Genomic DNA, 83,207 nt, shown 5'->3' with positions numbered 1-83,207 from the left:
GGCCGATCCGCCGACAGCAGCAAATACGTATAAAACCGCAACTCCGGCGTAAACGGCCGTATATCAATCCCCGTATGCAAATACTCACTCGCCACCAACGGACTAACCACGCTAACCCCCAACCCCAACCCAACCAGCGAACAAACCGTGGCCGCGTGGGTAGCATCCAGGTTAAGCACCCGCGGGTCCTCCTCAGCAAAAAGCCGATCAAGCCGCGTACGCGAACCATCAGTATGCGAAAGCGAAATGAACTCCTCCCCCTTGAGATCACCCGGCGTCACCACCTCCAACCCACCCAGCCGATGCCCCTTGGGAAAAATGCACACCCCAGGCACATCGCAAATAATCTCCGAATGCACCCCCGCCATGTCCTCAGCCACATAAGACACCAAACACACATCGCAAAACCGCGTAGCAGCCCAGTGCGCCACGTTCGGTGAATCATTGGTATGTATGGAGATATGCACATTCGGATTCTGCTGCCGAAAGCGCTGAATGATGGCCGGCAGCAAGCCATGGGTCAGCGAGGGCACGGCACCGATACGCAACCGCCCCGTCCCCCCACGCTTCAGATGCTGGGCCGAGGTTTCCAGGCTTTGCAGCCCGATGAACGCTCGCTCCACGTCGGCGAAAAACTGTGCGCCTTCATCGGTCGGTACCAGTCGCCCGCCCACGCGCTCGAACAATTTAAAACCACTCACCCGCTCCAGCTGCGCGATCAGGCGGCTGACGTTCGGCTGCGAGGTGTGCAACGCCTGGGCGGCCGCGGTCATGGAGCCGCTTAGCATCACCGCGCGAAAGGTCTCGATCTGCTTGAAGTTCATGGCCATATCATTTCTGCATGACTGATTGACGGATTGTCATTTGATTGCATGACCCAGAGATTTTATAACTGGACCTACATCGACGTCTGCACCGAACGCAACGCGATGCCAACCGAGCACATACCGGCAAAAACACAACAAAACCGGTGCTCCAGATACTTTTCAGCTCTGCCCTTGTACTCATCGCATCACCGCACGCCAGTGCGGGGGTGCAGCCAGGTAATCAGGAGGCATCATGTCGTTCTCGTATAAAAAACTAAGCGCTGCGCTGGCGTTGTCGTGCATGTCGTTGGCTGCGGTATCCACCGCCCAGGCGACCGACCTGCCTGCCGTTCCCGCAGCTATCAAAGAGGCAGGCCAACTGCGGGTTGGCGTGCGTTGCGACCAGCCGCCCTATGGCTATCAAGACGAAAAGGGCGACTACGCCGGCGTCGAAGTGGAAATGGCGAAACAAGTGTCGTTGTGGGCCTTGGGCTCCAAGGACAAGGTCAGCTTCACCTGCGTGACCGCCGAAAACCGGGTGCCGCAACTGCTGGGCCGCAAGGTGGACTTCCTGATCGCTACCCTTGGCGTCACGCCGGAACGGCAACGGGTGATCGACTTCACCACGCCCTACCGTTGGGGCGCGAGCGATGTGGTGGTCAAGAAAAACAGCCCGGTGCAGAAAATCGCCGACCTCAAGGGCAAGACGCTCGCCACGCTCAAAGGCTCGGTGCAGGCCAAGTGGTTCGAGGACCACATGCCCGAGGTGAAGACGCTGCGCATGAACAGCGCCGCCGACGCCTTGCAGGCCTTCCGCCAGGGCCGTGCCGAGGCCTACACCCACGACGCCGCCACGCTGGTGGTGGTGGCCGACAATGACCCGGACGCCCGCCTGATCGGTGAGCCGTTCCAGATCTCCGATGCGGCCATTGGCGTGCGCAAGAACGACGAACAATGGCGCGACTACCTGAGCGCGGCGGTACTGCGCATGCGCGAAGAGCATCTGTTCCGTGGCTGGGTCGAGCAGTTCGTCCCCGGCAACATCCAAAGCTATTACATCAGCGTGTTCGAGCAGGCCAAACCTGCCGAAACCCTCTGATCGGCCACCGTCATGAGTTTCGATATCCATTACTTGCTGGCGCAGTGGCCTGCCTTGCTCGACGGCGTATTGATGACGCTGCGGATCACGGCGCTGGCCATTCTCTTCTCGCTGCTGATCGGTGTGCTGGGCGGCGCGGTGCGGGTCATGAAGGTGCCGGTGTTGTCACAGGCGGTGGCGCTGTATGTGGAGCTGATCCGCAATACGCCGATCCTGGTGCAGCTGTTCTTCATCTTCTACGGCTTGCCTGCGGTGGGGCTGGGGTTGTCGCTGTTCTGGTCGGGGGTGGTGTGCCTGTCGCTGTGGGCGGGGGCTTATCAGATCGAGAACATCCGCGGTGGCCTGGCCACCGTGGAACGCGGCATGCGTGAGGCGAGCCTGGCGCTCAGCCTCAAGCCTGCGCAGTACTTCGCGCTGGTTGCCCTGCCGATCGCCTTTCGCACCAGCCTGCCGGCCATGCTCAACACCGCGATCTCGCTGCTGAAGAACTCGTCGTACTTGCAGGCCATTGGCCTTGCGGAGTTGACCTTCGTGGCGGTGGACCGGATCGCCACGGATTTTCGCGCCATCGAGATGTTCACCGCCATCTGCGTCATGTACCTGGTGCTGGTGGGCGTGCTCGCGCTGTTGACCGCACGCCTTTCGGCCCACTTGCAACGACCTTTCAGGCAGTGAGGCGACCATGAACTTCATTCTCGAAAACTGGAGCTTCGTTTCCAAAGGCTTGTTGATGACCCTGCGCCTGGCGCTGGTGGTGCTGCTGTTCACCACGCTGATCTCGGCCGTGCTCGGCGTGCTGGCCACGGTCAGGAACCGCGCGCTGTGGTGGGCGATCCATGCCTACGTGGAGCTGTTCCGCTCCATTCCGTTGATCGTCAACGTGTTCTTCATCTTCTTCGGGGCGCCGATGTTCGGCGTCGATCTAAGCCCCTTCGCCGCCGTTACCGTGGGCCTGACCTTGTGGGGCAGCGCCAACGGTATCGAGATCGTGCGCGGCGGGCTGGAGTCGGTCTCCCGGCACCAGTGGAAAAGCGCCTGGGCCCTGGGCCTGCGCCCTTGGCAGATCTACCTGCACATCATCGTGCCGCAGTCGATGAAAGCCATTCTGCCGGCCTATACCGGGCTGCTGACGATCCTGGTGCAAGCCACATCGCTGGGCGCCCTGGTAGGCGTGGGCGAATTCCTCAAGGTCGGCCAGATCATCATCGAACGCGAAACCGTGATGACTGGCGTCAGCCCGGCATTCACGGTCTACGGCGTGGTGTTGCTGGTGTACTTCGTCATCTGCTCGGCACTCACCTGGCTTAGCCGCTATCTCGAACGTCGTCTGGGTCGCCCGGCGGTACGTACTTCTATTGGAGAGGTTCCAACATGCAAGAATCCAAAGTCAGCCGGCGCCTGAAAGAAAGCACCGCACCGGAAGTCAACGAGTACATCTATCGCCCACGCCTGGAAGGCTTCGCCAGTGGTTTCGCCAACCTGGGCGACGTCAACAAGGCGCACATCCTGATGCTTGCCGAACAGGGCCTGATTCGCGGCGAACATGCCAGTGCGCTGGCCAAGGGTGTGCTGGACATGGAGCAGGCCGGGCCGGATGCGGTCGAGTTGGACCCCTCCCGCGAAGACGCCTATTTCAACTACGAGGCGCACCTGATCGAGCAGATCGGCGCCGACATCGGCGGGCGCCTGCACACCGGTCGCAGCCGCAACGACATTCTCGCAACGCTGGACCGCCTGCGCTGCCGCGACCTGTTGCTGGAACTGATCGACGAATTGATGAACGTGCGTGCAACGGCCCTACGTTGCGCCGAGATGTACGCTGAAGTGGTGATGCCCGGCTACACCCACCTGCAACCGGCGCAGCCGATCACCTACGGTTACTACCTGAGCGCGGTGGAGCAAGCGCTGGAGCGCGACAGCAAGCGCCTGATCCAGACCCTGGAGTCGATGAACCAGTGCCCGCTCGGGGCTGCCGCCTTCGCCGGTACGCCGTTCGCCATCGACCGCTCGCGCACCGCCGAGCTGCTTGGCTTCGACGGGTACCTGGACAACGCGCTGGATGCCATCGGCTCGCGGGACTTCCTGCTCGAAAGCCTGTCGCACCTGAGCAACCTGGCGGTGTTCTGGAGCCGCGTCGCGCAGGACTACTTCGTGTGGAGCACCCATGAGTTCAACCTCATCGACTTCCCTGACAGCGTCGCCGCAACGTCCAGCATCATGCCGCAGAAGAAAAACCCGACCGTACTGGAGTACCTCAAGGGCCGTAGCGGGCACATCGTCGGCTTGATGATGGGTGCCAGCGTGACCATCAAAGGCACAAACTTCTCGCATACCGGCGATGGCAACCGCGAAGGCACCCGGGGTTTCTGGGAAGCCGCGGAAGAAAGCCTGCGCTGCCTGAAACTGTTCGACCTGGTGCTGCGTACCGCAACGCCGAACATCGACCTGGCGGTACGTCGTGCCGGTGAGGACTTCTCCACGGCCACGGGCCTGGCCGACCTGATGGTGCGCGAAGTCGACCTGTCGTTCCGCGAAGCCCATCACGTGGTCGGCGCGGTGGTGCGCATGGCGATGGACAAAGGCCTGCCGGCACACCAGATCACCCCGCAGATGATCGATGCCTGCGCCATCGAGCAACTGGGCCACGCGTTGAACCTGCCCGCTCAGAAAGTGCGCGACTGCCTGGACCCGGTCAGCAACGTGCAGGGGCGTACCTCCGCAGGTGGCCCGTCGCTGGGGTCGCTGAAACCCAGCCTGGCACGCGCCAGCGAGCGGCTGGCGGCCGAGCGTGTCGCCAACCAGCAGCGCCGCGAGCGACTGAGCGCGGCCCACCTCAACCTGCAAGCCCTGACCCGGGCACAGGCGGGCTTATGAGCACGATCCTGACAGTTCGCAACCTGCACAAGCGCTTCGGCCAGCACGAGGTGGTCAAGGGCGTGGACATGGACGTTCGCCAGGGTGAAGTGGTGGTGATCATCGGCCCCAGTGGCTCGGGCAAATCCACCTTCATTCGCTGCCTGAACAGTTTGGAGGAGCCGTCGCTGGGCACCGTGGTGATCGGCAACGGCGACTCGGCCAACGCCGGTGACCGCAAGGCCCTGGCGAAGCTGCGTGAAGACGTGGGCATGGTGTTCCAGGACTACACGCTGTTCCCGCACATGACGGTGTTGGCGAACATGATGCTCGCGCCGGTCAAGCTCAAGCGCTCGACCCGGCAGCAAGCACAGGCCCACGCCTTGGCGCTGCTCGACCGGGTTGGCCTGCGGCACAAGGCCGAGCACTACCCGGCAGAGTTGTCCGGCGGCCAGCAACAGCGTGTGGCGATCGTTCGCGCGTTGGCGATGAAGCCCAAGTTGATGCTGTTCGACGAGCCCACCTCCGCGCTGGACCCGGAAACCGTCGGCGATGTGCTGAACGTGATGAAGGGCTTGGCGGCCGAAGGCATGACCATGATCGTGGTGACCCACGAAATGGGTTTTGCCCGTGAAGTGGCCGACCGCGTGGTGTTCTTCGACGGCGGCAAGATCATCGAAATGGGCCCGCCGTCCGAGGTGTTCAGCGCACCGAAAGAGCCACGCACCCGGCAGTTCCTGGACAGCGTGCTGCACTGACCCGACCGCCCTCTTCCCACACCTGGCGTGCCCGCCTCCACCGGGACGGCGCGCCTGTGCTCCGGCAAGGAGTTTCAAATGCGTGAAGCGCTCCGCAAGCCCCTGGACTCACTGGGTACGCAGACCATGATCCAGATGGAAAACGTCAACAAGTGGTACGGCAGTTTCCAGGTACTGAAGAACATCAACCTCACCGTGCACCCGGGCGAACGCATCGTGCTGTGCGGCCCGTCGGGCTCGGGCAAGTCGACGACCATTCGTTGCCTGAACCGGCTCGAGGAACACCAGCAAGGCCGGATCGTGGTCGACGGCACCGAACTGACCCGCGACATCAGGCAGATCGAGACCATCCGCCGCGAAGTCGGCATGGTGTTCCAGCATTTCAACCTGTTCCCGCACCTGACCATTTTGCAGAACTGCACGCTTGCCCCGGTCTGGGCACGCAAGATGCCGCGTCGCCAAGCGGAAGAAGTGGCGATGCATTACCTGGAAAGAGTGCGCATTCCGGAGCAGGCCCACAAATTCCCCGGCCAACTGTCCGGCGGCCAGCAGCAACGCGTCGCGATCGCCCGGGCGTTGTGCATGAAGCCCAAGATCATGCTGTTCGATGAACCGACCTCGGCACTGGACCCGGAAATGGTCAAGGAAGTGCTCGACACCATGGTCAGCCTTGCTGAAGACGGCATGACCATGCTGTGCGTGACCCATGAAATGGCTTTTGCCCGTACGGTGGCGCACCGGGTGGTGTTCATGGACCAGGGGGAGATCGTCGAGCAGGCTACGCCGCAGGCGTTCTTCGAGAATCCGCAGAATGAGCGGAGTCGGTTGTTCTTGAGCCAGGTGCTGCATTGAGCCGGGGCTATGCCGGGCACTTTAGGCATTGGGGCTGCTTTGCAGCCCCATGTGCCTTGACGGACGCCCCGGTCAAAAAGCGCCTTACCAGTTGTAACTCAACTTGGCAGTAATCTCGCGCCCCGGGTTGTAGAAGTCCGCCGTCCCCGAGCCCACCACATGCTGCTCATCGAACAGGTTGCTGACATTCACCGCCAGTTCGGTGCCCTTGGCAATCTCGTAGTTGAACGCTGCGTCGAACAACGTGGTGCCGTCGCTTTCCTTGGTGTTGGCAGCATCCATGTAATAGGCACCCACGTACCGCGCGCCCAAGCCAACGCTAGCCTTCGTACCGGGGATGGCGTAGTAGCTCCACAGCGAAGCGGAATGCTTCGGCGCCGTGGTGAACTCATTCCCCTTGAGCGAACTGCCGTCACGCAACGTACCGCGAATCACCTCGGACTCCATGTACGAATAGCCACCGATCAGGCTGATGTTCTGGGTCAGCTGCGCCTTGGCCTCGAGGTCCAGGCCGCGCACCCGCGACTCACCCACGGTCTGCTGCTCGATAACCCCGCTCGGCAGCACCACGGCGATGGTGACGTTTTCCTGGGTCAGGTCATAGACCGCTGCCGAGAACAGTGCGTCCATCCCCATCGGCGAATACTTCACGCCCACTTCGTACTGGCGCCCGGTCTGCGGGGTAACGCCAACCTGGGGAGGCGAAACCGATTCCACCATGCTCACGTAGGTGGACACTTCATCGTTGACGATATAGGTCAGCGCACCGCGATAGGAGGTCTCGGAGAAGTTGTCCTTGTCATCGAATTGCGCCGGGGTGCTGAACAGGTTGTAACCCTTGCTGGTCAGGTCCATGGAGTCATGGCGCATGCCGGCGGTAACGATGAAGCGCTCGTAGAACGACAGGTTCTGCTGAAGGAATACCGCCTTGGTTTTCGCGTCGTTCTTTCGCTCTTGATACGGCACGAGTGCGCCTGAAACGCCCGTGAACACCGGGTTGGCCACGTCGATCGGCGACGCCAGGTCGTATACCGAACTTTCCTCGGTGGACGAGTCGAGATACTCCACACCCACCAGGGTGCTGCTGTCGATGTTCTCGAAGCGGGCATCGTATTGCAGCATCAGGTTGCCGTTGAACTGGTCCGCCTCGCTGTCCGCGCCCAGCAAGTAACGAGGGATCGAAGTGCCGACGCGCGAAGGGCTGTCGCTCAGGTAGACGTAGCCATAGTCATCGCTCAACTTGCTGTAGCGCAGGTTGCTGCGCAGCACGAAGCCGTTGTCGAAATCGTGGGTCACGTTACCGCTGAGGCTGGTGCGCTCGACATCGTGGAAGTTGTAGCTGGGCTCGCCAAAGAACTTATCGCGGTCGTACTCCTTGTCGAACGGATAACCGCCGCTGTTGGGCGAGCTTTCGGTCTTCAGGTGGTCGAGCAACACGGTGGCCGAGGTGTAGTCGGTCGGCGCCCAGGTCAGGCCACCCATTATCAACTTGCTGTCGTTCTGCGAGTGGTCGTACTCGCGGTCGGCGTTCTGCCCTTTGGCAGTGAAGCGGCCGGCCAGGGTTTTCTCTTCGTTCAGCGCGTCCCCTACATCGATGCCTGCCTCGGCATGGTCGAAGGAGCCGTAGGTGACATAGCCCTGGCCGAACTTCTCGAAGCGGGGCTGTTTGCTCACGAAGTTCACCGAGCCGCCAGGGTCTGCCGGGCCAAACAAGGTGGAGTTGGCGCCACGCAGGATCTCGATGCGCTCATAGGCGAAAGGGTCTTCGCGCACACCGCGCATCGAGCTCAGGGTCAGGCCGTCACGGTAGGTAGTGGCCTGGAAGCCGCGAATCTGGAAGTAGTCGTTGCGGTCGTCCGTGCCATAGAAATCGCTGACCACGCCCGGGGTGTACAGCAGCGCCTCTTCCGTGGTGCTGACGCTGCGTTGCTCCATTTCCTTGCGGGTCACCACCGACACCGAGGCCGGGGTGTTGAGAATGCTGGTGGCCACCTTGCCGCCGACCCACAGTTCCTTGGCGACCACCGAGTTGGTGTCGTCGTCGGCATTCACCTTGACCTTGGAGTTGATGATAAGCGGCGCAAGGCGGTACTCCTCGACGTCGGAGGTGCTGATTTCCAGCGGGCCGGCCTGAGGTACCAGCAGGTAGGCATTCTGGCCTTGCTGCTCAGCCTGCAAACCGCTCCCCTGCAACAGCGACGCGAGTGCCGTCGACGTGTCGAACGAGCCATTCACCCCCTGGGTGCTGCGGTTCGCCACGCTCTGCGCATCGAAGGACAGGCTGATGCCAGCTTCGCGTGCAAAACGGTCAAGTGCCGGCGCCAACGGGCCCGCAGCGATGTTCCATTGCTGGACCTGGTTGCGCGGGTCGGCACTCGCAGGTTGCGCCAGCGAAGGCAATGCATGGCTGCTGACGATCAAACCCAGGATCGCACCCTGCAAGGCACGGCTTAATGGATGGCGCTGTGAAACCGGGGACGAACTCATTGACTCGCTCCAAGGAAGTGTATCGGCAGATTGGCCTGTAATTGCGGCCTTCCCTTAGAGCCGAACGAGAATGAGAAACCACCTCATTTTTTTTGGCAGTACGTGCAGCCGCGCTCAGCGGGCAGCGGACAAGGTCAATCGAGCCCCAGCAGTTCGCGGCGCAGTTCGGGGCTGCGAGTGCGGGCATCCAGCCAGATGCCGAAGAAGGCGCGGGCGAAATCGGCGTCGGCTACCGAGTGATGAGGCTCGCCGTCGACATAGAAGCTGGCCCCCTTGCCCGGCAGGTAGACACCGGTGATGCGCTGGCCTAGCCGCACATCGACGAAAGCCTTGCGCATCTCGCGATCCCAGCCCGCCAGGCGCCCCTCATCGAGCGAGGCGCCGCCCAGCCGACGCATTTCGTCGAGGCTGGCTTGCACCAGGGTGTCTCGCGACAGATCGCGTCGGTAGGTCAGTTCCAGGGCAAAGGGTTGGTCCCAGCCCACGGTCGCCGCCGGGCTCAATAGGCGAGCCTGATAGACCGAAAAGCCGAACCAGGTGAAATCGCCCTGGCCGACCAACCTGGCGCCGGGCAGCTCGCTACGCCAGTCCGCCCAGCTCTGCGGGCCGGCCAGCAATAGGAAGGAAATGGCTATGCCGCGCGCAGCGGATCTGAAGCTAGTTACCAGACTCATGGGGCCTCCCGGTCTGCTCACCTGCGCGATACTTATACAATATTTTCAAATTGCATAGGTTTTTAAGCGGCATCGGCGTCGAGGCGGCAACACAGCACACGCCGGCATCAAGAACCCCGGCTTCACAGGACCAAGCGAGTGATGCGGATCAATTCGTTAGACCCGTGGTGTAGCATGCTGACCCGAACGGGTAGCAGCGCTGGACACCTCCGATCGACCAGAGTCTGTCCCGGATATCGCCCAGCGCCCAGGGATGTGAACGCCCCGAACGACAGGACACCCGCCTCCCCATGAATCACCTTCTAGCCATCCGCGTTTTCGCCCGCGTCGTCGAAGCGGGGTCCTTCGTAAAAGCCGCCGACTCCCTGAAAATGCCCAAGGCCACGGTCAGCAAGCTGATCCGCGACCTGGAGGCATTCCTGCACGTGCGCCTGCTGCAGCGCACGACACGAAGCGTGACCGTCACCGCGGAGGGTGCTCGCTATTACGAGCAAACCGCAAAAATCATCCGCGACCTGGATGAAATCAACAATGACATCCAAGGCACGCAAGGCACCCCTCGCGGAAAGATCCACGTCAATGTCGGCGGCTCGGTCGCCACCGCGCTGGTGATTCCCACCTTGCCCGAGTTCTTCGCCCGCTACCCCGACATCAAGGTCGAACTGGGCGTCAGCGACCAAGTCATCGACCTGATCAGCGACAACGTCGATTGCGTGATTCGCGGCGGCACCGTCACCGACACCTCACTGGCCACGCGCCTGCTCGGCAAGGCTTCGTGCACTACCTGCGCAAGCCCCGCCTACCTGGAGCGCTTCGGCGTGCCGCTGCATCCGCAGGAGCTGGAAGGCCCCCACCACATCGTCAGCTACCACGCGGCGACCACCAACCGCTTGATACCCGCTCTGTTCCAGCGTGGCGACGAGCGAGTCGAGGTGATCGGCAACGGTGTGCTCAGCGTCAACGAAAGCAATGCACATATCGTTGCCGGGCTGGCGGGGCTAGGGGTGATCCATACCTTCACCTACGCGGTCAAAGCCCACCTGGCGTCGGGAGCGCTGGTGCCGGTGCTGCGAGACTGGCGCCCGGCGCCCTACCCTTTCCATGTCGCCTACCCACCTAACCGCTACCTGAGCAGCCGGGTACGGGTGTTCATCGACTGGCTGGTGGAGCACTTCTCGACGCTGGAGTGACCCGCTTCAGATCTGCGCGGCGCCGCCGTCGACGAACAGTTCCACGCCATTGATGAAGCTGCTGTCGTCCGAGGCCAGGAAGGCGACCGCCTTGGCGACCTCCGAAGGCTCGCCCAGGCGTCCCATCGGGACCAAGCTGGCCAGGTGCGCATGCATCCCCTCGAGCTGGTCTGCCGGTACCAGGGCGTCGGCGCCCGGCGTGGCGATCGGGCCGGGGCTGACGGCGTTCACGCGGATGTTGCGTGGCTTGAGGTCCAGCAGCCAGGAGCGGGCGAAGTTGCGCACGGCCGCCTTGCTGGCGCTGTACACGCTCAGGTTGCCGGTGCCTTTGATGGAGACGGTAGAAGCGTTGAGGATGATCGAGCCGCCGTCGTTCAACAGCGCCAGCGCCTTTTGCACCGTGAATAGCAGGCCTTTCACGTTGATGTCGAAGATAGGGTCGAACTGCGCTTCGGTGATTTCGCCCAGCGGCGCCAGGTTGGCGACACCGGCGTTGGCGAACAGGATATCCAGACGCCCGGCTTTGGCTGCGATGACCGAGAACACAGTGTCCAGCTCGGCCAGGTTGGCCACGTCACCCTGAATGCCCACCGCCTTGTCGCCAATCAGCGCTACCGCTGCATCCAGTTCGGCCTGTCGGCGACCGGTGACGAACACCGTAGCGCCCTGCGCGGCGAACTCCTGGGCGGTAGCCAAGCCAATGCCGGTGGAACCACCGGTAACCAACGCCACCTTGCCTGCCAATTTATTGCTCATCTGCCAATGTCCAATCGATGTCTAGAGGTTTGTTCAGTTCGCTGATGCTTACCGATGACTGACTCTAAGCTTGGCGATTGGATCAAAAAACCAGACAAATACAATTTGTCTATCCATGAACATGGATAATAAAACGTCGCCCAAGAGATGGCGCCAAAGTGCCACTACTCCCTCAAACTTTCCCCCCGCGCGCCGATAACGCCCCTATTGGCTGCTACGACAACAATTCGAAAGGAATTCATAAAGGGCTCCGTCATGACGTTGAACCTCCGCAACAAGGTACTCCTGCTCGCCATCGTGCCCAGCCTGCTGCTGTCGGCGCTTATCTGCGGTATCACCTGGTTCATGCTGCAAAAGCTGGCCACCCAGGAAGTCGAGCAGACCCGCGCCCTGCTCATGGAAGAGCGCAAGATGTCGCTCAAGCATTACCAGGAGATCGGCGAGGCGGCCATCAAGCCGATCTACGACGCCTCCGCCCCCGGCGACATGGCGGCCCGCGACCGTGCGGTGCAGATTCTCAAGGGCCTGCTGTACGACAAGGCCAGCTACTTCTACGGCTACAACACCAAGAACATCCGCGTGTTCTGGGCCGACAAGGACCTGGACATCGGCAAGGACTTCTCCGAGGCCAAGGACGCCAACGGCGTCTACGTGATCCGTGGCCTGGTGGAAGCCGGCCGCTCCGGCAAGCACTTCTTCCGCTACGACTGGCCGGTGCCCGGCAGCGACCAGCCGGTGCCCAAGCTCGGCTACACCTCGTACCTGGAAAAGTGGGACCTGGTGTTCGGCACCCAGGTGAACCTGGACGATATCGAGGCCCAGGTGCAGACCATCTCGGTCGCCACCCAGGCGCGCATCGGCTCGACTACCGCGCTGATCATGGCCGTGGTTGCCGCCATGCTGGCGATCGTCGCGCTGCTCAGCGTCTACCTGGGCAACGGCCTGGTCAAACCGGTGCTGGCGATTCGGCAGAACCTCGACGACATCGCCAACGGCGATGGCGACCTGACCCGCCGCCTGCCGGTGACCAGCAGCGACGAGCTGGGCGCGCTGTCCGGCTCGTTCAACCGCTTCGTCGAGAAGATCCATGCCCTGGTTTCCCAGGTGGTGGACATGACCGCGCAGCTCAACGAGCTGGTGCTGCACATGTCGTCCCAGGCCCAGCGCTCGGAAGCCGCCATGGGCCGCCAGCGCCAGGAAACCGACCAGGTGGCCACCGCCATCCTGGAGATGTCCGCTGCCGCGCACCAGGTCTCGGAAAGCGCCCAGGGCGCTTCCCAGGCCGCGCGCCAGACCAGCGAGGTGGGCAGCGACGCCCGGGCGGTGGTCAACCGCAGTATCGAAAGCATTCATAACCTGATCGGCGAGATCGGCCAGAGCAGCGATTCGCTGGACACCCTGCAGCAGGACGTCCAGGCCATCGTCAGCGTGGTCGATGTGATCCGCTCGGTGGCCGAGCAGACCAACCTGCTGGCGCTGAACGCCGCGATCGAGGCGGCACGTGCCGGCGACGCCGGGCGCGGCTTCGCCGTGGTCGCCGACGAGGTACGCGCCCTGGCCAGCCGTACCCAGCAGAGTACCCAGGAAATCCACGACATGATCAACGCCCTGCAGCGCGGCACCCAGGGCGCGGTAGCGGCCATGGGGCGCTCGAGCGAGACCGGCAAGGTCACTGGCGAGCTGGCCACCCAGGCCGGTGCTTCGCTGGATGCGATCAGCCAGTTGATCGACACCATCAACGACATGAACGCGCAGATCGCCAGCGCCTCGGAAGAACAGACCTCGGTGGCCGAGGAAGTCAGCCGCAGCATGACGCAGATCGCCGAGGCGGTGGATGAAGTGGCGATCGATGCCCAGGGCGGCGCCGATACCGCACGTAGCCTGACGGCACTGGGTGACAGGCTGCACGGCCTGGCCAAGCAGTTCCGCATCTGAAGTTCAGCTGAGCATGGCCAGGGCCTCGCCCTGGTTCGCGGGTAAACCCGCTCCCACCGTTTCTCCAGTGCCCTCAACAGCGCAAGAGAACCCTGTAGGAGCCGGCTTGCCCGCGAACATCGGCAACGCCGCTGCCGCACACCGCTCCCTGCGCCTGTGAAATATCGCGTTCACTGTGAATCGTTGTGAAGCCCAAGCGTACTGGCCAATAGCCCATGATACCGTCGACTCCCACTTCATTCGCTCAGGGAGTCGCGTCATGTCCAACATCCCAGCCGTCGGTGGCAGGCCGAACACGCCCTCGTCCTCGACCTCCAATTTCAACAGCTCGCTGGACAGCGCCAAGTCGAGCAAGGTGATCGCCGACTATATGCGCCAGAACGGCAAGTCGGCGATCAACAAGCAGGAGCTCGACAAGCTGGCGGACAACGCCTCGGGCAACGTGCCCAAGGATGTGTCCGATGCCGCCAAGTACATGCAGCGCCATCCGGATGTGTTCACCGCCATCGAAACCCACGACGTGGCCGGGGCCGACAACCTCTCCGGCGTGTGGAATTTCGACTGGGCCGCCAACGACGGGCTCAAGGGCACATCGACCGACGCCATCGCCAAGATGCAGGACACCTTCGACCTGGCCATCGAGAAGTCGGCGAAGATCACCGAGATCACCACCGGCAAGAAAGCCGAGATCGATGCCACCAAGCAACGCCCGGCCAACTGAGGCTCAGGGGCGCCGTGGGCGCCCCTGCTCCTTCCCTTACGGCATCCCCAGCCACTGCGGCAGTGCCAGCGAGATGAACGGCACGTAGGTCACCAGCAGCAGGAACAGCAACAGAATCGAAAGCCACGGCAGTGCCGCGCGTATCGTCTGCCCCAGGGTCAAGCCGGTCACCGCGCTGGTGACGAACAGGTTCAGGCCCACCGGCGGGTGCACCAGGCCGATCTCCATGTTGACCACCATCACGATACCCAGGTGAATCGGGTCGATCCCCAGCTCCATGGCGATCGGGAAGAAGATCGGCGCCAGGATCAGGATGATCGCCGAAGGCTCCATGAAGCTGCCGGCAATCAGCAGCACCACGTTCACCATCAACAGGAAGCCCAGCGGCGTCAGGCCCTCGCTCAGCACCCACTGGGTGATCTGCTGGGGAATCTGCTCGGTGGTCAGCACGTGGGCGAACAGCATGGCGTTGGCGATGATGAACATCAGCATGATGGTCAGTCGGCCAGACTCCAGCAGCACCTTGTGGCAGTCGCGCAGGCGCATGTCCTTGTACACGAACAGCGCGATAAAGGCTGAGTACACCGCCGCCACCGCCGCTGCCTCGGTGGGGGTGAACAGGCCGCTGTAGATACCGCCGAGAATGATCACCAGCAACAGCAACCCCCAGAACGCCCGGCGCGCGGCCCGCAGCCATTCGCCGAAGCTCGCCCGTGGCTGGGCGGGCAGTTTCTTGACCCGCGCCACGATGTAGATGGTCACCATCAATGCCAGGCCCAGCAGGATGCCCGGTATCACACCGGCCATGAACAGCTTGCCCACCGAGGTTTCCGTGGCGGCCGAGTACACCACCATGACGATCGAGGGCGGAATCAGGATGCCCAGGGTGCCGGCGTTGCAGATGATGCCGGCGCCGAACTCACGCGGGTAACCCGAGCGCACCATGCCAGCGACGGCGATCGAGCCCACGGCGGCCACGGTGGCGGGCGATGAGCCCGAGAGTGCGGCGAACAGCATGCAGGCCAGCACCGCGGCAATGGCCAGCCCCCCGCGAATGTGCCCCACGCAGGCGTTGGCGAAGTCGATCAGGCGCTGCGCCACGCCGCCGGTGGTCATGAACGCGCCCGACAGCAGGAAGAACGGAATCGCCAGGAAGGTGTAGCTGTCGGAGGTCTCGAACAGCTTGATCGCCAGCGAGCTGAGCGAGTCCTGGCTGAACAGCAGGATCGAGACCGCCCCCGACAGGCCCAGGGAAATGGCGATAGGCACGCCCAGGAACATGAAGACGAACAACAACACGAACAAGCAGATGACGGTCATCAGTGGTGCTCCTCGCCAGGGTTGGCCAGCTTGCTCGCCTCTGCCGCTTCATCGGCCAGGCCCAGGCCGGTCTGGCGATGGGTGAAGATGCGGTAGCAGATTTCCAGGTAGCGCACGATGATCAGGGCAAAGCCGAAGGGCACGATCATCGCGATATGGCCGATCCTGATGCCGTAGCGGTCCAGGTCCTCGGCGCCGATGCCCGCTGCCAGCACGGCGTTCACCCATTTGATGCTGGCGGCCAGGAACAGCCCGGCGTAGGCCAGGCAGCAGGCGCAGGCGATCAGCGCCAGCACCCGTTGCACCGGCTTGCGCGTGCGCCGCACCAGCACGTCCACCCCCAGGTGGCCGGCGGTGCGCACGCCATAGGCGATACCAAAGAAGATCAACCAGCCGAACAGCGCCTTGGTCAGGGCGATGCTCCAGGTCATTTCCTGGGCATAGCCCATCAGCAGGTCGCCACCGGCCAGCAACGCATCGCTGGCCAAGGCCCAGCGGTCGCTGAGGCTGTAGAACGCGCCGTAGAGGTTGTTCAGCGCGACGTAGATAAAGGTGATCAAGGTCATGGCCGCCAGGAGGAAGGCGATCATGCCCTCCTCGAAATGCTCCCAGACACGCCTTAGGGTTGGCATGGGCATTCTCCGGACAATAAGACGCCGGGCCACCTGGGTTGCAGGTGGCCGTGGCGTGGGGGGCTAATCAGGATGCGTTGTTGGAGGCTTCGGCGGCCTTGATCAGGTCGGCGCCGATCTGCTCGGAGAACTTGCTCCACACCGGACGCATGGCTTCACGCCATTGCTCGCGCTGTTCGGGGGTGAGCGGGTCGATCTCGCTGGTCTTGGCGTCGATGATCCGTTGGCGGGAAGTCTGGTTGAGCGCCTCGGCCTGCTTGTTCACCTCGAGCGTGACCTTGTCCATGATCGCTTGCAGCTCGCCGCGCACATCTTCGGGCAAGCCGTTCCAGAACTTGGCGTTGGTGATGACCATATAGTCGATCAGGCCGTGGTTGGTCTCGGTGAAGAACGGCTGCACCTCGTTGACCTTCTGGCTCTCGTAGTTCGACCAGGTGTTCTCGGTGCCGTTGACGGTGCCGACCTGCAAGCCCTGGTAGACCTCGGCGAAGCTCATCTTGCGGGGGTTGGCGCGGATGGCCTTGAACTGCTCCTCGAGCACGCTGGAGGCCTGCACGCGGAACTTCAGGCCACGGGCGTCCTTGGGCAGGATCACCTTCTTGTTGGCCGACAGCTGCTTGAGGCCGTTGTGCCAGTAGGCCAGGCCAAGGATGCCCTTGTCTTCCATCGAGGCCAGCAGTGCCTTGCCCTGGGGACCTTGCTGGAAGCGGTCGACGGCGGCCAGGTCATCGAACAGGAACGGCAGGTCGAAGATCTGCACCTGCTTGTTGTAGTGCTCGAACTTGGCCAGCGACGGCGCCAGCATCTGCACGTCGCCCAGCAGCAGCGCCTCCATCTCCTTGCCGTCGCCGAACAGCGACGAGTTGGGGTAGACCTCGACCTTCACCTTGCCACTGAGCTTCGGGTCTTCGGCCACCAGTTTCTGGAACATCAGCGCGCCCTGGCCCTTGGGCGTGCTGTCGGCCACCACGTGGGCGAACTTGATGATGACAGGGTCGGCGGCCTGGGCGAGCCCGGCCATGGACACAGCGGCGGCGCACAACAGCGCCTGGGTCAGCTTCAACATCGGTGTCACCTTTTATTGTTGTTGGAAGGTTAGGACGCGTTGCCACGGTCACGATGGATCAGTTGCCGGTGTTTCGAGAATCAGCTTTTGTGTAAGCCTGCGTTTGGTCAGGCCGAACGCCAGGGGCAGTGCGTCGGGCTCGCGGGCAAGCGCGGCCCTACAAGCCCAGCGCCAACAACCGCTGCGCCCGCAACAGCACCGGGGCATCAACCATCTGCCCCTCCAGCTGGAATGCCCCCGCGCCATTGGCCGCCACACTCGCCGCCAGCACCCGCCGCGCCCAGGCCAGTTCCTCGGCGCTCGGCGCCAGCACGGCATGAATCAGTGGCACCTGGCTGGGGTGGATGCACAGCGCGCCGCCGTAGCCCATGTCATAGGCATGGCGCATCGCCCGCTGCTGGCCCTCGGGGTCGCCGATGGCAGGGAACACGCCGTCCAGCGGCGGCGCCAGGTCAGCCCCACGGGAATGCAGTTGCACGGCCATGCGCGCCTGGTCGAGAAAGCCCTGGGCGGCGGCGCTTGCGGTGTTCAGGTTCAGATCCAGCGCCAAATCAAGGCTGCCGAACGACAAGCGCTCGACCCCCTCGGCGCGAGCAATGCCCTCCAGCGCCAACAACCCCTTGGCCGTCTCGATGATTGGCAACACCGGTTTGCCGGTGCGATGCGCCACGGCCACCTGAACCGGGTTTTCCACCTTGGGCAGCAACAGCGCAGTCACCCCCGCGTGCTGGGCACAGAACGCCAGGTCATCGGCATGCCCGTGATGCTCCGGCGCATTCACCCGCACCCACACCCTGGCCTGCGGCTGCTCGCCGAGAAACTTCGCCAGGTTATCGCGGGCCTGGCGCTTGAGCGGTTCCTCCACCGCATCCTCGAAATCGACGATGACGGCATCGGCGCCTGCGGCCAGGGCCTTGGCAAAACGTTCTGGACGGCTGCCCGGCACGAACAGCGCCGAGCGCACGATCCCGGCGCTCATACGACACCCGCATGGGTCAGCCGCGCCCGTTCTTCGGCCGCAAAACCCAGTTCCTCGAGAATCGCCTGGCTGTGCTCGCCCAGGCCCGGCACCGGGTCCATACGCGGGCTGAAGGCTGCGTTGCGCCCGGGCGGCAGCAGCGCCGGCAGCGGCCCGGCCGGGCTACCCACTTCGCACCAGCGGCCACGGGCGCGCAGCTGCGGGTGCTGCCACACGCCGTGCATGTCGTTGACTCGGGCATTGGCGATTTGCGCGGTTTCCAGGCGTGCCACCACCTCGTCCAGGGTCAGCGTGGCGAAGCCGTCGATGATGATCTGGCGCAACGCCTCGCGGTTCGCCGAACGCTTGGGGTTGGCGCAGAAGCGCTCGTCACTGGCCAGCGCCGGGTCGAGCAACACCTTCTCGCAAAACACTGCCCACTCCCGCTCATTCTGCAACCCGAGCATCAGCGTGCCGCCATCTCCGGTGGGGAACGGCCCGTACGGGTAGATGGTGGAATGCGAGGCGCCGGCCCGTGGCGGTTGGGGTGCGTCGTTGTAGGCGTAGTACATCGGGTAGCCCATCCATTCCACCAGGCTCTCCAGCATCGACACATCGACCCGGCTGCCGACGCCGGTCTTGTCGCGCAGCATCAGCGCCGAAAGCACGCCGGTGTAGGCGTACATGCCCGCTGCGATATCAGCGATCGAGCAACCGGCCTTGGCCATCTCGTCCTCTCCCGGGCCACCGGTCACAGAGAGAAAGCCGCCTTCGCTCTGGATCAGCAGGTCGTAGGCCTTCTTCTTCTCGTAAGGCCCACCTTCGCCGTAGCCGGAGATGTCGCACACCACCAGGCGCGGAAAACGTTCATGCAGCGCCTCGAACGACAGCCCCATGCGCCCGGCAGCACCCGGCGCAAGGTTCTGCACCAGCACGTCGGCCTTGGCCAGCAGCGCCTGCAGAATGTCCAGAGCTTCAGGTTGCTTGAGGTCCAGGGCCAGGCTCTGCTTGGAGCGGTTGGTCCAGACGAAATGCGACGACAGGCCATCGACGCGCTGGTCATAGCCGCGGGCGAAATCGCCGGCGCCTGGGCGCTCGATCTTGATCACGCGGGCGCCAAGGTCTGCCAGCTGGCGAGTGCAGAACGGCGCGGCGATAGCATGCTCCAGGCTGACGACAGTGATGCCGTCCAGCGGGCGGGGCGCAGATGAAGTCATGGCGAGCTCCTGTTCGGTAGTCAATGCAGGTCGGCCAGCGACGGCGCGTCACGCAGTTGCCAGACACGCGCGATCAACGCACGGCCCTCGGCTTCGCTGCGCTGCCCGGCGTAGGCCAGCAGGCGTTGGAACTTGGCCTCCAGCTCCGGCCGCGAGAGGGTATTGCCGGGGTCGCCCTTGGGCTGGTCGATGGCCGCGCTGAACTGCCGGCCATCGACGCAGCGCACCTGCACGCGGCCCAGCCAGCGCGACGGGTAGGCCGCGTCGACTTCTGGATCCAGCTGCATGCGTACCTTTTCGCGGAACGCCGCCACTCGCCTGTCGGTCAGCGCCAGGTCTCGGAACTCAAGAAGTTGCGCACTGCCGTGAACCGCGATCAGGCCGAGCACCGTACCCATGGAGAACTTGGCCTGGTGCACGGTGCTGGGCGTGGTCACCCGGCCCAGCACATCGATGGCGCCCTGGTGCACCCGCGTCACCACCTCGGCGATCTGTTCATGATCCAGCCCTTCGCGCTGCATCAAGTGCAACAGCGCATCGGCTGCCGGGTGGGTATGGCGGCACGAGGCGTGGAACTTGAACGAGGTCTCCGCCAGCGCCCAGCGCGTGCCCAGGCGGTCGGAAAGCCGCGCAGGGTCTGCATCGCTGGACATGCCCGCAGCCATGCCCTGCTCGCCTTCAAGAATGTTGCGCGCACCGGTCAGCCCATCGGCGGTGAGGTAGGCGGCGAGCAAACCGTCGGCGGCGGCCTTGGCGGTGTGCAACTGCTTGGAGTCGGCGGCATCGCGCAGGAACTCCCACAGCCCGGCGGCCTGGGTGCCGGCGCTGCCCAGCAGGTTGATGAACTGTTCGCGGTCGAAGCCCAGTAGCTTGCCCACCCCGACGGCGGCCGCCAGGGTGCCGACCGTGGCGGTGGTGTGGAAGATGCGGTAGTGCGAGCGGCCAAGGAACTCGCCGATGCGGATGCCCGCCTCGTAGCCGGCCACTGCCGCCAGCAGCAGCTCCTGGCCGGACTTGCCCAGGTCTTGCGCGGCGGCCAGCACGGCAGAGAACACCACCGTGGCCGGGTGCAATACCGAGCTGTTGTGCAGGTCGTCCTGCTCCACCAGGTGCGAGGCTGCGCCGTTGACCAAGGCAGCGAAGTACGCCGAGGTGCCGCGACCGTTGACCAGTATCCGCGCACGGCCATCGCTGGGCCCCATGCGTTCGGCGTAGCGCTCGAACAGCGGGATCGGGTGCGCGCCTTGGCTGGCGAGCGCCGAGCCCAGCCAGTCGAGGAACAGGTCTTCGGTACGGTCCAGCACAGGGCCGGGGATGTGCGCGTAGCGCAGCTCGGCCAGGAACGTGGCCAGTGCTTGGGTGTCACGCATGGTCGGCTCCCTTAGAAGCTGCGCGGCAGCTCGAGCAGGTGCTCGGCCACGTACGACAGGATCAGGTTGGTGGAGATCGGCGCCACCTGGTACAGGCGGGTTTCGCGGAACTTGCGTTCGACGTCGTATTCATTGGCAAAGCCAAAGCCGCCGTGGGTCTGCAGGCAGGCGTTGGCCGCCTCCCAGCTGGCCTTGGCCGCCAGGTACTTGGCCATGTTCGCCGCCGCACCGGCATTGCGTCCGCTGTCGTATTCCTCGCAGGCACGCCAGCGCATCAGGTCGGCGGCCTCGATCTCGATATGCGCTTCGGCAATAGGGAACTGCACCCCCTGGTTCTGCCCGATCGGCCGGCCGAACACCACGCGGTCGCGGGCGTACTGGCTGGCTTTTTCGACGAACCAGCGGCCATCGCCGATGCACTCGGCGGCAATCAGCGTGCGCTCGGCATTCAGGCCATCGAGGATGTAGCGAAAGCCCTTGCCCTCCTCGCCGATCAGGCTGCTGGCGGGAATTTCCAGGTTGTCGAAGAACAGCTCGTTGGTCTCGTGGTTGACCATGTTGGCGATCGGCTGCACGGTCAGGCCGTTGCCGATGGCCTCGCGCAGGTCGACCAGGAAGATCGACATGCCCTCGGACTTCTTCTTCACCTCGGCCAACGGCGTGGTTCGCGCCAGCAGGATCATCAAATCAGAATGCTGCACCCGCGAAATCCACACCTTCTGACCGTTGATAACGTACTTGTCGCCCTGGCGCACGGCGGTGGTCTTGATCTTGGTGGTGTCGGTGCCGGTGGTGGGCTCGGTCACCCCCATCGATTGCAAGCGCAATTCGCCGCTGGCCAGCTTGGGCAGGTAGAAGCGCTTCTGTTCCTCGCTGCCGTTACGCAGCAGGGTGAACATGTTGTACATCTGCCCGTGGATGGTGCCGGAGTTGCCGCCGCAACGGTTGACCTCCTCAAGGATCACCGAGGCTTCTGCCAGGCCCAGGCCCGAGCCGCCGTATTGCTCCGGGATCATCGCCGACAGCCAGCCGGCGTCGGTCATGGCCTTGACGAAGGCCTCGGGGAAACCTTTGCGTTCGTCGATCTCGCGCCAGTAGGCGGCGTCGAATTCGGCGCACAGGGCGCGCACGCCTTCGCGGATGGCGTTGAGGTCATCGCTGTCGTAGCTCTGCATGTCGGGGTTCTCTGCTGGTTCGCAAGGGGCTGGTTCGCAAGGGTTCAGTCGAATGACACGTCGGCGCTCTGCGCCACGCCGTCTTCATTGCCGGCCCACAGCCGCGCCTTGCCGGGCGCTTCGATGCAGCCGGCAACGACGAAGGCCGCAGGCAAGCTCAGCGGGCGTACGCCGCGGTAGGCGAAGTGCCTGACGGGCTTGTCGGGGTGGGCGCGGACGAATGCGCGCAGGTTCAAGGTGGCGATCAGCGGGCCATGCACCACCAACCCCGGGTAGCCCTCGGTGGCGGTGACGTAGGGGTGGTCGTAATGGATACGGTGGCCGTTGAAGGTCACTGCCGAATAGCGGAACAGCAGGGTCGGCGTGGGCGTGATGGCCTCGCTCCACTCACCCGCCGGGCAAGCCTCGCCACTGCCGGCCTTGGGCGGGGTCGGCTCGCGGTAGACGATGTCTTGCTCTTCACGTACGCACAGGCGGCCATCCTGGGAATAGTCGTGCCGCACCGTGACGAACAGCAGCGCGCCGCTGCGGCCGTGCTTTTCCTCGATGTGCACGATGGTCGACAGGCGGTGGGCCTCGCCACCGACGGTCAAGGGTGCGATGAACTCGACCCGGCCACCGGCCCACATGCGGTTGCGGTTATCGGCTGGCGGCAGGAAGCCGCCACGGGCGGGGTGGCCATCGCTGCCCAGCTTGGTTTCTTCCACCGGCTCCTGGAAGAAGCACCAGGTCCACAGGTGCGGCAGCGCCTCGCCATGGGCCGGGGCCGGCTCGCCGAAGGTCGCGGCGATACGCTTGACCAGGTTGCGGCTGAGCACATCCCAGGCCTCTTCGGTGCGGCCTAGCCAGGCAGTGAAGTCAGTGGGCGGAATCGCAGCGGTCATGGACAGGGCCTCTAGTCGTTGTTCTTGTGGGCCGATCATGCGAGGCAGCTGGCATTCTGTGAATTTGCATTTGCGTAACCCAGCGTTCATAAATGGCGAACGCCAATTCCTAACAGGACGCCTTCATGCACTTCGATCTGGCTGACTTGCGGCTCTTCATCCACATCGGCGAATCACCGAGCCTGACCCAGGGTGCGCGCCGCGCCTTTCTCTCCCCCGCTGCCGCCAGTGCGCGCATCAAGGCCCTCGAAGCGCAACTCGACACCCGCCTGCTGTACCGCGACAGCCGGGGCGTGGAGCTGACGCCGGCCGGGCACAAGCTGCTGATGCATGCACGGCTGATCATGCGCCAGGTGGACTACCTGAAGGCCGAATTCACCCAGCTGGGCACCGATTCGGTGGGGCATATCCGCATTTTCGCCAACACCACGGCAGTGACCGAATTCCTGCCCGAGGTGCTGGCCGGTTTTCTCGCCAGCCGCCCAGGCGTGACGGTGGACCTGCAGGAACGGCTTTCACGGGATATCGTGCGCGGGGTGCTCGACGGCAGCAGCGACATGGGCATCATCGCAGGCCCCGTGGAGGCCAGCGGCCTGCAAGTGATGCGCTTCAGCACCGACCGCCTGGTGCTGATCGTGCCCCACGGCCATGAGCTGTCCGCGCACACCCAGGTGACGTTGCGCCAGACCCTGGCCTACCAGCACATCGGCCTGCATGACGGCAGCACCCTGCTGACCTTCCTGCGCGACCATGTGGAACGCCTAGGCCTGAGCCTGGCGTTGCGTATCCAGATGTCGAGCTTCGAGGCGATCTGCCGCATGGTCGAGGCCGGCGTGGGTATCGGCATCATTCCGGAGTCGGCGGCGCTGCGGCACAGCCAGACCATGAACCTGGTGACCATTGGTCTGGACGAGCCGTGGGCGGTGCGTGAGCGCAGCATCCTGGTGCGCGAACTGGATGCGTTGCCGGGGACGGTACGGGCACTGATTGCGACGTTGATGCCTGCCTGACCGGGGCTGCGTTGCAGCCCCGGGTTTTCTCCGGTCGATGGCGATCAGTGCTTGAACATCACATGCCGAACCACGGTGTAGTCCTCCAGCCCGTACATCGACATATCCTTGCCATACCCCGACAGCTTCACCCCGCCATGGGGCATTTCGCTGACCAGCATGAAGTGGGTGTTCACCCAGGTGCAGCCGTACTGCAAGCGTGCTGCCAGGCGGTGCGCGCGCCCCACGTCCTGGGTCCATACCGACGAGGCCAGGCCGTAGTCCGAATCGTTGGCCCAGGCCAAGGCCTGGGCCTCGTCCTCGAACTCGGTCACCGACACCACCGGCCCGAAGATCTCCCGGCGTACCACCTCGTCATCCTGCAGCGCCCCGGCCAGCACCGTCGGCTCGAAGAAGAACCCCGCACGCTCGGCGCGCCTGCCACCGGTGGTGACCTGGATATGCGGTACCTGCCGCGCCCGCTCGACGAAGCCGGCCACGCGCTCCAGGTGCTGCTGGGTGATCAGCGGCCCCAACTCGGTGTCAGGGTCGTCCTGCTCGCCCAGGCGCAGGCTGGACACCGCCGCCGTGAGCTTCTCCACGAACTGCGGGTACACGCCCTTCTGCACGTAAAGGCGGCAGGCGGCAGTGCAGTCCTGCCCGGCGTTGTAGAACCCGAAGGCACGAATACCTTCAACGGCAGCATCGATGTCGGCATCGTCGAAGATGATCACTGGCGCCTTGCCGCCCAGTTCCATGTGCGTGCGCTTCACCGTGTCGGCGCTGCCGGCGATGATGCGGCTGCCAGTGGCTACAGAGCCGGTGAGCGAGACCATGCGCACCTTGGGGTGGGTGGTCAGTGGCTCGCCGACGCTCGGGCCGCGGCCAAACACCAGGTTCACCACGCCCGGCGCAAGGATGCCAGCCATCAGCTCACCCAGGCGCAGGGCACTCAGCGGGGTCTGCTCGGAAGGCTTGAGCACCACGGTATTACCCGCGGCCAATGCCGGGGCGAGCTTCCAGGCCGCCATCATCAGTGGGTAGTTCCACGGCGCGATCGAGGCGACCACGCCCACCGGGTCGCGGCGGATCATCGAAGTGTGCCCCGGCAGGTACTCGCCTGCCGCAGAACCTTGCAGCACGCGGCTGGCACCGGCGAAGAAGCGGAACACATCGGCCACCGCCGGCAGTTCGTCGTTCAGCGCAGCGCTGTAGGGTTTGCCGCAGTTGTCCGACTCCAGCCGCGCCAGTTCCTCGGCGTGGGCATCGATGGTATCGGCGAGCTTGAGCAGCAGCAGGGAACGGTCTTTCGGCGCGGTTTGCGACCAGTGTTCGAAGGCCGCGTCAGCCGCCTGCACCGCAGCATCGACCTGGGCCGGGGTAGATTCGGCGATCTCCACCAGCACGGTGCCGAGTGCGGGGTTGAGCACCGCGAGCTTCTGGCCTTCGCCTGCGACCAGTTGGCCGTTTATCAGCAGATGGGTTTGCATCAAGGGCTCCTTTTCCGGTTCTTCTTCGGTCGACCGAATATAGCGCCACATTTGCTGCCTGTACCGGCCCTTTCGCGGGCAAGCCCGCTCCTACAGGGATCGCACTGCACCTGCAGGAGCGGGCTTGCCCGCGAAGAGACCGGTGCGGACGGCCCGGTCTGCCGCTGCCGTCAGGCAGCCTTGAGTTTCAGCTCGGCCTCATCATCATTCGCTTTTTGCGCCCCGAGCATGCTGCGCGGAATCGCCAGGATCAACGCACAGGCGATGAACAGGCACGCCCCCAGCACATAGGTGCCATTGTTGATGTTGCCGGTCAGCGTTTCGGCGGTAGCGGTGATCATCGAGCCGGTGAAGCCCGAGAGGTTGCCGATGGCGTTGATCATGCCGATTCCCGCCGCCGCTGCCACACCCGACAGCACGGTTCCCGGCAAGGTCCAGAAGATCGGCATCAAGCTCAGCACACCCGAGGTGGCCACGGTCAGGAACACGATCGACAGCACCAGGTTGTCGGCGAACCAGGCACTGAGGATCAGCCCGCAACCCCCGATCAGCGCCGGGATCGCCGCATGCAGGCGACGCTCGCCGGTGCGGTTGGAGTGGCGCGCGTTGAGAACCATCGCGACCAGGGCTACGCCATACGGAATGGCGGTCAGCAGGCCGATCTCGAAGGTGCTGGTCACGCCTGCGCTCTTGATGATCGACGGCATCCAGAACGCCAGGCCATAGAAGCCGGTGTTGAAGGTCAGCAGGATGAACACCAGCAGCCATACCCGCGGGTTGAAGAACACCTCGCTCAGCCGCGACGCCTTGCCACGGTTGTCCTGTTCAAGGTTGGCCTTGAGCAGCTGTTTCTCCTCGGCGTTCAGCCAGTGGGCCTTGTCGATGTTGTCGCACAGGCAGCCGAACACCACGAAGGCCATGACGATCGACGGCAGCCCTTCGATCAGCAGCATCCACTGCCAGCCGGCCATGCCATGCCAGCCGTTGAGGCTGGTCATCAGCCAGCCGGATACCACGCCGCCCAGGGTCAGGCTGATCGGCAGGGCGATCAGGAAGCCGGACATCACGCGGCTCTGGCGGTGGGTGGGGAACCAGTAATTGAGGTACAGGATGACGCCTGGGAAGAAGCCGGCCTCGCACACCCCGAGCAGGAAGCGCAGCACGTAGAACATGGTGCTGGCCTCGACATTGAACAACCCGGCCAGGGGCACGGTGAAGGCTACCGCCATGGAGATGATCGCCCAGCTCAACATGATGCGGGCGATCCAGAAACGCGCGCCGTAGCGGTGCAGCAACAGGTTGCTGGGCACCTCGAACAGGAAGTAGCCCCAGAAGAACATGCTGGCGCCCAGGGCGTAGACGGTGTTGCTGAATTCCAGGTCGGCGAGCATGTCCAGCTTGGCGAAGCCGATGTTCACGCGGTCGAGGTAGGCGGCGATATAGCACAGCAGCAATATCGGCAGGATACGCAGGATCACCTTGCGGTAGGTACGGTCTTCGAAGCCCGGGTCGCGGGCCGTTGTGGCGCTTGGGTTGTGCATCGGAAAAGCCCCTTGGCATGTCGGGCATGCCTGATTGTTGTTATCGACAGGGCACCGGGCGCGAACGCCCGGTGTTCGAACGAATGGTCAGTGAATGGCCTCTCGGGTCGGCTGGCCGTCGACCAGGCGCAGCAGCCCCAGGGGGTTGCTGTCGTGCAAGGCCTCGGGTAGCAAGGCCTGGGGGAAGTTCTGGTAGCACACTGGACGCAGGAAGCGGTCGATCGCCAGGGTGCCGACCGAGGTGCCACGGCTGTCGGAGGTGGCCGGATACGGGCCGCCATGCACCATGGCATCGCACACCTCGACCCCGGTGGGGTAGCCATTGACCAGCAGGCGCCCGGCCTTGGTTTCCAACAGGCTCACCAGCTCGCCGGCGGCGGCCAGCTCGTCGGGCTCGCCGATCAGCGTAGCGGTCAGTTGGCCACCCAGGGCAGCCAGCGCCTGGCGCAGTTGTGCCGGGTCGTCCAGCGCCACCACCACGGTGGCAGGGCCGAACACCTCTTCCTGCAGCAGCGGTTCGCCTTCCAGAAGCAAGCGCGCGTCGGCCTGGAACAGCTGTGCCTGGGCCTGCTCGTTGCCCTGCAAGCCACTGGCCAGCAGGCGGATGCCCGAGGCTTGGCCGAGTGCGTGCAAGCCATGGCTGTAGCTGCCGAGCGCGCCGGGGTTGAGCATGGTCTGCGCTGGCTGGTCGTTGAACTGTGCAGCCAGTTGCTCGACGAACGCCGAGAAGGCCGGGCTGCGTACCCCGAGCACCAGGCCGGGGTTGGTGCAGAACTGGCCACAACCCAGCACCACCGACGCCGCCAGCTCCTGGGCGATGCGCGGGCCACGGGCCGCAAGAGCGCCCGGCAGCACGACCACCGGATTGATGCTGCTCATCTCGGCGAACACCGGGATCGGCTGCGGCCGCGCCGCCGCCAGGTCGCACAGCGCTCGGCCGCCCTTGAGCGAACCGGTGAAGCCGACCGCCTGGATGGCCGGGTGCTTGACCAGGTCGGCACCGACCAGGCCACCAAAGATCATGTTGAACACCCCAGCCGGCATGTCGCACTGCTCGGCTGCACGCACGATGGCCTCGGCCACCCGCTCGGCAGTGCCCATATGCCCGCTGTGGGCCTTGAACACCACTGGGCAACCGGCGGCCAGCGCTGCGGCGGTGTCGCCGCCCGCGGTGGAGAACGCCAGGGGGAAGTTGCTGGCGCCGAACACGGCCACCGGGCCGAGGCCCAGGCGGCATTGACGGATGTCCAGGCGTGGCAACGGGGCCCGTTCAGGCTGGGCGCGGTCGATGCGCGCGCCGAGAAAATCGCCACGGCGCAGGACCTGGGCGAACAGGCGCAACTGATTGCTGGTACGCGCCCGCTCACCGAGGATACGCGCTGGCGGCAACGCGGTTTCCTGGCTCACCAGGGCGATGAAGTCCTCGCCCAGCGCGTCGAGTTGCTCGGCAATGCTGTCGAGGAACTGCGCGCGGCGCTCGGGGGACAAGGTGCGATAGCGGGGGTAGGCGGCGGCAGCGGCGCGGGCCGCGGCATCCACCTCCTCGGGCGTGGCCTGGTGGAACACGGCCCCCGGCAGCGGCTGGCCGCTGTGCGCATCGAGGCTGTGCAAAGTCGGCTGGCCGGAGGCACGGCGGGTGCCGCCGATGAATTGATGACCTGCGGTGGAAACCATGGACGTTCCTTGGGCGATGCTGAAAGACATGGCCGCTAATCTAGGCGCGCTGGCGATTCTTTCCCAATGGCTTTTGTGGATCATCCGATAACCATGAGTTATCGATTCGCCCTTGGCCGCCGCGCATCGCCCAGCAGGATCTCGGCAAATTCCTGTGCCATGGCGCTCAAGGGCGCGCCCTTGAGCGTAAGGATGCCGTAGTCCTGCGGCGCCAGGTGCAAGGGGGTCTGCAGGGCACGCAACGCGCCACTGGCCAGGTGCGGCGCGACCATCACCTGCGGCAGCATGCCGATCATCGGCCCGCTCTCGATGACCTTGACGAAGGTCTGCATCGAGATGGTGTCGATGGTATTGCGCGGCACCGCCACCCCGGCCTCGGCAAAGGCCCGCTCGATGCGTGCGCGAATCGGCGTGCCCTTGGGGTAGAGAATCCACGGCCATTCCAACAGTTGCTCGAGGCTCACCGACGCTGCCTCGCCCAAGGGGTGGTGGCAATTGACCACGAAACAGAACGGCTCCGGCGCCAGCGGCTGGAAGTCGAATTGCTGGCGTTGCGCCTGGTCGGTAAATCGGGCCACGGCCAGGTGCAGGGTCTTGTCTTCGAGCATCTGCATCAGGTGGTCGCTGGTCTGCTCGACCACCTCGATCGACAGCAGCGGCCAGCGCTGCTTGATCTGCACGATGGCGCTGGGTAGCGCCACGGCAGTGGCGGCGAAGATCCCGCCGACCTTGAGCTGGCCATGGCCACCTTGGCGCAGGCTGTCGATCTGGTCGACGAAATTGCGCGCATCGTTCAAGGCCACCTGTGCATAGCGCACCACCTGCCCGCCCAGGGCGGTGGGCGTCATGCTGCGCGGCTGGCGGTCGAACAGGGCGAAACCCAGCTGGTTCTCGATTTCCTTGAGCATCTTGCTGATGGCCGGCTGGCTCAGGTTCATCTGTTGCGCAGCCGAGTGCATGTTGCCGGTGCGGGCCAGGGTGTCGATCAGCAGCAGGTGGCGAAACCTGAGCCAGTTGCAGAGATGGGTAAAGGACAGGTCGGACATGGCGAGGCTCCCGGCGCGATAACCGAGGGTTATCAATGACTGAAAATAAGCCATTGGAGTTTATCGCAGCCGTTGCCTAGCGTGCAGTCTCCACGCTTCTGAAAGAGACCGACCCGCATGCCGCTGATGCTCACCCCCTCCAATACCCTGCCCCACGACGGCCTGGCCGGCACCCTGGTGGGCCGTGCCTGGGTGCCTGGCGAACACGCCGGGCCTTCGCCCATCGTCGTGCGCAGCGATGGCGTGTTCGACCTTTCCGAGCGCTTTGCCACCCTGAGCCAGTTGCTCGAAGCCGACGACCCGCTGGAGGCGGTACGCACAACGCCCGGGCGCTTCGTCTGCAGCCTGCAGCAAGCCCTCGACAACACCTGCGAACAACCCGACCCCAGCCGCCCCTACCTGCTGCCGCCGGCCGACCTGCAAGTGATCAAGGCCGCCGGCGTGACTTTCGCCGCAAGCATGCTCGAGCGGGTCATCGAGGAACAGGCCGGTGGCGACGCCGCCAAGGCCGAAGCGGTCCGCTCCACGGTGCGTGAGTTGATCGGCGACAACCTGCGTGCAGTGCGCCCAGGCTCGGCCGAAGCCCTGGCCCTCAAGGGCCTGCTGATCGAACAAGGGCTGTGGTCGCAATACCTGGAAGTCGGCATCGGCCCGGACGCCGAGGTGTTCACCAAGGCCCCGGTACTGGCCGCCGTCGGCAGCGGCGCCGCCATTGGCGTGCACCCCGGCTCGCACTGGAACAACCCCGAGCCCGAGGTGGTGCTGGCGGTCGACAGCCGTGGACGCATTCACGGTGCGACCCTGGGCAACGACGTCAACCTGCGCGACTTCGAAGGCCGCAGCGCCTTGCTGCTGAGCAAGGCCAAGGACAACAACGCTTCGTGCGCCATCGGTCCGTTCATCCGCCTGTTCGACGAGACTTTCGACCTCGATGCCGTGCGCCGCTGCGTGGTGACCCTGCGGGTAGCGGGCGAGGACGGCTTCGTGCTCGACGGCTCCAGCTCCATGGAGCAGATCAGCCGCGACCCGCTGGAGCTGGTGGCACAGACCTTGAACCGCAACCACCAGTACCCGGACGGCTTCCTGCTGTTCCTCGGCACCCTGTTCGCCCCCACCGAGGACCGCGACCAGCCCGGTGCCGGCTTCACCCACAAGCCTGGCGACCAGGTAAGCATCGCCAGCCCCCTGCTGGGCGCGCTGCACAACCGCGTCACCAGCAGCGACCAGGCCAGCCCCTGGACTTTCGGCCTGGCCGCGCTGATGGCCAACCTGGCCAAGCGAGGCTTGCTGCAAAGCTGAAAAACCTGCCGTGCCGCCGTCACCTGCCAAGCCGACGGCGGTCTCTGTACTGCGGCCCGCGTGGCCCGTAACCTACGCCACCGCTGTAGTCCGTGCCTGATAACGACAAGAGAGATCGCACATGAACCCGTCCCCCAAACGCCCCCTGCGCAGCCAGCAATGGTTCGACGATCCTGCCCACGCCGACATGACCGCGCTGTACGTTGAGCGCTACATGAACTACGGCCTGACCCGTGACGAGCTGCAATCTGGCCGGCCGATCATCGGCATCGCGCAAACCGGCAGCGACCTCACCCCCTGCAACCGTCATCACCTGGAACTGGCCCAGCGGGTCAAGGCCGGTATCCGCGACGCCGGTGGCATTCCCATGGAATTCCCGGTGCACCCGATCGCCGAGCAGAGCCGCCGCCCGACCGCCGCGCTGGACCGCAACCTGGCCTACCTGGGCCTGGTGGAGATCCTTCACGGCTACCCCCTCGACGGCGTGGTGCTGACCACCGGCTGCGACAAGACCACCCCGGCCTGCCTGATGGCCGCCGCCACCACCGACCTGCCCGCCATCGTGCTGTCGGGCGGGCCGATGCTCGACGGCCACCACAAAGGCCAGTTGATCGGCTCCGGCACCGTGCTGTGGCACGCGCGCAACCTGATGGCGGCCGGCGAGATCGACTACGAAGGCTTCATGGAAATGACCACCGCCGCCTCGCCGTCGGTGGGCCACTGCAACACCATGGGCACGGCGCTGTCGATGAACGCCCTGGCCGAGGCCCTGGGCATGTCGCTGCCCGGCTGCGCGAGCATCCCGGCGCCGTACCGCGAGCGCGGGCAAATGGCCTATGCCACCGGCCGGCGTATCTGCGACCTGGTAATGCAGGATGTGCGCCCGTCCTCGATCATGACCCGCGAGGCCTTCGAGAACGCCATCGCCGTGGCCTCGGCCCTGGGCGCGTCGAGCAACTGCCCGCCGCACCTGATCGCCATCGCCCGGCACATGGGCATCGAGCTGTCGCTGGACGACTGGCAGCGGGTCGGCGAGAACGTGCCGCTGCTGGTCAACTGCATGCCCGCGGGCAAGTACCTGGGCGAAGGCTTCCACCGCGCCGGCGGGGTGCCCGCGGTGATGCACGAATTGAGCAAGGCAGGCCGCCTGCACCAGGACTGCGCCACGGTCAGTGGCCGGACCATCGGCGAAGTGGTGCGCGATGCCGTCACCAGCAATGCCGAGGTGATCCTGCCGTTCGACGCACCGCTCAAGCACCGCGCAGGTTTCATCGTGCTCAGCGGCAACTTCTTCGACAGCGCGATCATGAAGATGTCGGTGGTCGGCGAGGCGTTCCGCAAGACCTACCTCAGCGAACCCGGCCAGGAGAACAGCTTCGAGGCCCGCGCCATCGTGTTCGAAGGCCCCGAGGATTACCACGCGCGCATCGACGACCCGGCGCTGGACATCGACGAGCGTTGCATCCTGGTTATTCGCGGCGCCGGTACCGTGGGTTACCCCGGCAGCGCCGAGGTCGTGAACATGGCGCCACCGGCCGAGCTGATCAAGCGCGGCATCGACTCGCTGCCGTGCCTGGGCGATGGCCGCCAGAGCGGTACCTCGGCCAGCCCGTCGATCCTCAACATGTCGCCGGAGGCGGCCGTGGGCGGTGGCCTGGCGCTGCTGCAAACCAATGACCGGCTTCGCGTCGACCTCAACAACAGGCGGGTCGACCTGTTGGTGGACGACGCCGAAATGGCCAGCCGTCGGGCTGCCTGGAAGCCGAACGTGCCGGCCTCGCAAACCCCGTGGCAGGAGCTGTATCGCCAGTTGGTCGGCCAACTGTCCACTGGCGGCTGCCTGGAGCCGGCCACCCTGCACCTGAAGGTGATCGCTCGCGAGGGTGGCGTACCTCGCCACTCTCACTAAGCGCTTTCGCCCACCGGGCTTGCCCGCTAGCTGGCGGCCCGGGTCTTGAAGAAGCCCATGCGGCTGTCCAACGCGTCGGCCAGTGCCAGCAGTTCGCGGCTGTCGCCCGACAACTGGGTCGACCCGGCATGGGCTTCACGGGAAGACGCGTGGATGCGGGTAATGTCCTGGCTGAGCATGCCCGCCGCCACATCCTGCTGCGACGAGGCTGCGGCGATCTGGCTGTTCATCTGGCTGATGGCGGCCACCTCGCGACGAATTTCGTTCAGCGAACGTTCCGCCACCTTGGTGCGCTCGACCGTATCCTGAGCCAGCTCGCGGCTGTCGCCGACGATCTGCGCGGTCTTGCCCGCACCCTCCTGCAACTTGCCGATCATGCCGCGGATCTCGCGGGTCGACTCCTGGGTGCGGTTGGCCAGCGAACGCACTTCGTCCGCCACCACCGCGAAGCCCCGGCCGAACTCGCCGGCACGCGCCGCCTCGATCGCCGCGTTGAGGGCCAGCAGGTTGGTGCGCTCGGCAATCGAGTTGATCACCTCGATGATGCTTTCGATCGCCTGGCTGTCGGCGGCCACCTGCAATACCGCTTCGGTGGCCGACTCCAGCACCTGGGCCAGCTCGTGCATGGAAGTCGCCGTCCCCTCCACGACGGTCTTGCCCGCATCCACCTCCTGGTCGGCGGCAGCGGAGGCCTGGGCGGCGGTGGCGGCGTAGCTGGAGATTTCATTGATCGCCACCACCAGTTGCTGCATCGCGGCGGCCATGTGCTGGGTGTCGTCGCTCTGCTGCTGCATGCGCCCCTGGTTGCTGGCCAGGCCCTGGCTCATGCGCGCCGACGAGGCCACCAGGTCGGCAGCGACCTGGTTGACCTGGGCGATGATGTCGGTGAGGTGGCGGTTGGTGGTGCCCAGCGCGCCCATCACGCTCTGCGGGTTGCTGCTGCGCACGCTCTGGTCGATTTCGCCTTGGGCCAGGCCGCGCAGCACCTGGGCCACTTCCTCAGGCTCGGCACCCAGGGTGTCGCGGATGCTGCGAATGATCAGCCACGACGCCACCACGCTGAGCAAGGCCGCCAGGGCCACGGCCCAGAGCATCAAGCCGGCGAAGCCCGAGGCACTGTCACGCACGGTGCCGATATCGCGCACCACGTCTTTTTCCTGCAAGTCGATGAAGGCGTTGATGCTGCGCAACCATTCCTTGTAGGCCGGCGCCACCTGACCCAGCAATTGCGCCTGGGCCTGAGCGAAATCGCCCTGCTCACGCCGCGCCAGCAACTGCTTGGTGGCCGCCTGGGCGTTGCGCTCGCTGGCCTGGATGACCTGGTACAGGCGCTGCTCTTCGGCCCCAGCCAGGGTATCGCCGAGCATCTTGCCCAGGGGCGCGGCAGAGGTCTGGTAGAAGGCGTCGAGCTGCTTGATGTCTTGCAGGAAACCGGCGAGCTGGCCTTCGTCATGGGTCAGCACCGCATCGCGTATGGCAATGGCGCGGTCGTGCACACTGCCGCGCAGGTTGATGGCATAGCGTTGCTTGACCGTGGTGTTGCCGCTGACCTGGGTCAGCAGCGTGTCGATGCCGCCTACTCGATGCACGCCCACTGCGGTGATCGCCAGCATCAGGCCGACGACCAGCGCGAAGCCCAGCGCCAACCTCATGGTAATACTCATGTTCTTGAACATAGTGCCCCTCCCCCAAGTGACTAACAGCTTTTTGCCATCATTCTGACGAAGCGTTATACCGAGGTCGTGGAAAAACTTCCTATCGTCCTGATCGATACCCACCATGGAATAAAATCATCGGCCTGTTTGCGCCTGCAACGCGGGCAGCGGCCGCCCCAGCAACACGCCAACCAGCACGGCGAACAGCAGCGCGGCGATGCCTGCGCTGTGCAGTACCGCCTCGAAGCCGCCGATGAACGCCTGCCTGGCCAAGGGCGCCACCGCCTCGCGCAAGCCGGGTTCGAGCAGCGCCAGGGCCGCAGGCAAGTCACCGGCCGCAACCCGCGTGGCCATGGCGCCGGCTTTGTCCAGTTGCGCAGGTGCCAGGCCAGCCAGCGCCTGGTGCAACAGCTGCCCGCTACGGCTGGCAAGAATACTGCCGAGAATGCCGATGGCCAGCACGATGGCGCCGAAGCGCGTGGTAGTGCTCAAGCCCGACGCCATGCCGGTGCGCTCGCGGGGCACGCAGGCCATGATGTTCTTCTGCGTATCGCCATTGAGCAGGCCCGCCCCCGCGCCCAGCACCAGGCTGGCCAGGGCGAACCCCGGGTAGCCCCCATGCGCGGCGGCAGCGGCGCACAGCAGGTTGCCCAAGCCCACCAGTAGCAACCCGAGGGCGAACACCTGGGCCGGGCTCAGCGAAGCCGCCAGGCGCATGCCCAGGCGTGGCGTGAGCAGCATGGCCACGGCAAACGGCAGCATGCCCGCACCCGCCGCCACGGCGCTCAGTTGCAGGCCGTTCTGCAGGTACAGCGGTAGCAGGGTCATCATCACCTGGGCACAAGCGGCATAGGCGAACATGCCGAGCAAGGCGCCGATGAACCGCGGGCTGCGCATCAACCGCAGGTCGATCATCGGCCGTGCCTGGTTGCGCTCGACCATCACGAACAGTCCGAACAGGAAGGCGGCGATCACCAGCCGGCCCAAGGTTTGTGCACTGCCCCAGCCAACCTGGTTGGCATCGATCAAGGCCCAGATCAGATAGCCCAGGCTGCCCGCGAAAGTCAGGCTGCCGAACGGGTCCAGGCGCGCGGCGGCGCTGTCGCGAGACTCCTCGATGCTGCGCAGTACCATCCACGCCAACACGGCTACCAACGGCAGGTTGATGTAGAAGATCCAGCGCCAGCCCAGGGTGCTGGCGATCAGGCCGCCGAGCAGCGGCGCGAAGGTAATGGTGGCGCCCATGCACGCGCCCCAGAATGCCCAGGCCCGCAGGCGCTCTTCGGGTTCGTGGAAGCGGTGGCCGATGGCGGCGAGGGCGGCGGTCAGCAACAAGGCGGCGCCGATGCCCTTGGCCGCCCGCGCCAGGTCCAACCACAGCAGGCTGGGCGCCGCACCGCAGGCCAGCGAGGCCAGGCCGAACAGTGCCAGGCCGAGCAACAGCATGCGCCGCCGCCCGAAGCGGTCGGCCAGGCTGCCGGCGGGCAGCAGGCTGGCGGCAAAGGCCAGGAGGTAGGCGCTGACCACCCATTCGATATCGGCGAACGCGCCGGAAAGGTCGCGGGCGATGCTCGGCAGGCTGACCGCGACGATGTTGGTGTCGAGGATGATCAGGGCGCACACGGATGAAGCCGTGAGCAAGGTGAAGCGGGCGGATGACATGGCAAGGCTCCCGGTGCGGGGTGATCTTCAGGGCCTCTTCGCGGGTAAACCCGCTCCCACAAGTACTGCACTGTTCTTGAGGGCAGTGATAAACCTGTGGGAGCGGGTTTACCCGCGAAGAGGCCACCACCGTAAAGAGCTGGAGCACTTGGCCGTCGCGCCCCACCCTTATAGTGTTGCCACACGATACCCCCAGCCGCCGCCGTGCTTGTTAGCCCACACGGCCTGCGTCATTAGCCAGCAGCTAACGAGGCCCCATGGAGATCCGTCATTTCCGCTATTTCCTCAGCGTCGCCCGCCACGGCCACTTCACCCGCGCCGCCGAGCAACTGGGCATTGCCCCGCCGACCCTGAGCCGACAGATCCAGGACATGGAAAACGAACTGGGCGTGCGCCTGTTCCAGCGCAGCCAGCGCGAAGTGCGCCTGACCGCCGCTGGCGAGGCGCTGCGCGAGGAAGCCGAACACGCGGTGCGCCAGTTCGATGCCGCGCAACTGGGTGCGCAGCGTGCCGGGCGTGGCGAGGTCGGGCGTATCGAGCTGGGCTACGTGGCCTCGGCGGCCTACTCCGGGATGCTGCAGCAGCAGGTGATGCACTTCACCCAAAGCCACCCCGGCGTGCTGCTGAACATTCGCGAAGTGCCCATGGCCGAGTTGCCGTTGCTGGTGCGCGATGGCCTGCTCGACCTGGCCTACGTACGCACGCCCATGGAACTGCCCAGCGAGCTCGAGGCCATTGACCTGCACGAAGAAGGTTTCGTGCTGGCCTTGCCGGCCAGCTCGCGGCTCAACGAGCTGGCGCAGATCCCCGCCGGGCGCCTGGCCGGGGAAACCTTCATCCTCCCCGAACAGATCTCCGGCACCCTGGCCGCCGCCGCCCAAGGCGGTTTCGTGCCGCGCCTGGGGCCGCAACCGGGCAGCCTGGTGGCGGTCATCACCCTGGTATCGCTGGGCCAGGGCGTGGCGGTGGTGCCCGAGTCGGTGCTACAGCGCGTCAGCCTGCCGCAGGTCAACTACCGACGCATCGCCGACAGCCAGGCCAGTTCCTGGCTGACCCTGCTGCACCGGCGTTTCGAAAGCGCCCCAGCAGTGCGCCGCTACCTCGACACGCTGCGTTCAGGGCGCAGCGGATAGACGCCGCGCACGACGGAAATTGCCACCCAGCTCACGGGCCAGGGCAATGAAGTTGAGGGCCTGCGGCGAGGGGTTGTCCTGGCGGCAAAGCAAGGTGATGGGCGCGGCCAGCCGCGGCTTGGCATCGCGGATGGGCCGGTAGCCGACGCTATGTTCATGGAACCCGCACATCGAGGTCGGCACCACCGACACCCCGGCCCCTGCCGCCACCAGGCTGACATTGGTCAGCATGCGCTCCACCTCGAACGCCACCTTTGGTTCGAACCCGGCATTGCGGCAGGCTTGCAGCAGGTTGGCGTACATTCCCGGCGCGCCGGGACGGCGTACCAGGATGAACGGCTCGTCGGCCAGGTCCTTCAGGGCAATGGCCCCCTCGCGCGCTAGCAGGCGATGGCCGACCGGCAAGGTCAGCACCAGTTCTTCGTTGAGCAGGCGATGGTAGGCGATGCCCCGTGGGTGATCGACCGGGGCGCGCAGAATGCCGATATCGACGCTGTCGTCGGCCACCTCGTCGGTCAGTTCTCGGGCATTGCCTTCGTGCAGGGCGATGACGATATCCGGGTAGAGGTCGCGGTAGCGCCGGATGATCTGCGGGATCAGCGGGTGCGAGGCCGCCGAACTGGTGAAGCCGACGTTCAGGGTGCCCTCGATGCCCTTGGCGGTGCGCGCCGCTTTCTGCGCGCCTTGCTCCACCCGTTGCAGGATGTCCAGGGCCTCTTGCAGGAACACCTCGCCACCGGCGGTCAGGTCGACACCCTTGGCATGGCGCACGAACAGGTCGAAGCCCAGCTCCTGCTCCAGCGCGCGAATCTGCTGGCTGAGCGGCGGTTGCTGCATGTTCAGGCGCGCCGCCGCACGGGTGAAGTGCTTCTCTTGCGCGACCATGACGAAGTAACGAAGGTGACGAAGTTCCATGCAGGCTCCGGTGCGTGGTGGCGGGGGCATTGTGGCGCAAGTGTGGCAGTGGTGTCGCCTGTACGGGCTCTTTCGCGGGCAAGCCTCCATCAGGCTAGAATCCGCTCAATCCATAACAACAACGTGCCCATGATCTTCAACCGCCCCCGTTCAGACCTCGCCCTGCTGTTGCTGGCCATCGTGCTGGGTGCGCTGTTGGGCGTGTGGCGCCCGAACCTGGCGCTGGAGATGAAACCGCTCAGCGACCTGTTCATTTCGGTGATCGGCCTGTGCGCCCCGGTGGTGATGTTCGTGCTGGTCTGCTCGGCCACCGCCGCCCTCAGCGACTACCGCGCCACGGCCCGGCTGGGCCTGAAGGCGGCGGGCTACTGGCAACTGATGTCGCTGCTGTCGCTGTCGATCGGCCTGGCGGTGGCCTTGTTGCTGCACCCTGGCGAAGGCCTGGAAGACGCCAGCCAGGCCTGGTCGGCCCCGGCACTGGGAAGCCAAGGGCCGCTGCTTGCCCGGGTGCCCAGCCTGCTGCTCGACGTGCTGGAGCACAGCCCGATTCTCAAGGTGCTGCTGGCCGCGCTGCTGGCCGGCCTGCTGCTGGGCCGCAGCGGCGAGGCCGGCAGGCGCCTGGCCCGGCAACTGGAGCGGGCCATGGTGCTGGTGTTTCGCGCCATGCGCCTGATCGTGGCGTTCGCGCCGCTGGCCGCGTTCGGCGCCATCGCTTTCATCATCGGCAAGTACGGCCTGGATGCCGCCATCCCCCTGGCCAAGTTCGTCGTCGCCGCCTACGCCGCCTGCCTGGCCTACCTGCTGCTGGTGCCCTTGCTGGTGATGCGCCTGATCGGCTGCCGCCTGCACAAGCTGGTGGGCTACATCAAGGAAGAACTGCTGTTGGTGATGTCCACCGGCTCTTCGGTGGCCGCCCTGCCGCGCCTGGTGGAAAAGCTCGAGGCCGCAGGCTGCGACAGCCAGACCGTGCGCCTGACCTTGACCGCTGGCTACAGCTTCAACCTCAACGGCTCAGGCTTGTACCTGGTGGTCGCCGTGGTGTTCCTGGCGCAGCTGAACCATGTGCAGCTGGACCCGCCCCTGCTGGCGAGCATCCTGCTGGTGTGCCTGCTGACCTCGCTGGGTTCGACCAGCGTCGCAGGTTCGGCCTTCGTGACCCTGGCGGCGACCCTGAGCGTGCTGCACATCGTGCCGTTGGAAAGCATCGGTCTGCTGATTGGCGTGGAGCGCCTGATGAAGTGCCGGTCGCTGACCAATGTGCTGGGCAACTGCGTGGCGTGCCTGGTGTTGGCCTGCTGGCATGGCAAGGTGGACCGGGACAAGTTGCGCGCAGTGCTGGGATGAGGTGTTGGGGGGTGAATGGCACCGGCTCGCAGGTATTGGCGGGCAAGCCCGCTCTACAGGCGTGCGAGCCAGGGCACGGCCCTGGCCATTCACCGCAATGACCTACTGCCCAACCAACGTGTCGAAGGCCTTGTCCAGCTCGGCATCGGCCTGCACCAGCTTCTGCCGATGCTGCTTCATCCAGTCCTGGTCGGCAGCCAGGCGCTTGCCCGCTTCCATCAACATACGCCGCACCTCGGCCGGCTGCGGCCCGCCGGTGCCCTTGCGGCTCTGCACCATGGCCCGTGGCGACAGGCTGGCACGCAGGTCTGCCTCGCTCAGCGGCAGGTGTTGGTCCTGCCATTTGTATTTCTTCGCAGCCTTGGCATACAGCGCCTGGGCGTCGGCATAGGCAAAGTCCTTGGGCAGCGTGCCCTCGGCGCGGGCCTTCTCGACGATCAGCGAGGCGAAGCTGTGGCCGATACGGAACGGCACCTTGTGCTGGCGCTCCAGGGTGTCGGCCAGTTCCATCGAGGTGGTCCAGTCGGCGTCCAGTTCCTCCTCGGCGCGCGCCGGGTTGATCTGTAGCACATCGAGCACCATGTCCAGGCGCTCGAACATCTCGTCGGCCGACTTGAACAGCCCCAGGTCGTCGAACGCCGCCTTGTAGTCGGTCATGCCGGTGGTGACGTTGTGCGCGCGAATGGTGGTGGCGTTGGCCAGGCCGACCACATCCGAGGCCGACTCGCGGGTGCGCATCAGCAGCCCTGGGTTGCGCTTCTGCGGCATGGCGCTGCTGGTGTAGGTGGAGCCTTCTTCGAGCAGCAGCCAGGGGCGGGTCTGGTGGTACTGGGTGTGGATGTCGCCAATCAGCGCGCCCACGCGAATTGCCGAGGACGAGGCGATGCCCGCGGCCTCAAGCGGAATATCGTAGGTCGACACCTGGCTGGCATCCAGCGAGTTGACCCGCAGGCCATCGAAGCCCAGCAGCGTGGCCAGGCGCTCGCGGTTGAGCGGGTAGCCGGAGTTGGCCAGCACTGCGGTGCCCATGGGGCTCAGGTTCAGCCGTGCATACAGGTCGTGGATGCGCTGGGCATCGCGCTCGAAGGACGCCTCGTAGGCCAGCAGGTAGTGGGCATAGCTGATCGGCATGGCTTGCACGCCGTTGGTGTAGGCCGGCACCAGGGTGTCGACGTGCACCGAGGCCAGTTTCAGCAGGCGCTCGCGGGTGGTGTTGAGCGCATCGCTGTAGTCGAGGACTTCGGCACGCAAGGATGCCAGGCGATAAGTGGCGTACATGTCCTGGCGGCTGCGCCCGGAATGGATCAACGAGGCCTCGGGGCCGATCTTGTCGATCATCAGTTGCTCCAGCTGCAACACATCGCTGGGGCGCTTGCCGTCGGGCTGCCTGGCCTGGTCGATGGCATAACGCACGCCACCGGCGATCTGCCTGCCCTGCTCGGGGCCGACGATGCCTTCTTCGGTGAGCATCACGATCGAAGCCTTGTTGATGCGGTTCAGCCAGTCGAACTGACTCTCCTGGCCTGCGCCCTTGAGCGCGGACTTGTCCACGCTGGCGCCGATCTTGCGCGCCTGCTCGGCGCATTCGGCAGTGGTCTTGCACGGCAGGTCGGCGGTGTTGGCAGCGTAGGCATTGGCGGACACCAGCAAGGCGTAGGCCACGGCCAGGGAAAGCAGGGTTCTTGTTGTTCTCATGTTGTCGATTCCGCTAAGCATCGCGCAGGGAGAGGCGAGCGTAGGGTGGATGCTAGCGACGTCATTGTGAGATTAAAAATATATTAAAAATATTAAATCAATACTTATCTAATATCTTTATCGCTACTTAGGTGCGATTCGCCGACTCCAATTTCGGGTCGATTCTTGGTTTGTCGTAGTCCTTTTCACAAGCACACCTTCACCCACCTTTCCTCCGTGCGTCTACAGATTGGCTAGGCGCTAAAATTCATATTTTTTAAATATCAAAATCCAACATTCAAGATATTTTATCTAGCAAAAAACCCCTGCTAGGATCGGTCGCATAACTCCAACAGCCGGTCGATCCATTCATTTGGATACACGGCGTAGCACGATCTGCCGAGGTGTCGTATGCCGCATCGTCGTTCCCCCAGGGCTTGGATGCTCGTTCTGCTCACCACGCTGCTGTTGCTGCCCCTCGCGGCCAGCGCAGCCCCGCAGACCCTACGCCTGGGCCAGGCCCAGCCCTACAATTTCGTCGCCTTCGCCAACGCCGACCTGCACCAGCCAAGCCTGCCGGTGCAACACGCCGTGGTGCTGGTGCATGGGGTCAAGCGCAACGCCGACGACTACTTCGACAGCGGCCAGGCGCTGCTGCACAACGCCGGCCTGGACGCCAGCGACACCCTGCTGATCGCCCCCAACTTCCTCACCCCCAGCGACCGCCGCGCAGGCGACGACATGCCGCTGTGGCCCAAGGACAAATGGATGCACGGCACCGAGTCGGACAGCGGCCGCCCCGGCATCGCCGCGTTCACCGTGCTCGACGACCTGCTCGCCTACCTCGCCGACCGCCAGCGCTTCCCCCAACTCAAGGACATCCTGTTCATCGGCCATTCCGCCGGTGGTCAGCTGATGCAGCGCTACACCCTGCTGGGCGACGGCGACCAGCGCCTGCGCGGCACCGGTATCGCGATGCGCTATGTGGTCTCCAGCCCTTCGTCGTACCTGTACGTCGATGACAACCGCCTGCAAGACGGCGCCTTCAAGCCCGTGCTCACGGTCATGTGCCCCAGCTACAACCGTTACCGCTACGGCCTGGAACGCGCCCCTGCCTACTTCACCCGCCAGGGCCTGGACACCCGGCAGGTCGTGCAGCGCTACGCCGCACGCCAGGTGACCTACATGGTCGGCCAGCGCGACAACAACCCCCGCGACCGCGTCATGGACGCCAGTTGCGGCGCCGAGATGCAGGGCGATACGCGGGTCGAGCGCCAGCTCAACTATGTGCGCTACGACCGTTTCCTGGCGCAGAAGTGGGCCATCCCCATCGAGCACCGGCAGTTCCAGGTCAGCGGCGTCGGCCATAACGCCGCCCGCCTGTTCAAGGCCAAGCGTGTCGCCGAGGACCTGTTCCCCGCGCGCTGATTCACCCGGCTACACCCACAAAAACAACAACAAGAGCCCGCCATGACTCAGACATTCCTTCGCGCCCGCATGCGCCGGGCGATGCACCCACACGCCCTGACACTGCTCGCCGCCAGCCTGCTCGCGGCGCACGCCCAGGCCGAGACCCTGCCCAACGCCGGCACCCTGTTCGACAACAACCGCGACAGCCTGCGCCCCGCCCAGCAGCCGCAGCAGGCGCCCAGGGGCAACGTGCGCATCGAGGCGCCGGACCAGCCAGGTGAAGCAGCGGCCCAGCAAGGCCCGTCGATGCGCTTCAAGGTCAATGCCTTCACCGTCAGCGGCAACCGCGAAATCAGCGCGTCGCGCCTGCAACAGGAACTCCAGGCGGACGTCGGCACAGAGCTCGACCTGGCCGGCCTGCGCGCCGCCGCCGCGCGCATCACCGCGCTGTACCGCAGCCGTGGCTACCTGGTCGCGCGCGCCTACCTGCCGCCCCAGGAAATCGAAGGCGGCGTCGTGGCGATCGAGGTGCGCGAAGGCAAGGTCGGTGAAGTACGTACCGAAACCGCGCCCGGCGTGCGCCTGAATGCCGCCATGCAGCAACGCTTCATCGACGCCCTGCCCAGCGGCAGCGTGATCCGCGAGCAGGACCTGGAGCGCGTACTGCTGCGCCTGTCGGACATCGCCGGCGTGTCGGTACGCGCCGTGCTGCAGCCTTCGCGCCAGCCAGGCGCCGCCGACATCGTGCTCAAGCTCAGCGAGATGACCGCCTTCACCGGCCGCGTCAGCGCCGACAACCACGGCAACTACTACACCGGCAGCGGCCGCGTCAGCACCAACGTCAGCCTCAACGACGCCCTGGGCTTCGGCGAAAGCCTCTACTTCAACACCCAGAACAGTTTCGAAGGCCTTGAGATTCGTGGCGTAGGCATCCGCCAACCGCTGGGCGCCAGCGGCGTGAGCGTCGGCGCCAGCTACGCGGAAATGGAATACAGCCTCGGCAAAGGCCTCAAGACCGCCGATGCCGACGGCAGCGCCGAGGTGTCGTCGCTGTTCCTCGACGCCTCCCTGCTGCGCAGCCGCGACGCCAACATCGGCCTGAACCTGACCCAGGAACACCGCCGCTTCGAAGACGCCGCCGGTAACTTTGCGGTGAAGAAGAACGCCGTGTTCCGCGGCCTGACCCTGTATGGAGACTGGCGCGACAGCTGGGCCGGCAGCAACCGCTGGAGCCTGGGCTACGGCATTGGCCGCCTCGACAAGCGCACCCCGCTCGACGAAGCCCTCGATGCCCTCACCGCAGAAGCCAACGGCACCTACCACAAGGGCAACTTCTCGTTCAGCCGCCTGCAAGCCCTTGGCGGCGGTTACTCGCTGTACGCCGCAGTCAGCGGCCAGTGGGCCGACAAGAACCTCGACAGCTCGGAGAAATTCACCCTCGGCGGCCCCAATGGCGTGCGCGCCTATGGGGTCGGCGAGGCGGCAGGCGATGAAGGCGTGCTCGGCCGCCTGGAGCTGCGCAAGTACCTGGGCAGCTTCAGCGGCGCCATCGCCGAAGGTGCGCTGTTCGCCGATGCTGGTCGCGTGCGGGTCAACAAGAACCCCTGGGACGACAGCGAAAACAGCCTCAGCCGCCACGGCTATGGCGTGGGGTTGAACGTCTACCACCGCGACCTGGTCATGAACGCCAGCGTGGCGTTCTCCAACGGCGACGAGCCCACCAGCGACGAACACGACTCCAAGCGCTTCTGGCTGTCGGTCACCGGCACCCCGCAAGCCTTCGCGGGCCTGGCCAAGGACCTTGGCACCCGCGAGGACTTCCGCGACAAGAGCACCGAACTGACCCTGTACGGCTCGCTGGGCCTGGTCCCGGAGTACATCGACCGACGCGACTCCACCCGCGCCGGCCCCGCCGACCAGACCAAGCTGGCGACCCCCAACGGGCGCAACATGTCCAGCTACCTGCGGGCCCGCGACAACGTGTCCTACGTCGGCGCCCGCGCCGGCATTCCGATGACCGACACCTCGCGCATCCTCTGGCAGCTCGAATACGGCATCTCGGTGAACTACACCCTCGACGGCGACCAGAGCGCGCCGGAGTCGATCTCGCCCAACACCCGCCTGCGCAACTCCGCCGTGGCGTTCGACGACGACCGCTTCGGCACCCTGCTCTACGGCAACTGGGACATGCCGCTCAAGGAAAGCACCACCGCCCTCGACCCGTTCAACGGCAAGACCGCCGGTGCCTACTACAACATCATCGGCTCACCGGGCTTCAACGTGGGTCTGGCCAGCAACGTCAACGGTCCAGCCGGCACCGAAGACACCAGCGAGAACTCGGACGCCGCCTTCAACCGCCGCCAGTCCGGCATGGTCGCCTGGTGGTCGCCCAAGTGGCATGGCCTGACCCTGAAACTGGCCTACTCCAACAACGGCACCAAGGCCGCCGAGGACGTCGGCAACGGTTACATCTATGGCGGCAGCCTGACCTACGAGAAAGGCAACTTCACCGCCGTGGCCGCCGCCGAGCGCCATGTCGACTACTTCGGCATTGCAAGCCTTGGCCGCAACGCACGCGGCGTGGGCAGCAACACCCATGTCACCGATGGCACTTCGTCGAACGACTACAGCTACCGCCTGGGCCTGGGCTACCGTATCGGCAACACCGAGCTGTCGTTGATCGCCGACGAACTGCACTACTCGGAGGATGGCGTGATCAACAACAGCCTCAATGTCAGCGACCTCTCCGACTACAGCCGCCGCGCGTACATGCTCGGCGTCAGCCACCGCATGGGCGCCTGGCGATTGCGAGCCAGTTACGCCCGCTCGCTGGCCGGCGACTGCAAGATGATCTCGGCTGCGGGCTACCAGTGCGACACCAGCGGCATGGGCGCACGCCAATACGCCCTGGGCCTGGGCTACCGCTTCAACCGCAACACCGAGGTGTTCGCCCACTACGTGCTGCTGCAGAACGAAGCACTGGCCAACTACAACTTCGCCGTGGTCGGCGCCTTCGCCGCCAGCGGCTACTCGCCGGGCGTGGGCACCACGATCAACGCCATCGGCACCGGCATCAACTACACCTTCTGAGGAGAGACGACCGTGAACCGCAGCCCTTCCCGTCGTACCCAGCGCCCGGCGCTCAAGCCCCTCAGCTACGCGATCCTGTGCGTGATGCACGGCCTGGTGCCGCTGCACGCCCTGGCCTTGGACGCCGGCGCGCTGCCGACCAACGGGCAGATCAGCGCAGGCGCAGGCAGCATCCACCAGGCCGGCAACGTGATGGACATCACCCAGAACAGCCAGCAGATGATCGCCACCTGGGAGCGCTTCAACATTGGCCGCGATGCCCAGGTCAACTTCCACCAGCCCAATGCCTCGGCAGTGGCACTGAACCGGGTGACCGCCAGCGACGCCTCGCAGATCCTCGGCCAGCTCAACGCCAACGGCCAGGTCTACCTGATCAACCCCAGCGGTGTGCTGTTCGGCAGCGGTGCGGCAGTGAACGTCGGCGGCCTGGTGGCCAGTACCCTGGACATCGCCGACGACGACTTCAAGGCCGGGCGCCTGCGTTTCGCGGGCAAGGGCGATGGCGCGGTGATCAACCAGGGCACCTTGCGCGCCGCCGACGGCGGCAGCATCGCCCTGCTCGGCGGCCAGGTGCGCAACGAAGGCACGGTAGTGGCGAAGATGGGTTCGGTGGTGCTCGGCGGTGGCGAGGCGATCACCCTCGACTACCACGGCGACGGCCTGATCAACCTGCAGGTCGACCAGGCGGCGATTGGCGCCAGCGTGGCCAACCAGGGCCTGATCCGCGCCGATGGCGGCGCCGTGCTGATGAGCGCGCGGGCCAACGACGCCATGCTCGGCAGTGTGGTCAACAACGAAGGCGTGATCGAGGCGCGCAGCCTGGGCCAGCGCAACGGGCGCATCGTGCTCGACGGTGGCGACAGTGGCGTAGTGGCCAGCAGCGGCGCGATGGACGTCTCCGGGCGCGGCGCGGGCGAGCGCGGCGGCGCCGTGACCATGACCGGCGAATACGTCGGGCTGTTCGACCAGGCCCGTATCGACGCCTCTGGCAGCCAGGGCGGCGGCACCGTGCTGCTGGGCGGCGACTACCAGGGCAGCGGCCCGCTGCACCAGGCCAACGCCACCTACATGGGCAAGGATGCCAGCGTCCACGCCGATGCCCTCGACCAGGGCGATGGCGGCAAGGTCATTCTGTGGTCCCGCGACAGCACCCGCTTCGAAGGTGCCATCAGCGTGATCGGCGGCGGCGAACAAGGCCGTGGCGGGCTGGTGGAAACCTCCGGGGACATGCTCGACGTCACCGGCCGGGTCAACCTCAGCGCCGCCTCCGGCACCGGCGGCACCTGGCTGCTCGACCCGTACAACATCAACATCACCGCCAGCGCCAACAACGGCACCTCCAGCAGCAGCCCGTTCACCCCCAATGCAGGGCGCAGCTCCAACCTGAGCTCCGCCACCCTCAACGCCTCGCTCAGCGAAGGCGCCAACATCATCGTGCAGACCTCCTCCGGGGCCGGCACCTCCGGCGACATCAACGTGCTGGACAACGTGCAGGCCGTGGGCAACGCCAGCCTGACCCTGATCGCCCACCGCAACGTGAACATGAACGGCACCAGCATCAGCCATGCCGACGGCAAGTCGTTGAACGTGTCGATGCTGTCCAACTTCAACAACAGCGGCAACGGCTCGGTGGCGCTGAGCAACGCCACCGTGCGCACCAACGGCGGCAATTTCACCCTCGGCAGCGCCGCCGACCCGGTCAATGGCTATGCCAGCACCAACGTCAGCAACGGTAGCGGCGTGTCGATCAGCAACGGCACGCGCATCACCACCAATGGTGGCGACATCAGCATCCGTGGCGCCACCTCGGCGACCCTGGCGGCCGGTTCCACCGCTACGGCCGTGACCATTTCCGGCAGTACCCTCGACGCCGGTGGCGGTGATATCGACATCAACGCTCGCCAGGCCAGCACCAGCGGTACAGGGGATGCGTTCATCCTCACCGGCGGCAGCAACCTGCTCACCGAAGGCGCCGGCAACATCGCCATCAACGCCGACAACCTCGGCGGCGGCAACGGCGCGCGGGTGTTCAGCACCAGCAACAGCATCGCCACCAGCGGCTCGGGCAACGTCACCCTCACTGGCAACGCCGCCAGCGGCTTTGGCGTGCTGGTGTGCTCCACCGCCAGCGGCTCCACGCAGAACCTTTCGGTGGGCAGTGGCACCCTCACCGTCAAGGGCACCAGCAGCACCAGCCGCGGCCTGTACCTGGCGGCCTCGGGCAGCGGCGCGGTGAACCTTGCCGGCAGCGATGGCGGGCGCATCGTGCTCGGCGGCGACAGCGGCGCCAGCTATGGCACCATCCTCAACGTGACCGGCGCCAGCGCCTCGATCAACCTCACCAGCGACGGCGATATCAGCCTCGACGGCAACAGCACCGGCGGCAGTACCCCAGCCCTGGCGCTGGTGACCTCGGGCAGCGGCACGGCCGGCAGCCCCGGCTCGCGGATCAACATCGCCAGCGGCGCCGGCGATGTGCGCCTGAGCGCCGACAACAGCGTGGTCAACACCGGTTCCGGCTCGTTCCGCGCGTTGTACATGGACGCCAGCGGCGCCAACTCGAACATCCGGGTGAGCACCGGCAGCGGCAACCTCACCCTGACCGGCCACAGCATCTCCGGGCGCGGCGTCGACCTTGCCCCCTCCGGCCTGGGCGCGTCCATCGACCTGGCCAGCGGCAGCGGCGACATCCTGGTCAGCGGCAGCAGCGCCAGCAGTTGGGGTGGCTATGGCATCTTCCTCAACTCCACCGGTAGCTCCCAGGGCGTCAGCATTACCAGCCGCAGCGGCGACATCACCTTGCGCGGCGACTCGGTCGGCACCTCCGATGCCATCGCCCTGGGCGGCAGCGGCACTGCCTCGACCAACCGCATCAGCTCCCAGGGCGGCAATATCCTGCTCGACGGCAACTTCCATTCGCCCAACAGCGACGAGCTGGACCACGGCATCGCGCTGCTCGGGGTCACCAACATCATCCAGACCACCGGCAACGGCAACCTCAGCCTGGTGGGCCGCGCCACGGCGGCAGGCGATGCCATCGACTTCTACAGCAGCGGCGTCAACCGCCTGAGCGTCGAGAACGGCAACCTCAGCCTCGATGGCCGCGCAGCAGGTGGCAACGGCGTCAGCATGCTCACCGGGCAGACCGAGCTGCGCGCCACCGGCAGCGGTTCGGTCAGCCTCAATGGCCACTCCGAGCGCGGCAACGGCATCCACTTCTACCCCTCCAGCGCCAGTAGTTCGGTGACCCTGGCCACCCAGGGCGGCAACCTCAGCCTGACCGGCAGCAGCAACGGCGGCCCCAATGCCAGCGGCATCTTCCTGCGCAGCGGCAGCAATGGCGTGACCCTGCAATCGGCAGGTGGTGACATCCTGCTCGATGGCACCGGCAACAATGGCGCCGCCGGCATCACCTTCAACGGCACCAGCTCGGGCGTCAGCAGCGTGGCGAACAGCGCCAACGGCAACCTCACCCTGCGCGGACGCAGCGACAGCGGCCCGGCGCTGAACTTCGCCAGTGGCAACAACTCCCTGGCCGTCGAGCAGGGCGTGTTGCTGCTCGAGGCCGACTCGGGTGCTGGCACCCACCTGGTACACGGCAGCGACAGCACCCAGTTCGCGACCAACGGCGGTGCATTGGTGCGCCGCCTGGGCGGGTTGGTCAGCGCCAGTGCGCTGCCCCAGAGCAGCGAAGCGACACGTGCCTACCAACAGCAGCAGGTGGTACGGTCGAGCTGGAGCCAGGTGCTGTACCCGGATTACCGGCAGACGCCGTTGCAGCCGTGGATCGACCAGGTCCACCTGGACCTGGCCCAGCTTGGCGGCACGCCTGACAAGGACGAATGAACCATGACCCAAGCGCCATTCTCCCTGGAGCACTTCGAACAGCTCTGCTACGCGCGCCAGCACGAAGACGCCGCGCGCGAGCTGGTGCGACTGCTGTTGATCATCGACCGCCATTACGGCCGCTTGTCCGAGCAGTTCGTGCTGTCGGTGTCGCCCGCGGTACCTGCGGCAGAGCTCGAAGCCCACGTGCTGACCCGCCTGACCTGCGCCATCAGTGCGCTGTTCAGCGACCCGCAGTTCCAGGTCAGCCCCACCGGTTTCGAACAGTTGATCAACTTCCAACGCTGGCTGTCGGCATTGTTCGCCGCCAGCCCGTTCATCAATGCCGACCACATCCTGCGTGCCCTCAACCTGCACGGCCAGGGCAGCCAGCAATTCGAGGTCGCTTCCGAGCAACTGGTGAAGTTCTGCCTGTTGTATTCGGCCGAATCGCAGCTGCCGCTGGACGTGGAGCTGCTCTGGCACCAAGACCCCGCGCTGGCCCTGGCGCTGTTCATGGCCTTGCTGTCGCCGCGTTTTCTCGGCACCCCGGCCGCGCACTCCAAGCGCGAGGCGCTGCTGGCCTGGCTGCCGGAACGGCTGGATACCCTGGACAGCCTCGACCAGCTGCCGATGGCGATCATCCATGACGTGTACATGCATTGCAGCTATGCCGACCTGCCCGAGCGCCACCGAATCAAGCGTTCGATCTGCCGCCTGATCGAACGCAAGCTGGCCGCCGAAGGCATCGCCTCGCTACCGGCGAAGCCTGCGGCCCCCAGCACCAAGCCGCGCATGCTGGTGGTGCTGGAATGGTTCTCTGGCGCGCACTCGATCTACCGCACTCACTCACGCACCCTGGAAGCGGCCCGTCAGCACTTCGAGCTTTGGGCGGTCGGCTACGCCAACAACGTCGACGCGCTGGGTCGCGAGGTGTTCGAGCACTTCATCGACCTCAAGGCCCCCGACGACCTGCTGGCCTGCGTGCGCCAGGTTCGCCAGCTGGCCGAGGAACTGCGCCCACAGGTGCTGTACATGCCCAGCGTCGGCATGTTCCCGTTGACGGTGTTCGTCGCCAACCTGCGCCTGGCGCCGTTGCAGGTCGCCGCGCTCGGTCACCCGGCGACCACAGGCTCCCGGCATGTGGACTACATCAGCGTGGAGGAGGATTTCGTCGGCGACCCGGCCTGCTTCAGCGAGCGCCTGTTGCTGCTGCCCCGCGACGGCCAGCCCTATCGGCCCTCGGCCATCGAGGTGCAGGTAACCCGGCGCGAACGTGTCGAGCAGCAGGAGGTGGCCATCGCGGTGGCCGCCACCACCATGAAGCTCAACCCAGGGTTTCTGCGCGCCTGCCAGCAGATCGCCGAGCGCACCCTGGCGCAGCACGGCAAGCGGGTGCGTTTCCACTTCCTGGTCGGCCAGGCCCAAGGCCTTTTGTATCCGCAGTTGCAGCGCCTGATCCAGCGTTACCTGGGCGATGCCCAGGTGCACCCGCACCAGCCCTATGCGCAATACCTGGCTACGTTCGAGCGTTGCGACCTGTTCCTAAGCCCATTTCCGTTCGGCAATACCAACGGCATCATCGATGCCTTCACCCTGGGCTTGCCGGGAGTGTGCAAGACCGGCGCGGAGGTGTTCGAGCATATCGACGAGGGCTTGTTCCGCCGCGCCGGGTTGCCGGACTGGACCATTGCCCGCACGCCAGAGGCGTACATCGAGGCGGCGGTGCGCATGGCGGGCGACTACAGCGCACGGGCGCCGTTGTACGCGCACCTGGCAGGCGGGCAGCCGTTGCAGCGCCTGTTCCAGGGCCGCCCGGAGATTTTCGCCGAGCATTTGCTAGCGTTGTTGGGGCGGCGGTTGTAGGCATGCGTGTTGTGCAGGCCTAATAGCCTTTGGCCATGTACACTCGATCTGTCACTTCAAGGAAGCCCCCTCGTGAACGACGCAGGACGCGCTACGGGTGCCGTCATCTGGCTCACCGGCCTTTCCGGCTCAGGCAAGTCGACCTTGGCCCAGGCCCTGGCGCAGCGGCTCGAGCAACGGGGCCATGTCTGTTATGTACTGGACGGCGACGTGCTGCGCACCGGGCTGAACGCCGACCTGGGTTTCTCGCCCGAAGACCGCAGCGAGAACATCCGCCGTGCAGGTGAGGTGGCGGCGTTGTTCGCCGATGCCGGGTTGGTGTGCATCGCAGCGTTCATCTCGCCCTACCGCGCCGACCGGGCATTGGCCCGACGAGCCTGCACGACGCCGTTTCACGAGGTGTATGTGAAGGCCGACCTTGCCACCTGCGAGGGGCGCGACCCGAAGGGGTTGTACCGCAAGGCGCGCAGAGGTGCGCTGCCAGGGTTCACCGGGATCGATGCACCGTACGAGGCGCCGCTGGCGGCCGAGCTGGTGGTGGAGACAGCGGGGGTTGCGCTGGAGGTGTCGGTGGACCGGTTGCTGGGGTATGTACTGGCGCAGGTGCGTTAGTTCGGCGGCGACACAGCCCCTGTAACACCGCAGAGCCGGCCATGCACCGCAGCGCCCTCTTCGCGGGCAAGCCCGCGAACACCGGCAAAGCCGGTGCCCCGCACACACCCAAGGTCAAGATCCCGGTGCAATCTCCCCACGCTGCCAGCGCGCCTCGTTGTTGCCCAGGGCCTGGGCGATATCGGCCAGTTGGTCGGACGGCAGGCTGCTCGGCAGCGGGTCGAGCCCGGCGCTGGCGAACAGTTGCCCGTAGCTGTTGCGCAGCTCGGCATAGGCCAGGTCGCGGCGCAGGTCGGCCTGCAAGGCGTTCAACTCACCCTGGATCAACTCCAGCTCGCCAATGCCCTGGGCCTGGTGACGGTTGCGCAACTGCTCGACGATCTGCCGGTCCAGCGACACCAGTTGCTGGCTGGTGGCGAACTGGCGACGCGCCTCGTTGAAATTGGCATTGGCCACGTACAACTGGGCCAGAATCGCCATCGACATCGCCTGGCGACGCGCCTCGACCACCTGCTCACCGGCCTTGGCCACGTCGATGGACGCCGGCCCCGACAACACGTTGAACAGGTTCCAGGTGACCTTCACGCCGTAATCGGCCCAGTGCTGGTTGATCAGGAAGCTGTTGCTGTCGTAGTGCCCACCGGCCGAGAACTCCAGGCCCGGCAGCATGCGCAGCATCGACTTGCGCACTTCGGCAGCGCTGATACGCGCCTGGTAGTCCTGCTCGCGCAGTTCTGGACGCGAGGCCAGTGCGTGCTGCTCCAGGGTGTCGAGACCGACCTTGAGCTCCGGCACGCTGTAGTCGTCGTTCGCCGCCAGGGTCAGCTCGCTGCCCGGTGGCAGGTTGATCAATGCCCCCAGCTCGGTCTTGGCCAGCGACAAGGCCCGGCGCTGCTCCTCCAACTGGCGGGTGGCCTCGATCAGCGCACGCTGGTAGCCCAGGGCCTGGATCGGGTCGCCGATGCGCTGCTCGCCCATGCGCTGGCTGTTGTCCTTGGCCACCTCGACCCGGGTCATCAACGCGTCGATCTGCTTGAGCAGGCGCTCGGCAGCCACTGCGCGCCAGTAGGCCGAACGCACGTCCTGGATGATGGTCTGCACCACCTTGCGCCGACGCTCCTGCACGATCAGGCGCTGGTCGCCCTGCTGCTTGGCGCTGACGTAGCTGACACCGAAATCCAGCACGTTCCACACCATGGTCAGGTCCGCCACTTCGCGGTCGCGGTCCTGGGAGGTCGACGGTTCCAGGGACTGGGTGTTGGTCAGCACGCTGCGGCTGCTGGAGGCGCTGACGTTGTTGCGCCCGGCATATCCCGCCGACAGTGCCATGCGCGGCAGCATGTCGAAGCTGGAGAGGTCGACCTGGCGCTGGGCCAGGGCCTCTTCCATGACCTTCAGGCGCGCCTCCAGGTTGTACTTCACCGCGCGGGCCATGGCCTGGTGCAGGGTCAGCGGCCCTTGCAAGGCCTCCTGGTCCTTGAACATGCGCGACAGGTCGTCCCGTGCCCGCTGCTCACTGACCGATGGCTCGATGGGCTGGGTCTTCACCGCACATCCGGTGACCGCCAACGCCAGAACGCTTACTGCGAAAAACCTAGCTGCTTTGCTCATCCCTGGCCGCCCCCTGGTACGGCACTTTCTTCTTGTCGTTGCATACGTCCTGCCCTGCCGCTCACACCTGAGGTACGCGCGCCTTGATCTGCTCCAGGGCGGCCGCCAGGTCCCTGGCCTGGCGATGCTCACCCTGGGTGATGCCTTGCAATTGCTGGCCCAGGGTCGGTGCCCCGGACAAACCCTTCCCGGCAGCTGCCTCGGCGGCCTGGCGCCATGGCTTGCCGCCGTTCAATTCGTACTGCCCGCCATCGTCGGGCATTTCCTTGCCGAAGATATTGGCCAGGCTGCTGCTGCCGAATACGCTGGCATCGCCGCCGCCAAAGCCCAGGAAGCCTGCGCCGGATCCGTTGCCGACACCGGGTTGGCTATTGCTGAACACCTGGGCGAGGAAGCTCGGTGCCAGCGCACCGTTTTGAATGAAGATGCTGCCCAGGGTCGGCACACCGCCGCCCAGGTTCGGCACTTCGAACAGCGGTGGCGGCAGCAGCGGCGACTGGAACGGTGGCGGGACCGGCGCGACGGGTTGCTGAACCTGGACAGTGGAGTCCAGAGCGGGCAGCGGCGTTGGCGTGGAGCGAAACTCTGGGTCGCCATCATTGCTGGAAAGCCCCAGCGCCCGCCCGGCGAAGCCACCGGCGATGGCGTTGCCGGCAGCGTCCTGGATTCCCGTGCCGCTGGCATTGAGCGCCAGCGCCAGGCTGCCGGCACCGGCCACGTTACCGACGTTGACCTGCCAGGTACGGCCATCGATACGCACCAGCGACAGCAAGGTGCCGCTGGCATTGCCGGTGGTCACCAGGTTGAAGTCGCTGAGGTCGACGCCGCTGACGTCTTCGCTGAAGGTCACGGTGAAGCTCTGGTTGCCCGAGGCGCCCGGCAGGTTCGGCTCGATGCTGACCACGCTCGGCGGCACGGCATCGACGATCACTGCGCTGGTATTGCCGACATTGTTCAGGGTCGGGTTCAGCGCGTTACCGGCGCCATCGTGCAGGCCACCGCTGCCGTCCACCAGCCCGGTCACCTGGATGCCGTTGCTGTCGCTGTCGCCCGTTTGCACGGTGTACTGGAACACCAGCGTGGTAGTGCCGGAGCCGGCAACATAGTCGGCCAGCACGGTACGCCCACCGATATCCAGCGAAAGCTTCGGCACACCATCGACGATCACCACTTCATCGGTGTTGACCACGAAGGTCAGGGTGTCGCCTGCGTTGTAGGTCACCCCTACCGGCACGCTGACCGAGGTGACCTGCGGCGCAACACGGTCGACGGTGTAGGTCGCGCCGACCAGCCCGCCAGTGATCGCATTGCCCGCCATGTCGGTGATGCCGGTGCCGCTGCCGTTGAGGTTCAGGCCCAGGGTGCCAATGCCGCTCACGCCGCTGACGGTGACCTGCACGGTGCGCGCGTCGATCCAGGTCAGGCCGCTGAGGGTGCCTGCTGCGCTGCCGGTGGCGACCAGCAGGAAGTCTTCGATCCCCACCCCGTTGACCGCTTCGCTGAAGGTGACCGTGTAGCGGATGCTGCTGGCGCTGCTCGGCGATGGGTCGAGCGTGACGATGCCTTGCGCGCTGGGCGCGCGGGTATCGATGACGTAGTTGTTCGAAAGGGTAATGCCGAGGCCGGCGTTGCCTGCGGTATCGCTTACCCCGGTGTTGTCCAGGATGATTAGGTTGGTGGCGTCCTCGACCCCCACGGATGGGGTGAAGGTGACGGTCCAGGTGATGTTGTCGCTGGTGCTCAGCCCGGTCAGGGTGCCATTGGCGACGAACAGGTCAGCCAGGCTGAAGCCGGTCACCGCCTCGCTGAAGGTGATGGTCACCGTGGCGGATTCACCCGCACTCAACGTCGGGTCGGCGACCACGATGCTGGCGGTGGGGCGCAGGGTGTCGACGGCATAGTTGCTCGAGGCCGTTGTGCCGGAGCCGATGTTGCCGGAGCTCACGCCGCGCACCCCGGCGTTGTCCAGCACGACCAGGTTGGTGGTGTCCTGCACATTGCTATCGGGGATGAACGTGGCGGTCCAGGTAATGCCGCCATCGGCAGAGGACAGCCCGCTCAAGGTGCCGTTGGTTGCGCTGAGGTCGGCCAACGTGAACCCGGTCACCGCCTCGCTGAAGGTGATGATCACCATGGTGGTCTCGCCCACGCGCAGGCTGGTGTCGGTCAGCACGACGGTGGCGGTGGGCTGCACGGTGCTGACCGTGTAGTTGATCGAGCTGGTGGTGCCGACGCCGCTATTGCCCGCCGTGTCGGTATAGGCGGTGTTGTCCAGGACGATGACGTTGGTGGTGTCCTGCACGTTGATGGCCGGTGTGAAGGTGGCGGTCCAGGTAATGCCACCGTCGCTGCTGCTCAACCCGCTCAGGGTGCCATTGGGCACGGTGAAATCGGCCAGCGTGAGGCCGGTGACCGCTTCACTGAAGGTGATGGTCACCGTGGTGGTCTCGCCCACGGTCAGGTTGTTGTCGGCCATGACGATGGTCGCGGTCGGGCGTACCGTGTCGATGACGTAGGCGTTCGACTGGGTAGCGCCGCTCCCGGCATTGCCGGCTGCATCGGTCACGCCGCTGTTGTCCAGGGTGATGACATTGGCGGTGCTGCTGGTAGCGGCGGCGGGCGTGAAGGTCGCTGTCCAGGTGAGCCCGCCGTCACTGCTGCTGACCGCACTCAGGGTGCCGCCACTGACCGTCAGGTCAGCGTTGGTGAAACCTGTCACCGGTTCGCTGAAGGTGATGGTCACCAGCGAAGTCTCGCCGATGCCCAGCGCGCTGTCGGCCACCACGATGGTGGCGGTCGGGCGTGCGGTGTCGATGGCGTAGTTGTTCGAGGTAGTGGTGCCGCTACCGGCATTCCCCGCTGCATCGGTCACCCCGGTATTGTCCAGGGTGATGAGGTTGACGGTGTTCTGCAGGTTGGTGGCGGGGGTGAACGTCGCCGTCCAGGTAATCCCGCCATCGCTGCTGCTGACCGCGCTGAGGGTGCCGCCATTGACCGTCAGGTCGGCATTGGTGAAGCCGCTCACCGCCTCGCTGAAGGTGATGGTCACCAGCGAGGTTTCGCCAGCCCTGAGCGCGGTGTCGGACACCACGATGGTGGCGGTCGGGCGCTGGGTGTCGATGGCGTAGTTGTTCGAGTCGGTGGTGCCGCTGCCGGCGTTGCCGGCCAGGTCGGTCACTCCGGCGTTGTTCAGGGTGATGACATTGGTGGCATCGGCGATGTTGCCGGTGGGGGTGAAGGTGGCGATCCAGGTGATGCCACCGTCGCTGCTGCTTACGGCGCTAAGGGTGCCGCCTTGCACGTTGAGGTCGAGATTGTTGAAGCCGGTTACCGCTTCGCTGAAGGTGATGGTCACCAGCGAGGTTTCGCCAGCCCTCAGTGCCGTGTCGGACACCACGATGGTGGCGGTCGGGCGCACGGTATCGATGGCGTAGTTGTTCGAGTCGGTGGTGCCCACGCCGGCATTGCCGGCCAGGTCGGTCACCCCGGCGTTGTTCAGGGTGATGATATTGGTGGCATCGGCGATGTTGCTGGTCGGGGTGAAGGTGGCGGTCCAGGTGATACCGCCATCACTGCTGGTCACGTTGCTGAGGGTGCCGTTGGCGATGGTCAGGTCGGCATTGGTGAAGTTGGTCACCGCCTCGCTGAAGGTGATGGTCACCTGCGAGGTTTCGCCAATTCTCAGCGCGGTGTCGGCAACCACGATGGTAGCCGTCGGCGGCACGGTTTCGCGGACCGCGACATTCACCGTGGCCGCTGCCGAGGTGCCGCCGTCGCCATCGTTGACGGTGATGCTCACCGCGCGGGTGGCCTGGCCGATGCCATTGCTGGCGTTGCTGTTGTCGTAGGTCAGGCTGCGGATCAGCGCCTGCACTGCCGCCGCGTTGGCATTGGCGTTGAAGGTCACCACCAGGTTGGCACCTCCCGTGCCGCCGCTGACGGTACCGATGGTGACGCCGCCGAAGGTGACGTTGTTGCCGCTGACGGCGATCTGCCCCAGGTTGCGAATGCCCAGCACGTCTTCGCTGCCAACGCCGTTGCCGACCGCCACGGTGAGGTTGCCACCCGCGAAGTCGCTGGAGTCGCTGTCGGTGACCGTGGCGTTGCCGCCCGCATCCAGCAGCACACTGCCACCGCCTTGGTTGTAGTTGGCGGTGTCGCCGTTGACGTTGCCGATCACCGGTACGGCATTGAGCGGCATCACCACCACCGAGGCGGTGCGTACGGTACTGCCCATGTCGTCGTTGACCGCCACGGTCACGCTGCGGGTGCCAGAGGTGTAGGCGGGGTTGGCGTTGTTGTACTGCACCGAGGCCAAGACGGCGCGGTACTGGGCCAGGGTGGCGACGCCGCTCAGGCTCAGCACCGAGGTGCCCGAACCGCTGATGGTGATGCCGTAGCTGGCCGCCAGGCTGATCTGCCCGGCACTCAAGGTGAGGGTTTCGCTGCCGCCGTCCAGTTGCCCGGAAAGCGTCAAGGTAGCGCCGCTGACCTGGGTGTCGCCGTCGGTCTGGCTGAGGTCGATGTTCGGCACGATCGCCACCGGGGTGCCGGAGTAGTTCACTGTGCTGTTGTTGCCGCCGCTGCTGGTGTCCAGGTCGACTACCGGGGGGGCGCTGTACAGCACCTCGTATGCACCGATGTCGACCGCGCCACCCCGTGGGCGGTCGAAGCCGCGCAGGTCGGTGGTGGGGGCTCCGCTTGCCGTGCCTTGGTCGATGGCGTTGGTGGCGTTGGCGGCCAGGCGGTAGTCGCCGGCGGCGGCGTTGACGAAGTTCACCGGGACGCCGATCAGGTTGGTGGTGCTGGTGTAGCCACCGCCGACACCGCCATTGGTAGCGGCATCGGCGGCCACGCCGTCGACCGTGTTGCCGGTGAGAATGCTGTTCTGCACGGTGACGGTCCCGGCCCCCCCGCTCGCCCAACCGATCCCTGCGGAATTGATGGTGCCGCTGCTGGCGTTGAGGTAGGTGTTGTCGGCGATGGTGCTGTTGATGATGCGCACCGAGCCACCGGTGTTGCTCAGCACGATCACCGAGGCACCGGCGATGGTACCGGTGGCGCCGTAGGTGCCGGTGTTGCGGTAGATCGCGACGTTCTCCAGCACATGGTTGTTCGCACCACCCAGGCGCACCAGCGAGGACATGCCGACCCCGCCGACGATACTGGCGTCGTTGTCATGGATGGTGGTGTTGCGCACCACCACCGTGGAACCTGCCGTGGTGGCCGAGTTGATCACCGTGCCGGCGTTGTTCTGGAAGTTCGAGTCCTCGAGGGTGATCGAACCGCCGTTGGCACGAATGGCCCCGCCTGCGACGTTGTTGGAGAAGTGCCGGAAGTCGAGGTTGCGCACCGTCAGCACACCGTTGGTGTTGCTCTGCAGCCCAGACGACTCGTTGGCATCGCGCGCGCCATTGTTGTTGACGTCGCCGCTCAGGATGATGTCGCCCACCCCATCGCCGTCGACGTCGCCATTGATGATGATTTCACTGCTGACCAGCAGTGCGCTGGCACTGCTCCAGCGAATCGTCGCGCCCTTGAGCGACTGGTCGAAAACGATGATATCGGCGCCGCCGACGCTGCCCGCCGCCGAGCCATCCACCGAAAGGTTGGTGTTGGCCGCCTGGATCGCCTCGGCCAGCGACACCTTGCCGTTGGCTGCGACCGAGGAAGCGTCGGTATCGGTCACGGTGATGGTGGCCAGCGAAGTGTGGAACCCCGACATATCGCCGCGCTGCACACCGGTACCGCTGGCGACCACGCCCGCCACGGTCTCCAGCGCCCAGTCCTCGCCAGCCCGGTTGCCGGTGGAGTCGGAAGACGCCGCCACATCGGCGCCGGTCAGCCGCGCGACTTCGTTGACGAAGGCCTGGCCGCTGTCGCCGGCGCCGGTATTGCAGGCGAAGAAGCGGATATCGCCACCGGCCACCAGGCTGTCGCCGATGCGCGCCAGGTCTGCCGCGTGGCTGGCCAGCTGGTTGCCCCAGATGGCATTGCCGGCCAGGTACACATAGCCTTTGTCGCCGTGGCTGATGATGTCGATGGACGACACGTCGGTGCGCCCGGCGAGGTAGTCGGCAATCTGCTTGAAGCCGTCCTTGCTGTTGTCCAGCACCACCACCTCGACGCCCTCGGGCAGGCCGGCGATGAGTTTCTGGTAGTCGCTGACGGCCGAATCGATGAACACCACCTCACGGCCCGCCGACGCCGCTGGCGCCTCTGCGGTGCCAGGTGCGGCGTCATGGGCGGCGGCGGCATCCTTGGGGTTGCTGGTGTCGGTGGGGGCTGCGCTGGTGTCCTTGCCGGTGGCTGCCTTGGCAGCTTCGACGGCCTGGGCGCCCTGGTCGGCAACCACCGCCACCGAGGCGTCGAACATCATGCGCGGCTCCAGGGCCTGGATGAGGCTCGTCCGCGGCGCGCAGATAGCGGGTTGGGAGGTGCGCTTGCCACGTTTCCAGAATGCCATGATGAACCTCGATCAGCCCCAGGGCTGGTTGTTCCTGCCGCGCCGGGTGGGCGCAGGCGTGTGCGTTGTGAAAAACCTCGACGGGCCATGGGGCGCGAAGTGCGGCCCATGGCCCGTCCTGGCAGTCGCCCGGCCTCAGTTACGCGAAGGGAAGATGCCTGCGGTTGCGATGATGTAGTTGACGCCCAGGTAAGGGCTGCGGGTCGACACCGGCAAGTTGCTGCCAGTGATGAATCCGGTGGCTGTACCGTGGACGTTGAACGGCGCCAGCGTGGTGTTGGGCTGTTCGCTGGAGTAGATGTCCACCGTCACGCCGGAGCCGCTGGTATCGTGGGCCGTGCCCAGCACACTGGTGTTGGATGGCGCAGCCAGGTTGGCATTGGCCGTATTCGATACCGGGATCGCCACCGCCACGTTGAGCTGGTTCAGGGTGACGCCCACCGACGGCATGTTCGACTGAAGCAGGGTCACCTGCTCGGTACCGGCCTGCTCCCCCAGCACGATCGAGCTCAAGCCTGGCCCCTGCCCCGCACCGATCGGGCTGCGGCCACGCAGGTCAGGCAGGCCGAAGGTGGTCTGGCCATTGCCGCCGTAGGTGGTACCGAGGATCGAGTACAGCGCGCTGTTCTGCGCGATGCTCAGCAACTGGCCTTGGCAGAACGCCCAGCCGCGTGGGGCGAAGTTGCCGCCGAAAATAATGATTTCACCCAGGAATGGCTCACTCATCTACTGCGCTCCTTTGATGGTGCTGCGAGCACGGGCCACCTGGCCCGCGGAATCCGTTTCTGGCCGTCAGGCCGGCCTGTCCATGTGGAACACCGCTTGCAGCACGGGGCGGCCATCGGTGTCCGGTAGCGTCGGGGTCATCAGCAGCAGCCAGCCTTCCTCACCGGGTGGCGACAGGCGGAACACCGCCTGGGGCAGCACCACGCCATGGGGCAGGGCGAAATCCGCCGAAAAGCACTGGTAACGCGGCGACATCGCCACGCCGTCGGTTACGGCGAGCAACTGCGCGTCGAGCGCCTGGTCCTCGCCGATCCACAGTTGGAACAGGCTGCCCATGGCGTCTTGCAGGGCTTGCTGGGTGGGCATGACGTACATGTCGCGGTCCTTGTTCAGGCGGGGGTGGCGGTGGCGAGGGCTGGGCGGCGCATTTTCAGGTAGACGCCGTTCTCGCCGACCTCCTGGAAGCCATTGCGTTGGTACAGGCGCAACGCCGGGTTGTGTGCCGTGACATGCAAGCCGGCGCTCAAGCCCAGGGCATCGGCCTGCACCAGCCATTCGGCCATCAGCTGCGAACCGATGCCCTGCCCTTGCCAGGCGGGCAGCAGTGCGGTGTCGATGATTTGCAGGTGGCTGTCGGTCCACAGCAGGTAGGCGCGGCCGATGGGCTGGCCTGCCGCTTCGATGACGAGGAACTGGCCGTCGGCGAAGTGCGCGTGGTAGTAGTCGTGCTGGGCCTGGAACTGCTGGGTGAGAAACGTCTCGATGGCCGCTGTGTCCCAAGGGGTATGGGCCATTTCTTCGGCACGGGTGCTGGCATACAGGTCGCGCAGGAAGCCGAGGTCGGCGTCCACGCAGGGGCGAAGGGAAACCACGGGTGTTGGCATGATGTGTCTGGCTTCCTTGCTAGCGACCCCGACTGGGCAGCGGACATCCGGGGGTCAATTGTCCTACACGATGGCTTGAGCGTAGCCGATCGATCAGGCATTTTGCCATTATCACTCGTCGGATAATCTTTTATTTTTACAAACACCCGTTTGAAGGCTTTTGACGCCGGTTTTCAGGCGAAATCGGGCCCCGCAAAGCGCTTTTGCCCACGAACACCGGGAGGGCCGGTGCCATACGCCGCAGCTTTGCTCCGCGTTGCCTGGCCAGGGCTTCGCCCTGGTTCGCGGGCAAGCCCGCTCCTACAAGGATCGCGGGGGTCAGCTATCGAGAAGGGCTGGTGCAGCACAACCCAGGCGAACCGCTTCCAGCTCTGCATAAGGCGCCCAGGCCCAGCGCTGCACCGCTTCGCGCACCGCGGCACCGGCTTCGTCACGCTTGCGCCGGGTGTCGTCGCTGAAGGTCATGGCCGGCTGCTTGGCATCGAACGCGGCAATCTGTTGCAAACGCTCGATATCTTCCGACGTCACCCCCAGCAACGGCGCCAAGCGCCCCCAGACGACATGGGGCAGTTCGCTGTAGTTCAGCGCGATGCCTCCATGATCGCTACACAACTCCAACCCTGCCCGCAAGATTTCCCCCATCATCCGGCTGGTGTACTCCACCGGCCCCATGCGCTGGGCGTCGGGCAGCAGGCGGTCCAGTACCGACGGCCCCAGCAGCCCCGGCACCCGGTGCATGCCAGCCTGGCGCAGTTGCGAGACGACGATTTCCAGCGGGTCGCGGTACAGGAAGACCCTTGGCGTGTCCGGGTACAGCGCTGCCAGCAGCGGCGCTTCGAACACATTCCAGGCATCGAGCTTGATCACCAGCTGGCGCTCGTCGCCGCGCCGCTGCTGGCCGTAGGCCGAGAGCAGCGCTTCCACCGCGCGCGGCTGCCAGGCAGCGGCCTTCGGGTCGAACAGGTGGGCACGCAGCAGGTTGTCCAGTGGCGGCGGCTCGGACAACACCACGTTGCGCTCAAGGCCCGCCAGCAACTGCGCCACCAAGGTCGAACCGCAGCGCGAGGCATGGAACACCAGCACGCCCGGCGCCAGGCCCGGGCTGCGGGCTTGCCAGTCGAACAGTGCCGCAAGCCCGGTTTCCCGGCGCAGGGCCTGGTTGAACGGCAGGCGCAGGGCGATATCCACATCGTCGCGGAAAAACGGCTGGGTCAACCGTTGCTCGCCGAACCAACACCAATCCACCCGCCATTCGCCATCGCGCAGCCAGGTGCGAATCGGCAGCCAGCCGGAAAAATCGCCTTCATTGCCTAGACGCGCCATTGGTCGCTCCACGCCTGCTTGCCTTGGCGCATCGCGCCCCTTACCTCGGCCTCGGAAAACTCCAGCCCCAGCCGCTGGCACTCACGCAGCACCTGGGCGATGAACGCCTGTGGCTCGCCCAGCGCCTGCAAGCGTCTTGCGAGAGCGGGGTCGGCCACGACGCATTCGCGAAAATGGGCGAAATCCCGCCCAGCCCTGCCCAACTGCAAGGCCGGGGTCTGGGCCAGGCCTTGGTCGATCAGGGCCAGCAAGGCCGGGTCGGCCTCGCAGTCGATCACCAGGTGCACCCGCTCCCGCGCACTGGGGTTGTTCACCCGGTGCGGGCGCGACAGGTCGAGGAACCAGCACTCGCCAGGGCGCATCGGCACCTGCAAGCCATCAACCAGGAACGCCACGCCCTCGGGGCTGAGCAGCGGCACGTGCAAGCGCAGGCAGCCGCCGGGGCTGCCGAGGTCGGGGTCGCGATGTTCGTGAATGCGCGCCCCCGGCCCCAGGCGCAGGAGCCTGGCCGCGCGCACCTTGGCGGGCCAGCGTTGCAGAAGCGCCTGCCAGGCCGGCTCGTCACGCCACCAGGCACTGTGTACCGGCGCGCCGAGGCCGGGCGCCAAGGGCAGCGGTGCATCCTCGGCGGCCACCAGGGACACGCCGCTCCAGTCGCCCTCGTGGTAGTCACGGTTGAAATGCGCCTGCCAGGCCTCGGCATCGAGCCGTGCCAAGGCTTGCAGCAAATCGGCCAGGTCGATGGCCAGCGGTAGTCGGGAACAACGCGGCAGGTCGGGCATGCCGGCTCCTGTTCAATCTCTAGAAACCACTCTCTCGTACCCCCAGCGCCGCCATCCGGCGCCAGGCAGCCCCCAGCAACGATTCACGCACCCCACTCAACACCACCACGCCACGCTGCGGCTGTTGCAACTCGCCAGCCTCGTCGAGCAAGGCCAGGCGCACGCCATATTGGGCCTGCAGCGGTTCGGCGCGTTGCTGGGCATCGCGGCGCACGGCAATCGGGCCGTGGCGGTCGGAGGCCAGCGCTTCGATTTCCAGGAAGCCCACACCGGTGGCATCCACCTGCTCCAGGCGCACGCCCAGCGCCGCACGCGCCGGATCGTCGGCGATGAAGCGCCCTTCGCTGCCAGGGCCTACGCGCCACAACGCATCTTCGGCCAGGTAGCCGCGCAGGCGCAGGCCCGGCTCGACCACCCGCGCCAGCACCTGCCCCGCCCCCAGCCACTGGCCAGGCACCAGGTTGGCCGGCAGGTCACGCAGCACGCCCGCCTGCGGCGCGCGCAGTTGCAGGCGCTCGCGTTGCGCGGCAATGCCGCGAAACTCGGCCACCGCCTCGGCCAGGCGCTGTTCGAGAATGCCTGCATCGCTCGCCGTGGCGCTGCGGCCAGACTGACGCCGCAACATCAATTGCAGGATGTCGATTTCGCGACGCACGATGGCCTGGCGCGAATCCAGGTCAGGCGACTCCAGCTCCATCAGCAACTCGCCTTGTTGCACCGCCTGGCCATCGCGGACATGCACCGCCTTCAGGCGTGCCGCCACCGGCGCATGCACCCCCCCTACCCGCGCCGCCTCGAGCAGCGCCGGCACTTCCACCGCACTGCGCCAGGGCACGGCCAGCAGCAACAACAACAGCGCCAGAGCCCCCACGGTCAGCAGCACCTTGCGTGGCTCGGCTTGCTCGCGACGCTGCCACCATTGCTGCATTTCCTTCCACACCGGCAGGCCGATGAACCACACCAGCTCCACCACCATCAGGAAGATGCCCAGCACCTTGAAGAACAGGTGGTACACCGCCAGTGCGATCCCCAGGAACAGCACCGCGCGCCACAGCCAGGCGCCATAACCCCACACCAGCAGGCGCTTGCGCATGGGCGCAGGCCAGGCCTCGGGGGGCGGTTCGCCGTAGCCGAACAGCGCCTCGCGCAGGCGCCAGCGGCACAGGGCGAAAGCACGGTTCTGCAGGTTCTCGATGCCCCACAGGTCGCTGATGATGAAATAGCCGTCGAACCGCATGAAGGGGTTGAGGTTGATCGCCAGGGTGGTGATCCAGGTGGCACTGGCCAGCATGAACGCCGCCGTGCGCGCCGGCCCGTCAGGCAGCAGCGACCAGGCCAGCAGCGCCAGTACCGCCAGTACCAGCTCGGCGAAGATCCCGCCGGCGTCGATCAGCAAGCGCGAACGTCGGTCGCTCACGCGCCAGGCATCGCTGACGTCGGTGTAGAACATCGGCAGCAACACCATGAACGCCAGCCCCATGCTCTGCACCCGGCAGCCCGCGCGCTTGGCCATGAAGGCGTGGCCGAACTCATGGCACAGCTTGGCGAAGGTCAGCGCGATGCCGAACGCCAGCACACCGCCGAAGCTGAACAGGTGCGGGAAGGTGGCGATGAACCGCGACCAGTCGCGGATCACCAGAAACAGCCCCAGCGCCAGCAACAGCGGCAGGCCCAGGCGCAAGATCCAGCCGCCGTGGCGCTGCAGCACCGGCCAGGCGCGGTTGAGGAACGGGTCAGGGCGCCACAGCGGAATACGGAAGAACAGGTATTGGTGCAGCACCCGCGTCCACAGGCCCTGGCGCGTGGCGGCGGCCTTGGCGGCATAGCTTTCGCGCTGGGCGGCGTCCTGGGCGCTGAGCAGGTCGTATTGGCCGAGGAAATGAAACAGGTCTTCCAGCGCGTCGGCGTCCAGCGGCACGCCCGGCTCGGCATTGGCAGCGGCCAGCACCCGCTGCGGCTCACCCAGTGCCCAGTGGCGCAGCAGGCGCACGGCACTGGCGCCGAGCTTGAAGTAGCGACCACGCAGGGGGTCGGCCAGGGTCCATTGCGGGGCACCGTCGAGGCCGGGGGCGGCCGGCGACAGCTGCAAATCCGCGCGCAGGGCGGGCAGCATCAGAAGCCCAACCCTTGACGCAGGGCGGCCAGCGGCCGACGCAGCAGGTAATAGGCCAGCGGCGCACGCTCGCCATACAGCTTGGCGGTGCCACGCAGGCCGATACGCGGAGGGGCTTCATCGAAGCGCGCGTCGAGGCGGTAGGCCAGTTGCCCGGCTGCCGTGGCCTGGGCTTCGTAGGCGGCGCGTTCGAGAGCGGCGCTGTGGCGGTGCAGCGGGTCGCTGTCGAGGAACAACGCCACTTCGGCACCGTGCTGCAGGCCAATGGCATCGCCGATCGGCAATTCGATACGCAGTTCGGCCTGGGCCGGGTCGGCCAGTTGCATCAGGCGCTCGCCCGTCTGCACGGGCTTGCCGGTCCAGCGCTCGGCATCGGCGAACACCGCGATACCGGCGCGTTCGGCGCGGATCTCGCTACGCGCCAGCAGCTGGCGGGCGTAGTCGAGTTCGGCACGTTTCTGTTCCACCCGCGCGGCGAGCAGGTCCAGGCGCGCCCCCGACTCGGCGTCGCTGAACGCGCGCTGGGTATTGGCCTTTAGCTCGGCCTCGGCCACCCCCAGCGAACGCTCGGCGACATCGGCCTGGGCCTTGAGGGTGGTGGCATCGAAGCGCACCAGCAAATCGCCGGCAGCGACCTCCTGGTTGGGCTTGACCAGGAATTCGGCGACCACCCCCTCCAGGGGGGCGGTGACCACGCGACCGCCTAGCGGCACTACTTCGGCAGGCGCCAGCACCGACTGACGCACCGGCACCAGCAGCAACAACGACACCGCGCCCAGCACCAGCAGCAAGCGCCGTCTGGGCCAGCGCAGGCGCCAGGGTTTGCCTGGGCGCAGGGCCTGCCAGGCGTGGGCATAGGTTTGCCCCAGCTGGGCCAGCAGGGTTTGTTCGGCAGGGCTGAAGGGCTGGTCGCGGGCTAGCCACAGGCCGCCGAAGGGTTCGCCCTGACGGTCGAGCAAGGGCAGCCAGTAGGCGTGGGCGGCTGACAATGACTGCCAGTCGAGCAAGGTCTGCTCGTCCTGCCCGGCAGGGTCCACCGCCTGGGCCTGGGCCGGCAAGGCGGCAGACGCGCGCTCGACGAAGGCGACAAACGGCGCGTTGGCCTCTACCACGCTGATACCCGTCAGCGCCTGTACCTTACCGGCGATCAGCAAGGCGGCATGGCGAAAACCAAACAGCGCCTGGCCATCGTTGACCATGGAAAACGCCAGCTGCTCGCTGCTGCTGGCCTGGCGCGCCTGCTGTTGAAGACCGAGAAACAACGCGAACACGCGCTCGGCCGTCACCTGCGCGGCGGCGGTCATTGCAGCTCCGCGAAGCGTGCCGTGCCGCTCATGCCGGCCAGCAGGCCCTTGGCATCGCCGGGCAACTCGCCGATCAGCAGCAACGTCTGGCTACCCTCATCGATACGCGCGCCCACGCGCTTGACCTGCGCCCGCAGCGGCGTACCGGTTTCGTCGGGGATGAAGTCGAACGCCTGCCCCGGCTTGAGCCGCCCCAGCCACCGCGACGGCACCAGCAGCTGGATTTCCAGCGAACGGTTGTCCACCACCTCCAGCAACGGTGCACCGCTGGACACGCTTTCATGGGGCTGGGCGCGACGCTGTACCACGCGGCCATCGAACGGTGCGTTGACCACGCAGCGCTTGACCTGCACCTGGTACACCTGGGCTTCGGCCTGGGCCTGGGCTTGCTTGGCTTCGGCCAGGGAAACGGCGAACTGCCCTACCGACTTGAGCGCAGCCAGTTGCCGGTTGTGGTTGAGTTCTTCGCGCGCCGCCCGCACAGAGGCCTGGGCGGCATTGAGCTGAGCCTGGTAGGCGCTGCAATCGAAGCGCGCCAGCACGGCGCCTTTCTTGAAGTCTTCGCCATCGGCGTAGGGCATTTCGACGATGCGCCCGGCCAGCTCGCTTGCCAGCACCGCCTGGTCGCGGGCGCGCAGCACGCCTCGGGCGTTCTGGCCAGTGGCGTCGGCCACGGGGGCATCGAGCAGCGGGTCGGAGGACGGCTCGCTAGCCTGGCTCGGCGGCAGGTACAACACACTCAAGGCCAGGATCAGGCCGATACCACGATGCATGTTGCGCACTCCATTGCCAGCGTTGGTGGCCGGAGTGTACGAAAAAACTGATGGCACGAATACATCACCCGACAGACAGAATCGCACTCGCTAGAACTTGATGCGGTTCCACTCTATTGGTCGGCTTCGCCAGTGCTCTTCGATGGTTTGGGAGAAGTCGGCCCGCACCAGCTTGCCGCGTGAATGCAGCCAGGCGCCGTCGTCTCTGCGCACTACAAGACCTTCCATCGGCCCTTCCCGATAATGGCTTTGCCAGGCCTCGAGAAATTCCTCCAGTTTCGAGGGGGTCACAGCCCCGCGAAATAGACAAGGCACCACTGCGACACCGAGCTGCCGAGCAAGCCTGTTGCGCTCGGCCACGCTCCAGAAACGTCCGGCCCGGCGGTCGTAGACGTCGAACATCAGCCACCAGTCCGGCAGGCTGGCGTAACCCAGCGAGTGACGTGCAGCGCACCATTCGCCAAACAGAATGAGCTCGGGGTTGCCGCTCAGCACGTCGAACAGGTGGTCTTCATGCTGACGCAGCCATTGCTCCAGGCGTGCGAACTGCCCGGAAAAAGGTGGAATCAGGTAGGTACCGCGGTTTTGCATCTGCACATTGCCGTGTGAATCGATGGAAATACCCACGTTGGCGCCATCGAGTTTTTCCTCGACCGTCACTTCTCCGGCGAGCAGCTCACGCAGGGCCGAGGCTGACAAGAGCTTGTCGTCCCGCGGCAATTCGGCCCCTTTCGCGGCGAACAGGTGAGGCGTGGATGGGAAACGAAAGAACTCGCTCATGTCTTCTTCTGTTTCTTCGCACGCCACCTGGGACGCAGCCATTGCTCTTCCAGCAGGTGCTCGGCCTCGACCCCGGCGCTCTTGAGCGCCTTTTCGCAATCCAACCAGTCGGTGTCGCAGGCATTCACCAGTTTGCTGGTATGCCCGTCGACCTTGGCCTCGAGCACTGCCGCTACCATCTTCCGGTCTTCACGATCGGTGACTGCCTTGGTCAAGGCATCAGACAGCTTGGCGTGGCCATTCTGATCGACATCGAAATACACCCAGGCTACCTGCCCCCTGGAAATCTTGTGCTGCATCATCAATAGGCCGTAGTTCTGCTCGCTCAGCTTGTTTCGATATTCGTTGGAAATATGCCCCTCGACATCGAGGACCATGTGCCGATCGACATCCTTGTGAAAAGCCTCGACCCACTTCAGTACCGTCTGAAGGTGCTCCGCCTCCTGCAAGGGTGTCGCATGAGCCTCGAAGGGAGAGTCTTGATGGGCCGCACTCGCAACGATCAGCACATTCGTATCGACCACGCGAGTATCAGCCATTGGCGCGCTCCCGCATCCGCTTGGCACGTGCCTTCGCCTGCTCCAACGCCTCGCCTACGCTGTCGCCGAAGAAGTTTTCCGGCCAGTTGCTGACCGCACCGAACTCATCGACCTCGAGCTTCTGCAAAATTGCGTTCTTCGCCCGCCGCTTGACGAAGTACATAGAGACGTCCTCACGCTGGGCCTTGTCGGTAGCGATGAGCGTCTGCATGCGCCTGAACAGGTGCTCCGAGTGGGTCTCGATGATGAACTGGACGTTACGCTGCCTGGCCACTTCCACGAACAACTCCGCCAGGATCGACTGCGCAAGGGGGTGTAGGTGGATCTCCGGCTCTTCGAGAATGATGGTGCTTCCCGGCGCGGCGAAGTAGGCAACGACCAATACCGGCAATACCTGGGAAACGCCGATCCCCACATCGCGCAGGTTACAGGCCACACCATCGCGGTGGACGATCAGTTCATATCGGTTCGAACGCCCCTGCTGGCGAACTTCCAAGCGCTGCGCGACCTTCATGCGGGAAAGCCATTTGGAAACGCCATCAACGATGTAGCTCTGGTCCTCCGAGCGCAACAGGGCGCTGGCCAACAACGCGCCGATAGCGTTGCTTCCGTCGCTCCCTACATCGCCAGGCTTGCTCTTGTTCCAGGGGTAATCGCGCTCGGGCTTGCGACGTAGAGGGCCAAGGTAGCTGATGCCTTCAAGTTCGCGTCGAATCGAAAGGCTCAAGTCTTCGACGAGAGGCCCATCTTGGTCGAGATCGGCAACCGCGTCGGCGGAGAAAGAGATGGAGCGTTCCGGAGCATAGTGCCGCCCTTTGAATCGAGGCTGTGCTTCGTTATCCACGAATACGGAGAAGGCACCACGATCCCTTCGTACGCATCGGAATTCGCGCTTGTCCGTCCACAACGTCAACTCCTGAACCGCCACGCTTCCGCTGGCGGTCTTTCCGTACCAAGCCTCCAATCCCCCCGACGGCACTCGTGCATCGGCACGCTGAAAGTGGAAGCTGATCGAAAACTGGCGGGGTGATTCCGCGCCTTGCCTTAGCACGCTGTCGAAATCACCGAAGCTGAAGAGGTCGTTGATTTCGTCTCCACCCAAGTTGAGATGCACCGTGCGGTCTGGCGACTGGACCGTCTGCTTCAGCAGCAAAAGGCTCTGCAGCAGCGAAGACTTACCGGACGAGTTGGTACCCAGCACCATGGTTACGGGTGTCAAAGCCACCGCACCGGTGTCCTTCCATGCCTTGAAGTTGGTCAACCACAGCGAGGTGAACAAGTGGGATATCTCCTTGATAAAAGCTTGAGCGCCTCCAGAGATATACCGAGTCATGGAGCGCCACCACGCAGCATTCTCATTGAATATGCCAACGAAAAGAAGGCACCTGATGCCCAGGTGCCCTCTTTCATGCCAGCCAGGGTGCCACGAACGCGATCGCTACCCCAACGACCGCGCCGCAACCCCTCGCACATGCCCGCGGGTGGTCACGATCCCCAGGAAAGAAATGAAGATCGCCAGGCTCAGGGTCGCACTCACCTCGGCGCGGTGCTCCTCGGTGTACATCATCACCGCCAGGGCGCAGCTGATGAACCCGATCACCGCCCAGGTCAGCCAGGGGAACAGCCACATGCGGAACTTCAGCTCGGCGTTCTCGCGCTCCAGGCGCTTGCGCATGCGCAACTGGGAAATGGCGATGACCAGGTACACCAGCAAGGCGATGGCACCGGAGCTGGCCAGCAGGAACTCGAACACGCCCTTGGGCGCAAAGTAGTTGAGGATGGCGATGGCCGCACCGATCAGCGTACTGCCGAACACCGCCGCGCGCGGCACGCCGACCTTGGAGGTGCGTTTGAGCAAGGCCGGGGCGTCGCCGCGCTTGGCCAGCGAATACATCATGCGCGAGGCGATGTAGATCGACGAGTTCATGCAACTGGTCACTGCCACCAGCACCACCAGGTCGACCAGAAACCCGGCGTTGGGGATGTTCATGATTTCCAGCGCGCGCTGGTAGGAACCCACCACGGCCAGTTGCGGGTCGTTCCACGGCACGATGGAGATGATCACGAAAATCGACAATATATAGAACGTGCTGATACGCCAGATCACCGAGCGCGTGGCCTTGGCGATGTTGCGCGACGGGTCGCTGGACTCGGACGCGGCGATGGTCACAGCCTCCGTGCCGATGAAACTGAACATCACCGTGATGAACGCGCCGATCACCGCCGCTGCGCCCTTGGGCGCGAAACCGCCATGCTGCTCCATCAGGCTGCCCAGGCCGCTGACCTCTCGATTGGGCAGCCAGCCCAGCAACGCGGCGAAGCCCAGGCCGATGAAGGCGAGGATGGCGGTGACCTTGAGAATGGCGAACCAGAACTCGAACTCGCCGTACTTGGCCACGCTGAACAGGTTGGTGCAGGCCAGCAGCAGCACCGAGGCCAGGGCGAAGATCCAGCTGTCGACCTGGGGGAACCAGGCATTGAGCACGTGGCCGGCGGCCAGCGCCTCGATGGGTATCACCAGCACCCAGAACCACCAGTACAACCAGCCGATGGTGTACCCGGCCCAACGCCCGATGGCCTGGTCGGCATAGGTGGAGAAAGAACCGGTGTCGGGGTGGGCCACGGCCATTTCGCCGAGCATGCGCATCACCAGCACCACCAGGGTACCGGCGACGAAGTAGGAGATGATGGTGGCGGGGCCGGCTGCGGCGATGGCGTGGCCGGAACCGACGAACAGGCCCGCGCCGATGATGCCGGCGATGGACAGCATCGTGACGTGACGTGGCTTGAACCCTTGCGCAAGGGTGCTGCCTTCGGATTCCACGGTGTTCATTGATCTTGTTCTCTTTTTGCTGACACAAGGAAAAGGACGGGGCAGGTAAACGCTAGGAATCTCCTTTGGAAACAGTGAATTGGCAATTCACCGAAGCGCTGTAGTTGAAGTTGTTCACGCTTTGGGAGGTGGAGTGACCGCTTGGTCGGGGCCATTCAAGCAGCGAAGGGAGGGGGGAAAATGTTCCGGCGCGCCGGGAATCGGCTCGATTGCGCCACCAGGGATGGGTTGAGGTGTCTAGCACAGCATCTTCGGTGCCTGTAGCGGCCTGTTCGCGGGCAAGCCCGTTACTACAGGTTCACCGCTGTGCTCTGGCTCGACACGCCCTGTAGGGCTTGCCCGCGAACAAGCCACTACGGGCACCGGGGAGCTACCGGCCCTTATGGTCCCAGTAGAAACTCACCGCCGCCAGGATGACGATCATCGACACGATCATCAGGCCGATCTGCACATTGCTCATGGTGTTCTCCAATGGGCGATACCAGGAAACGACGGCGCGGGACGTTGCAACGGTCGCTCGGTGCGCGCCCGCCCCCGCGCCACGCGCTTGAGCACCAGCACCATCAGTACCCCAAGCGCCATCATCGCCAATATCAACAGCGCATAGGCCAGCCACCACGGCAGCGCGGCGGTCATCATGCTGAATTCCGACATGCCGCCGATGCTGGCGATCAGGTTCAGCGGCAGGAACACCACGTTGATCAGCGTCAGCTTGCGCAGCGTCTCGTTCATCGCGTTGTTGGCCAGGTTGCCGCGTGCATCCATGAGCCCGGCGAACACCGTGGAATAGATCTCGGCCTGCTTGTGGCACTGGGTGTTCTCGACGATCAGGTCGTCGATCAACGCCAGCGCCTGCTCGCCGAAGTGGCGTTTCTCGCCGTGCAGGCGCAGGCGCGCAAGCACCGCACCGTTGCTGTGGATGGCATTGATGTAGTGAATCAGGCTCTCGCTGAGGTTGAACATCTGCATCAGGTGGTGGTTCTCCAGCGACTGCTCGAAGCGCTGCTGCAACTCGCGGGCAACCAGCTTGATGACCTTCAGGTGGCCCAGGTAGTGGTGCAGGTTGTCCAGCAGGATGGCCAGCAGCACATCCCGCGGCTGCTCCAGCGCATGCCGATTGCCGAGGCTGCCCAGCACCGATGCATCAGGGGCGATCAACACCAGGCGCCGCTCTCCCAGCAGCATGCCGAACGACGACACCTGGAAGGCGAAGCTGTCGCCTCCGGTGTAGCTTTCCGGGCGCTTCCAGATCAGGTACAGCCCGTCACGGTGCGACTCCAGCCGCGAGACTTCGTCCGGGTCCAGCGCAGAGGCCAGGGCATGGGCGTCGAGGTGAAACCAGGCTTGCAACATTTCTCGTTCGGCGCTGTCGGGGTCGACGAACAGCAGCACCTCGGCGTCCAGCCCGGTGCATTCCCGCAACTGGCCGTGGGCCAGGCCATAGCGCTTGATCATGGGGCGTCCTCATTACCAGGCCTGGCCGCGGCGCTTCTGCTCCAGGCGGCGGATGAATTCTTCGAGCACCAGGGTGTAGAGATCGTCGTGCAGGTAGGCGTCCTCGATGCCGGCATCGAGGTTGGGGTTGTCGTTGACCTCGATCACTACCACGCGCTCGCCTACCTGCTTCAGGTCGACGCCGTAGAGCCCGTCGCCGATCAGATTGGCGGCCTGCACCGCCAGCTCCACCACCGCCCGGGGCGCCTCGTGAACGGCCAGGGTGCGGCACTCGCCATTGACCTCGCCGCGCTGGGCCTGGTGGTTGAAGATCTGCCAGTGGCCCTTGGACATGAAGTACTGGCAGGCGAAGATCGGCTTGCGGTTGAGTACGCCGATGCGCCAGTCGTATTCGGTGTAGAGGTACTCCTGGGCCAGCAGCAATACCGAGTGTTCGAATAGCTCGGCGGTGGCGACCAGCAGTTGCGCCTGGTCCTGCACCTTGATGACGCCGCGGGAGAAACAGCCGTCGGGAATCTTCAGCACCAGCGGAAAGCCCAGGCGCTCCCCTACCCGCTCCAGTTCCTGCGGGTTGTCGCGGTAGAGGATTTCGCTGGCAGGCATCGCCAGGCGGTTGCTGCGCAGCAGGTCGGTGAGGTAGACCTTGTTGGTGCACCGCAGGATCGAAGCCGGGTCGTCCATGACCACCAGCCCTTCGCTTTCGGCCTTCTTGGCGAAGCGGTAGGTGTGGTTGTCGACACTGGTGGTCTCGCGGATCAGCAGCGCGTCGTACTCGGCCAGGCGGGCGTAGTCTTTCTTGCCGACCAGCTCCACGTCGATGCCCAGCTTATGCCCGACCTGGATGAAGCGCGCCAGGGCCTGAGGGTTGGAAGGCGCCAGGGCCTCGTCGGGGTCGTGCAGGATCGCCAGGTCGTAGCGCGCCACCCGACGCGAGCGGGGCTGGCGCCAGAGCCTTCTACTGAAGCCATCGAGGGCGTTGGCGAACTGGTCCTGCTGGCTTTCACGCAGTTTGTGCAAGGCACCGGCCTTGAGCCCGGCGATATGCCAGGTGCTGGTCTTGCGAAACTCCACCAGCAGGATCGGACAGGGGAACGCTTCAAACAGTTGGCGGGCGATGTCTTGCAGGGGCTCGAGGTCGGTGCGACCGAAATACAAGGTCAAGGTGAAACCTTCGGTCTCACCGTATGGATGATGGGCCAAGGCACTTTCCAAACGGCCGGCCATGTCATCAAGCGCCAGCCCATACAGTGATTTTCGGGTCAACTCACTGATACTTTTTACCGACGGAATTACATGATGCCCGCGCGCCTCCGCCAGCAGCGAACAATAATAACCGTGGCCCAAGTATCGATAGTTTCGGCAAAGGTTTATTACCTGGACCCGCTGCCCGGAAACACTTTCACGGGGCTGTTCCAAGTACTCCTGCGCGGTCACCACATCCTCGCTAGGGAGGTAGGAAGCCCAGTCTTCACGGCGCTCGACGATTATCATCAATTGGCTTGACTTGGCATCAGTGGCCAGTGGATATATATAACCACTGTTTGCAGAAGACGAACTTTCCTCGGTAAAGCCTGATAAGGGCTCTTGAAACGAAGACATTGCTGAAGTCCTGTGTTGGAGACACACCCTTCTATTAAGCACGATGTTTTTCGAATGTCCCGTTTCATTACGCAACTTTTACGGCGGCCCTATGGAAATCGAATTTCGCCTTGCAACCACCGATGACTTGCCTGCCTTGCTGGCGCTCGAGAACCGGTGCTTCGCCTCGGACCGGCTCACCCCGCGCAGCTTCCGTTGGATGCTCGCCCATGCCCATGCCAGCCTGCTGGTGGCGCAGCGCGATGGCCAGTTGATGGGCTACGCCCTGCTGCTGTTCCACCGGGGCACCTCGCTGGCGCGCCTGTACTCCATCGCCATCGCGCCCCAGGCACGCGGCGAAGGGCTGGGCGCGCGCCTGCTCGAACGGGCGGAACAATGCGCCCTGGAACACGAACGCGCCTACCTGCGCCTGGAGGTACGCGCCGACAACCCGAAGGCCATTGCGCTTTATGAACGTCATGGCTACCGGCGCTTTGCCCAGGTCGAGGATTACTACGAGGACCACGCCAGTGCCCTGCGCTACGAGAAACGCATCGTCCAGCGCCCGGCCAGCAAGGCCCGCGCGGTGCCCTACTACGCCCAGACCACCGATTTCACCTGCGGCCCGGCCTGCCTGCTGATGGCCATGGCCGCGCTACGCCCTGGCTGGGAGCCGAGCCGTCGGGAGGAAGTGCGGCTGTGGCGCGAGGCAACCACGGTATTCATGACCTCCGGCCACGGCGGCTGCAGCCCCCAGGGCCTGGCCTTGGCCGCCTGGCGCCGAGGCTTTGGCGTGCGCCTGCAATTGAGCACCGACGGCCCGCTGTTCCTCGACGGCGTGCGCCAGGCGAACAAGAAGGAGGTGATGCAACTGGTGCACGAGGACTTCTGCGGCGAATTGCAGGAGACCGACGTGCAACGCGCACGCGGGCCTCTGGACCTGCCACGCGTGTTGGCTGAGGGCGGCCTGGTGCTGGTGCTGATCAGCAATTACCAGCTGACCCGTACCAAGGCGCCGCATTGGGTGCTGGTGACCGGGTGCGATGACGATTTCGTGTATTTGCACGACCCGGATACCGACCACGCCCGGCACCGGCAGGCGCTGGACTGCCAACACCTGCCGGTCAGCCATGGGCAGTTCCAGCGCATGAGTCTGTTTGGTGGGAAGAAGGTGCGTGCAGCGGTGGTGGTGTTTACGCGCGGGTAATGTGGGCGTAAGGAAATTTATCGACTGTGACGGCCTATTCGCGGGCAAGCCCGCTCCTACAATGGCAGCGCAACCCCTGTAGGAGCGAGCTTGCTCGCGAACACCGGCAAAGCCGGTGCCCTTCACCGCACCAGGCAAGGCCGCTTGTTATCGAAGCGCCAGCCCGAAATCAGGTACTGCATCGCCACGCTGTCATCCCGCGCCCCCAGCCCCATGTTGCGATAGCACTCATGGGCCTTCATCAACTGCTCTTCATCCAGCTCCACCCCCAGCCCCGGACGCTCCGGCACCCGTACATGGCCGTCGACGATGCGCAGCGGCTCGCGGGTCAGGCGCTGGCCGTCCTGCCAGATCCAATGGGTGTCCAGCGCAGTGATGTCGCCCGGTGCCGCTGCGCCGACCTGGGTGAACATGGCCAGGGAAATGTCGAAATGGTTGTTCGAATGCGAACCCCAGGTCAGGCCCCAGTCATTGCACATCTGCGCCACCCGCACCGAACCTTGCAGGGTCCAGAAATGCGGGTCGGCCAGGGGAATGTCCACCGCCTGGGACTGGATGGCGTGCCCCATCTGCCGCCAGTCGGTGGCGATCATGTTGGTGGCGGTGCGCAGCCCGGTGGCGCGGCGGAACTCGGCCATCACCTCTCGCCCGGAATAGCCGTTCTCGGCGCCGCACGGGTCCTCGGCGTAGGCCAGCACCTGGTGCTGGTCGCGGCACAGGGCGATGGCTTCCTTGAGCGACCAGGCGCCATTGGGGTCGAGGGTGATGCGCGCCTCGGGGAAACGCTCGGCCAGGGCGGTGACCGCCTCGATCTCTTCCTCGCCGCGCAGCACGCCGCCCTTGAGCTTGAAGTCGTTGAAGCCATAGCGGGCCTTGGCGGCCTCGGCCAGGCGCACCACAGCCTCAGGGGTCAGGGCGTGTTCGTGGCGCAGACGCTGCCAGGCATCGTCTGCGTCGGCCTCGCTGCGGTAGGCCAGGTCGGTCTTGCGGCGGTCGCCGATATAGAACAAGTAGCCGAGCATTTTCACCGCCTCGCGCTGCTGGCCTTCGCCCAGCAGCGCGGCCATGGGCACGCCCAGGTGCTGGCCGAGCAGGTCGAGCAGCGCCGACTCCATGGCGGTGACCGCATGCACGGCGATGCGCAGGTCGAAGGTCTGCAAGCCACGGCCCGCGGCGTCGCGGTTGGCGAAGGCCTGGCGCATGCCGTTGAGCACGCGCTGGTAGTGGCCGATGGGCTGGCCGACCACCAGCTCGCGGGCGTCTTCCAGGGTCTGGCGGATCTTCTCGCCGCCGGGCACCTCGCCAAGGCCGGTGTTGCCGGCGCTGTCGCGCAGTATCACGATATTGCGGGTGAAGAACGGGCCGTGGGCGCCGCTGAGGTTGAGCAGCATGCTGTCGTGGCCGGCCACCGGGACGACGCGCAGGTCGGTGACCAGTGGGGTGCCGGTATGAATCTGGGTGTGCTGGTTCATGCTCGGGTGTTCCTTCATTCAGTGGGGCTGGCTCAAGGTCGAGGGCGCCTTGAGGTCATGGCTGCTGGCGCCCTTTGGGCGGGTACGCACGAAGAAGATGGCGATGGCGGCCAGCACCGAAGTCACCGCCAGGCCGTACAGGCCGCCCTGGATGGAACCGGTGTGCTGCTCGAGCAGGCCAAAGGTGGTGGGTGCGACGAAGCCGCCCAGGTTGCCCACCGAGTTGATCAGCGCGATCACAGCCGCGGCGATACGCGCATCCAGGTAGCCCTGCGGAATCGGCCAGAACAGCGAAGACGCCGACTTGAAGCCGATGGCCGCGAAGCACACGGCGATAAAGGCGAACACCGGCCCACCGGTGGTGGACATGAACATCCCGGTGGCCGCGACCAGCAGCGCTGCAGCGACCCATGCCTGCTGGAACTTCCAGCGCGTGGCGCCCGCGGCGAAGGCGTACATGGCCAGGATCGAGATCAGCCAGGGAATGGAGTTGAAGAAGCCCACCTGCAGGTCGCTGAGGTCGCCCATGCGCTTGATGATGCTCGGCAGCCAGAACGTGGCGGCGTAGATGGTCAGCTGGATGCAGAAGTAGATCAGGCAGAACAGCAGGATCTGGCGGTCCTTGAGCAGGCTCCAGGAAGACGTCTTCACCGGCCCCGCCGCTTCACGCTCACGCTGTTCGCGGTCGATGGTGTCGACCAGTGCATCCTGCTCGGCACGGCTGAGCCACTTGGCGTCGTGGGGCTTGGAATCGAGCCAGAAGAACACGAAGAAGCACAACGCCACGGAGGCCATGCCTTCGATGAACAGCATCCACTGCCAGCCATGCATGCCCAGGCCCTGGATCTGCATCAGCGCGCCAGCCAACGGCCCGGAGATCAGCGAGGCGATGGCCGAACCGCTGAGAAATATGGCGATCGCCTTGCCGCGCTCGGCGGCTGGCAACCAGCGGGTGAAGTAGTAGATCACGCCGGGGAAGAAGCCAGCTTCGGCGACACCGAGCAAAAAGCGCAGCACGTAGAACTGGGTTTCGTTCTGCACGAACGCCATGGCAGTAGCCACCAGGCCCCAGGTGAACATGATGCGGGTCAGCCAGAGCTTGGCGCCGACCCTTTGCAGCAGCATGTTCGAGGGTACTTCGAAGAGGGCGTAGCCGATGAAGAACAAACCGGCACCGAAGCCATAGGCGGCGGCGCTGATGCCCAGGTCGCTTTCCAGGTGCGGGCGGACGAAGCCGATATTGACGCGGTCCAGGTAGTTGACGATGAACATGATGACGAACAGCGGCAGTACGTGGCGCTTGACCTTGGCCACGGCACTGGCGAGCACGTCGCCGTGCCGTGCAGACGGATCGAGGGTGTCGCTCATGGGAGTCTCCCACTGATTGTTTTTATTGAGGGTACTGGTAGCGGACGGGCAGTTGTCTGACATCCAGATGGGAGAGAGCATATTCTTCGAAAGGTTGTACGACAAGATGCTATCGAGCAGCTAAAAGCCAGAATACAAGCCGTTATCAGGGAAAAAATCGTGGAAATTACGGCGAACGTTTAATTTAACAAGGCAATATGGTGGGCAATATCGGAGTAAAAATAATCTTCCCATCAGACTTGTCATACAAGTATGCTGCCCGCACTGACCTTCAACCTCCAGGGCCAACACCATGACCCGCAGCCACACCCGCGCCCATGACCTGGTCTCGCGCCTGACCCAGCAGATCCTGTTGGGCACCTACGCCCCCGGCGACAAACTCCCCTCGGAAAATACGATCGTGCGCGACCACGGCGTTAGCCGCACCGTGGTCCGCGAAGCACTGTCCAAGCTTCAGGCGGCAGGCCTGGTGGAAGCCCGCCATGGCATCGGCACCTTCGTCATCGAGCGCCAGGCACGTTCCGGGTTGCGCGTAGGCGCCGAGAACGCCGCCAGCGTGCGCGACCTGCTGGAGCTGCGCATCGGCCTGGAAGGCCAGGCCGCCGCCCTCGCCGCCTTGCGCCGCGAAGAACGCCACCTGGTGCAGATGCGCCAGGCCCTGGACGACTACCAGGACCTGGCCGCCGCAGGCGACAGCTGCATCGAGGCCGACCGGCGCTTCCACCTGCTGATCGCCGAAGCCACCGGCAACCTGTACTTCAGCGAAATGATGGCGCAGCTCGGCACGGCGCTGATCCCGCGCAACCGCATGGCCCTGGCGCAACGAGCCGGGGCCAACCTGGCGGGGCATGCCTACCTGGCGAATCTGGAGCACGAAGCAATCCTCAATGCCATCCGTCGGCAAGACCCGGACGCGGCGCGGGCCGCGATCTGCCTGCACCTGTCCAACAGTCGGGATCGCTTGTTGCCGGAGTGAATGGTCAGTGGGAGCGGCCTCGTGTCGCGAAAGGGCTGCGTAGCGGCCCCACGATGCCAGAGATGATGCTGTAGGGGCTGGGGCTGCTTTGCATCCCTTTCGCGACACGAGGCCGCTCCCACGAGCTAGCAGACTAGATTGCGTCAGCGGAGCATGTTGCGCAGCGCGGTGCAATCCGCCGCATGCCAATCAACCAACTCCGGCCAGGGGTTGTCCGGCAGGTTCACCAGCACCGTACGCGCCCCTGCCGCACGGCCGCAGTCCAGGTCGAAGCGATAATCCCCCACCATCACCAGTTCGCTGGGCGCCACGCCCCAGGCGCGGGCGATCTGCAGCAGGCCATCGGGGCTGGGCTTGGGCGCGGCTTCGTCGCGGCCAAGGATATGCTCCACCGGGAAACACTCCGCCAGGCCAATCGCCTCCAGCGTCACATGGGCCAGCTCCCGCGCATTGCGGGTGAGGATCGCCAAACGGCAACCACGGGCGGCCAGCTCGCGCACCAACGCCACCGCGCCCGGGGCTGCCGTGGAGGCAATGGCCAGGTCGCGCTCGTGCTCGAGCAGCCAGGCATGCTTGGCCTCGGCCTCCGGCCTGGGCAGGGCGGCCAGGTGGGTGAGGATGTCGTCCTCGGCGGGAATGCCCAGCGCCTGGCGAATGGCTACGAAGTCATGCACCGCCACCGTGAGGGTGCCGTCCATGTCGAACACCCAATGGCGGATAGCGCCCAGGCTCATGCCCAATCCTTGCGATGGCGGATCAGGCCTTCCTGGGTCGACGACGCCACCAGCTGCCCGGCGCGGTTGAAGATGCTGCCGCGGGTGAAGCCGCGGGCATTGCCGGCCCATGGGCTGTCGGTGGCGTACAGCAGCCAGTCGTCGGCGCGCAGGTTGCGGTGGAACCACAGCGCGTGGTCGAGGCTGGCGATCTGCATGTCGCGCTGCCACACCGACTTGCCATGGGGTAGCAGCGCAGTGGTCAACAGGCCGAAGTCGGAGGCGTAGGCGAGCATGTATTTGTGCAGCGCGGGGATGTCCGGCAGGTTGCCGTCGGCGCGGAACCACGCGTATTTCACCGGGTCGCCCGGCTTGGGGTCGAACGGGTCGCGCTCGGACACCGGGCGGATCTCGATCGGCTTGGCGCACAGCACCTTGTCACGGATGCGCTCGGGCAGCTTGTCGGCCATGGCGCGGGCCAGTTCGACCTCGCTAGGCAGGTTCTCCGGGCCAACCACATCGGGCATCTGCGCCTGGTGCTCGAAGCCTTCCTCGTCGTACTGGAACGAAGCGCTGCAGGTGAAGATCGGCTGGCCCTTCTGGATCGCCGTCACCCGGCGGGTGCTGAAGCTGCCGCCATCGCGCACGCGGTCGACCGAATAGACCACCGGCATGCTGGCATCCCCTGGACGCAGGAAATAACCGTGCAGCGAGTGCACATGGCGCGCATCCTCGACCGTCTGGCTGGCCGCCGACAGCGACTGACCGAGTACCTGGCCGCCGTACAACTGGCGAAAGCCCAGGTCCTGGCTACGGCCACGGAACAGGTTTTCCTCGATCGATTCGAGGCTCAACAGGTCGACCAGGTCGTCCAACACATGGCTCATCGGGTTTCTCCTACGGGCATCAGGGGCCAGATGATACAGAATTTGTCGGCGTTTCCGCGCATGGCGGGGCGGTCAACCCCGCAGGTTGTTCTGCCAGCGCGCGCGGTCGATGCGGTACAGCACATGGGGACGCAGGGCATGCCCAGGCGGCAGGCGCGGGTGCTCGAAGGCGCCGTGCGGGTCGTGGACCATGCCAATGGCCTGCATGACCTTTTGCGACGGCAGGTTCTGTTCGCTGGTGAACGACACCACTTGGTCCAGGTGCAACTGGGCGAAGGCGCAGCGCAGGCAAGTCCAGGCCGCTTCGCTGGCAAAGCCCAGCCCCCAGTGGCGCCGGGCCAGGCGCCAGCCGATCTCCACGGCCGGGGCGAAGGGCGCATCGAAATTGACGTTGAGCAGGCCGGTCATGCCGATGAATGCACCGCTGTCCTTGCGCTCCAGGGCCCACAGGCCATAGCCGTATTCGTTGAAATGGCCACGCACGCGGCCAATCAGCGCCGCCGCCTCCACGCGCGTCAAAGGGGCCGGGAAATAGCGCATCACCTGGGGGTCTGCGCACAATGCGGCGAACTCACGCAGGTCGTCGTCCTGCCATTGGCGCAGCACCAGCCGGGCGCTTTCCAGTTCGAGGGTCGGGGTCATCAAGGGCTCCGCAATGAAGGTGTCGCACGTCTACAGGTTAGCTGCTGCATGGCTTGCCCCGCGAACGCGATGACGGCCATCATCAGCGCTGGCCCGCCACGCGACTCGACCATGCACCTGCCTCTGATCTACCACGAAGACTACAGCCCTGAGTTCCCTGCGGACCACCGCTTTCCCATGGACAAGTTCCGCCTGCTGCACGATCACCTGGTCGACAGTGGGCTGACTACCGACCAAGCCCTGCTGCGCCCGCAGATCTGCTCCAACGACATCCTTGCCCTGGCCCACGACCGCGCCTACATCGAGCGCTACATGAACGGCGAGCTGTCGCGCGAAGACCAGCGCCGCCTGGGCCTGCCCTGGAGCGAAGCGCTGGCGCGGCGCACCGTACGCGCCGTCGGCGGCTCGCTGCTGAGCGCCGAGATGGCCCTGCAGCACGGCATCGCCTGCCACCTGGCCGGCGGCACCCATCACGCCCACTACGACCACCCGGCGGGCTTTTGCATCTTCAACGACCTGGCGGTGATCAGCCGCTACCTGCTCGAAGCCGGGCGCGTACAGCGGGTGCTGATCTTCGACTGCGACGTGCACCAGGGCGACGGCACCGCGCGAATTCTGCAGGACACCCCCGAGGCGATCACCGTGTCGCTGCACTGCGAGCAGAACTTCCCGGCGCGCAAGGCCCACAGCGATTGGGACATCCCCCTGCCGCGCGGCATGGGCGATGCCGACTACCTGGAAGTGGTACATGACGCGCTCAACTACTTGCTGCCGCTGTACCAGCCAGACCTGGTGCTGTACGACGCCGGGGTCGACGTGCACAAGGACGATGCCCTGGGCTACCTGCAACTGACCGACCAGGGCCTGGCCGCGCGGGACGAAGCCGTA

The 83,207-nt window shown here is 65.3% G+C and carries 63 protein-coding genes and 2 pseudogenes (1 of these 65 running past the window's edge); 23 read left to right on the top strand and 42 right to left on the bottom strand.

Going from position 1 to position 83,207, the window contains the following annotated elements; translation table 11 throughout:
- On the bottom strand, positions 1–824 hold an 824-nt coding region (locus RAC97_RS08400), incomplete at its 3' end, for a LysR substrate-binding domain-containing protein (protein ID WP_379671408.1).
- Between the two features lie 235 nt (positions 825–1,059).
- Here RAC97_RS08400 and RAC97_RS08395 point away from each other — a divergent pair.
- From RAC97_RS08395 to RAC97_RS08370, 6 genes are all read left to right on the top strand, one after another.
- Positions 1,060–1,905: a transporter substrate-binding domain-containing protein gene (locus RAC97_RS08395; protein ID WP_375098657.1), complete on the top strand. Its 846-nt coding sequence runs from the start codon at positions 1,060–1,062 to the stop codon at positions 1,903–1,905.
- Positions 1,906–1,917: 12 nt separating this feature from the next.
- Positions 1,918–2,580 (top strand): amino acid ABC transporter permease, encoded by a 663-nt coding sequence (locus tag RAC97_RS08390; protein ID WP_375098656.1) that lies wholly within the window; start codon positions 1,918–1,920, stop codon positions 2,578–2,580.
- Between the two features lie 7 nt (positions 2,581–2,587).
- A complete protein-coding gene (locus RAC97_RS08385; protein WP_375098655.1) occupies positions 2,588–3,307 on the top strand; it encodes an amino acid ABC transporter permease in 720 nt (239 codons plus the stop codon).
- Positions 3,277–4,779, top strand: coding sequence for an argininosuccinate lyase (gene argH / locus RAC97_RS08380; RefSeq protein WP_375098654.1), 1,503 nt, complete (start codon positions 3,277–3,279; stop codon positions 4,777–4,779). Before RAC97_RS08385 ends, argH begins: the two co-directional genes overlap by 31 nt.
- Complete coding sequence (locus RAC97_RS08375) at positions 4,776–5,516, top strand: amino acid ABC transporter ATP-binding protein (RefSeq protein WP_375098653.1); 741 nt, start codon at positions 4,776–4,778, stop codon at positions 5,514–5,516. The genes argH and RAC97_RS08375 overlap by 4 nt, the downstream gene beginning before the upstream one ends.
- Positions 5,517–5,594: 78 nt before the next feature.
- A complete protein-coding gene (locus RAC97_RS08370) occupies positions 5,595–6,368 on the top strand; it encodes an amino acid ABC transporter ATP-binding protein (RefSeq protein WP_375098652.1) in 774 nt (257 codons plus the stop codon).
- Between the two features lie 84 nt (positions 6,369–6,452).
- Here RAC97_RS08370 and RAC97_RS08365 read toward each other — a convergent pair whose 3' ends face one another.
- Complete coding sequence (locus RAC97_RS08365; RefSeq protein WP_375098651.1) at positions 6,453–8,855, bottom strand: TonB-dependent siderophore receptor; 2,403 nt, start codon at positions 8,853–8,855, stop codon at positions 6,453–6,455.
- A 134-nt stretch (positions 8,856–8,989) separates the two neighbouring features.
- The gene (locus RAC97_RS08360; RefSeq protein WP_375098650.1) at positions 8,990–9,529 is read right to left on the bottom strand and encodes a chalcone isomerase family protein; all 540 of its coding nucleotides are present in this window, start codon (positions 9,527–9,529) and stop codon (positions 8,990–8,992) included.
- A 290-nt stretch (positions 9,530–9,819) separates the two neighbouring features.
- On the opposite strand from RAC97_RS08360, the gene RAC97_RS08355 reads away from it, so the two are divergent.
- Positions 9,820–10,719, top strand: a complete 900-nt coding sequence (locus RAC97_RS08355) for a LysR substrate-binding domain-containing protein (protein WP_375098649.1) — start codon at positions 9,820–9,822, stop codon at positions 10,717–10,719.
- A 6-nt stretch (positions 10,720–10,725) separates the two neighbouring features.
- Here RAC97_RS08355 and RAC97_RS08350 read toward each other — a convergent pair whose 3' ends face one another.
- On the bottom strand, positions 10,726–11,475 hold the full coding sequence (locus tag RAC97_RS08350; protein ID WP_375098648.1) for an SDR family NAD(P)-dependent oxidoreductase: 750 nt from the start codon (positions 11,473–11,475) through the stop codon (positions 10,726–10,728).
- 147 nt (positions 11,476–11,622) lie between these two features.
- On the opposite strand from RAC97_RS08350, the pseudogene RAC97_RS08345 reads away from it, so the two are divergent.
- From RAC97_RS08345 to RAC97_RS08335, 3 genes and pseudogenes are all read left to right on the top strand, one after another.
- Positions 11,623–12,552 (top strand): annotated as a pseudogene (locus RAC97_RS08345) (cache domain-containing protein); the annotation flags it as partial.
- Positions 12,553–12,588: 36 nt separating this feature from the next.
- Positions 12,589–13,410 carry a methyl-accepting chemotaxis protein gene (locus RAC97_RS08340; protein ID WP_375098740.1) on the top strand — a complete coding sequence of 274 codons (822 nt, stop codon included), beginning with the start codon at positions 12,589–12,591 and terminating at the stop codon, positions 13,408–13,410.
- Between the two features lie 259 nt (positions 13,411–13,669).
- Positions 13,670–14,131, top strand: a complete 462-nt coding sequence (locus RAC97_RS08335) for a hypothetical protein (protein WP_375098647.1) — start codon at positions 13,670–13,672, stop codon at positions 14,129–14,131.
- 36 nt (positions 14,132–14,167) lie between these two features.
- Here RAC97_RS08335 and dctM read toward each other — a convergent pair whose 3' ends face one another.
- From dctM to RAC97_RS08295, 8 genes are all read right to left on the bottom strand, one after another.
- Entirely contained in the window at positions 14,168–15,451 is a 1,284-nt protein-coding gene (gene dctM, locus RAC97_RS08330) for a C4-dicarboxylate TRAP transporter large permease protein DctM (RefSeq protein WP_375098646.1), read from the bottom strand.
- The gene (locus RAC97_RS08325; RefSeq protein WP_375098645.1) at positions 15,451–16,083 is read right to left on the bottom strand and encodes a TRAP transporter small permease; all 633 of its coding nucleotides are present in this window, start codon (positions 16,081–16,083) and stop codon (positions 15,451–15,453) included. The genes dctM and RAC97_RS08325 overlap by 1 nt, the downstream gene beginning before the upstream one ends.
- A 67-nt stretch (positions 16,084–16,150) precedes the next feature.
- Entirely contained in the window at positions 16,151–17,149 is a 999-nt protein-coding gene (locus RAC97_RS08320; RefSeq protein WP_375098644.1) for a TRAP transporter substrate-binding protein, read from the bottom strand.
- Between the two features lie 157 nt (positions 17,150–17,306).
- On the bottom strand, positions 17,307–18,128 hold the full coding sequence (locus RAC97_RS08315) for an HpcH/HpaI aldolase/citrate lyase family protein (RefSeq protein WP_375098643.1): 822 nt from the start codon (positions 18,126–18,128) through the stop codon (positions 17,307–17,309).
- Complete coding sequence (locus RAC97_RS08310; RefSeq protein WP_375098642.1) at positions 18,125–19,324, bottom strand: CaiB/BaiF CoA transferase family protein; 1,200 nt, start codon at positions 19,322–19,324, stop codon at positions 18,125–18,127. The genes RAC97_RS08315 and RAC97_RS08310 overlap by 4 nt, the downstream gene beginning before the upstream one ends.
- A 20-nt stretch (positions 19,325–19,344) precedes the next feature.
- Entirely contained in the window at positions 19,345–20,694 is a 1,350-nt protein-coding gene (locus RAC97_RS08305; RefSeq protein WP_375098641.1) for an MmgE/PrpD family protein, read from the bottom strand.
- An 11-nt stretch (positions 20,695–20,705) separates the two neighbouring features.
- Positions 20,706–21,869, bottom strand: a complete 1,164-nt coding sequence (locus RAC97_RS08300; protein WP_375098640.1) for an acyl-CoA dehydrogenase family protein — start codon at positions 21,867–21,869, stop codon at positions 20,706–20,708.
- Between the two features lie 44 nt (positions 21,870–21,913).
- The gene (locus RAC97_RS08295; protein WP_375098739.1) at positions 21,914–22,753 is read right to left on the bottom strand and encodes a MaoC family dehydratase N-terminal domain-containing protein; all 840 of its coding nucleotides are present in this window, start codon (positions 22,751–22,753) and stop codon (positions 21,914–21,916) included.
- A gap of 125 nt (positions 22,754–22,878) precedes the next feature.
- Here RAC97_RS08295 and RAC97_RS08290 point away from each other — a divergent pair, with 125 nt between their 5' ends.
- The gene (locus RAC97_RS08290; RefSeq protein ID WP_375098639.1) at positions 22,879–23,763 is read left to right on the top strand and encodes a LysR family transcriptional regulator; all 885 of its coding nucleotides are present in this window, start codon (positions 22,879–22,881) and stop codon (positions 23,761–23,763) included.
- Between the two features lie 44 nt (positions 23,764–23,807).
- On the opposite strand, the gene RAC97_RS08285 is transcribed toward RAC97_RS08290, so the two are convergent.
- From RAC97_RS08285 to RAC97_RS08270, 4 genes are all read right to left on the bottom strand, one after another.
- Positions 23,808–25,232 (bottom strand): gamma-aminobutyraldehyde dehydrogenase, encoded by a 1,425-nt coding sequence (locus RAC97_RS08285; protein ID WP_375098638.1) that lies wholly within the window; start codon positions 25,230–25,232, stop codon positions 23,808–23,810.
- A 170-nt stretch (positions 25,233–25,402) separates the two neighbouring features.
- On the bottom strand, positions 25,403–26,773 hold the full coding sequence (locus RAC97_RS08280; protein ID WP_375098637.1) for an MFS transporter: 1,371 nt from the start codon (positions 26,771–26,773) through the stop codon (positions 25,403–25,405).
- Between the two features lie 87 nt (positions 26,774–26,860).
- Positions 26,861–28,447, bottom strand: coding sequence for an aldehyde dehydrogenase (NADP(+)) (locus RAC97_RS08275; RefSeq protein ID WP_375098738.1), 1,587 nt, complete (start codon positions 28,445–28,447; stop codon positions 26,861–26,863).
- Between the two features lie 98 nt (positions 28,448–28,545).
- On the bottom strand, positions 28,546–29,493 hold the full coding sequence (locus tag RAC97_RS08270) for a LysR family transcriptional regulator (protein WP_375098636.1): 948 nt from the start codon (positions 29,491–29,493) through the stop codon (positions 28,546–28,548).
- Positions 29,494–29,610: 117 nt separating this feature from the next.
- Here RAC97_RS08270 and RAC97_RS08265 point away from each other — a divergent pair, with 117 nt between their 5' ends.
- The gene (locus tag RAC97_RS08265; protein ID WP_375098635.1) at positions 29,611–30,792 is read left to right on the top strand and encodes a fumarylacetoacetate hydrolase family protein; all 1,182 of its coding nucleotides are present in this window, start codon (positions 29,611–29,613) and stop codon (positions 30,790–30,792) included.
- A 121-nt stretch (positions 30,793–30,913) separates the two neighbouring features.
- Positions 30,914–32,701 (top strand): IlvD/Edd family dehydratase, encoded by a 1,788-nt coding sequence (locus RAC97_RS08260; protein WP_375098634.1) that lies wholly within the window; start codon positions 30,914–30,916, stop codon positions 32,699–32,701.
- Between the two features lie 26 nt (positions 32,702–32,727).
- On the opposite strand, the gene RAC97_RS08255 is transcribed toward RAC97_RS08260, so the two are convergent.
- The 3 genes and pseudogenes from RAC97_RS08255 to RAC97_RS08245 form a co-directional block, all read right to left on the bottom strand.
- The gene (locus tag RAC97_RS08255) at positions 32,728–33,327 is read right to left on the bottom strand and encodes a methyl-accepting chemotaxis protein (RefSeq protein ID WP_375098737.1); all 600 of its coding nucleotides are present in this window, start codon (positions 33,325–33,327) and stop codon (positions 32,728–32,730) included.
- Positions 33,328–33,861: 534 nt separating this feature from the next.
- Positions 33,862–34,365: pseudogene (locus RAC97_RS08250) on the bottom strand (MCP four helix bundle domain-containing protein); the annotation flags it as partial.
- Positions 34,366–34,491: 126 nt separating this feature from the next.
- Positions 34,492–36,018 (bottom strand): MFS transporter, encoded by a 1,527-nt coding sequence (locus RAC97_RS08245; protein WP_375098633.1) that lies wholly within the window; start codon positions 36,016–36,018, stop codon positions 34,492–34,494.
- 257 nt (positions 36,019–36,275) lie between these two features.
- Here RAC97_RS08245 and RAC97_RS08240 point away from each other — a divergent pair, with 257 nt between their 5' ends.
- A complete protein-coding gene (locus RAC97_RS08240; protein WP_375098632.1) occupies positions 36,276–37,151 on the top strand; it encodes a LysR family transcriptional regulator in 876 nt (291 codons plus the stop codon).
- Here the strand turns inward: RAC97_RS08240 and RAC97_RS08235 are convergent.
- Positions 37,134–38,066, bottom strand: a complete 933-nt coding sequence (locus RAC97_RS08235) for a LysR family transcriptional regulator (RefSeq protein WP_375098631.1) — start codon at positions 38,064–38,066, stop codon at positions 37,134–37,136. The genes RAC97_RS08240 and RAC97_RS08235 overlap by 18 nt on opposite strands.
- A 129-nt stretch (positions 38,067–38,195) precedes the next feature.
- On the opposite strand from RAC97_RS08235, the gene RAC97_RS08230 reads away from it, so the two are divergent.
- Complete coding sequence (locus RAC97_RS08230; RefSeq protein WP_375098630.1) at positions 38,196–39,410, top strand: cation:dicarboxylate symporter family transporter; 1,215 nt, start codon at positions 38,196–38,198, stop codon at positions 39,408–39,410.
- A 102-nt stretch (positions 39,411–39,512) separates the two neighbouring features.
- Here the strand turns inward: RAC97_RS08230 and RAC97_RS08225 are convergent, their stop codons facing one another.
- The gene (locus tag RAC97_RS08225; protein WP_375098629.1) at positions 39,513–41,105 is read right to left on the bottom strand and encodes an argininosuccinate lyase; all 1,593 of its coding nucleotides are present in this window, start codon (positions 41,103–41,105) and stop codon (positions 39,513–39,515) included.
- Positions 41,106–41,525: 420 nt separating this feature from the next.
- Between RAC97_RS08225 and RAC97_RS08220 the strand changes: the two genes are divergently transcribed.
- The 5 genes from RAC97_RS08220 (at position 41,526) to cysC (ending at position 51,887) form a co-directional block, all read left to right on the top strand.
- Entirely contained in the window at positions 41,526–42,512 is a 987-nt protein-coding gene (locus RAC97_RS08220) for an alpha/beta fold hydrolase (protein WP_375098628.1), read from the top strand.
- 42 nt (positions 42,513–42,554) lie between these two features.
- Positions 42,555–45,584, top strand: coding sequence for a porin (locus RAC97_RS08215; RefSeq protein ID WP_375098627.1), 3,030 nt, complete (start codon positions 42,555–42,557; stop codon positions 45,582–45,584).
- 12 nt (positions 45,585–45,596) lie between these two features.
- Positions 45,597–49,430: a beta strand repeat-containing protein gene (locus tag RAC97_RS08210; RefSeq protein WP_375098626.1), complete on the top strand. Its 3,834-nt coding sequence runs from the start codon at positions 45,597–45,599 to the stop codon at positions 49,428–49,430.
- Between the two features lie 3 nt (positions 49,431–49,433).
- Positions 49,434–51,275, top strand: a complete 1,842-nt coding sequence (locus RAC97_RS08205) for a peptide transporter (protein ID WP_375098625.1) — start codon at positions 49,434–49,436, stop codon at positions 51,273–51,275.
- Positions 51,276–51,347: 72 nt separating this feature from the next.
- Positions 51,348–51,887 carry an adenylyl-sulfate kinase gene (gene cysC, locus RAC97_RS08200; protein ID WP_375098624.1) on the top strand — a complete coding sequence of 180 codons (540 nt, stop codon included), beginning with the start codon at positions 51,348–51,350 and terminating at the stop codon, positions 51,885–51,887.
- A gap of 114 nt (positions 51,888–52,001) precedes the next feature.
- On the opposite strand, the gene RAC97_RS08195 is transcribed toward cysC, so the two are convergent.
- From RAC97_RS08195 to RAC97_RS08120, 16 genes are all read right to left on the bottom strand, one after another.
- Entirely contained in the window at positions 52,002–53,498 is a 1,497-nt protein-coding gene (locus tag RAC97_RS08195) for a TolC family protein (RefSeq protein ID WP_375098623.1), read from the bottom strand.
- Positions 53,499–53,559: 61 nt separating this feature from the next.
- The gene (locus RAC97_RS08190; RefSeq protein WP_375098622.1) at positions 53,560–59,964 is read right to left on the bottom strand and encodes an Ig-like domain-containing protein; all 6,405 of its coding nucleotides are present in this window, start codon (positions 59,962–59,964) and stop codon (positions 53,560–53,562) included.
- Between the two features lie 135 nt (positions 59,965–60,099).
- Positions 60,100–60,690 carry a phage tail protein gene (locus tag RAC97_RS08185; RefSeq protein WP_375098621.1) on the bottom strand — a complete coding sequence of 197 codons (591 nt, stop codon included), beginning with the start codon at positions 60,688–60,690 and terminating at the stop codon, positions 60,100–60,102.
- A 66-nt stretch (positions 60,691–60,756) separates the two neighbouring features.
- On the bottom strand, positions 60,757–61,065 hold the full coding sequence (locus RAC97_RS08180; protein ID WP_375098620.1) for a DUF6916 family protein: 309 nt from the start codon (positions 61,063–61,065) through the stop codon (positions 60,757–60,759).
- Positions 61,066–61,079: 14 nt separating this feature from the next.
- A complete protein-coding gene (locus RAC97_RS08175) occupies positions 61,080–61,574 on the bottom strand; it encodes a GNAT family N-acetyltransferase (RefSeq protein ID WP_375098619.1) in 495 nt (164 codons plus the stop codon).
- A gap of 318 nt (positions 61,575–61,892) precedes the next feature.
- On the bottom strand, positions 61,893–62,897 hold the full coding sequence (locus tag RAC97_RS08170; protein WP_375098618.1) for a sulfotransferase family protein: 1,005 nt from the start codon (positions 62,895–62,897) through the stop codon (positions 61,893–61,895).
- A complete protein-coding gene (locus RAC97_RS08165) occupies positions 62,885–63,679 on the bottom strand; it encodes an aspartyl/asparaginyl beta-hydroxylase domain-containing protein (protein WP_377748239.1) in 795 nt (264 codons plus the stop codon). The genes RAC97_RS08170 and RAC97_RS08165 overlap by 13 nt, the downstream gene beginning before the upstream one ends.
- A gap of 19 nt (positions 63,680–63,698) precedes the next feature.
- Positions 63,699–65,795: an HlyD family efflux transporter periplasmic adaptor subunit gene (locus tag RAC97_RS08160; RefSeq protein ID WP_375098736.1), complete on the bottom strand. Its 2,097-nt coding sequence runs from the start codon at positions 65,793–65,795 to the stop codon at positions 63,699–63,701.
- Positions 65,792–67,096 (bottom strand): efflux RND transporter periplasmic adaptor subunit, encoded by a 1,305-nt coding sequence (locus RAC97_RS08155; RefSeq protein WP_375098616.1) that lies wholly within the window; start codon positions 67,094–67,096, stop codon positions 65,792–65,794. Before RAC97_RS08155 ends, RAC97_RS08160 begins: the two co-directional genes overlap by 4 nt.
- Entirely contained in the window at positions 67,093–67,869 is a 777-nt protein-coding gene (locus tag RAC97_RS08150) for an efflux RND transporter periplasmic adaptor subunit (RefSeq protein WP_375098615.1), read from the bottom strand. Before RAC97_RS08150 ends, RAC97_RS08155 begins: the two co-directional genes overlap by 4 nt.
- 90 nt (positions 67,870–67,959) lie before the next feature.
- Positions 67,960–68,649 (bottom strand): RNA ligase family protein, encoded by a 690-nt coding sequence (locus RAC97_RS08145; protein ID WP_375098614.1) that lies wholly within the window; start codon positions 68,647–68,649, stop codon positions 67,960–67,962.
- Positions 68,646–69,188 carry a hypothetical protein gene (locus tag RAC97_RS08140; protein WP_375098613.1) on the bottom strand — a complete coding sequence of 181 codons (543 nt, stop codon included), beginning with the start codon at positions 69,186–69,188 and terminating at the stop codon, positions 68,646–68,648. The genes RAC97_RS08145 and RAC97_RS08140 overlap by 4 nt, the downstream gene beginning before the upstream one ends.
- Positions 69,181–70,467, bottom strand: coding sequence for a DUF3696 domain-containing protein (locus tag RAC97_RS08135; protein WP_375098612.1), 1,287 nt, complete (start codon positions 70,465–70,467; stop codon positions 69,181–69,183). Before RAC97_RS08135 ends, RAC97_RS08140 begins: the two co-directional genes overlap by 8 nt.
- Before the next feature lie 159 nt (positions 70,468–70,626).
- Positions 70,627–72,021: a GABA permease gene (gene gabP / locus RAC97_RS08130; protein WP_375098611.1), complete on the bottom strand. Its 1,395-nt coding sequence runs from the start codon at positions 72,019–72,021 to the stop codon at positions 70,627–70,629.
- A gap of 456 nt (positions 72,022–72,477) precedes the next feature.
- Positions 72,478–73,476, bottom strand: coding sequence for a magnesium transporter CorA family protein (locus RAC97_RS08125; RefSeq protein WP_375098610.1), 999 nt, complete (start codon positions 73,474–73,476; stop codon positions 72,478–72,480).
- A 12-nt stretch (positions 73,477–73,488) separates the two neighbouring features.
- The gene (locus RAC97_RS08120; RefSeq protein ID WP_375098609.1) at positions 73,489–74,967 is read right to left on the bottom strand and encodes a RimK family protein; all 1,479 of its coding nucleotides are present in this window, start codon (positions 74,965–74,967) and stop codon (positions 73,489–73,491) included.
- Between the two features lie 199 nt (positions 74,968–75,166).
- On the opposite strand from RAC97_RS08120, the gene rimI reads away from it, so the two are divergent.
- Positions 75,167–76,261, top strand: a complete 1,095-nt coding sequence (gene rimI, locus RAC97_RS08115) for a ribosomal protein S18-alanine N-acetyltransferase (protein ID WP_375098608.1) — start codon at positions 75,167–75,169, stop codon at positions 76,259–76,261.
- Positions 76,262–76,383: 122 nt separating this feature from the next.
- Here rimI and gudD read toward each other — a convergent pair whose 3' ends face one another.
- Together gudD and RAC97_RS08105 are read right to left on the bottom strand one after the other, a co-directional pair.
- Positions 76,384–77,733: a glucarate dehydratase gene (gene gudD, locus RAC97_RS08110; RefSeq protein ID WP_375098607.1), complete on the bottom strand. Its 1,350-nt coding sequence runs from the start codon at positions 77,731–77,733 to the stop codon at positions 76,384–76,386.
- Positions 77,734–77,751: 18 nt separating this feature from the next.
- Positions 77,752–79,101 (bottom strand): MFS transporter, encoded by a 1,350-nt coding sequence (locus RAC97_RS08105; RefSeq protein WP_375098606.1) that lies wholly within the window; start codon positions 79,099–79,101, stop codon positions 77,752–77,754.
- Between the two features lie 292 nt (positions 79,102–79,393).
- Here RAC97_RS08105 and RAC97_RS08100 point away from each other — a divergent pair, with 292 nt between their 5' ends.
- On the top strand, positions 79,394–80,077 hold the full coding sequence (locus RAC97_RS08100) for a FadR/GntR family transcriptional regulator (protein ID WP_375098605.1): 684 nt from the start codon (positions 79,394–79,396) through the stop codon (positions 80,075–80,077).
- A 143-nt stretch (positions 80,078–80,220) separates the two neighbouring features.
- Here RAC97_RS08100 and RAC97_RS08095 read toward each other — a convergent pair whose 3' ends face one another.
- The 3 genes from RAC97_RS08095 to RAC97_RS08085 all read right to left on the bottom strand — a co-directional run bounded on the left by RAC97_RS08095 (position 80,221) and on the right by RAC97_RS08085 (position 82,319).
- Positions 80,221–80,811 carry an HAD family hydrolase gene (locus tag RAC97_RS08095; RefSeq protein WP_375098604.1) on the bottom strand — a complete coding sequence of 197 codons (591 nt, stop codon included), beginning with the start codon at positions 80,809–80,811 and terminating at the stop codon, positions 80,221–80,223.
- Complete coding sequence (gene tesB / locus RAC97_RS08090; protein ID WP_375098603.1) at positions 80,808–81,677, bottom strand: acyl-CoA thioesterase II; 870 nt, start codon at positions 81,675–81,677, stop codon at positions 80,808–80,810. Before tesB ends, RAC97_RS08095 begins: the two co-directional genes overlap by 4 nt.
- 72 nt (positions 81,678–81,749) lie before the next feature.
- Entirely contained in the window at positions 81,750–82,319 is a 570-nt protein-coding gene (locus RAC97_RS08085; RefSeq protein ID WP_375098602.1) for a GNAT family N-acetyltransferase, read from the bottom strand.
- Between the two features lie 111 nt (positions 82,320–82,430).
- On the opposite strand from RAC97_RS08085, the gene RAC97_RS08080 reads away from it, so the two are divergent.
- On the top strand, positions 82,431–83,207 hold the 5' portion of the coding sequence (locus RAC97_RS08080; RefSeq protein ID WP_375098735.1) for a histone deacetylase. 138 nt of this gene lie beyond the right edge of the window; only the first 777 of its 915 coding nucleotides appear in the window; it begins with the start codon at positions 82,431–82,433; its stop codon lies off the right edge, out of view.

It is taken from the genome of Pseudomonas sp. LS_2, from assembly GCF_042709235.1.
In the GTDB taxonomy this organism is placed as follows: domain Bacteria; phylum Pseudomonadota; class Gammaproteobacteria; order Pseudomonadales; family Pseudomonadaceae; genus Aquipseudomonas.
The sequence above is the reverse complement of the archived record's forward strand: the minus strand, read 5'-3'. Positions and strand labels throughout refer to the sequence as shown.

Bases quoted from the DNA above. Each gene is read 5' to 3' on its own strand.
- RAC97_RS08100 (WP_375098605.1), top strand. From the start codon at position 79,394: ATGACCCGCAGCCACACCCGCGCCCATGACCTGGTCTCGCGCCTGACC.
- rimI (WP_375098608.1), top strand. From the start codon at position 75,167: ATGGAAATCGAATTTCGCCTTGCAACCACCGATGACTTGCCTGCCTTG.
- RAC97_RS08335 (WP_375098647.1), top strand. From the start codon at position 13,670: ATGTCCAACATCCCAGCCGTCGGTGGCAGGCCGAACACGCCCTCGTCC.
- RAC97_RS08180 (WP_375098620.1), bottom strand. From the start codon at position 61,065: ATGTACGTCATGCCCACCCAGCAAGCCCTGCAAGACGCCATGGGCAGC.
- RAC97_RS08355 (WP_375098649.1), top strand. From the start codon at position 9,820: ATGAATCACCTTCTAGCCATCCGCGTTTTCGCCCGCGTCGTCGAAGCG.
- tesB (WP_375098603.1), bottom strand. From the start codon at position 81,677: ATGAGCCATGTGTTGGACGACCTGGTCGACCTGTTGAGCCTCGAATCG.
- RAC97_RS08095 (WP_375098604.1), bottom strand. From the start codon at position 80,811: ATGAGCCTGGGCGCTATCCGCCATTGGGTGTTCGACATGGACGGCACC.
- RAC97_RS08310 (WP_375098642.1), bottom strand. From the start codon at position 19,324: ATGACTTCATCTGCGCCCCGCCCGCTGGACGGCATCACTGTCGTCAGC.
- RAC97_RS08225 (WP_375098629.1), bottom strand. From the start codon at position 41,105: ATGAGAACAACAAGAACCCTGCTTTCCCTGGCCGTGGCCTACGCCTTG.
- RAC97_RS08235 (WP_375098631.1), bottom strand. From the start codon at position 38,066: ATGGAACTTCGTCACCTTCGTTACTTCGTCATGGTCGCGCAAGAGAAG.
- RAC97_RS08125 (WP_375098610.1), bottom strand. From the start codon at position 73,476: ATGATCAAGCGCTATGGCCTGGCCCACGGCCAGTTGCGGGAATGCACC.
- RAC97_RS08325 (WP_375098645.1), bottom strand. From the start codon at position 16,083: ATGCCAACCCTAAGGCGTGTCTGGGAGCATTTCGAGGAGGGCATGATC.
- RAC97_RS08105 (WP_375098606.1), bottom strand. From the start codon at position 79,101: ATGAGCGACACCCTCGATCCGTCTGCACGGCACGGCGACGTGCTCGCC.
- RAC97_RS08260 (WP_375098634.1), top strand. From the start codon at position 30,914: ATGAACCCGTCCCCCAAACGCCCCCTGCGCAGCCAGCAATGGTTCGAC.
- RAC97_RS08240 (WP_375098632.1), top strand. From the start codon at position 36,276: ATGGAGATCCGTCATTTCCGCTATTTCCTCAGCGTCGCCCGCCACGGC.
- RAC97_RS08230 (WP_375098630.1), top strand. From the start codon at position 38,196: ATGATCTTCAACCGCCCCCGTTCAGACCTCGCCCTGCTGTTGCTGGCC.
- RAC97_RS08255 (WP_375098737.1), bottom strand. From the start codon at position 33,327: ATGCACGAGCTGGCCCAGGTGCTGGAGTCGGCCACCGAAGCGGTATTG.
- RAC97_RS08155 (WP_375098616.1), bottom strand. From the start codon at position 67,096: ATGACCGCCGCCGCGCAGGTGACGGCCGAGCGCGTGTTCGCGTTGTTT.
- RAC97_RS08175 (WP_375098619.1), bottom strand. From the start codon at position 61,574: ATGCCAACACCCGTGGTTTCCCTTCGCCCCTGCGTGGACGCCGACCTC.
- RAC97_RS08205 (WP_375098625.1), top strand. From the start codon at position 49,434: ATGACCCAAGCGCCATTCTCCCTGGAGCACTTCGAACAGCTCTGCTAC.
- RAC97_RS08195 (WP_375098623.1), bottom strand. From the start codon at position 53,498: ATGAGCAAAGCAGCTAGGTTTTTCGCAGTAAGCGTTCTGGCGTTGGCG.
- RAC97_RS08320 (WP_375098644.1), bottom strand. From the start codon at position 17,149: ATGTTGAAGCTGACCCAGGCGCTGTTGTGCGCCGCCGCTGTGTCCATG.
- argH (WP_375098654.1), top strand. From the start codon at position 3,277: ATGCAAGAATCCAAAGTCAGCCGGCGCCTGAAAGAAAGCACCGCACCG.
- RAC97_RS08270 (WP_375098636.1), bottom strand. From the start codon at position 29,493: ATGTCCGACCTGTCCTTTACCCATCTCTGCAACTGGCTCAGGTTTCGC.
- RAC97_RS08120 (WP_375098609.1), bottom strand. From the start codon at position 74,967: ATGATAATCGTCGAGCGCCGTGAAGACTGGGCTTCCTACCTCCCTAGC.
- RAC97_RS08220 (WP_375098628.1), top strand. From the start codon at position 41,526: ATGCTCGTTCTGCTCACCACGCTGCTGTTGCTGCCCCTCGCGGCCAGC.
- RAC97_RS08390 (WP_375098656.1), top strand. From the start codon at position 1,918: ATGAGTTTCGATATCCATTACTTGCTGGCGCAGTGGCCTGCCTTGCTC.
- dctM (WP_375098646.1), bottom strand. From the start codon at position 15,451: ATGACCGTCATCTGCTTGTTCGTGTTGTTGTTCGTCTTCATGTTCCTG.
- RAC97_RS08340 (WP_375098740.1), top strand. From the start codon at position 12,589: ATGACCGCGCAGCTCAACGAGCTGGTGCTGCACATGTCGTCCCAGGCC.
- RAC97_RS08365 (WP_375098651.1), bottom strand. From the start codon at position 8,855: ATGAGTTCGTCCCCGGTTTCACAGCGCCATCCATTAAGCCGTGCCTTG.
- RAC97_RS08215 (WP_375098627.1), top strand. From the start codon at position 42,555: ATGACTCAGACATTCCTTCGCGCCCGCATGCGCCGGGCGATGCACCCA.
- RAC97_RS08140 (WP_375098613.1), bottom strand. From the start codon at position 69,188: ATGGCTGATACTCGCGTGGTCGATACGAATGTGCTGATCGTTGCGAGT.
- RAC97_RS08150 (WP_375098615.1), bottom strand. From the start codon at position 67,869: ATGCATCGTGGTATCGGCCTGATCCTGGCCTTGAGTGTGTTGTACCTG.
- RAC97_RS08300 (WP_375098640.1), bottom strand. From the start codon at position 21,869: ATGCAGAGCTACGACAGCGATGACCTCAACGCCATCCGCGAAGGCGTG.
- RAC97_RS08360 (WP_375098650.1), bottom strand. From the start codon at position 9,529: ATGAGTCTGGTAACTAGCTTCAGATCCGCTGCGCGCGGCATAGCCATT.
- RAC97_RS08280 (WP_375098637.1), bottom strand. From the start codon at position 26,773: ATGCACAACCCAAGCGCCACAACGGCCCGCGACCCGGGCTTCGAAGAC.
- RAC97_RS08375 (WP_375098653.1), top strand. From the start codon at position 4,776: ATGAGCACGATCCTGACAGTTCGCAACCTGCACAAGCGCTTCGGCCAG.
- RAC97_RS08350 (WP_375098648.1), bottom strand. From the start codon at position 11,475: ATGAGCAATAAATTGGCAGGCAAGGTGGCGTTGGTTACCGGTGGTTCC.
- RAC97_RS08085 (WP_375098602.1), bottom strand. From the start codon at position 82,319: ATGACCCCGACCCTCGAACTGGAAAGCGCCCGGCTGGTGCTGCGCCAA.
- RAC97_RS08370 (WP_375098652.1), top strand. From the start codon at position 5,595: ATGCGTGAAGCGCTCCGCAAGCCCCTGGACTCACTGGGTACGCAGACC.
- RAC97_RS08290 (WP_375098639.1), top strand. From the start codon at position 22,879: ATGCACTTCGATCTGGCTGACTTGCGGCTCTTCATCCACATCGGCGAA.
- RAC97_RS08245 (WP_375098633.1), bottom strand. From the start codon at position 36,018: ATGTCATCCGCCCGCTTCACCTTGCTCACGGCTTCATCCGTGTGCGCC.
- gudD (WP_375098607.1), bottom strand. From the start codon at position 77,733: ATGAACCAGCACACCCAGATTCATACCGGCACCCCACTGGTCACCGAC.
- RAC97_RS08295 (WP_375098739.1), bottom strand. From the start codon at position 22,753: ATGACCGCTGCGATTCCGCCCACTGACTTCACTGCCTGGCTAGGCCGC.
- RAC97_RS08285 (WP_375098638.1), bottom strand. From the start codon at position 25,232: ATGCAAACCCATCTGCTGATAAACGGCCAACTGGTCGCAGGCGAAGGC.
- RAC97_RS08265 (WP_375098635.1), top strand. From the start codon at position 29,611: ATGCCGCTGATGCTCACCCCCTCCAATACCCTGCCCCACGACGGCCTG.
- RAC97_RS08165 (WP_377748239.1), bottom strand. From the start codon at position 63,679: ATGCCCGACCTGCCGCGTTGTTCCCGACTACCGCTGGCCATCGACCTG.
- RAC97_RS08315 (WP_375098643.1), bottom strand. From the start codon at position 18,128: ATGAGCGCCGGGATCGTGCGCTCGGCGCTGTTCGTGCCGGGCAGCCGT.
- RAC97_RS08305 (WP_375098641.1), bottom strand. From the start codon at position 20,694: ATGCGTGACACCCAAGCACTGGCCACGTTCCTGGCCGAGCTGCGCTAC.
- RAC97_RS08185 (WP_375098621.1), bottom strand. From the start codon at position 60,690: ATGAGTGAGCCATTCCTGGGTGAAATCATTATTTTCGGCGGCAACTTC.
- RAC97_RS08145 (WP_375098614.1), bottom strand. From the start codon at position 68,649: ATGAGCGAGTTCTTTCGTTTCCCATCCACGCCTCACCTGTTCGCCGCG.
- gabP (WP_375098611.1), bottom strand. From the start codon at position 72,021: ATGAACACCGTGGAATCCGAAGGCAGCACCCTTGCGCAAGGGTTCAAG.
- RAC97_RS08395 (WP_375098657.1), top strand. From the start codon at position 1,060: ATGTCGTTCTCGTATAAAAAACTAAGCGCTGCGCTGGCGTTGTCGTGC.
- RAC97_RS08190 (WP_375098622.1), bottom strand. From the start codon at position 59,964: ATGGCATTCTGGAAACGTGGCAAGCGCACCTCCCAACCCGCTATCTGC.
- RAC97_RS08385 (WP_375098655.1), top strand. From the start codon at position 2,588: ATGAACTTCATTCTCGAAAACTGGAGCTTCGTTTCCAAAGGCTTGTTG.
- RAC97_RS08275 (WP_375098738.1), bottom strand. From the start codon at position 28,447: ATGGTTTCCACCGCAGGTCATCAATTCATCGGCGGCACCCGCCGTGCC.
- RAC97_RS08170 (WP_375098618.1), bottom strand. From the start codon at position 62,897: ATGGCGCGTCTAGGCAATGAAGGCGATTTTTCCGGCTGGCTGCCGATT.